Source organism: Paenibacillus sp. GCM10012306, assembly GCF_042649265.1.
Lineage (GTDB): Bacteria > Bacillota > Bacilli > Paenibacillales > Paenibacillaceae > Paenibacillus_AQ.
The window spans coordinates 1-115,343 of record NZ_JBHRYW010000001.1 but is presented as its reverse complement, the minus strand read 5'-3'; the positions used below and the strand labels follow the sequence as shown (position 1 = coordinate 115,343).

Below are 115,343 nucleotides of genomic sequence, written 5' to 3'. Positions count from 1 at the left end.
CAGACTCTTCCTTGAACTCCACTACGATTCTCGTAGATTTGTCGATCATTCGTTTACCAGTGCGGATGTAGAAAGGTACTCCCTGCCAGTCGCTATCATTAATCTGCAATCTCGCTGCAATGAAAGTATCATTCATAGATTCGGCTGTAATGCCTGGCTCTGACGTATAGCCCACCACCGGCTTGCCTTGGATGCTGCCTTCCTTATATTGCCCCCGAATGATGCTAGCAGCAGCATTATGCTTGTGCAGCGGCTCCAGAGATTTCATTAGCCGTTTCTTGTGCAGATGTACCTCAGTTACCTCATCAGCGCTCACCTTATCCGGAAGATGAATGGCAATCATCATGAGAAGTTGCAGCATGTGATTCTGGAACATATCCCGAACCGCACCGACATGATCGTAGTAACCTGATCTCTCTTCAACACCCACCGTTTCACTAGCCGTAATCTGCACATTGGCTACTTTACGGTTGCTCCACAGCGCCTTAATCTCAGGACTTGCTTGATGCAGCGCTTCGAGCTTTTGCACAACCGGCTTGCCGAGGTAATGATCGATTCTGAAGATTTCGGATTCGGCAAAAGCAACGCTTAATTTCTCATTCAGCACTCTTGCAGAGGGCAAGTCATGGCCAAATGGCTTCTCAATGATAAGACGCTTCCAGCCTTGCTCCGAACCGAGGCCGTTGTCCTGAATTTGGGCAGCAATCGTCTCAAAATATTCTGGTCCAACCGACAGATAAAAGAGACGATTCGGCTCAAGACCAAGCTCTTCTTCACGATGCTCGATTAACTTCAGCAGCTTTTGATAATCCTCTTTTTTGCCGATATCCAGTGTGCAGTAACGAAAGGCCTCAAGGAAAGCCTGTAAAGCCGCTTCATCTTGAGGAGCTCTTCTGGAAAACTCACGCAGGGACTGCTCGACATTGCGTTTAAAGGTCTCATCCGACCATTCTCTTCTTCCCAGACCAATGACCGATAACGGCAAGGCCAGCTTATGATCGATAAATAAATTAAAAAGGGCCGGGTATATTTTTCTCTTGGCTAAATCACCCGTTGCTCCAAATAAAACAAGTGTATGTGAATCCATATCATCTCTCCTTCCAATAGCGCCACTACATATCTCGGATATGTTCATGGAGCCGTAACTGCACTCTAGTCTTCTGACAACTTTTACGCAGTGGTTTCTCTTCTATAGTTCCACTATAATACTTTTAGGAGCTATACATGTAATTAATAAATTTCACAGGAGCTATAAACACCATCTATGACTAATAATTATGAGTTATATAAGGTTTTTTATTGGGCCGCCAAGACCGGAAGTTTGACGCAAGCAGCCAAGGCATTGTATCTCACCCAACCTAGCGTCAGTCATGCCATTAAGCAGCTTGAGCAGAACTTTGGAATCACTCTTTTTTACCGTAACTCGAAAGGTGTCGCTCTTACTCAAGAAGGCACGATTCTATATTCCTATATTGAACAGTCGCAGATTCTGATCTCCATGGCTGAAGAGAAGATGGCCGCACTAAAAAATCTAGACAACGGCGAACTGCGAATCGGCGGGAGCGATTCCTTATTCAAGCATTATTTGCTCCCTTACCTGGAAGACTTCCATAAGAACTATCCAGGGATCAAGCTGCATCTGAACCACGGTACCACACCGGAGATCATGACGTTCCTAAAAGAAGGTACCATCGACCTTGGTGTAGTTCGTCTGCCGATTCTCGACCCCCAGCTTGAAGCCAGAGAGACCATTCAGCTGCAAGATTGCTTTGTCGCTGGCCCGCAATATACCATTTTAAAAGATGTCGTTCTATCCTTAGAAGTATTGCTGCAATATCCCGTGATTCTCTTCTCGCGCAATAGTCGGGCACGGATGGCGATTACGGAGTTATTTCAGAACTATGGATATACGCTGAAGCCTGAGATTGAGGTAGGCAGTGTGGATCTACTCATTGAATTTGCGCGCAGAGGACTCGGCATTTCGTATGTAACCAGAGAATTTGTAGCGAAAGAGCTGGAGGAAGGCTCTCTTTTCGAAATCCAATTGGATATTACACTCCCCCCTTCTCATGTGGGCATCATGACGATGCGTAACATGCCGTTAACTCATGCAGCCTCAAGTTTTATTAAACAGGTCAAGTAACTTCCTATAAATAAAAACTGCGTCCGTGTTGTTAGTTCGCTCTAACATTGGGCGCAGTTTTTGATTTCAACTTGTGACAACACACATAATAATTCGAGACTTATCGTTCTAAAAAAGAGCGCAAGCTGTTACGGAATTATACCTTTAGACTATCCCGTGATGCTTCTTCTGAAGACAAACCTCATTTACGTAATTGCGAGTAGAGCGCCGAAATGTCGCCAGAGAGTCCTGCTTTGACCTGCTTGCTAATATCATCGGCGATGATTTCATAAAGATCGGAGGCAATTCCATCAATAGCCATTCTCGCAACATCTTGCGGATCTGCCTTCGGGGCATTAATCCCAGCCGTCATGTCCGTATCCATAAAACCGACGTGCAGGCCGGCCACTCTAATGTTCTTCTCCGTCAATTTCAAACGCAGGGCATTCGTCAATCCCCACTCGGCAGATTTCGCTGAGGAATACGCACCGTCAGCACCAATACTGAACCAGGACAATACCGATAGAATATTCAGGATTGTACCGCCGCCATTCTGTTCAATAACCGGTGCAAAGGCGCGAATCATCGAGAGGTTGCCGAAGAAATGCGTGTTGAATTCCAGATTAATATCTTCGAGTGACCCCGTCAGTAGATCCGTTTTTGTGGAGATCCCTGCGTTATTGATCAGCAGTGTCACATCCCCTGCCGTTTTGGCTGCAGCAGCCACTGACTCTGGGTTGGTGATATCAAGCTGAACCGGGATAACTCCAGGGAAATCGATTGTGTCCAGATTACGGGCACCTGCGTATACTTTGGCTCCTCTATCCAGCAGCTCCAGCGCCAGTTTCTTACCCAGACCCCGGTTGGCGCCACTGACCAGTGCGACTTGTTGTGAAATATCCATTATAGTAAGCTCCTTTAGTGTTTATTTATCTTAAGTAGTTGCCTGATTTCCTGGAATCCATTCTATTTGTGTATAATCCCCCTCTCTAAAATATTATGATCATAATATATTTCACTTATCATATCTGTCAATTCTTATTTCCTAAGCCTGCGTCATTTCATTTTTCGTTTGACATCTGTAATTATGATAAGTATAATACTTTCAAATTTTAATGAAGAAATGAATTTACTTTTGCAATCAGAGAGGGGATTTAACAGGTGGCTTATTATTATTCAGAACCTTCGCGTACGTTTAGTGAGTATTTGCTTGTCCCGAATTTGACTACCAAAAGCTGTACACCTGACAAGGTTGATTTAACGACGCCTATTGCTAAGTTCAAACGCGGGGAGAAGTCACGCCTGCAGTTAAAAGTCCCGTTCTCTTCTGCTGTTATGCAGTCCGTATCCGATAACCGGTTAGCGGTTGCCCTGGCACAAAATGGCGGGATTTCTTTCTTATTCGGCTCCCAGTCCATCAGCAGCCAAGTTGAAATGGTCCGGAAGGTTAAAGCGTACAAAGCAGGACTTGTGGTCAGCCGTTCCAACCTCACACCCCAGCATACGCTCAAAGATGTACTGGAACTAAAGGAGAAGCATGGCCACTCCACTGTTGCTATAACCGAAGATGGATCAGCTACCGGAAAATTATTAGGGATCGTGACCGGAAGAGATTATCGGATTTCCCGCGATTCGCTGGACAAGCCGGTAAGTGAATTCATGACCCCATTTGAATCCCTGATCTGTGGTCAAGCCGGCATGACTTTGAAGGAAGCCAATGACCTGATCTGGGAACATAAGCTCAATTCATTGCCTCTCATTGATGGCGAGCAAAAACTGGTTCATCTTGTATTCCGTAAGGACTATGACCGAAACAAAGAATTTCCTAATGAGCTGCTGGACAGTGAAAAAAGCTATATTGTCGGCGCAGGGATTAATTCTCGTGACTATAAAGAGCGGGTTCCCGCATTGGTGGAAGCTGGCGTAGATGCGCTGGTAGTAGACTCATCGGACGGCTATACAGAATGGCAGGCAGAGACGGTTCAATATGTGAAAGAGAACTTTGATGTTGTGATCGGCGCCGGCAACGTGGTCGACCGCGAAGGATTCCGTTACTTGGTTGAAGCTGGTGCTGATTTCATCAAAGTAGGTATTGGCGGCGGCTCTATCTGTATCACACGCGAACAAAAAGGCATCGGACGGGGACAAGCCTCTGCGGTGCAGGAAGTTGCCAAGGCTAGAGACGAGTATTACGAGGAGACTGGTATTTATGTACCAATCTGCTCGGATGGCGGAATTGTGCATGATTATCATATTACGCTTGCCCTTGCTATGGGCGCAGACTTCATCATGCTGGGCAGATATTTTGCCCGTTTTGATGAAAGCCCTACGAAAAAGGTGAAAATTGGCGGCAATTTCGTTAAAGAATACTGGGGCGAAGGCTCCAACCGGGCACGCAATTGGGAGAGATACGATACCGGCGGCAAAGCTACACTATTGTTCGAAGAAGGTGTAGATTCTTATGTGCCTTACGCCGGAAGTCTGCGCGAGAACCTGGACAAATCGCTGGGGATTATCAAATCGACCTTCTGTAATTGTGGCGCCTTGTCTATTCACGAACTACAGGAGAAAGCACGAATCACCCTTGTATCCGCAACAAGTCTCGTAGAAGGCGGCGCCCATGATGTCATTCTGAAGGAGAATACTTCTACCTTCCATGTTGATTAATTGAAAATTGTTAAAAAAGTATAATTGTTGAATAAAAGAGCAGAGGCTTCTATCCCTTTCCTGATAGGTGCTTCTGCTCTTCTTTAGTTTATTGGCTTCTGTTATCTCATTTCGAATTGTCCATTAGAAATGGCAATATACGAGGGGTCTGTTTGATCAGAACATGACCGTATTCCGGCAACAGTTGAATGTTGGCATGAGGCAGCAGGCTGGACAGCCGTGCTGCGGTCTTGTGCGAGTGGAGCATGACATCCTTGGCGCCAGCAATTAATAGGACAGGCATGGTCAACCGGCTAAGCTCTTGATCTGTAAAAATCGGCACCGTCTCTGACCGAAAGCGAAAATGGCGGGCGATAATCTTCGTATTCTGCATGGACTGTTCCGGAAGCTCCACAATGCCATTAACGAGACGAGAAACCTTATCTCTTCCCTTCTCTCCCATTAGCAAGAACGGCATCGCTCTGAACAGGAAAGAGACTCGCTGCGGGCCAATCCCGGAAGGCGACATCAGCACCAGCTTCTCCACCTTCTCCGGATGTTTCACTGCATAATTGACAGCCATCCAAGCCCCCAGAGAAATCCCGATCAACGCTACCTTTTCAACCTGTAAAGCGCGCAGAACATCATCCATCCATTCAGAATAAGCCGGACTCTTCAGAGGGTGCTGTACATCCTCACTTTTCCCGGGATCTCCAGGAATGTCTACGGCGTATACTCTATAGCTTTTGGAGTAATGTGCGATATCCCCTACCCACATCGTGGCATTTGAACCAGAGCCATGCAAAAGAATTAGCGGCGGTGACGATTCCGCTCCACTTGCAATCACATGCGTTTTTCCGTGTGGTGTGTTCAAATACATTTCTTCATAAGGAACCGTGAGCTTGGCCAGCAGTTGATGATATATATCCAACACAGCAGCTTTTCCTGCTTCCGTTTTGTATAAAGATTGTTGATCCATGATAATTCCACCTCAATTGGAGTTCATTCTGCTAGTGAACAGGCAGATTGACTTCATCGTTTTATTTCGTTATCGATAACCTATGATCATAGTAACATATGATATTTATAAAGTAAATGAAGCTATTTAGGATCATCCCTCTCCATAATTAAGAGGTAGCATTATTAAGTGATAACATTACCATTGAAATTTATTTGACAAAGTCAACTAAAAATCTTAAATTGAATCTACTCAATAATGAAAGGCGGTAGCCTGCAATGCAGTCTGAACAGTCTGAACAACTTCAAGTAGTTCCAATCATCCGGCAATTCAACCGTTTTTATACGAATGTCCTCGGATTACTCGATCAGCACTTACTGGATAGCGATTTTTCGTTGTCTGAAGCACGTGTTCTATATGAAATCGGGAATAACGAACAATGTACAGCCAAGATTCTTATTGATCGACTGAGACTGGATGCCGGGTACTTAAGCAGAATATTGAAACGGTTTGAGCGGGAGAATCTCACCTACCGGATGCCGTCTGAGGAAGATAAAAGATCTTATTACTTGTATTTGACCGAACAAGGAAAAAATATCCTTCACCAGTTGAATACCAGGTCTGAGCAGCAGATTCACCAGATGATCAGCACGCTGCCCGATCAAGAGCAACAAGCGCTAGCTAAGAGCATGACCGTAATCGAACAAGCCCTGTCAGACGAAGCTGATGTAAAAGCAAAACCAGACATTCATATCCGCCATGATCTTAGACCGGGAGATATCGGTACCTTGATTCAATTGCACGGCTGGGTCTATGCCAAAGAATGTGGCTACAACCACTCCTTTGAAGGGTATGTGTGCAAGACATTCTATGAATTTTTGGAGCACTATAACCCAGATAAAGATCGGTTTTGGCTGGCGGAAGCCGGTGGTGAACTGGTTGGCGCGATCGCAATTATCGGACACTCATCCGAGAAAGCTCAGTTGAGATGGTTTATTTTGCATCCGGATTATCGCGGATTTGGGCTTGGCAAGAAACTACTGGGTGAGGCGCTGCAATATTGCCGGGACAAGCAGTATCAGACAGTATTCCTGGAGACAACGGAAGACCAGAAGACGGCGATTGCCATGTATGAGAAAGTAGGGTTTAGAAAAACTGGAGAACGTGAGAACAAAGCGTGGGGTGTCCAGCATGTGGAACAAACCTTCGAGATGAATTTGCACTATAGCGTAACCCGATGATACCATTTATATTAAAATTTAATTAATATAGGTGGCCTATGCGAAAAAAATTGCAAGTCTTCATCTCCTCTACTTTTAACGACCTGATTGAGGAACGCCAAGCTGCTGTGCAAGCTATACTCAGAGCCGGTCACATCCCTGCGGGCATGGAACTGATTTTTAAGTACAATAAAACGGAATTGACTAAGAAATGGATTCAGGAATCGGATATCTTTATCCTGATTCTCGGAGGGTACTATGGTCCATTGCTTCCAGATGAATCCCTGAGTTATACGCACTCGGAATATGATTATGCCGGAGAACTGGGGAAACCTAGGTTTGCTTTTGTCCTCACAGATGAAGCCTTAAGACAAAAACCGTACGACTTTGTAGTTATGGAAAATTATCCAGAGCTCCAAGCGTTCAAACAATCCGTAATGGAACAAGTTCCTATATTTCATGTTGAAAGTGAACCGCACATTCACATGGTGATTCGTGACCTGCTCCCAGAGTATGCAAGAAGAGACGATTTGTCTGGCTGGGTATCGGGCAAAGAGATCCCGGATGTACAGAGACTATCAGAAGAGAACGCAGAGTTATTGAAAGAGAATGCCAGATTACAAGCTGAGTTAGAGAAAATCAAAAAAGAACATCAATAAGCAGAAATGTGCGATAATAAAGCAAACGCAGAAAACTTAAAATTTTAAATAAAAAGCTTACAGTAGGTGATTATTATGTCATTAGGACTTGTTGTTGTTGAAGTATGTACCCGGAATTCCATCGCTGCGCTTCCCCTGGAAGATTTGGAGGACGAATTTCCCGAAGTTGCCATCATGAGAACGGATTGTTTGACGATGTGCAATATGTGCAGGGCTGTCCCTTATGTAATGGTTGGCAACAAGAGAGTTTACGCAAAAACAATGGATCAATGCCTTGAACTTGCTAAAGAAGCCATCGCTGAAGAGATAAAGGCTTTCTGGGAAGCATAAACATCCTCAACACCTCCCGGATCACGAAATGGCACACAACTCCAAATTAACAGCATTTTTGAGTTGCATCCGAATTAGGGTACAAAAATGCCTTTAATTACACCATTCTAATCAAGCAGGAGGGAGCAGCAAGCTCCCGTCCTCTCTCACACCACCGTCCATACGGGTTACCATACGGCGGCTCGAAAAAATTCAGCCAGTTCTAATGATCAGTCTTTTTCTTGAAAAATGATGCTGTAGAAAGACTAATAAAGGCTGGTAAGAACAGAGGCAATAGCAACAGAGCCAGTAAAGCCAAAGCAATAATGACTGCTGTAGCCAACTGCAGCAAGGTTAATACACCTGATGGAATCATAGCGGCAAACGTGCCTGAAAGAATAAAGACCGCCGAGATGATTACCCCACCTGTGTGCTTCATGGCTTCATAGATCGCTTGCCGCGGATTCCAATCCTTGTACTCCAGATAGCGCATGATCAGGAAGATACTATAGTCTACCCCCAAAGCGATGATCATAATGAACGAGAAGAACGGAATGGTCCATGTCAGATCTTTATGAGTTGTGAATGTACCAAAGATCCACTCTGTTGCTGCCAATGCTGTAAGGTAAGCCAGTACCAACGAAATGATAGCCCCGAGCGGGATCCAAAAGGACCGGGTGATGATCATCAAGAAAATGAATATCCCAATGAGCATAATGACTGCTGTCTTCGTAAAATCTCCCGTAGACATCGTATTGAGATCCTGGTTCTGCGCGGATATGCCCCCAATACCATATTCAGCCTTGGCAAATTCCGACTGCTGAAGCAATTGGTCGAATCTTTCCTGGATTTGCTGTACTGTCTCCATTGCATGGGAAGAATAAGGATCTTCCTTCAGAAGTATCGTCCACTGGGCTTCATGTCTGTCTGGAGACATATACGTATCCAACGACTTGGCGAAGGTTGCTCCTGTCCGTACTTGTTCTGGAATAAAGAAGGTCTCGGAGGAACCTGTTCGAACAACTTCGTTCAAGTAACGAGTCGTACTCGTCAGCCCATCAGAAATCTTTTCTAATCCTTTTACACTATCCCCTAACCCATTTTTCAGCTGAGGAAGGTTGCTTGCTAAATTGCTCAGTCCTTTATTTAACTCCACTTGTCCCTGTACAATGCTACTCATTCCTTCAGCTAGAGCAGGCATCTTGCTTGTAACCTGTTTCTGCCCCGCACTGCCTTGAGCAAGACCTTCCTGAAGTTTGGCAGCACCGTCCTCCAACTGTGCAGAGCCTTGTCTGATCTTCTTCTGCCCAAGCTGAATTTGCTGCATGCCCTGCTTAACAGTAACCAGTTGACCGTTCACTGCATTGAACTGTTGGTTTAACTGGTTCATCCCTTGACTTAGCTTTGTTAACTGTTCACTGAGCGCTGCTGACGTACTCTTCAATACTAAAAAGTCAGCGCTGTTCTTCAAATCTCCATTAGACTCTTCCAAGCGGCCGATGGTATCGTTCATACCTTTGGATACTGCGATGATGCTATCCAGCGACTTCTTGATATTGTCATACTGTGTGTAGAGTGTGTTATACCCCTCTGTAATCTTGGGGAGACCGGAGCTTATCGTGGCCGTTGATTCATTCAGCTTCGCCAAATTCCCATTCAGATTGTGTAAGCCCTGTTTCAACTCTCCTGCGCCAACCGTTCCTTTGTCCAACCCAGCAGAAATCTTGTTCAGTGCTGCAATGGACTGATTCATCCCCTCTTGTACCTTCTTTGTTCCAGTTACCAAATCATTCACTTTGTTGAATTGATCCAGCGGAACAGTTGCCAGCTGATCCACTGCGCCGGATAATCCATCCTTAATCGTGCCAATTCCGTCATTCGCTTTTCCAATACCTTCGCTAAGCGAGGCGGACTGATCACTAGTGTATAGTTCTTTAATTTTCTCCCCATGAGGTCGGGTCGCACTAAATACCTTATCTACGCCATCAATAGAAGTTAATTGCTCGGTGACGCTATCGATAAAAGCCAAATTCGCTGACGAATCGAGGGACTCTCCTGCCTTCATGACCACTGTTGTAGGCGAGGCCTGACCCGCCGGAAAATGATCATAAACAATATGAATTCCCTTCACAGACGGGTATGAATCCTTAATCTCGTCCAGTGAGTTGTAGCTCAAATGCCCGGAATAGAACAGAGAGATGGGCACAGCAATCACGATCGTAATGAGAATCCCCCAGATTGGGCGTTTTACTGCAAATCCTGTGATACCAGAGATCAGCTTGTTTCCGTTATGCTCACCGGTTGCTTTGGATGGCCAGAAGCTTATGCGACCCAGAAGTCCCATAAATATCGGTACAATCGTGAACAAAGCCAAGAGTAAGATTCCCACACCGATGCCGACTGCTGATGCAGATTTGAACAATTGGAATTCAGCCAGTCCCAAGCTGCTAAAACCGATCAACACCGCTACCCCGCTATACAATACGGTTCGGCCTGCGGTTTTGTAGGTATGAATAATCGCATCCAAGGTCGTTTCACGCCGGGACAACTCTTCTTTGAATCGCATAAATAATAGAATGATGTAATCTGTGCCAATTCCGAATAGGACCAGTATTAAAAAAATTTGTGTGAAGCCGGAGAAGGGAAAATTGAACTTGTCGACCAACTGAGTTACAGTACCTAACGAGATTAGAAATGTTATTCCTACAGTCACAAGTGAAATGATCGGGGTCACCGGTGAACGGAAGATTAAGATCAGGACGACAATAATGAAGACGACCGCAACACCTTCTGTTTTTTTAACACCAGCTTGGGTGGTCTTGACGAAATCCTCCATTATGAGTTCTGATCCAGTGAGATAATGTTCCACCTTTACCTGCTCCAATTTGTCCATCAGAAGATTTCTGATCTCTTCTTTGGAGCGGTTGCCTATATCCACTGTAACCACAGCAAGAGCCGTAGTTCCGTCTTTAGAGCGAAGCTGCTCCTTCATATCCTCATTGCCCGGTGACAGAATGGAACGAATGCCTAAGTCCAATTTCTGCTGCTCCAGCGCTTGGATGCCTGTTTCAATCTGATCCATCTGCGCTGTATTCAGCTTATCCTCACTGTAAAAAACTGCGACGACTGACATTTCATTCGCATTCTCTGATTGTCCATTCAACTCCCGAATCAGCCGTTCTGCTTGTTTGGAAGAGTACCTCTCAGGAACACTGGCCTGACCCTTTTCACGAACAAGCTGCTCCATATCCGGCATATAATTAATCAGCAAGGCTGCAGCTGCAACCCAAATCGCGACAATAAGCCATTTCCATTTCAAAATCAGTTTCATTATTAGTCTCCCTTTACCATCACTTTATTTTAACGACAACTTTTCCTTTGGCACTTCCGCCCTCCAGATATTTCAGCGCTTGCGCAGCATTCTTGAAATCAAACACCTTATCAATCACCGGCTTAATGTGACCTTCTTCAATAAATTCCTTAATGATCTTTAATTGCGTACCACTCGGTTTCATAAAAAGGAAATGATAACTACTCCCAGTCTTCTTCTCGAGTGCAGTGAGTTTATGACTGGCGATGGATAAAATGGTTGTCTTCAACCAGCCTAGCTGTGCTTCCTTCCCAAATCTTGCGTTGGGCAAGCCGGAGACAGAGACTATTTTTCCATGTGGCTTCAGGATCTGAAATGATTTTTCCAAGGCTTCGCCGCCCAAGGTATCATACACAGCATCATATCCATGAAGCAGCTCTTCAAAATTCTCTTTCTTATAATTAATAATGTGATCAGCACCCATCAATTTAACCAATTCATATCCCTTATCACTTGCCGTGGTGGCGACAACAGCGCCCATTAATTTAGCCAACTGGATAGCGAAGGTGCCTACACCGCCTGCCCCTGCGTGGATCAAGATCTTCTGTCCTTTTTGCAGCTTCAAAATATCGTGAAAGGCTTGATATGTCGTAAGTCCGACCAACGGTATGGATGCTGCTTCGACAAAGTTTAGATTCCGCGGCTTTAATGAAATATCATCCTGATGAACCGCTATATACTCAGCTAATGTTCCAATCCGGCCTTTGCGCGGTCTCCCGTACACTTCATCCCCGGGTTTATAGTCTTTCACTCGGCCGCCAACTTTAGTGATCACACCTGCAAAATCATTGCCCAAGATTAAAGGCATATCATACTTGAGCAGGAACTTTGCTTTTCCCTCTTTTACTTTAAAATCAATTGGATTCAAGCTGGCCGCGTAAATTTCCACCAGTACATCGTCTTCTCCAATCTCAGGCATGGGGCGGTCTTTCATCAATAAAGGTACATCTTTTCCGTATTTCTCAATCAACATAGCTTTCACTTCTATCACTTCTATTAAGTTCATTAGTTTAAACATATAAACATATAAACGTATTGTGCGTCAAAATGTAGTTTTGGCACCTAAGTTATGCTTTATGCTGAATAAGCACCTCCCAAATTATGATTTAATACTTTTTATATAAAAATGATCATGGTCTTCATTTATGCTATCAGTATATGATCATTAGTTTAAACATATGGACCTAATGTGCAAGAAAAAACGTTCTTGCATCAATACTAATTATTAAGGTGATTGCACTGGGATTCAATGGCCTCAATTAATGATTTGAGCTGCTCAAGCGGTTTGCGGACAGTCAGTATATAGTGATTTTCCACACTCTTTTTCTCAAAACTAACATAGCCAGACTGTTTCAACACCTTCAAATGATGGGAAACGGCAGGTCTGGACAAATTGATATGCTCCGCAATAGTGTTAACATTAAGCCCCATTTTATGCTGTGCCAGCAGTAAAATGATCGCTTGACGCTTCTCATCTGTCAGCACTTCCAGCAAAGGAATACATTCTTTAAATTGTTCCACAATAAGCTCAGTATTTTGGCTCATACCACTCCCTCCCTTTCGTTCATCCGTTTAATTACATAAACATATTATAAACATCTTCTTGATAAAATCAACCTTTTCAATCGATTGTACTATCAATCTTCTTCGCGGGTTGTAGAATATGAGAGCAACATTTCAAACCTCTCCCTGTGATAATCTTAACCATGAATTCGACACAAGGAGATGGAAACAGGATGAATTTAAAAGGTAAAATCGCTCTAGTAACCGGTGCAAGCCGTGGGATTGGTCGAGGTATAGCGTTACGTCTGGCACAAGAGGGGGCCACGGTAGCTGTACACTATGGGGCAAGACGCAATGAAGCAGAAGATGTCGTGAAAGAAATCAAGCAAAGTGGAGGTACCGCCTTTACGATTGGAGCTGATCTAAGCACATCTAACGGCATTACTAATTTATATGCTTCTTTGGATAAAGCTCTTAGGGAACAGACCGGTGATAATCGGTTTGATATTCTTGTGAATAACGCCGGAATCGGTCAAATATTAACGCTGGAAGAGGCAACAGAAGAGTCGTTTGACGAAGTTATGAACATTAATGTCAAAGCACCCCTTTTTGTTACCCAACAAGCTTTGCCACGCCTGAATGATGGAGGCCGTATTATCAATATCTCATCGTTTGTTACACGTGTGGCCTCACCTAGTGTGTTCACTTACAGCGTGTCCAAGGGTGCCATAGATACATTTACACATGTTTTGGCTCAGCAGCTTGGAAGTCGTCATATTACAGTGAATGCCATTCAGCCGGGCATTATTAATACAGAGATGAATGCAGGTACACTGCAAGATCCGAATGGACAGAAGTCTGCTGCTAGCCTCTCAACCTTCAACAGATGGGGAGAATCGGAAGATATCGCCGATATCGCCGCCTTTCTTGCCTCATCGGACAGCCGCTGGGTAACCGGTCAACGAATTGATGCAAGTGGTGGATCGCGTCTGTAAATTAACGGTGATGATCTGATAAAAAAGTGGCAGTCACGGGGGCATACCTTTGTCCTCATGACTGCCACTTTTTTGTTTAATAACCCATATCCTTCAATATCTTAGATAACGTTCGCAGACGCTCGCCGATCATTTCATCGTCATCACTTAACGCTTGGCTGAACAGTTTAATATCCTCATTAATTCTTTCATTGTCCGTACATACTGACACAGTCATAGCATCCCCTTGCAGACCTACCCGGTCGATAACAGGCTGCTCTGGGTCATATAAATTCTCATATCGATAGGCTTCACGAAAATGTTCCAATGACCGACAAATCAGAATGGATAGATCTAGCACGCGATGAAGCGGCAGTTCCTCGGATTGTCTTGACCATTTCTCTCCTGTGTATCTCCATACTTTAGCTGAAATATCGACCTTACCTCTATCATTCCACTGGGCTAGTCCCAAGGAAAGACCTTTCGCGTCCGTGTTACCGGCCATCCGGCCGTCAACCTTCTCATAATTCTCCGACACGACAACAGGTTTATGTTTTAAATACGTAGGTATTTTCACTTTCATTCCCTCATTCCGTTTACCTATTCACTAAATTACTAAATGACGGTTTCATCTTATCTCTAATTACACTGTTAGTCAAATCCGTCTTTGGACAGGTTTCAATGGAATCACAAAACCCGCCAATTGTTCAATTGACGGGCTTCTAGCCTCATTATATCTATGAAATCATTTATTCCTTTGGAGGTTTATTGTATCCTTTGTCACCGTAAGGCTGCAGCTTCTCTAGCCACGGCTTCAAGATTTGTTTCTGTTCCCACCGCATATCTGTAATCTTATCGCTTTCCTTCTGCTGCAGCACCTCATAAGTGAATGCATCTGCTCCGAATTCCTTCCAATCCTTTTGCAACTGGGCATTTGCGAATCGTCCTTGATCCAGCTGCATCTGCAAAGTAAACCATTTGTTTTTCAAGTTGGGATAGCTGTCGATGAAGATTTTGCCGTTGATGTTATTCTTGATTTGGGCAACACCCATATAAATCTTAATTTGCTTGTATTCCTCAAGCAGTTCCTTACGCTTCTTCATATCCATATCTTTCTCTCCTTATCTTATATAATCAATATTTATCGAAACTTACAAATACCGCGCAATAATCCGCACTAGCTTCGCAGGAAGCTCACGTAAATTCGTAATATCCAAAAATCTTTCGTTACCATAAATCTCACTGATAACATCCTTATCTTGACCTATAGCGGCCGCCAGAAAAGTAATGCCTTTCCGTTCATACTCCTCGATGGTCTGTTGCATGTCTGAAGTGGCATATCTTCCGGTATAATTCTCCATTGCTTTGGGCTGCCCATCACTAATGCTAATTAATAGCTTCGTCTGCTCTGGTGAAACGGCTAACCGTTCGCCCATAATTCTCAGGGCCATACCGTCACGATTATTACTACGAGCCTGAATCCGCATCAGTCTGTAGCGATCATTAGCATCTGGCTTATCAAAGTCAGCATAGGCAAAGATCGACATTTGCTCCAACCTGGACACATTCGCCGTATCGCCATAGATTAATACAGGGATATTGCATATTTGGCAAAACTCATAGACCGCGATGACTGCTCGTTTGGCCGCCTCTAGTCGCCCGAACGCTGCCATCGATGCAGATTCATCCACTCTTAGACCAACCACAAGGGAAGGGGATTCCGTTGGCGGTCTTTTTTTGGCAAAATACCTGTAATCTTTATACGCCACGCTATCAGCTTGAAACTTGCTGCCATAGTAACGATTACGTTCAAACTCGGAAGATGTCTCATGTTCCAGAAGTGGAAGAGTCTTGCGGGCAATTTCCTGAACAATCGGCATAAGTTCCTTGCTTAGACTAACATATTCCTTTTGATGTTCCTGAACGTAATCGGGACGGTGAACAATGAGTTTTACCGACTCATGAATGGAATCTGACACCATCGCTCTTGCGGTCTGATTGAGTTTTTTACGGAATTTGCGTTCTTTTTGTTTCGCCTCTTCAGACATCGGTTCGGGATTGGCCTGATGGTATTGCGGAGCGCCATCTTCTCCGGTATCCGTACTTCTCATGTTAGTTGAGTCATCGGATACACGGGAAGAGTTCTCTTCACTATCCGCAGACTTTTTTAGCGCGACCGCCTTTTCATCTTCAATGTTCGCATGATCAACATCAGTGGCGCCTATATCCCCCCATAACTTGATCTCTATGGCTGCATCATCGCTAGATTTTCGTTTTTTTTTAGCCCACTCGTAGTAAGGGTCTCTAAGCTTGTGATGAGATCTTGCTTTTGCAGGGCTTCTTCCAAAATCCTGATTTCCTCTGCATCGGTGGTTATTTTGTAGATAACCTTATGATACAGGGATTCTTTGGCCGAGGCTCCGCCTGCAACCGCATCTGTCCAATAGAAGAAGGAACGCATTCCGGCCACACCTTTGATGGCATTAGCTCGGGCGGTTGTATCCAAAATCATAATCGTATCTGCCAACACGCTTAAGACCTGCTCATCTTGATAGCCGGTTTTGACTTTTGCCCGTTCAACCATGACTTCTTTCGTTGGCAAATCCATTTTCTCCGAGTGCTGAACTCTGTCCCGCAGCGCTTCATTTAGCGGTCTCGCCCCAGCATAACTACGATTGGTGGTAATGACCGCGATGAAGTCGGGATGTCTGTGAATGATCTCAGTAGGAAGATTAATACTGCCGTCCAGTTCCAAAGCAGAGTTTAACGCCATGAGTACCGCTGCATCTCGAATTACGTTTGGTTCCTGTATTTCTAGAAGATAACCTTTTTGATACGCCCTGACAATCTCTGATGGGTAAAAACGGTACTCCACGGCTTCTCCGTTACTCTGCTCCGCAGCAAGCTTCAGCAATTGCTTCATCTTTACAGCGGCCTGCTCCTGTGTTAGCCCCAATGCTTCCATTAAAATCTCAGTCGTGCTTTGAAAACCATCGCTTTCATATAGAACCTTCAATATGCTTTGCTCTACAGGGTCCAGCTTCTCCAACTGTTCAGAAGAAATCACCGGTAAAATAGCTCCGATAATATCCGATTTATCCATATCCGCAAAGCAGGTTACTTTTGTGTAGGGTAGCCCAAAATTAGCGGATAATGCTTTGGCTAATTGGGTTTTGCCAGAACCAGCATCGCCTTCTAAGAGAATATTGGCAATTTTCATTTCACCACGATTCCAGTTCCGTTTCACTTCATTGCTAATACGCTGTTCTTCTTCGCCTGGCTTATGAGACATTGGCTTTTCCCACACCAGCATCTTTTCCGCATCCGTCAATAGTCGCTCAGGTGACAAATAATATTCTTCATGCTTTTGCATTATTATCTCTCCTTTCTACCCGTCATGCTGTCCGGCCTGCTTCGGCCTTACTACTCTTCTTAACAACAATAGGGAGCAGTAGAAGCGCACCGATAATCACAAATACACCACTCGCCGCAAATACCCCTAGTAAGGAAAATGCATCCTTGAGATAACCGGAGATGAACATACCGACTACCATCATCCCCATAAAAATCGGCATAATCGTTCCCGATACCCGACCAATAAATGCTCCCTCTGTGTTCCGGACAAGAAGCGTCTGAATTCCGCCTTGGATACAAGGGTAGAACAGACCACTGATTACGAGTAGGGCAATGGTCAGCCAAATTTGCTTGGACGCGCCCATTCCTACCGTACAGACAGCATTGACAAGCAAACCGACTAAAAGCAATGTCTGTGGCTTAAATTTCTTGGCTATTGCGATGATGGCGGCTCCGCCTACCAGCATGGCTGCCCCATTGGCCATCACGAGCCATTGCAGAAATTGTCTATCCCGCCCCAAATTCTCGATAACCAGGAAGATTTGCAGCGGCTGAGTCAATCCAGAAGCCAAACCGACTGCCGAGAACGTCATACTCAGCGTTCTTAAAGATTTATTGTCCTTGATATAGCGCAGGCCAGCCGTCAGCTCCTTGATAAAGCCGCCGGTATTCTCTGATTTCGGTTCCGCCTCATCACGCGGAAGGGTCGATAAGATGAAGGAAGAACCAAGGAACATCACTGCCGTCAAAATCAGAGAAACGCTAATCCCAAACTTAATAAAAATAAATGTACCGATGACCGGTCCCAGCACTGTAAAGACAGCGACCAACGTTTGAGACATCGCCATCACGCCCTGCAGTTGATCAGCAGGTACATGTCGCTTGTATAGTTTCATCGCCGAAGGCTGAGAAAACTGCGATAAGCTGGCAGAAACAAAGGACCCGATCAGAAGGGCAACCCAGCCGCCGTTTATGACCGCAAGCAGCACAGCCCCAACGGACAAACCAGACAACAAATCACTCCAGACCATGGTTCTCTTCGGCCGCCACCTGTCGGCAAAGGTTCCGCCAATCAAGCCAAATATAAAGATCGGTGCAAATTCCGCAACCGAAATTAGCGATATATCAACCGGATTATTATGCGTTAATTCGGAAACATATAGCAGGACCGCATAATTCCGGACCCATATCCCCAGCTGCAGCAGCACCCGGGAGAGGATAATCGTTCGAACATAGCGATTCGCAAACATTTTTAATACCCCATATCTTCTAAAATTTTGGCTAACGCACTCAGACGCTCGCTGATCATTTCATCATCATCACTGAGTGCCTGACTGAACAGCTGAATATCTTTATTAATCATTTCATTGTCCACATCAACCGCTACGGTCATAGCGTCACCTTGCAGGGCAATACGATCGAGAACCGGCTGCTTCGGATCATATAAATGCTCAAAGCGATATGCTTCTTGAAAATGAGCCAAGGTCCGACAGATTAAAATGGACAAATCCAATACACGATGGAGAGGCAGTTCTTCCGATTGTCTTGACCACTTTTCTCCTGTGTATCTCCAAACTTTAGCCGAAATATCGACCTTACCCCGATCATTCCACTGAGCTAATCCCAGGGAAAGACCCTGTGCGTCCGTGTTTCTGGCCAATCGGCCGTCAACCTTCTCATAATTCTCCACTACAACTACAGGTTTATGCTTTAACGTTGTAGGAATTTTCATCTTGCTCCCTCTTCTCATTTACTAATTTACTAAATTACTAATTTACTGCTCAATAATATCTTGAACTTTTTCGTTCGTCAAGCCGCTTTTTAAATTTTGGAAATCACTCCTTAGCCGGATTTGTAGTACAAGAACAAAAAAGATGACCTCTGATTCATTCAGAAGTCACCTTTTTACTACTTACTCTATTGAGATTTAACATTATATCTGTCTTATGAAATTCATTACAAAATCCGACCCGCAAGCGAGAACTGAGAAATATCTATGTCATTCTTACCTGAAATAATCAGGTTGCTCAAGGCTTGTCCGACTGCGCTGCTAAATTTAAAGCCATGTCCTGAGAACCCTGCAGCAATCGCAACGTTAGGATACTTTGGATGTAAATCAATAATAAATTTCTCATCAGGAATCATTGGATACATGCAAGTTTTTCCATACTTTAATTGTTGAATATCAGGAATATATCCATTCAAAAATAGCTGCAAATCTTCTTTATCGCCTGCTACTTCACCAAACTCTTTCATCAATTCATCTGGATTTATTTCATCCCCGCCATCATGCCGACCTACCTTTAAGCCGCAACCATCAGTACTTGGAAAACCGTAATAAATACCTTCTGGAGTCTCAAAGTTAAAGGCTGGAAACTGCTCATGACTATAAATATCTTCATTAGCATCAAACCAAGCAAATGTCTTTCTCACGGCGGTAAGAGGAAGATCCAAATCGAGCATCGTAGAGAGTAGCTCTCCGGACCATGCTCCTGCGGAAACAACTAACGCATCCGAGAAAAAGGTCTCTTCGTCCGTTTTAATGGATACTCTGTCATCTAGAATGGAAATTTCTTGAACTCTACTATTGGTGAGGATTGTAGCACCATGCGATTCGGCGAGCTCTTTATAAGCTTGGATACATTCCTCACTTTTCAGTATTCCTGACGCTGGTTCAAAACACCCGACATAGTCGCCGGGTAAAGTGACGCCAGGCCAACGCTGATGAACTTGCTCAGCATCCATAATATCGAGTGGCAACGAATATTTTTCAGAACTAGAGATAATATTTTGAATAAAATGAGACCCTTCCTCACCTACATTCAGAACCCCTGTTTGAAGAAACAATTCCTTCCCAGTAGCCTTTTCAAGATCAGTCCATAATTCTTGCGCTCTTAGAACAAAAGGAACATATTCTTCACCCTCAGCATAAGCGTGCCTGATAATTCTGGTTTCCCCGTGATGGCTCCCTTTGTTATGTGGTGGGTTAAAGGAGTCTAATATCAAAGTTTTCTTTCCACTCTTGGCTAAAAAATAACCCGCGGCCATTCCCATTGAACCTGCACCAATGATAATTACATCATAGCTCATGCCTTTTAACCTCCATGCAAAAATCTAAAATATTTAAATATCAATCTTCTTTCAAATTGGTTTTGGTGTCAAGGAATGACCGAGGACCGTTGAAATCGTAGCAGCTGCTTTTCTAACGGCTGATCCATACTGTATGCAAATATCAGGTGTGAAATCCTGTGTAAAACCTAGAACGGTAAGGCTCCCGATTACCCGGCCAAAGCGATCGAATATGGGAGCAGCTACCGCACTGACACCTTGGTCCAGTTCTTGGTGTGATTCCGAATATCCCATGCGACGGGTTATCTCAAGCTCTTTTAATAATTTTTGGCGATCCACAGCTTCATATTCAGAAGATGTCTTCGACGCAGAGGAATCCATATACCGTTCCTGCTCTTCTTGATCAAGATAAGCAAGAATTGCCTTTCCTGATGATCCCTTATTAATTGGACTCAAACGCCCGAGCAGATGTGTAACATGGACGGCTGCTGTACTGTCCACTTTGTCCAGACATTTCACCTGACGATTAGAAATAATGGATAAAGTAACCGTTTCTCTCACTTCATGAGCCAGACGTTCTAACTCGCCACGTGCAATCCGCTGGAAATTCAATCTCCCGGACAGACGGTCCATAATGAATTGAAATATTTCCACACGAACTTCATACTTTCCATCCGGCAATTGGGAAGCGAACCCTCGCCGTTGAAGGGTACGAAGAATACGGAAGGTGGTTGATTTATTGAAGCCGGTAGCAGTTGCAAGTTCAGCTACTCCCCATGCCCCATCCCGTTCAACCAGTCTCATAAGAACTTCTAATCCCTTATCCAGGGTTTGCAGTTGGTCTGTATCGTTATCTGACATAAATTCTCCTTATCACTATAAAACTTTCGATAGGAATTCTATTGTTCTTTGATGTTTAGGGTTAGAGAATACTTCCTCTGGAGTGCCTTCTTCTAAAATGGTCCCTCTATCCATAAATAGAATCCGGTCGCCAACTTCTCTGGCAAACCCCATCTCATGGGTGACAATCACCATTGTCATCCCTTCTTTAATCAAATTTTTAATGACGTCCAGTACTTCCCCTACCATTTCAGGGTCAAGCGCAGATGTAGGTTCATCAAATAGCAGGACTTCCGGCTCCATCGCCAAGGCTCTGGCTATAGCAATACGCTGCTTTTGTCCCCCTGAGAGAGAAGCCGGATAATCCTTTTCCTTATTGGACAAACCCACCCGGCTTAACAGCTCTAACCCACGTTTATAAATATCCTGTTGAGACATCCGCTTAACATGAATAGGTGCGAGCATAATATTATTGATAACGTTATTGTGGGGGAAGAGGTTAAATTGTTGGAATACCATGCCCATTCTCTGCCTGATCTTATTGATATCTGCCTTTTTATCCGTAATATCCTGACCATCGAAAATAATTGATCCAGAGGTGGGGGTTTCCAGTAGATTCAAGCATCTCAGCAAGGTGGATTTGCCCGAACCGGAGGGACCAATAATAACCGTTACTTCCCCTTTTTTAAAATGTTGATTGATGCCCGATAATACAGGGGTCTTGCCAAAGTTTTTATACAGTTCTTTAACGTATATCACTGCTCTTAAATCTCCTTTCGATCCAGCTCATCAACCTACCCAATGAGAACGTTAGGATAAGATAAAACACGGCCGAAATGATTAACGGTTCAAGAGCAAGATAGGTGGCTCCCTGCACAATCTTGGCTGCTAATGTCAATTCTCCAACGCCAATTACGGAGGCCATTGAAGAAGCCTTGATGATATTCACAAACTCATTCCCTATAGCCGGTAAAATATTTTTGATGGCCTGTGGCATAATGACAAGTCTCATAGCCAAGCTACGAGACATGCCCAAGCTTCTTGCCGCTTCCATTTGCCCTTTATCCACAGCCTCAATACCTGCTCTGACAATCTCAGCTATAAATGCGCTGGCGTTTAAGGTAATGGCAATAACCGCCGACTGAAAGGCTGAGATATCGATACCCAGCAGCATTTTACCACCCGAAAAAACAAGCAATATCTGCAATAACAGTGGAGTTCCTCGCATCAGCTCGATAAAAACCACAGCGAACGCGCTTATAGGTTTAAATCTCCCTATGCCGGACTTGGATGCTTTCATGAAATAGATGATAAAGCCTAAAATCGTAGCTAAAATAACAGTTGCTATTGATAAGCCTATGGTAACTTTTAAACCTTCAAGAAATTTAGGGATATAGCGATCTAGAGAACTAAAATCAAGCAATGATATGCCTCCTCTTTATACACGTAAACCTTATCCAGGCATATTTAATTCGGACTCTCTATTCATTTTTCTGATTTTTTGCGGCCAATTCGGAAGCGGCTTGAATATATTTATCAAGATCTCCAGAATCCTGAAGTCGTTTAATGGTTTTGTTGATAGATTCACGCAAAGCATCTTCATTCTTTTTGACGACAACTCCAACTCCAGCGCTGTTTAAAGCAGAATCATCGATAACGATTCCATCAGCAATCGCAAGCTCGGGATTGGCAGCTACAGCAACTTTTGCAACAAGACCTTCACTAATAACAACATCAACCTGCTTAGCTTTTAGAGCAAGGTTTAGCGTATTCATGTTGTCCATCAGAACAAGATTCTCATTCGGGAATTGAGCTTGCATTAGCGTTTGCTCCGTAGAGTTCAGCTGCACGCCGATTCTCTTTCCTTTTAGATCGTCCAGGCTTTTATATTTGTCCTTGTCCGAAGCTTGAATCAACGCAATATCTTGGGACAGATAATAAATATCCGAGAAATCTACCTGTTTCTTTCTTTCTTCTGTTGCCGATAAAGCTGAAATTAGGATGTCCGTCTGGCCAGCTTTGAGGGCTGGAATCAATGCATCCAGATCTAGTTGTTTGAACTCCACTTCCACTCCGATATCCTTGGCAATTTCTTTAGCTAAGTCAATATCAAAGCCAACTCTCTGATCTTCACCGTCAACGATGGCATGGAATCCAAATGGAGCGAACACAGCATTGTTACCAACTACGATTTTCCCCTTAGCCTTTATAGCAGCCAGTGCATCCTGGGTATCATCGTTTTTATTTCCGCAAGCCGATAATAGCACCACTAACGCCCCTACTAAGCTAATAAGCATCCATTGTTTGAGAACTTTCTTTTTCATAAAAAATCCACTCCCTTTAATTGTATGTTTTTAAAACATGAATCCACTAAATTAAATCTCCAATTGCGGCTTCGATTTTTTTCACAATCTCACCAGATTCAGCTAGTTTTATAGCTCCTTTAGAAAGCGACGGCATGTATGTATCATTGTCTGTGAACGGAATGGCATCTAGTAATACGTCATATGCGATTTGCGTGCCTGCCCCTAGTTTAAAATCACCCAGTACATCTCTTGTGATATAGATGGCTCTTGAGGCGAGCAAATATTCGATCCCAATAATCTTGGGAAGATTATCGATGATTTGCTTTGTCTTTCTACATGCCCAAGGGGCCATACTTACATGATCCTCCTGATTGCTTTTCGTAGACAGGGTATCTACGCTGGCAGGAAAACATAATGTTTTATTCTCGGAAGCGATCGCTGCAGCTGCACATGAGATAACAGGGTATCCGCAATTCAAGCCCGCTGGTTCTCCCGCAAGCATTGGAGGCAAGCCGTAGTTAAGCGTTGAATCACATAGTGCAAAAATTCTGCGTTCCGAAATATTCCCGATTTCCGCTAGACTCATAGCTAGAATATCCATGGCAAAGGCAATCGGCTCACCATGAAAATTCCCTCCGCTTAAGAAATCAAGCTCGCCTTGTTCATTCCAAAACACAAGTGGATTGTCTGTAGCCGCATTGATTTCCCGCTCCAGAATTTTTCTAACATAGTTCAGATTATCCCTACATGAACCATGGACTTGTGGCAGACAGCGAATGGAATATAAATCTTGAACGCGCGGCTGATATTCTGGATGCAGAACATCGTGCTTAAGATGAACCTTCCTTGCATCTTCCGTTGTACGCTCACTATCTCTGACAAGTCTTCTAATATTGCTGGCACTATCAATTTGCCCTTTTTGCCGTCTGACAAGATGGATTCTCTCATCAAATGCCGCCAATTCTCCACGCATAGCCTCAATACTTAACGAGGCAGAAGCTTCTGCTTCTTTAACCAGCTTGGCAGCATCGAAATAATTAAGCACAGCCATTCCTGCAAACATCGTCGTTCCATTAATGAGCGCGAGTGCATCCTTTGCTTTCAGCTCGAATTTGATCGGATAGATGCCCGCTCTTTTTAAAGCTTCTGGAGCAGGTAAAATCTCACCTTCATAGTAAGCTTCAGCAGCATCATACCCGATGAGAACAGAGGCCATATGTGCCAATGGCGCCAGATCGCCGCAAGCTCCAACAGAGCCTTGCACGGGAATTACAGGGTGTACCCCTTTATTCAGCATTTCGATCAGCCTGTCCACCACTTCAATTCTGAGCCCCGACACGCCCTGACAAAAAGCATTTAATCTTACCGCCATGGTCGCTCTAACTACTTCTTCTGATGCAGGGTCACCAACGCCCCCACAATGCGACAAAATAATATTTCTTTGGAACAAATCATTATCTTCAACCGAAATATTGAAATCTTTCAATTTTCCCACGCCAGTATTAAAACCGTAGATCGGGGGTGCATCACTTCTGATCCAATTCTTCTCTATGTATTCTCTGACTTTAATAATTTCTTTTCTACTGGATTCAGCGATTCGGACCTGTGCATGATTTCTAGAAATATTAACAATGTCTTCAATCTTCAAATTCTCTCCATCTAGTATTATTTCGCTCATTTGCATCCCCCTGGATCATCCAACCGTTTCGATTATAGAAACAGTTGTTTCTTTATTTGTTAATTTTAGTTAAGTGTAAGAGATAGATGTTTTCGTGTCAATACTTATCTCATCTGTTTAGTGGGGTTTTATCTTGCAGGTTGGAATAATAATATCATTCATAACATGACATACTGTAGTCTAGTTATGAATGATACAGTTGAATTATAAAGGGGGAGTAATCATGTCTTTTCAACTACCGATACCAATTGCAATTTACATGGATTCGCTAAATACCCATGACAATGCTGTCATTGACGGTTGCATGGCAAAAGATGCTCATGTTCATGATATCGGTGAAAACAATCATTTCAATGGACTTGAGGCTATTAAGAAGTGGCGCGGAGACTCCAATGACGAATTTAAGCTGAGATCCGAGGTTATAAACGTGGAAGACAAACACGGAATAGTCATTGTAACTTCCCTAACCAGCGGCAATTTCCCGGGAAGTCCTCAACTGTTTTATTATTTCTTTACTGTCGCAGATAACTTGATCACCAATATAGAAATTGTTCCAGGTGAGGAAAACGTAAAACTGGACATCTAAGCGGTATACAGAATCAAGAAGGTCTCGCAGCTTATGAAAGACCTGGCCAGACCGAAACGATGTGCAGCTCGTACTGGATACCGTCAAGCAGTGGACAAGTAAAATAGACGTAAATTGGAAGCCGTGCTCCATTCGGATCACGGCTTCCAATTTACGTCTCAGGCGTACAACATGCGATTAGAAGGATTCGGCGTTAAGGGCAGCCACTCTCGCAAAGCAACCTGCCTGGATAACGGATGCATCGAATCCTTTTTTTCGTATATTTACTTTTATAATTACCATCGGAGTCCGCCCGATCTTCTTAAGCGTAGCCTTATTCACCGATGTTTTGTACTCCGATCCCTCCACGTACGGCCCTGCTCCACAAAAGCTGCAAATAGCTTCGTCATTTGCGGCTCGTTAGCTGCTGCCATATTCTCAGGATGCCACTGTACCCCGATTGTAAAACTTCTATCTTTGTACTCAACCCCCTCAATTACACCATCAGGTGATGTTGCCGTCACTTGCAGTCCTTCTCCGAGTTCCCGAAGAGCCTGATGATGAAGGCTGTTGACCCTTACTTGGGTGCTCCCCAAGATATTAGCTAATTTGCTATCCGGGGTAATTAATACATCATGAGTATCGCTGCTTCTGGGTACGCCTCGCTGCACATGTTCTAAAGCTCCCTCATACTGGCTCGGCAAATCCTGATAGAGCGTACCGCCGAGTGCAACATTCAGAACTTGCACTCCGCGGCAGATGGCGAGCAGTGGTTTATCGGTATCTAGAACATAACGAATCGCTTCCAGCTCAATCTCGTCACGGATCGCCAGTATCTGTCCAAGTTCAGGTATAGCCTCTTCTCCGTATCTGGAAGGATCGATATCTTCTCCTCCCGTAAAAATCAGACCGTCGCAATGATCAATCAATTGTTTAACTGTTTCTATAGAAGCAAGCGGCAGAACGATGGGTAGACCACCCGCCGCTTCTACCGCAATGTGATAATCCTGATGAACGTATACCCCTTCACTGTAAGCGTTCAATCTGGCTAGTGTGCTTGTAATGCCGATAACAGGTTTCATGATAAGCTCCTTTTACGCTAATGGTATAGGCCTTGTGTACAAGGAACGCCAGACTACTGGCGGGTATCTAGTGCATCGCGCAGACCATCACCTACGAAATTGATAGCAAGTACAGTGAGCAGGATCATTGCCCCCGGTGGTACCCACAGCCATGGCTGATCGGTTAATACCGTCAATGATTGTGCGTCTGTAAGCATATTTCCCCAGCTTGCTGTCGGAGGCTGCACCCCCATACCGAGAAAGCTAAGGCCCGCTTCACTCATAATAGCAGAAGCAATGCCAAAGGTCGCATTCACAATGATGGGTCCAACAGCATTAGGAAAAATATGCCGGAACAAGATCCTTGGAGTGCTTAGTCCAAGAGCTACGCCTGCATTAATGTAGTCAAGCTGCTTGATCGTCAGCACGCTCCCTCTGACGAGTCGTGCGACACTTGGCCAGGAGAACAAGGCCAAGACGAGAATAATCGTCGTCATGTTCGAGCCTAGAATACTAATGACTACAAGAATAACCATCAGAAAGGGAAACGCCATGAACATATCCGTTATCCGCATAATCACCATATCCAGCCAGCCGCCAAAATAAGCGGACACGATACCGATCAGTGTTCCAACGGTCACATATAGAGCTACTGTCACGAACCCGACGAGAAGTGAAATTTGCGTCGCATAAATGAGACGACTCAGCACGTCACGTCCAACCTGATCCGTCCCGAGCCAATGCTCTGCCGAAGGCGGTGCTGAAAAAACTCCCGTTACTTCTGCGGGATCGTTCGGTGCAATCCACGGTGCCAGCAATGCCACAAGGATAAGCAATACAGTTATAACCAGCCCGGCAACGGCCAGCTTATGGCGATTAAAGCGAGTAAATAACTGCTTAAAAAAAGCATCCTCCGTCTCCGGTTTAATGCTCTCAGCAGGGATCACTGCAGACACTGAGCCCTCATTAAGCTCATACGGAGATAATGCCACGTCGATCACCCTCTCTAGGTATATTTAATACGCGGATCAGCCGCTGCATACAGGAGATCCGTTAGCAAGTTGGTCGTAAGTACAATCAGTGCTGCTACCAGGTTCAGCCCCATCAGTATTGGATAATCACGGGACAGTATGGATTGAATTGTTAACTGACCGATACCTGGCCATTGGAATATTTGCTCTATTAGAATACTACCACCTAACAACAAGGGAATCTCCATGCCAACCACTGTAATGATGGGGAGGAGCGCATTACGCAGCGCGTGCTTATTCGTGACAATAAACGGATGCAGGCCTTTGGAATTCGCTGTACGCAGATAGTCCATATTCATTACATCCAACATACTCGCCCTTACATAGCGCACTTTTTTCCCTGCAATGACGATGCCTAGCACAAACACAGGCAGAATCATATGGCTAAGACGATCCCAGAAGCCCCCTGCACCGCCGAGTGTAGCCATTCCGCCCGTAGGGAACCATTTCAATTGAACAGCGAATATGTAGATCAGCCCCAAACCGAGGAAAAACTGCGGGATCGATGTGCCAATAAAAGATAGACCTGTTATAATATAGTCGAACTTCGTATTTTGCTTAAGAGCACTAAGGATGCCCACAGGAATGGCAATAAGCATACCAAAGATAAGTGAAGCAGAAGCCAGGATTAACGTTGGACCAATTCTTTCCCCAATGATCTGGGTAACTGGTGCATAGGAGCTGAAAGAATAACCTAACTGACCGTGCAGCAGATTCAGCAGCCACTTAAAATATTGCAGAACCACAGGATCATTCAGTCCGAGAATCTCTTTCCTGAGTTCAAGGACCTCCTTTGGAGTATTGGGATCGATGAACATATCAACTGGATTGCCAGGCGCAAGCTTAATAATGAAATAATTAAGCACTGTAATCCCCAACAGGACGGGGATCGCAATCAGGATTCGGCGGATAATATATTGAAAAATGGCCGGCTCCTCCCTTCTCTTTCATTACTCTATTGGGCAAGAGGAAAATGACAAGCCACCGCATGCGGATTCTCGTCTAATGCCGGTTCTTCCAGGCGGCATAGCTCCTGCGCATACGGACAGCGGGTATGGAATCGGCAGCCATTGGGAGGATTGGCCGGAGATGGCACATCGCCCTGGATGACGATACGCTTGTCTGCGCGCAGGGTCGGATCTGGCTTCGGATAGGCTTGAAGTAAGATTTGCGTGTAAGGATGCTTCGGACTGCGAAATAGTTCATCCTTATCGCCAATCTCGACGATTTTTCCCAAATACATCACAGCAACCCGAGTGCTAATATATTTCACTGCACCGATGCCGTGGGCAATAAAAAGATAGGTCAGATTCAATTCTTGTTGCAGATCGGACAGGAGATTCAGTATTTGTGCTTGAATGGATACATCCAACGCAGATACCGGCTCGTCACAGACGATTAGCTTAGGCTCAAATGCAATAGCACGAGCAATTCCGATCCGCTGGCGTTGACCACCGGAGAACTCGTGCGGATACCTGTTTTTATAAGCTTGTGGCAATCCGACCATATCAAGCAATCGATTCACGCGCGCCTGCACCTCACTGCCTGTTGCCAAATGATGTGCAATATACGGTTCTGCCAGGATGTCGGCCACTCGTTGACGTGGATTAAGCGAAGCATACGGATCTTGGAAAATGATTTGGAGCCGCGTCCGAACCTCCCTCAGTTCCTTTTGCTTTTGGTAAGTAATATCCTCATTTTCAAACCATATCCGCCCTTCAAAAGGGTCCTCAAGTCGCACAATCGAGCGACCGAAGGACGATTTGCCACAGCCGGACTCACCAACAAGTCCGAGCGTTTCGCCTTTATGAATGCTCAGACTAATATCATCTACCGCCTTCACATGACCGACAGTACGCGAGAAAACACCCTTTTTAATCGGATAATACGTCTTCAGCTGTTCGACTTGAAGCAGCGGAGCATCTGCGATCATAATACGCTAGCCTCCTGTTGCTGGGAATTTGCTCTGTCTGATAAAGGTGTAGCCTGTTCCTCGACAACCCAGCATCGTACTTGATGCTCACCTTCCACACTTTTAAGCTCAGGCTGTTCTTGCCGGCAACGGTTGGTTGCTAAGGCACAACGGGTATGAAATCGGCAGCCCTCAGGCATCTTTGTGACGGAAGGCACGGTACCGGGAATCGCCTGTAGTCGTTCGTTCTCTCCATGAACACTCGGGATGGATGCCATCAACCCTTGCGTGTAGGGATGCTTGGGTTCACGGAAGAGCGTAAATACGTCCGCCGACTCTACAATTTGGCCAGCATACATAACGACTACACGATCTGCCATCTCGGCTACGACACCCAGATCGTGGGTAATTAACATAATCGCTGCTTTACTCTCTTCCTGAAGCACCTTCATCAGCTCCAAAATTTGCGCTTGGATCGTGACATCAAGTGCTGTCGTCGGTTCATCGGCAATCAGCAGCTTAGGCTTGCAGGACAAAGCCATCGCAATCATGATTCGCTGGCGCATCCCGCCAGAAAGCGTATGCGGATAGGTATTCATTAGATTTTTGCCCTGGGGCAATCCGACTTTATGCAGCATTTCAATGGCATAGCCTTTGGCTTCCTTACGGGATAGATTCGTATGACACTGAATCATCTCCACCAGCTGATGTCCGATCGTCAGAACCGGATTCAGCGAGCTCATCGGCTCTTGGAATATCATAGATATCTCCTTGCCCCTTAAGGCACGGAGCTCCTTTTCGGAATGTGCAGCTATATTTTGGCCATTAAAGCGAATTTCCCCTTGCTTAATTCGGCCATTCTTACCGAGCAGTCTCATGATTGACAGTGAGGTCACACTTTTCCCGCAACCAGATTCACCAACAATGCCAATCGTCTCCCCTGCTTTCAGACTGAAGCTAATATCCTGAACAGCAACTACGTCTTCTTTCCCATTCCAAAATACAGTTTGCAGCCGATCGATTTCCAATAGATTAGTGATGTGATTCACCGCCTTTCTGACAAAATGACGCCGTCCGCGTTTAACTTCTCAAATAAGAACGGGTGCGTGCACATCCTGCGGGATCGCCGGAACATAGGGCTTGCCCTGTGTCGAGTTTTGGAATTCTGCTCGGGCCTTGTTCAGTCCCTCTCCGCCGTCTGTTAGCAGCTCATAAGCTGCAAGGGCAAGCAGCTTGGCGGCATGGTGCATGCCTTTAAGACCGATGGGCGAACCAAAAGCAGACGTCGCTTGCCAAGTATGTACCTGTACGCCAAGCGGCGCACAGGTCGTCGTAATCTGGCCCACTGGCGTAATCCAGGATACATCACCGACATCGCTAGAACCGCCACCCGTGGTCTGCGAAGTAGCTCGGTTTTCGTAGAAACCCGTAGGCAGAAGCTCGTCACTCTTCCCCCACTCTTGATGACGTTTCTTAGCTGCTTGCAGCAAATCCGGATCAAGCGTAGCTGCAAGAGCTGTCGCCAGCTCTTGCTCCTCAGGTGAGAAGTTCAGCGCTCCTGCATCATCCTGTTGCTTAACCAGCAATTGATTCAGCGTCTCGTTTATATTCAAATCATAAGCACCCGCTTTAATCTCCCAAGTGACCGACGTCTCTGTCATCAGTGCACCTCCTTGAGCGATCTTGATCAATCGCTCCAGCAGTTCGTCCACATGCTTGCGGTTGACGCCGCGGAGGTAGTACCAGACGCTTGCCTCATCGGGCACAATATTGGGTGCTTCTCCCCCATTTGTAATCGTATAATGAATACGCGATCCGTCTGGCACATGCTCACGCAAGTAATTTGCTCCGACATTGGTCAACTCGACGGCATCCAGAGCGCTGCGCCCCAAATGCGGGACTACGCCCGCATGTGCAGCACGACCTTTGAAGGAAAATTCAACAGAAGTAAGCGCCGATGTTCGAATACTCCAAGCGGCATTCGAGTTCCCGGGATGCCAGGTGAGCGCAGCATCTAGGTCATCAAAAATACCGGCTCTCGCCATAAATGTTTTTCCAGATAAAACCTCTTCCGCCGGGCAGCCATAATAACGAATCGTGCCTGACAATCCTTCTTCATCCAGACGTTGCTTTAATCCGATAACGGCCTCCACGCCTGCCGTCCCGAGCAAGTTATGGCCACAACCGTGGCCAGGTCCGCCAGGAGTAATAGGCTCACGAACCGCACTCACCTTCTGTGAAAGCCCCGGAAGCGCATCATACTCCCCAAGAATACCGAGCACTGGTTCACCCGAGCCATACTCAGCTACGAAAGCTGTTGGTACGCCACCTATGCCGGAAGTGATTCGAAAACCCGCCGCCTCTAGCGTTTCTGACTGCAGCTTTGAGGCGAAGGCCTCCGTGTAAGCCACCTCAGGGCGATTCCAGATACGCAGCGCAAGCTCCTCATAGGTGGATCTGTTATCTTCAAGCCAGTTAACCAGTTGTTTTTTACTCATACTCTCCTCCTGCTATTTTAGATCCCATTCATTAATGTTGTTGAACATCCCTATATCAAGCGGCTTGCCGACAAGTACGTCCTTGGACACCGCAAGCAATCTTTTTTCCGAATAGACAGCCAGGGAAGGTACATCTTCATGAAGGGTCTCCTGGAGCTTGTTATAAATTTCCTTCCGTTTCGCCGGATCAGCTTCCGTTTCGCCCTTGGCGATCAGTTCGTCAACCAGCGGGTTTTTGTATTTCAAAAAGTTTCCTGTATTAGTACTCTTAAAGAGAGTGAAGTAAGAGCTTGGCTCAATATAAAAGTCACGGGTGAAGATTGTAATGTCGTAATCGCCCTTCAGTACCTTTTGGATTAAGGTTGGGAAATCAAACTTTTGCACCTGAATGTTCAAGCCAATGGCTGTCAGGTTCTGCACGAGTATATCAGCAGCCTGCTCGCGGATTTTGTTGCCCACCGGAATGAGGAACTCAATCGGCTTCTTCTTATCCCATTTAGCCTCTTCCAGCAGTTTCTTTGCTTTCTCCGGGTCATAGTTATAGTTCACAATATCCTTATTGAAGTAAGGGTGGTAGCTCGGAATCCCTCCGTCTATGACTTCCCCTTGGCCTTTAAGCAGCTGATCCACAATCAAGGTGCGGTTCAACGCATAAGCAATGGCTTGGCGTACCTTTGGATCTGCTATCTTTTCACTGTTAAAAAAGATTTCAGGAGGTACAGAAGGGTTGCCTGAAGCTAAGTCGACATTCTCGAATCCTTTGACCTTCTCATAATCTGTAATCGGAATGAGACCCACAGGTACAGAGTTCATCTGAATTTCTCCAGTTTGCAGTTGAGCGACAAGATTGGCGGCTGGCAGAACTTTGATGAAGATTTTATCCAGCTTGGCTTCATCGCGGTAATAGTTCGTATTTTTGACTACCTCAACATACTGTCCTTGGGCAAAGTTAGCGATCTTGAAGGCGCCTATCGTAACTTCTGGCTTCTGGAAATAAGGGTTCGTTGCGATCTGATCCGGTGCTACGTCCTTCAGAATATGCTCCGGCAGGAAGAACACTTTGGTGCCGAAACGTTCCTTGAAAATAAGAGGATCAATTGGGGTTTTCGTTTTGACCTCGAATGTTTTATCATCTACAATCTTCAAGCCGCTGATCTCGGTCTTTCCTTCATCCAGCTTACCAGCATCGTTCAAGCCTTCGATGAAGTTCAGCTTAAAGTTCGTTTCTACCTTCGGGTTAAGGGCTGTTTTTAGGGTAAAGTCAACATCAGCTGTAGTGAACGGCTGCCCATCATTCCATTTAGCCGCAGGATTCAGCTTAACGACAAATGTTTGATTATCTGTCGTCTCCACAGAATCAGCGATCTTTGGCAGAAATTCGAACTTCTCATTCAGATCAAGCAGAGAGTCATTAATTAATGCAATCGCATTGTCAGCAGCGGAATCGCCCTGATCATTAATTTGATTCAGCGTGACGGGTACGTTCACAATTCCTATATATACAACTTTCTCTTTCTCTTCTTTTTTTGGAGAAGGCTCAGCCTCTTTAGGCTTGTCCGTAGCTGCTGCTTGCGTTGCCGATTCTTGCGTTGATGATGAAGATGGTGAATTTGCTGATGAACCGCACGCAGATAACACGAGCATGAGTGCAATAACGATAAAGAGCATGGTTCGACGATAATGACGATTCATAATTTTCAGCCCCCCAAATTTTGATTATTCCAATTTGTTTAATATGAATTGTAGCTAAATTTACCATTGACGAATCTGTACTGTCCAATAGATTTGTTCAATTAGAATATCCAAAATATTGAATCTCACTAGCAAATCAGGGGCCTTGGTCATACTAAGAGGGGTTGTAGAAGTATCTATCGTGGAATAAGAGGATTGAAAAATAAAAAAATCGCAGCCTGGTCAATAAATGAGCCAAGCAGCGATTTTTTAACATCTATTTTGTTTTGAAAAAGTGCTATTTCTGGATAAATAACGATCGTACGAATATTAGAAGTAGGCGCTTCTTCCTGGCGCAGCTCCTTATTAAATGTGAAACTTATTTTCTATAAGACCAATTGTCCGGAATAACGGTGAGATCAGCCGGGTGATGATACCGTTCGCCGATTTCTTTAAAGCGTTGCAGAATGTTGTCGTCCAGCACGCCTTGCTGGTTCGGTGCCCCATTAAGCAAGAATGATACATTGTGCTTGTTACATTCAATGATTTTGTCCAATGCCCAGTCAGCTGTTCTAAGCTCCATAGTAGTATCTGATGTTCTCCAGAACCAGGTCTTGGTTAAAATGTTGCAGCTCGCTCCGGGACCGTTAAAAGAGTGATCGACCTCTTGCCCGGCAGCATTTTCAAAAAATGCAATGTCCGTTTGCTCTACTCCAGACTCACAGCCAATGTTCATCAACAAGCACTGTGGCTGCAGACCTTTGACCAATGCATCGATTTCCTCGAAAGGAAGATCCTCATAACTAGGGCCACCCCAAGGTGCATTCCACCCATCAATAATCAGGAACGGGATTTCTCCGTAACCTGTCAACAGCTCCTCAATTTGATTCTTAATGAACTGTTTATCTTCAGGCGTGCATTTCTTCCGGCCGATTTGGTGATGCAAGTCCAGCGCGGAGAAATAAAGACCTGCTTCAATCCCTTCTTGCCTAAATGCATCAAGATATTCCTTAACTACGTCTGATTTTAGCGTTGCGTTCTTTACAGAATGATCGGTATATTGGGTCGGCCATAAGCTGAATCCTTCATGATGCTTCGCTGTCAGCGCCGCAAATTTCATTCCTGCAGATTTTGCAGCCTTGGCCCATTGGGCACAGTCCAACTGCGTCGGATTCCAGTCTTTGGGATCAAAAATAAATCTGCGAGGTTCATCGTTATTTTCGTGGCCATATTCCCAATCTTCCACTTCCGTATCTGCGAACTGAAATGTAGCACTATTAAAATGAATAAACATGCCAAGCCTTTGATTAACAAACCATTGTTGCTGTTGAACCAATTCTTGATTACTCATGAAGATAACCTCCTAATTATGTTGTGTAACAGAATCGTATAATATCTACTACTCTATAGAATTATAGTCCCCGTTACAGCTAACAGAATCGACATTCCATAGTACAATTCCTACATAATTATCTGGAAGGACTAAATACTCTCTGTTGTCTCTACGCTGTACGTTTGCACATTTGAAATGTACAATCGTTACTATAGAAGCTGATAAGCTGAGATGTGCAAAGGCAAAAGGAAGGTGTAAACATGACTCTAAACTCTCGAGAACTTATGATTGAAGGTGCCATACAGCTCCTCGGCCAACGGGGGGTGCAGGCTGCCTCATTTTCTGAAATTATGAAAGCCACTGGAGCGCCAAGAGGGTCCATCTACCATCATTTCCCTGAGGGTAAAGACCAACTTGTCAAGGAAGCTATTGATCTGGCTGGACAACGCGCTATAAGCTTTTTAAATACCCTTGAAGACCAACCCGCTGAAATTGTCACCGAGAAGTTCATTTCACTGTGGAGAATGCTATTAAGTCACTCCAACTTTGAAATGGGTTGTTCTGTGCTCGCGGTAACTGTAGGATCGGACTCGCCAGACTTGCTGGAACAAGCCGCAACTGTATTCCAACAATGGGGCGATTACTTAACAGCAATGCTGGCTGCTGGCGGTCTGAACCCGGACAAAGCAAAGGGACTAGCGAATGTTATCATTGCTTCCTGCGAAGGCGCTGTGGCTATCAGTAAAGCGCAAAAATCTTTCGATACTTTCGATACGGTAGCAGAGCAACTGCTGATTATGGTAAAGAGCGCGTCCAACTCACAACGGGAAACGGAATAATACCTGTTTTAAACAAGGTTCTCCTGCTAAAAAAACTTAGCCTGTAATCTGCAAATCCGTACTGGATCATGCAGTGTTACAGGCTAAGTTTTTTGATTTGAAATTTAATCTCCTGTGACTTCTTGAGCCGCCTGAGCAGCGGCTGCACGAGCGGCCAACGCACTAAATTCTTCAACGCCAAATGCAGTTCCCTGCATTCCCCAACCACCTTCAGCAGCTTCTGTAAGAATGACCCAGGTACGTTTGAGAAGATTATCGTCACCAGCAATCCGCGCTACAATTTCTGTCGCTTCCTTCGTTACCTGCTTCTGCCCCTCCCGATTAAGTACACCTGGTGGTGTAATAATTTGGATTCTTACATTATTCGCCGCGTTTGTGCTTCCAGTATGAATATCTGTTGCTTTCAGCCGGTGAATAAATACTGCTGTATTGTCCAAATGAAACGGGCTAGGTGAAACAACGCCTTCTGCTCTAAGAATAGCATGGGCTAATGCTGTTCCTAATTCATTTTCTGTACCTGCTGGGAAAAGATGCTCTGGTGTGTACACATCGATCATTGGCATAGTATAATTCTCCTTTTTAAGTACGATTATGACGACCATCATAATCATATATTATGACGATCGTCATAGTCAATAATTCTCTAGCATATCCAATACTCATGTGATTGATTTCTTTTATCCAGACAGTTTATACTCATAATGAGTATTCCACTAATAGCATGAGTTTTCCCTGATAAGAGATTATCTCTCAAATGAAAATAAGTTCATTTACCAATAACACCTTAATTTTAAAAGGAGAGCTCAACCATGGATCAGATTGACCAGAATATCCTGTACCACCTTCAGCATCAAGCGCGAATTCCCATGACAGAGCTTGGCAAATCCGTCGGCCTGTCACAACCGGCTGTAACGGAAAGAGTAAAGCGGATGGAGGAAAAGGGAATCATCGAACAGTATCGTACGATTGTTTCGCCCGCAAAGGTCGGAAAACAGGCCGCAGCTTACATGCTGCTTCATACAAGAGACTGTGACGGTTTTATTGATTTTTGCCACTCCGCTCCTGAAGTCATTGAATGTCATCGGATAAGCGGAGAATATAATTACATGTTGAAAGTCGTTACTGATTCCATACAGTCTCTGGAGAAATTCGGAGATCAATGCGATAAATACGGAACTTATACCATTCTCATTGTCATGTCATCACCTATTGACCATAAATTCTTTATTTCTGAAGCTGGAAGCACCCTTATCAATAAAAATTAGAAGCTATAAACAAAAAGAAATCCGGCATTCAAACCGGATTTCTTTTTTTGCGATTCATCGTTATAGAATTTGTCTTTACTGTTTCAAACTTCGAAATCCGTGTTCTTTGGCACGTGCTGTAACGAATAGAGCAAGCAGGAGCAGGACGAGCACTACCCAAGGGAAGTTATGGACACCAAGTGTTCCAAGCAGAACACCTCCAATGATACCGCCCCCACCGATAGCTATGTTCCAACTGGTTACCAGCATGGACTGAGCTACATCAGCATTTTCGCCTGCTGTTTCCGCGACCGCTGTTTGAAGTAATGTCGCCGCTCCCCCAAACGTCAGCCCCCACAAGACAATACTGAAATAGATGATCACAGGTTGACCACTGCCAATACCAAGCAATACAGATGCTGCGGCGAAACCAGCCAGGCTGAATAAGGTAAGCAGTCGCAACCAACGGTCGATCAGCATGCCTGTCACCCAAATGCCAACAACAGAGGCAATACCAAATATAAGCAGGATCAAGTCTACTCGCCCAGCAAGTCCTGCCAGCGTAAGAAACGGTGCAATATAGGTGTAGAGGACGTTATGTGCGAGTACCCAGAACAACACAACAAAGAGAATGGATCGTACCCCAGGTATGAAGAAAACTTTACGAAGTGGAAGCCGCTGCTGGCCAACTTGCCCTGGAAAATCCGGTACTGCCTTGAATACCCAAAAGATAAGTAGCAGCGAGAGTATAGATGTGATCCCAAAGACAAGTCTCCATCCTATATAGCCCCCGACAAATGTTCCAATGGGAACACCAAGCAGAAGTCCGAGTGGAGTACCAATCATCGCCACCGCAAGCGCTCGTCCTCTTAATGATTCGTGCACCATACGGCGTGCATAGCCTGCTGTTATTCCCCATACAACACCACCGGATACCCCCGCGAAGAAACGGGCCGCAAGTGTCAAAATATAGCTCGTAGATAGACTTGTGATTGTGTTGAACACAAGAAAAACAACGATACACATCAGCAAAAGCGACCGTCTTCTCCAACCCCGTGTAGCCGTAATTAACGGTATCGCAGCCAAGGTGGAACCTAGCGCGTATAAGGTGATAAGCTGGCCGGCGAGAGCTTCCGAAATTCCAAGCCCATCACTGATCTGGGGCAATAACCCTGCTGGAAGCGTTTCGGTTAGGATACAGATAAACCCCGTCATCGCCAATGCCAGTAATCCACCCCATGGAAGACGTTCAGCAGAAGCATTACTCGTGGCACTCTGCGAGGATGAGGCCATGTTTCGGTTCATATGAATAACACCTCTAATCTATAAATTCTAGCGATTTATAGTTTACAGGATTAATTCTTTGTTTTACATGTATAAGTAACTGAATATCCGTCGTTTTTATTTTAATATCATTTATTTTTCTGTCGTATTCCTATAATTTAAAACCAACAGCACCAAAAGTAACATTTGCCCACAACTACTGTAGCACCATAAAAGAAAGGACCACCTTAACGGTTAGCCTGTCGTGTCATGAAACGTTTCTTTTTTTGCTAATCTCAACTCCCCCTTCACTAGTTGCCTTAGAGTGAAAAAGAGGGCTACATCCTCAACTAACGGCATTTTTGCACCTTATTTTTCTTTAAAATAGACAAATGAGGGAAATAAGGGTATTATTGTATCTTATTTTCTGGAAAAGTACGCTGGAGGGGGTATTCTGGAAGATTTAAGGTACAATATTGCACTTAATCTCCACTAACCCTTAGCTGTAGAGGAATTAAGGTACGAAAATGCCGTTAATTGCACTTTGATAATCCTTGTCGTCCCCACTCCAGATACTTACCCAAGCACTCTTGCTTCAACAAAAAGAGGGCTATAAGCAACAACATCATTAGACTAGCAAAAATAAAAGCGTTCTTGTACAAAAAAGCTGCGAGGTTAATAACCCCGCAGCTTCATTTTATTCATATCCTCTTTTACCAAAGAGTAATTCTATCTTCTGGAGCAATATACATTGCATCACCTTTTTTCACACCAAATGTAGTATAGAAATCATCAGTGTTACCAACTACGACATTTACCCTGAATTTCACAGGCGGGTTAGGATCGACGGCTAGCAGAAATGATGCAATTTCAGGAACAACCTTCTGTCTCCACACAGTTGCCCATGATTTATAGAACTCTTCCAGATTGGCATCCGGCAATTGTTTAGCCGCTTCAAGCGCAACCTGCAATCCGGCAATGTCGGCAATATTTTCTGGTAGTGTCCGTTGTCCGTTGATTTTTTGGCCCAGATACTCTAATTTGTTATATTGGTCAACAACAGCTTTAGTTTTAGCTTCGAATTTCTTAAAGTCTTCGGCTGTCCACCAGTTGGTCCGATTTCCAATCCCATCAAATTTGGAGCCATTGGAATCAAAGGTGTGAGAGATTTCATGCCCGATAACCGCACCTATAGCGCCGTAATTCTGGCTTGCGCTTTGATTTTTATCATAGAATGGCGCCTGAAGAGCCGCTGCTGGGAATGTAATGGTGTTGGTCAGCGGTTCGGAGATCATATTGGCTGTATTCGCTGCTATTCTCCACTCGTTCCGGTCAATGAGCTGATCAATTTTTGCAAATTTGCTTTTTGTAAGGACTGCTTGGATCGCCTGATTGTTCTCATACAATGTCTTGCCTGCATCGACCTTAAGCGCACCATACATGTCATCCAGTTTGTCCGGATAACCAATGTGTACTTTCAAATGATCCAGTTTTTTAATCGCTTCTTTTTTCGTCTGCTCAGACATCCAGTCATTTTTCAGGAATTTATTTTTATAAACGCTAATCATATTGTCTGCCATCTTGGAAATTTCCTGCTTTGCTTGTTCTCCAAGATAGGTCTTACCATAATATTGTCCAGCAACCTCTTTGAAATTAGCGTTAACAATATCGTAGATCGTGTCATCCGTTACTGCCATTTGTTCCTGACCAGCGGTGCCTCTGCTCAATTGCGTTGATTTTGCTATCATCTCATCAGATAGAAAACTCGCAGAGTTTAATACAAAAGTGGCGTAGGTCCAGCTTTTCATTTTCTCCCAATTTTTCTCATTAATAAACTTATCCAGATTGTTGAAATAATCCATTTTCATCAATGAGACCTTTTCTGGTGTTGTACCCGTAACATCGACGATGAATTTTTCGAGATCAATATTTTTACTATATGCCTTTAACTCTTTCAATGTTTTTGGAGTATAGAAGGATTCAACATTACTCTGATCTTCTGCTGTCATTGTATATTGGGCAAATTCTGCTTCGAATGCTACCGCTTCACCGGCAATTCGTTCGGCTGCTTCTTTGGTTTCCCCAACACTCACCAATAGATCTGCCAGCATGTTCTTGTATAGTCCTACCATTGCTTGACCTTGAGGATTGTCAGGTGAATACATGCTCTTTTCAAATTTCGGTTTAGGGGAATTGATGTACAGGATCGTTCTCGTTGCATCCTTCATATCGGACAAGATATCCAAAGTAAAGGGTAAAGCAAGTCCCCTAATATAGAGATCTTTTTGATTCTTTGCAAAATCGGCCAAGCTGTTTATCGATTTCAACTTCTGGATATCACCTTTAATAGCTTCGTACCCCTGTTTGTTAAGGGTTCCCCGATCAGCGGCAAGTTTATAGTACTTAATCATGTTGCCGAGCTCGTCATCTGTTTGGTCACGTCCGTTGGCTGCCATTTGTGCCATATCCTTCGACAACAGCTTAGTTACTGTATCACCAAGGTCACTTAAACCGCCTATGATGACTTTACCTGCCGGAATTTCGGTCGATGCCTTCCATTTCGCATTTACTGCTTCATAGAAGTCGTCTTGTAGTCTAGTTACTGCAGCTTCATTGGTCGGCTTCTGTTGCTGCGAGGTAAGGCTAACTTGACGCAGTGATTGGTTCCAGGCAACTTTGTAGCCTGCTGTTTCAGCGATAAACCGGAGTGGAACATACGTTACATTCTGGATTTGCTTAGGCGCTGTGTCCAGCTTGATTGCTTTTCCGTTTACAGTTGCGCTTGTGCTGCCAACCTTCAGGGATAATGTGAGACCAGCTTTAGTACCGCTTAAGGTACGGGTCTTGGCATCCCATTTCACTTGGACACCCAGCTTCTCCAGAAGCGGTTGTACCGGGACAAGTGTCACTCCTTTTTCAACGATCGGTGCGGACTTGCTGAACTGGATTTGCTGACCATTCAGTGATACGGATAAAGCTTTTTCTACTGCATGAACGGATGAGAGTCCAGAGGTTAGTAAGCTGAGGGAAAGTATTGTAGCGCTAAGTTTTTTCATCTGCGTATAAGCTCCTTTTCGTGAAATTATAGAGTGGAACAATGATTCATCAAGATTAGATAATCACTGCTGTTCCACTGACAGCGACCATCATCATGTCCTGGCGGACAACTGCGTAATTGATACCTACACCGATAACTGCATTGGCTCCCATCTGCGAAGCTTGCTGGGTCATTTCTGTAAAAGCTGCGTCTTTTGCCTCCCTTAGTTTGGTTTCATAAGCTTTCGATCGTCCGCCTACAAGATCTCTAAATGAAGCAAGAATATCTCTTCCGACATTAGCTCCCATGATGACTTCTCCCGTAGCCACGCCAATGTATTGCCTAACTGGAGAACCATCCACGACCGCGGTGGTTGTAATAATCAAGTGACTGCCTCCTAAGAACAACTAGTGTGTTATCCGTTGTTCTGAACCTATTTCTTATGGATTCTATCCTACCAGCCCCTGTGAAACAGAGCCTAAACGAATAGATAAACATTAGCTTAAGTTTGCTGCCTCAGTTTAGGTTCTGTTAATGTGAGTAGGCTACTATGGAGAGGGGTGAACATGATGACAAATCTATCCGGTATTAAAATCGCAATCGTTGACGACGAGCCTTCGATTGTCACGATGCTGCAAATGGTGCTGCGCAGGGAAGGATTCCATCAGCTGTACGCAGCTTCCACCTGTGCAGAAGCACTCGACATAGCGGAGCGCATAGCCCCCGATATCGTCCTGCTCGACATTATGCTCCCGGACGGCAGCGGACTAGAGCTTTGCTCGAAGCTTCGCGAATACGGTAATCCACATATTCTGTTTTTGACTGCCAAGGCTTCCGATCTCGATGTTCTGCGCGGCTTCGCCATGGGTGGGGATGATTATATTACGAAGCCCTTCAATCCCCTGGAAGTGACCGCAAGAATTCAGGCACGCATCCGTCGTTTGGAGCCTCAAGCGTCCATAGCCAATCCAGTGAAGCAGCCCGATCCGGGGATTTACCGGTTCGGCCGTTTCACCATCAACGAAGCCGAAGGCGAACTGATTGTGGAGGGACAGCCTGTTCCTTGTCCCGCTCAGGTGTTCCAATTGCTGCTGCACTTCTGTAAGCATCCCGGAGTGGTATTTTCCAAAACACAGCTCTATGACAAGGTGTGGGGGATCAACGGACAAGGAGATGACGCGACTGTAATGGTCCATATCCGGCGCATCCGCGAGCGGATTGAGATCAATCCAGGCGATCCGCAGCTGCTTCTTACCGTACGCGGGCTCGGCTACAAATTGGTGAAGGAACCGCAAGACCGATGAAGATCCAACAACGTATGGCTTTCCATTTCACATACCAGTTGATCTTTTATGCCCTGGTGATTCTCGCTCTCTCTTTGGCTGCCAGCGTCTTGTTCTACCAGAACATTACGAATAATGATTTACGCCGCAACTTTCCGGATGACGCTTTGCAGCTTATTGCCCAAGAAGCGTCTTTGAAGGGCGGAACGATTCATCTCTCCCCCGAATGGGACAAGCTCATCACGGAGAAAGGGATGTGGCTACAGGTTGTCAATGCTGAAGGAGAAGTTATCTACAACGTCAATAGCGTTGCTCATCCCTTACTGCCTGCCTCTTACTCCACCTCCGGGCTGCTGGATATCCAAGAAACCCGGAAGATTGGGACGTATGCTGTGCACACTCAGCTGACTTCGGCTTCTAACGGGCCGCTGCTGTACATACTGGGCTACCAAAGTTCTGAACTTGACCAGCTCACGTCCTGGTTCAATGCCTATGGGCAGCAGGGAAAGGTGCGGAGCAATGCGGTTCCTCTACTAGAGCAGCAGCTGCGCCAGACGGGCTCCTACCTGCAGGTAATCGACCCTGAGAGCCATATTGTACAAGGCATCGGGGATAAAGCTTATGAACATAAAGCGTACCGTCCGTTAGATATTTTGACGATCCAGCAATCACCGAGCTATTATGACACGAATATTGTCACTCATCGGGACGAGCAGAGTGGAATGAAATGGATTCTCTATACAACCAATACAGCAGGAAAACCATTGAAGCACCCTGTGTATGATTCGGCAACGCGTAACCTCACCTGGTTTGCAGGTCTTGTCCTGCTCTTGGCGGTACCCATCTCCATCTGGCATGGTAATCGCTACGGTCAGCCGCTGATTTTGTTCGCAGGCTGGTTCGAACGGATGGGACGAGGACAATACAATGAGGTACTGACTGCCAAGGATAAACGCAAAATATTTCGCCGCAACGGCACGCTGCGAATTCGTTACAGACTCTATAAAGAAGTGATAGAATCCTTCTATCAAATGGCTCATCAGTTGGCTCAGACCGAGAAGGAACGGGAACGGCTGGAAAAGATGCAATCGGAGTGGATGTCAGGAATCTCCCACGATCTGCGCACGCCCCTGGCTACGATTCAAGGCTATGGATATATGCTGGAAAGCTTGCCTGAATGGAGTAACGAGGATATGCGGACCATGGGCACGACGATTCGCGAAAAGGGTGAGTATATGCTTGAGTTAATCTCCGACTTTTCTATGATTCATCAGCTCAAGCAAGGAGATTACATTATGGAGCTCCGGGAGCTGGATTTGGACGAACTGGTACGCTGCTCTGTACTGAAGTACGTGAACGACGCCACCATGTCGGAATATCAGTTTCACTACGTTGGGGATGAGCTTCCCCTGGTGGTGAAGGCAGATGAGATTTGGTTGCAGCGGCTGATGGATAATCTGCTGTCCAACGCCGTGAAGCATAATCCGCCGGGCGTAGTCGTTACCGTCGCTATTAGCAAGGTGAATAACAAGGCATGCATACGAGTAATCGACAATGGCAAAGGAATGGATGAGGAGACACTACATCATTTGTTTAAGCGTTACTACCGGGGAACAAATACTGAAGAAAAGACGGAAGGTTCCGGGCTCGGGATGAGCATCGCCAAAACTATTGTGGAAGCGCATGGCGGCGAAATCCTTGTTCAATCCAAAGTGTGGCAAGGTACGAAAATTGAGATTTGGTTGCCCTGCTAAGCGAAAACCGGCAAGGCCTGACTCCTTTCCATCCTAGTGAGAGGGCAATCATCGTTATTAGATCAGCAAAAATAAAAGCGTTTGTGTTGCAAAAAAGCTGCGAGGTTAATAACCCGCAGCTTTCCTTTTTAAGGATATTCTATTTTAGCAGAGAGTAATTCTGTTCTATGGGGCAATGTGCATTTTATCGTCTTCTTTCACAGATGAATCAGGCGACGGGTCTTGACACGCTTTGGGCGCTATCGCGCCCTCTTTCGCGGCGGAGGATAATCGGAACCGTAATCGCTGCAGCGATCGCCAACACCGGAGCTAGTGCACCAGCGAGAGGAAACGACGACGAGCCATTCGTAGAAAAAATGCTAAAGTCCCAAAGTCCGTGCAGGAGCATGGCGAACACGAGCGATCCGGTAGACCTCCGGGCAAGATAGAAGATCGAACCGAGGCCGAAAGCGATCAATACCTGGAACAAGGCACCCGCCCCGATGCCCAGGAAGATGTTCGGCAGGTGGAAGACTGCGAACATCGCGGTTGCAAGCAGCCAGACCCCGGTTTCACCGAAGCGGCTGCGCAGAGCGACTATCAACTGACCCCGGTTGATCATGTCCTCATTGAAGCCGACCAAGATACTACCCACAATGAGATACAACCACATGAGGGGCGTGAAACGGCTGAAGTCACCGATCAGCATGTTCACGATCGCGATGACCATCATGATGATCGGGAGAGTCATCGTCCATCGTGAAAGACGCTGCCTTTCCAGCAGACTGGGGCGCCACCATCCGTAGATCGTGACCATTGTGATGGTCAGCACGGCACCGCCGGACAGTGGTATTACGTACCAGAGAAGAAGGGTCTGCGCACTCTCGCCTATTCGCGGGTAGTCGACACCATTGAGAACAAAGATCGCGTAGAAGACTGCGCTGTAGAGGAAATAGGTGAGAACACCCCATCGTACACGGGGACGAACTCGAAGGGCGGGATCCGAAGATTCTTGCAGCATGTCCCTATTATTTGACATCATAAACACTCCCACTATAAATTATTATTTTTATAACTTCACTGCTTTCACGTAATGTCGGGTGGCGTGCTCTGACTGAGTAGATGAACTAACGCTTCAACCAAGTAGTTCATAAGTTCCGGTTCGAATTTCGGAAAAAGCTGCAGATCCCACTCCCCTAGCGCTATTAGCGTTTCGATCGTCTCCAGTTCCTGTAGCGATTCGCCCAACATCTGCTCGATTATCAGCTTTATAGTAAGCGCACGCTCCTGCACAAGGTGATGTTCCGGTGGTAGCCCTTGCTTGGACATCACGAGCAGATCGTTCACCGTTATCATGATCTTACGTTCTACCTGATCTCGTTCTTCCGCGCTCAATCCACTTAGTAACACCGATTGTACGAATGTATCCGGCAGACGTTCGGAGAGCCATTGCTTCTGCTCCTCCTCATGCTGAATGGAACGAACCATCATCATAATAAGTCCTGGATCAATCGTGTCGTTATCATCAACGATTGCTATTGCCCGTTCAACCGTATCCACAATGCGCTGAATATGCTGCTGCTTCTTTAGCAGCAGCCCATATTGCAGCTTCAGAGAAGCATTAAAATCCTTACCGTCCTGTTCCAAATACTCGCTGATATCTTCCAAGGAGTAATCTAAATATTTCAAGGCCAATATTTGATGGAGACGGAACAAATCCTCATCAGAATAAGTACGGTATCCACCCTCGGTGTATCCGCTTGGCTTGAGCAGCCCCTTGCGGTCATAATATCGCAAAGTAGGTGTCGACGTTGAGGTCAATTTCGAGAATGAACCAACGGTATAATGCTTCTTACTCATCTTACTCAGCCCCTTTCTAGTTTCAGTATAAAGCTTAAAGTTACTTTAACCTCAAGTCCTTTTTTTGGACTCTAATTAAAAAAGATCTCCATATTAGTTCAAACTCCCCATAACGAGTAGGATTTTCTGGGTAAACAAAATAGCCAGTCACCGTTGGATTTCCGGCGACTGACTGATTAAACTGGCAAGGTACCTGTGAAGCCTGTCTTACTAATGGACAACAGTTCCACTTTCAGGTTGATTTAATCCTGCCTCTTGGGCATTTGGTTTGACACGCTTCATAAAAAACGAGATGAACAGGGCGATAATCGACATGACACCAGCGAAAATAAAGGCGCCTTTGATGCCAAAAACAAAGGAGGACGGCAAATGAGCTAACATCGCGGGATCTAGTTGAGCAAGATTAAGCCCATTACTCATATCAAATCCTTGATCACGCAAATAGTTTAACTGACCTGTCGCCAGCATCGTCATCGCCAACGCACTGCCAATCGCTCCAGCCACTTGCTGCAGCGTACTCATTATTGCTGTACCGTGTGGATATAATTCAGCCGGCAACTGGTTCATCCCATTGGTTTTTGCTGGCATCATGACCATCGACAAAGCTAACAAGAACGTACAATGCAAGGCAACAATTAACACAGTTGAGGTATTCACCGTAATCGTTGAGAAGAGAAACATAACGGCACCAATTAGAATCAGACCAGGTATAATTAGCCTTCTTGGTCCGTACTTATCAAACATTTTACCCATAAGAGGACCCATTATACCACTAATGAGCGTACCAGGTAGTAAGAGCAGTCCGGCCTGTAAGGTGTTTTTTCCAAGACCGTTCTGTAAGAGCATCGGCAACAACAGCATAGATGACAAAAGCAGCATCATCACTACAATAAATAGCACCACCGACAAACTAAACATTGGAAAACGGAACGTACGGAGATTCATGATCGGCGATTCTATACGCAATTGACGCCAAGTGAAGAGAATAAGGGCTACTACGCCGATAATTATGAAAGATATAACCAACATACTACTCCAGCCACTCTCTCCGGCTTTGCTGAACCCAAATAAGAGACTGCCAAAACCGATTGTTGAAAGCAGTAGCGAAAGAATATCAATTTTCGGACGTGTAATCACGGATATATTTTTCAAGAAGATTATGCCGAAGATTAGTGAAATAAAAAGAACTGTTCCGGAAATCCAGAAAATCCAATGCCAAGACAGCTTTTCAATAATTAAACCAGCAACGGTTGGACCAGAAGCAGGCGCAAGCGTCAATACAAGCCCCATCAATCCCATAGCTGCACCGCGCTTCTCTGCCGGGAAAAGAATCAGTATGGCATTCATCATAAGAGGTAATAGTAAGGCCAGGCCAGCCGCCTGGAAAAAACGCGCCACCAGCAGCACTTCAATATTAGGCGGGAAGCTGCCCGGGTAGAGCTGCCAATTCGTCTCCTCCAATGCACTTCCCGCTTCGCTGCTCCCCAGCCCTTGTAGTAATTCTCCAAACCACTGTTCCATGATTTGCATTAGAGCAAGCGCACGCTCCTGCACAAGGTGATGTTCCGGAGGCAGCCCTTGTTTGAACAGGATGAGCAGATCATTAAGCCCTATTGTGACCTCACGTTCTAGCTGGGTCCGTTCTTCCCGGCTTGCTCCGCTCATAAATATCGATTGTACGAGCGTATCCGGCAAACGACCGGAAAGCCACTGTCTCTGCTCTTCCTCATGCTGAACGGAACGAATCATCAGCATGAGGAGCTCAGGATCAAGCGTATCGTTATCCTTAACGACCTCTCTTACTCTTTCAATCGTAGCCACGACGCGCTGGATATGCTGCTGCTTCTGTAGCAGCAACTCATGTTGCATCTCCAGAGAAGCATGGAAATCCTTGCTGTCCTGCTCCAAATACTTGCTGATTTCATCCAAGGAGTAATCAAAATATTTCAAGTTTAATATTTGATGGAGCCGGAACAATTCGTCATCAGAATAGATACGATGTCCCTTTTCATTGTAGCCGCTCGGCTTGAGTAACCCCCTCCGCTCATAAAAGCGCAGCGTTCCTTCCGTGGTCGAGGTCAGTTTTGCAAAGGAACCAATGGTGTAATACGTCTTACTTATCGTGCTCACCCCCTTTCTAGCGCCAGTATAGCACCTGAAGTTACGTCAGGGGCAAGCACTTGTTTGAACTTTAAAAAGGGCCAACCTCACGGTTGGCCCTTTAGTATTTTGAACGATGATCTTCTAAATCCTAATGTTTTTTCACCTTAAAGCCTGCCTGCTCCAGCAATGGAACAATCCCCTTGTCGCCCAGCATGTGCCCAGACCCCACTGCAACCAAATGAGTTTGTTTTTTATCACTGTTCAGATAGTCTTTAATCTTCTCGAACATTGCTACATTGCGATCGGACATTATGCCTTTGTAATATTCAGGATCCCAGCCAGTTGATTTGCTTGCTTCAGCCAAGGCGTTATAATCGCCTGCTTTCCATATTTTCGGGAAGAAATCCGCAGGAACATCCGGAGCAGGGGGAACCACAGATTTTGGATCCAGACTTAGGAGTAGAATTCTTTCTTGTAGAGCGTCGGAGTAGCTATTATTAAGCCGGTAATTACCTTCTGTAGTTTCCAGCGAAATAACAGGCTTTTTCGCTTTGTTGGCCTTATTAATAAGGTACAGGTCAATACCCATTCCCGTTTCTAAGCCGTCATCTGCAATATTAGAGTAACTAATCTGTCCCTGGATCACCCACGGCTTTAAGTTATCAAAGCTATTTTCCGGCATTTCACGGGCGTTCAAGAATGCTTTAAGTTTTACATACGTTTCTGCGGAGACATGATTACTCAACGTATCCCCGTCTTTATAAAAACCCAGTTCCATTAACTGTTGTTGTACTTCTTTGGGATCAATCTTTGACATGTCAACCTCTACGCTCAAATCATCAGCATCATTGAGCGCACGCTCAATCTCCGGACGTAGCGGGTACATGCTATCGTCGGCTACGTGAACTGTACCTAACAGATAAACGGTGTTACCCTTGTTCTCTACCTTCCACATAAAACCATGACTTCCTTCAGACTGTTTCCCAGAGGTCAGCATCACCTGGTGCAGTGACGGATTCCAGGCCACCTGATAGCCTGCAGTTTCAGCGGCAAAGCGGAGCGGCACATACGTTTCATTCCCGATTTGCTTTGGTGCTACATCGAGCTTGACTGTTTTGCCGTTTGCAGTAGCATTTGTACTACCAATCTTCAGGGAGAAGGAGAGACCTTCTTTCGAACCGCTGACGGTACGGGTCGCTTGATCCCATTTTACTTGGACGCCCAGCTTCTCCAGAAGGGTACGCATGGGGACGAGTGTCACCCCTTTTTCGATAATCGGTGCAGATTTGCTGAACTGGATCTGCTCTCCGTTGAGTCCCACAGATAGAGCTTTTTCTGCTGCTTGAACAGAAGAAAATGCAGAGGTAAGCAAGGATAGAGAAATTAATGCAACACTAAGTTTTTTCATTGGTGTATAGCTCCTTCTAGTTAGAATAATAAAAAGTGGCTTTCTAGCATCAGCTTATCGCTTGACGTTACGTCAAGCGCAAGCATTCTTTTGGGCATATCAGCACAAAAAAGAGCCATAACCGAAATTCTCCGATCGAATGGAGTAGTTTGGACAACATTCGATGAATAAATTTAGGCATGACTCTATCAAATTAAAATTTAATCCGAAACATATAGAATAGCTATCACTTATATGGACCTAATCATTCGCCCCCTCCTTCAATCAGCGAAACCATCATATGAAAAAACACCTCACTCAAATAGTTCTTAAATTCCGGATCGAAGTGACCTGAGATCAATTGCGGATCCATCTCCTCCAGAACTCCTACCGCTTCGTTCTTCCACAGCTCCTGCAGCGGTTGTCCAAACGCCCGCTCGTATATCGGCTTCAGAGGAAGCGCATGCTCTTGTACAAGCGGATGATCCGGCGGCAGCCCTTGCTTGAACATGACAAGCAGATCATTAAGCGTCATCATCAGCTCACGTTCTAGCTCAAGCTGTTCCTCCAAGCTTGAACCACTCATAAACATCGATTGTACGAGTGCATCCGGCAGACGGTCGGACAGCCACTGCTTCTGCTCCTCCTCGTGCTGAATGGAATGAATCATTAGCATAATAAGCCCGGCATCGATCGTATGATTGTCCTTAACGAGCGCTCTTACCCGTTCTATCGTAGCCACAACACGCTGGATATGCTGCTGTTTCTGCAGCAGCATATTATATTGCATCTCCAGAGAAGCGTTAAAATCCTTACCGTCCTGCTCCAAATACTTGCCGATGTCATCCAAGGAGTAATCTAAATATTTTAAGGTTAATATTTGATGGAGTCGGAACAGATCCTCATCGGTATACATCCGATGTCCCTGTTCATTATAGCCGCTTGGCTTGAGCAACCCCTTACGATCATAAAAGCGCAGCGTACGTCCCGTCGTCGAGGTTAATTTAGCGAATGAACCAATGGTATGGTATGTCTTACTTATCTTTCTCATCTCCTTTTTAGTGTCAGTATAACGCCTGACGTAACGTCAAGCTCAAGCATTATTTCTTTGATCATATCAACAAAAAAAAGAGTCATAGCAAAAACTCTCCAATTGAATGATGTTGCCTGAACAGCATTCAATGGAGAGGGATGGTATAAATTAATATTTTCTTTCAGTTCCTAGTCTATGGGTACTACTAACTCTGTCTTCTGGAGAAACATATATTGCATCGTCCTTTTTACATTAGTTCCTTCGTTGTTATAGGTATTATTACTACATGCTAATGCAGAAATTATAGCATCCTCACCCAAGCTGCTTAAATGTTACTGTTTTACCACCTTGTATCCCGCCTTCTCCAGCGTTGTAACCAGACCAGAGTCGCCCGCAAAATGTGAAGCTCCAAGTGCAATCATATATGTTGCTTTTTTATCACTGTTCAGATAGCCTTTAATCTTCTCAGCCATTGCTAAATTACGGTCCGTCTGCATACCTTTGAAATAGTCATCATCCCAGCGAAGCGCATCGACAAATTTAACCAGGTTTTTTTCATCGCCAGTTTTCCATACTTTCAGAATATCATCCATCGACATTTCCGTAGCAGAAGAAGGCAAAGAGTTTGGATCCAGCATTTGAAGGATCAGCTTTTCCTGTAGCGAGTCGGAGAATTTATTGAAAACATCGTATTGGGACTCAAAAGTCTCTAGCCCAATAATTGGCTTTTTCGTATTGATGGCTTTGCCCATGAAATACATGTCAATACCCATACCTTCGTCTAAATCTTGTTTTGCCGATAGAATGGTCCCCATTTGTTGCGAAGCGTACCACGCCTTGATGTTATCGTAGCTATTTTCCGGCAGTCCATTTTCTTTCAGGAATGCTTGAACTTTGTTATAGGTTGCTGCAGAGATATGATCCTTCAGTGTGGTTCCGTCTTTATATTCACTCACATCAGTTATCAATTTAGTTAATTCGTCGGGAACGATCTTTGTAAAGTCGATCTCTACGCCCAAGTAGTCAGCAGCATTGAACGCATTCTCAATCTCCGGACGCAACGGGTATATAGTCTTGTCGACGGTGTGGATTGTACCAAGCATATACACGGTGTTGCCTTTATTCTCTACCTTCCACAAAAAGCCTTTGCTGCTTTCGGATTGCTGTCCAGAGGTAAGGCTAATCTGGCGCAGCGATTGATTCCAAGCCACTTGATAGCCTGTAGTTTCAGCAGCAAAGCGGAGCGGTACATACGTTACATTCTTGATTTGCTTTGGTGCTGCATCCAGCTTAACCGTTTTCCCGTTTGCCGTGGCATTCGTGCTGCCAATCTTCAAAGAGAAGGAGAGACCTTCTTTCGAACCACTGACGGTACGAGTCGCTTGATCCCATTTCACTTGGACGCCCAGCTTTTCCAGGAGCGGACGCAATGGGACGAGTGTCACTCCTTTTTCAATGATCGGTGCGGAGTTGCTGAATTGGATTTGCTCGCCGTTTAACTTTACGGATAAGGATTTTTCCGCTGCTTGAACGGAAGAATATGCAGAAGTAAGCAAGATCAGGGAAAGTATTACAGCGCTAATTTTTTTCATTAGTATATAACTCCTTCTAGTTGGAATAATAAAACGCAGTTTTAATCGTTAGAAAGCAACCTTTTTATATCCGATTTCTACATCTGTCTTTATCTCTATCTCTATCTCTATCTCTATCTCTATCTCTATAAGCAACCTTCATTATGCGTCGACGGACAACTTCGTTTGGGGTTGTAACCTATTGCTCTTCCTTCATCTTCTCCTCCCACATACGACGGAACAAATGAACGAACGCCTCAGACAAGTAATTCGCAAAGCTAGGCTCAAAGTTCGGGAAGAGCTGCGGATCCACCTCCTTCAGCACTCTTCCCGTCTCGTTCGTTCCTAGTTCCTCTAGCGGGTGTCCAAGTATCTGCTCGAAAAACAGCTTTAGAGCTTGCGCACGCTCCTGTACAAGTGGATCATCCGGCGACAGCCCCTGCTTGGACATAACGAGTAGATCATTAAACACTATCATCAGCTCAGTTTGCAGGTTTACTTCAACACTAAAAATAGATTGTACGAGTGAATCCGGCACACGCTCGGAGAGCCACTGCTTTTGCTCCTCCTCATGCTGAATGGAACGAATCATCTGCATAATAAGCTCTGGATCAATCGTATGGTTGTCCTTAACAATCGCTCTTGCCTGCTCAACCGTATCGACAACGCGCTGGATATGTTGCTGCTTCTGCAACAACAGCTCATATTGCAGCTCCAGAGAAGCATTAAAATCCTTGCCATCCTGCTCCAAATATTCGTGGATTTCATCCAACGAGTAGTCTAAATATTTTAAGGTTAATATTTGATGGAGCCGGAACAAGTCCTCGTCGGAATAGGCCCGGTATCCCTTTTCACTGTAGCTGCTTGGCTTAAGCAATCCCTTGCTATCATAAAAATGCAGCATCCGTTTCGTCGTTGAGGTCAGTTTAGCGAATGCACCAGCGGTATAATGTCTCTTATTTATCTTTCTCAGCCCCTTTCTAGCATCAGTATAAGGTGTAACGTTACGTTACACTCAAGCATTTTTTTATTCTATTCAAGATGAACTTAAAATCCTAACATAGGGCTCGGTCGTCACTACGGTGGAATGTTTGGACTTCCGGTCGTTATTGTCTCCAGATTTTTGGATTATACCGCTATTAGCGGATAAAATCCGGAGACTGCCTGTGCTTCCGATGCGAGCTTTCCTGCGGAAAGCTTTCAGACGAGCGCTTCGCTCCTACAGTTCCAAACTTCCCCCTTCACTCCTTCTCGCTTTTTGTTACTTTCTTTTGTTTATCTTATATAGTCAAAAAAAGAGCTCCCTAGTCAAACTCCTTATATCAAATGGAGCTGCCTGAATACTAAAAAACTAAATTAAAAATAGGGCTAACCTAATGGTTAGCCCTGCAATATTATGAACGACTACTTAGATAACAACTGCTGTTCCACTAACAGCGACCATCATCATGTCCTGGCGGACAACTGCGTAATTGATCCCTACGCCGATTACAGCGTTGGCCCCCATCGTCGAAGCGTGCTGGGTCATTTCTTTGAATGCCGCATCTCTTGCTTCCCTTAGCTTCGTTTCATAGGCTTTCGAACGCCCGCCTACCAAATCTCTAAATGAGGCAAGAATATCCCTCCCGACATTAGCTCCCATAATGACTTCACCGGTTGCCACACCGACATATTCTCTGACTGGGGAACCTTCAACGACTGCGGTTGTTGTAATAATCAAGTATTTCCCTCCTAACAAACAAATGGATTAGAGCTGATCTCCTGAAGAAAATAACAGAGCCAACCTAATGGCTAGCTCTACTGTGTAATAAGCAAGAATGATAAATAAGTGCTACTGTTTTATTACTTTGAAGCCTTCCTTTTCCAGCGATGGAACGATTCCTTCATTACCCAGCAAATGCAGCATTCCAACGACAACCAGATAGGTCTCTTTTTTATCACCATTCAGATAGCCTTTAATCTTTTGGGTCATTTCTTCGTTGCGGTCATTGATTAGACCTTGGAAGTATTCAGCATCCCAGCCAGTAGTGGTGAACTCATTCAAAGCTTTTTCATCGCCCTGGATCCATATTTTATTCAGATAATCTATCGATACATCCGGAGAAGGAGGCGTCACAGATTTAGGATCCAGATTCTGAAGCAGCAGTCTTTCCTGCAAGGCGTCGGAGAAGTTGTTGTTCATCTTCATCTGGGATTCCATAGTTTCTAGTGAGACTATCGGTTTTTTTGCTTCATTAGCCTTTTCAATCAGATAATTATCAATCCCTTTTTCTGGCGTAAAGCCATCTTTGGCAACTTGAATGTTCATGATCTGTTGTGTGACAAACCATGACTTGAAAATATCGAAGCTATTTTCGGGCATTCCATTGGCTTTCAGGAATGCTGTAACTTTGTTATACGTGTCTGCGGAGATATGATCCTTCAGTGTGGTTCCGTCTTTATAAACACCCAATTCCAATACCTGTTTTTGTAAATCTTCGGAAGTGACTGCCGACATATCGACCTCTACCCCCAAGTAGTTGGCAGCTTTTAACGCATTCTCAATCTCCGGACGCAGCGGATACATCCCTTCGGGTACATGATGGATTGAACCCATCACATACACCGTGTTACCTTTATTCTCCACCTTCCACAGAAAGCCGCGGCCTTCTGTATGCTGCTTTGAAGTAAGAGTAACCTTGCGCAGTGATTGATTCCAGGCCACTTGATAACCTGTAGTTTCAGCGACAAAGCGCAGCGGCACATAGGTTACATTCCGGATTTGCTTTGGCGCTGCATCCAGTTTGACGGCTTTGCCGTTTGCAGTGGCGTTTGTGCTGCCAATCTTCAGGGACAAGGAAAGGCTTCCTTTGGAGCCGCTGACGGTATGCGTCGCTTGGTCCCATTTTACGTTGACACCCAGCTTCTCCAGAAGAGGACGGAGTGGGACAAGGGTCACCCCTTTTTCTACAATGGGTGCGGAATTGCTGAACTGGATCTGCTCACCGTTTAGCCATACGGACGAGGCCTTCTCAGCTGCATGAGCGGAAGAAAGTCCAGAGGTAAGCAGGCCCAGGGTTAGTATTGTAGCGCTAAGTTTTTTCATTGATATACTGCTCCTTCTGTCGAAGTGAACTTAAGAATACGCCATTCAACAATCAGCTTTTCTAATTCTTAAGTTCAGCTTATATAGTTGTAATAGTCAAACGCGGTCTATTTCTCCCCATTGCCGAATTAACATTTGACCAAACGCTTCAATCAAGTAGTTCTTAAAATCTTGTTCCAGGTTCGGGAAGAGCTGCGGATCCATCTCCTCCAGCACTTTTCCGGTCTCGCTATTCCACAGCTCTTGCCCGAGCATCCGCTCGATCATCATAAACAGCGTAAACGCATGCTCCTGTACAAGGGGATGCTCCGGCGGCAGTCCTTGCTTGTACATCACCATCAGATCGTTTATCTCTAACGTAAACTCACGTTCTACCCGAATCCGTTCTTCTACACTTGATTCACTCATAAACACCGATTGTACGACCTCATCCGGCACACGATCGGAGAACCACTGCTTCTGCGCCTCCTCATGCTGAATGGAATGAATCAGCAGCATAATGAGCGAAGGATCCATCGTGTCATTATCCTTAACAATCTCTTTTACCCGTTTAACCGAAGCCACAACGCGCTGGATATGCTCTTGCTTCTCCATTAACAGCTCGTATTGCCTCTCCAGAGAAGTCTTAAAATCCTTGCTATCCTGTTCCAAATACTTTCCAATTTCGTCCAAGGAATAATCTAAATATTTTAAGGTCAATATTTGATGGAGTCGGAACAAATCGTCATCCGTATAGGTCCGGTGTCCCTGCTCATTGTAGCCGCTTGGCTTAAGCAGCCCTTTTTGATCATAAAAGTGAAGCGTACGTACCGTTGTAGAGGTCAGTTTAGCGAATGAACCAATCGTATAATATGTCTTACTTATCCTTCTCAGCTCCTTTCTAACGTCAGTGTAGCACCTGACGTAACGTCAGGCGCAAGCATTCTTTTATATGCTATCGAATTACAAAATTGTAAGGTAGCTTTAAGGTAGTTGTAAGGTAGATGTAAGGCAAATCGATAGTTTAGGCCAGTCTGGCAGGATAAGATTGGAACAAATCAATCAGAATTTTTTTAAAAGGAGAATCGAGATGAGGCTGTTTGAACTGTTGCTTTTTTTGTCAAACATCGGTTTGTTTGCATTAACAGTCCTATTAAAAAAAGGACAGCGTAGAATTCCAGTATTCGTTGCAAGCGGGATCGCCACACTTTTATTGGTCATTCATTGGACAGTGGAAGGATACAGAGTCCAGCTATTATTCCCATATTGCATAACGATCATTTTTTTAGCCATTTCAGGTTATAGTTATTTCAAAAAAACCGGACCCAAAAAGGTCCCGCGAGTCTTGTTGGGTTTAGCCTATACCGCTATAGCGACAATGCTGGTCGTAACAGCGGGTCTCATGTATGCTTTTCCTGTATTTAAACTGCCTGAACCGGCAGGTGAATTTAAGGTAGGAACGCGGGCTTTTCATTTCGTGGATCCAAATAGGGAAGAGATTTTCGGTGAAGCCAGAGATGGTAAGAGAGAATTAATGGTTCAGGTATGGTATCCGGCTCAAGCTGGCACCGGCAAGTATGCACCCTTAATTCCTGATACCCAGATTTTACGTTATATGGCCGCGAACTATGGTCTTCCCGGGTTTACTTTGCAACACCTGAAGTACGTATCCAGTCATGCTTATTCAGGGGCCGAAGTCTCTTCGGCACAGACTTCATACCCGCTGATCATTGCGAATCCCGGCTTTGGCTCTTCCAGGTTCCTCCACACGTCGCAAGCCGAAGATCTCGCGAGTCACGGATATATCGTGGCCGTGATCGACCACACCTACAATACATTTGCAACCGAGTTTCCGGACGGTCGAATCACGACTAGCTCAACCAACGACTTATTCTCGCCCGACCATGATTACCGGACGGAAAGCGGAAACCGCGACAAGCTCGGAAAGGTATTAACCGACGATGTGACGTTTACATTGGACCAATTCGCGCTCATCCAATCGGGGCAGATTCCAAGTCATCTAAAAGGGAGGATTGATCTCGGTCATGTCGGGGTGTTCGGTCATTCCATCGGCGGAGCGACGGCCTATGACGCTGCTTACGATCCACGAATCGCGGTTGGAATAGACCTGGATGGAGCGCTTTATCGACTGCGTGACAGAGAGGGTCTGCGAAAGCCGTTCTTGTTCATGAACTCGGAAAGCGAATTCGAAAGATTAAAGAAGGTAATGGATAACCACGCCTACACGGAGGCAGAGCTTAAACAAATGGGCAACACAAAAGAGTGGATGGATCAAGTAACGGAGGACAAAAAGCTAGAGCTTGAACGGATGCGCGAATCGGCCGACTCAGGGGGACAATTCCTCTATATCGAAAATTCAGAGCATTTGAATTTTACCGACGTACAATACATTTCTCCGATATTCAGAATGCTGGGCATTACAGGAAAGATTGCGCCCGAAAGAGCGAATTCCGTTATCAATGCCTATATGCTGGATTTCTTCGATAAGTATCTGAAAAATCAAGGCGGAGCCTTAATGAAAGGACCGGATAGCCGCTTTCCGGAGGTCAAGTTCGGAACCTCGCTATTATAATTACGGAAGGCTGCCGATTTTGATATGCTCCCCATCAAGTAGACAGGTTTAATAAATAAATCGCTACTTGTTGGGGAGTTTTCCTTTGTCTTAGAAGAACGAATAGATCAGTTGTAGAGGCACCAGTCGTCTTAACAGTTCAAAAAGAGGAAGCACTCCAAGTAACGGCATTTTTGTACCTTATTTTTCATTTATATAGGCAAAAAAGGGAAATAAGTGCATTATTGCATCTTATTTTTCGAAGAAACACGTCGGAGGGGCTATTCTGGTAGATTTAAGGTACAATATTGCACTTAATCTCCATTAATCCTTAGCTGCAGAGGATTTAGAGTACAAAAATACCGTTAATTATCCTTCTTATTTAAGATCTCTTTTTTCTTGCCTACGCGCTGGATATGCCGTTTGCATTCTGCGGGATTTTTGCTATCGTTATCTCATATAGCGTTTTTCAATTTTTCAAGCATAGAAGGAACCGTTCGTAAGGTTCCCAGGAGGGACTTATGACCAGAAGGCGATTGCCGGCAGAGGAAGCAAAAACAATTATTTTAAACCATGCCAAGCTGTTATTTATTGAAAAAGGTTATGATCGTGCTACAATGGATGACTTATGTACACTGACACAGATGAGTAAAGGCAATTTATATCATCATTTTAAAAATAAAGAGGTCCTCTTTCTCCAGTTGCTAAGCCAGCATGCCGAGCAAATGTCGCAAAGGTGGCTTCATTCGACCGAGCAATCCACCTCTCCTATCGAACAGTTAATTGAAATGGCTGAATTATTCGGGAGAGATTGCGAAAGTCCATTAATCCCAGCCATTGAAGAGTATGCTAAGACGCTATCCAGCGAATCTGAGGCATTGACTACATTAAAAGAGATTACGGAAATGGCTTATCGTGCAATAAGACAAGTGCTGCACAGAGGGATCGAGCACGGGGTTTTCATTAATGAGGATATCGAAACGTTGAGTTTCGGCGTAATGTCGACTTTGACGGGAGCAACGCAGCTCTGCCTGACAATGCCAAATTTAACCGGGGACGAATACGCTGCCCTGCATGTCAATGCGATCAAGCTGCTGTTAAAGGGCATTTCGATTGAGGATTCCAACTAAAGCTGCTAGCAATCGGTGTAAGAAGCCTCGAGCAACAGCTTATCGATATTGAAAAGGTTCCTTCTTCGCTATTAAAAGCCGATCAGGAACCTTTGATTTACCGGTGATTAAACGCGAGAGGTGGTCGCCTTTTGTTTCATTCGTGCATTCAACATCAGCGAGGCCATAATGGCAATGAATACACTGATCGCGCCAACCCATGTAATATGCGATAAGGAGGTTTGATTGACAACGATGCCGCCAATCCCGGCCCCTGCAGCCATTGATAATTGCATCGTGGATTGATTGAGACTCAGCATAACACCTGAATAATTCGGTTCAATTCGCACCATGTTATACTGCTGAGTAGGACCAGTTGACCAAGCTGCGAACGACCACAGCATCAGGATAACAACAATCGGTATCCATGAATTTGTAAGCATAACCGTAATCGTTAGTAAAATTAAGGCGATTACATGCAGTGTCATTCCCCCACCCAAGGTATGGGCAACGCCCCATTTATCCGCACTATAACCACCAAATTTGGAACCGATCAAGCTAGCGATACCAAAAGCTAGTAAAACGCTACTCAGTATATTTTCATTTAAACCGACAACTGTAAGAAGATAAGGTGAAATGTACGTATAAGCGATCGAGTAACCGCCCAGCCAAAAGAAGGTGATCGCAAGTCCGAGAGCGACCCTGCTATTTTTAAGGAAGCCCAGTTGCTTGGAAAGGGGTACAGGGGCATCACCTTTCACACGAGGAAGGCTGAAGTATAAAACGATCATGACTAACAGTCCCGCCAAAGAAAGCAGGCCAAATACCAATCTCCAGCCAAAATGGGCAGCAATCATTCGCCCGAGCGGTACACCAATAATTAATGACAAGGTGAAGCCCATGGTGACATTGGCAATCGAACTGGCCTGTTTACCTTCAGGTGCAATTTTGGCGGCGATAGCCAATGCTGATACAACGACGGTCCCCGCACCTAAAGCCATTAATGCCCGTGCGACAACAAAAAGTTCAAATCCTGGCAGCACAAACGCCAGCACATTAGCTATCACGAATACGCCGAGTGCGGCAACCAGTAACTTCTGTCGTTCAATCTTTGCTGTCAAAGCCATAACCACTGGCGTACAAATGGCATAAATGAATGAGAAAATCGTCACCAATTGCCCCGCCGAAGTAATCGATATATCTAAAGATAACGAAATTTTATCTAAAATCCCCGAAATCACATATTCGGATGTCCCCACCAAAAAACTGACAAGCGCCAATAAATATACTTTCCACGTGCCCTTCATTAATGTTTTCCCCTTTAACGAATTGATATATTATAATTTATCGATGCGTTTTTTTAAAAAAAATAAAAAGATTATCCCTTTATTTTCATCACGAGGCCCCCAGTCGTTGAATTCTTCGCTTTAAAAGCAGTTTTCAAATTGATACATTCCGATTTGTCGATGCATTGATCGAAAATAAATCGATCTTCCTGTGCTACTAGGATAATCATCAGAACAAGCGGCGAAGATTACTTCACCTAACTCCGCCGCTTGTGCTTTATTCAATCTCGCCTTTCAACAAAGCCAATGCTTCGCTAATTTTCGCCTCATCCCTTTTGTAATACGTATACTTACCTATGCGCTCACTGGTGATGAGCCCTACTCGTTGCAGGGTCGTCAAGTACTGGGAAGTGGTGGATTGTGTCATGTTCAATTTATCAGTCACCTGACAGACGCATACCCCGATTGTTCTCATATCAATCCCTTCATGGGGTATAAAATGCAGCTCAGGTTCCTTTAACCATTGCAAAATTTGGAGACGGGACTCGTTAGACAATGCTTTTAAAATCTCGATAGTATCCATATCAGCTATTATATCGATAATTACCGATATGTCAATGCAATATCTTGTTAAGATTATTAGTTATTGATCCAATAAAGTTCAAGCACATGTAAAAATATGTTATTCTAGAATCAGATGAGGTAACAAATGCAATCCAATATCTTAAGGAGCTGGTAAACTATGCGTCCAAATATTCACAACCAAATAGTTCAGATTTATTTACCTGTTACTGATATTCGAAGGTCTGTTGACTGGTACGTAAATACATTAGGTTACCAGGTCATTTGGGAGGAGCCGGAGGCAGCCAATCTAAGACTATTTGCAGGCCCGTTATTATTCTTAAAGAAAACTTCTGCGAACCAACCCATAAGGTTCTCAATCAATAACGAAAATTGCGCTGTGCTAAGCTTTAAAACATCCAATTTGGAAGCTTTACATGAAGATTTAAAAAATAAAAATATTGCTGTGGGCGAAATAACTAAATACGGTGACGGAAAAAATGGGCCATACCAAGATTTTATTATGTATGACCCTGATGGCCACCAATTAGAAATTAACAGTTACCCTGACTTAGCTGTGCTTAAATTCAGCGAATCTCCCTGTAAGGAATCTTAAGGGCTCGAATCAGATTTTCAGCTTAACGCTTGCACAAATCCTGTTCTCCAAGTCGGAAATTTCGGCTCCCAGCCATACTCATTCCGTGCCTTTGCATTCGAAGCCCCCCGTTCCCAGCCACTACCTCCCGCTTGAACTTCTGGTGCAGGCGCCTTTAAAGCTTCGGCATAGACAGGAATCCATGCTGTGCCTGGAGCAGGCTCATCGTCAACAATGTTAAGCGTTCCAGTCGACCAATCCAAGGCTAGTAAAGCGGCATTCGCCGCATCCTCAACATGTACAAAAGAAGAAATACCATTCGTTGCTGGAAGCTCGCTATTCCGCGCTTTTTCTGCCATCACGCCCCTAATGTCATACCAAGTACCTGCTCCATACAGTGTGCCATACCGAAGAATAACATGGTTCGGAATCTCTGCTACCGCTCCTTCCAATGCGACAATGCCATCAATGGTCGTTTTCCGTGGCGTAGGTGCTTCGATATCCAAGGAGACTTCTTCCGTTGCAGGTGTATCTCCCGGTTCGTAAGCCCAAGAGATACTCTGAGCGATGATTTTTTGTACGCCTGCCTGCTTAGCAGCATCCACTAAATTTCGGGTCCCTTCGATTCTAATCCGCGCGTTATCCGCAGAGCTCCAATTACTGAGCGAGGTAAGCTGATGAATGACCACATCTGGTTTGATCTCTCCAAGGACTTTAATCATTTCTTCCCGGTCAAAAGCATCTGCAATGATAGGCTTTGCTCCCAATGCCTCAATCGTCTGCTGCTGCCCCGGGTTATGCGTCATTCCTATAACTTCATGACCTGCCTTCACTAACTTTGGAAGCAAGATACGACCGATAACCCCGGTAGACCCAGCTACAAAAATTCTCATAATGAAAAAACCTCCAGATTTATAATTTGATTGCGATGCTCGTCAGGTTACGATGAAAATGGGAAATTTCTTTTTGTTTTTCTTTTTCTTTTCGCGGAACTATGAATAATTGAATGACTAGCATAATCAGTGATACCAAGATCATGCCTAGTATCCCCAGACTGAACTGCCCCATACTATCATAAGCAAAGCCAATCAGGATCGGACCCGTCGCTCCTATTAAATATCCCACGGATTGTGTCATGGCTGCCCAAGAGGCCGCTTCTTCAGGATTTGACGCTGCTTCAATAGGAAGCAAGTTGCCTAGAGCAAATAACATCCCTGAACCAAATCCACAAAGAAGCACCCCAGGCCAATACAGCATGGAACTGAAGAGGAAGGCAAGGCCGATTCCCTGCATGGAAGTTGAGACCAATAACCATGTCCGCCGGGATGGGAAGCGACGCATAAACATCTGCAGCATAAGCCCGCTTGGAATTTGAACTACAGCAAACACTGTCAGCATCATCCTTGCATGCAAATGTGAATCCCCTGCGTTGATCAGAATAAGCGGCAACCAACCCATTAGAGAATAAAAAATCATAGCCAATAGTCCAAGATGGATAGAGAGCAGCCACGCCTTTTTATTTTTCCATGGTAACTTTGATGTCCCAGGTACAGCCGTCACTTCAGTCCGAACATTGCTACGTCGCATTATTCCACACCAAAATGGTACAGCCGCAAGGGCGAGGATTGCCCAAAACGAAAGTGCTGTTTGCCACGAATGAAACTTCATTTGGAAGGGAGCAGACAAGCTCGAACCAAGAGCGGCACCAAGCGCTAAAGCCATGGAATAGAGTGCGATCATGAGCGGCATCCTACTGGCCAAGTGCTTTTTAATAAAGCCGGACAGCAAAGGCCCCATCGTTGCGATTCCAATACCAGCTAATAAGGTAGTTAAAAACAACAGGACTTCGGTATGAACGACGATACGCAATAGGGTACTTCCGCCGAGCAGAATTAGCGACCAGGTAATCACCCGTTCATTTCCCAGCCGATTGCCGAACCGGACAGACAATGGCGAGAGAAGCCCCATGCAGAGAACGGGGATCGAGACCAGCAAACTGGCCGCCACACCACTTATACCTAGATCGTTTCGAATGCTTTCAAGCACCGGAGCAATAGAAGTCACAGCTGGCCGTAAATTAAGCGAAGCCATAAAGAGGGCTATAACTGCCAACCAACTTCCCGTTTTGTTATTGGTGCTCACGACTGGCTCATTTGCTGCATTGGCTTGATCTTGCCTCGAAGGCGCCCGTGGGATATATTTTCGTTCACTCATCGGCTGTCATCTTCCTTCTGTGTTGATCTCGAGCTGGTAAAATTAATGTTAGCACGCTGAATTGGTATGGATAAGTACCACTTATATGCTAATATTGGTATACCAATTCGCGTGTAGGAAGGAGCGCTATGGATGGCCGATCTCTTCGAGCCTTTTACAGCCGATACGAAAACCAAACAAATCTATACGTTGCTCCGGGAACGTATTTTTTCAGGCAGATATGCAGCGGGAAGCAGTCTCCCGTCAACAAGGGGTCTAGCCAGTGAATTAGGGGTATCGCGCGCGCTTATTGTTGAGGTATATGAGCAGCTAATCGCCGAAGGTTATTTGGAGGGCCGGCAAGGGTCCGGTACCTATGTCTTGGATTTAGGGGGAAACCGGCCCTTACAGGCACAGTTCATCGATTCGGAGTCTTCAGTTGAAACGAGTTCGCCAGAACCTGCAGCTCATTTTAACGGCATTGATTTTCGTCCGAGCTTTCCGGCACTTGAACATATCCCACATAAGAAGTGGAAAGAAGTTACGCTGAGCGTATACGATAGCATTCCTTCATCGGAGTTCGGCTATGATGAAGATCCGGCAGGCAATGCGCAGCTTCGCACAAATATTTGCCGGTATCTGCTGAACGTCAAGGGAATCCAATGTTCACCTTCGCAGGTGATCGTGACAGCCGGAGCTACCCAGGCCATCTCTCTACTATGCAAGCTTTTATTAAAGCCGGAAGATGCAGTAGCAATAGAAGATCCTACCGCCAGCTTCATCCATAGTATTTTTGCATCAACTGGTGCCGATATTATCCCCATTCCTGTCGATGATCACGGCTTGTGTGTTGACGACTTGCCGACCCATGTGCAGCCTAAGTGTGTCTTTGTTACACCTTCGCATCAATTTCCTTTCGGTAGCATTTTGTCGATCAGCAGACGTATTCAACTACTCGACTATGCCCGGCAAACCGGAGGCTACATCATTGAAGACGATTATGATAGTGAATTCCGCTATGCTGGAATGCCTGTTCATGCTCTCCGAGAACTCGACTCCGAGCGAGTAGTCTATGTCGGAACCTTCAGCAAAAATTTATATCCATCGCTACGCTTAGGTTATATGGTGATTCCCCAGGAATTACTTGACCCTCTGCTTCGGTTAAAGCGATTGACGGACATGCAATGCCCAACCTTGTCCCAAATTACATTGGCGCGATTTATCGCCGACCGCCATCTGGAACGCCACATCACCCGTATGAAGCGTATTTATGGAAAAAGACGCACTCGTCTCATTGCTGCTTTAAAGGAATCGTTCGGCAGCAAAGTGAATATTTCAGGCGATGCCGCAGGCTTGCATCTGGTTGCGAAGCTGCCCGGGCGTAAGTTCGATACTCTCACAGCGTCACAGCTTGAAGAACACAATATTAAAATTTATCCAGCAGAGAGATATACGATTGCCAAAGGAAAATACGAGGAAAGTCTAATTATGGGGTTCGGTAATGTAACGGAGGCGCAAATTGTGGAGGGGATCAGGACGATCGCAGATTTATTATGACTTTGTCTTCTTGCACGAACACACGAAACCGCGGTTGCCAAGGAGACACGCTCTAGGCTTCCGTGGCTTACACCCATTGATTCGGAATCTGAACAATAAAAGAAGCCTGTTCTCTCAATAGAAGAGGATAGGCTTCATCTTGTAGACTATACAACAATCAGGAACATGTTAGTTAACAGCCAATTAAGGCTTAACCACTAAAGATTCAATATATGAAATGACGACGTCAAGACCCTCCCTTAGCGGGGCAATCTCTCGTCTTACTTGCGCCAGCAACAGGCCCCCTTGAAGCGCCGTTAACAGGGCGAGGGCAAGACCGTCCGGATCAGCTTTCTCGCTAAGCTCCCCTCGTTCGGACATAGTGCGAAGCCCTTTGCGAATCGCAGTCTCCCATTGCATAAATCCGTTTGCGAGCTCAGAACGTGCTTCTATATCATTATCCGACAGCTCACTGGCCAAAGAACCAATTGGGCAGCCTCCTTGAAAATTCATTTCTGTTTTGATCTTAATAATGGCGTCACGCCAAGCTCGCAAGGCTTCCACGCTATCCAAATGACTTAGAAGTGGCTCTTGGTTGCCTAGCACCTGTTCTGTCTGGTACACAATCACTGCCAGAACAAGCTCCCGCTTCTCTTTGAAGTAGTGATACAGCTGTGAGGCACTGACCTTGGCTTCCCGCTGTACATCTTCAACGCTTGTACCAGCAACGCCGCGTTCGAAGATGATCTTCGCGGCTGCAGCCACAATGCGCATGCGCGTTTCTTTTCCTTTTTTAGTCAGCCGATGACCTTGTTTGGTTGGTTCGCTAGTCGTATTCATGCATTCAGCTTAACATAAATGGAGTGCATGATCCACTATTCAAACCCGCCTGTATTTTTTGGAGTTGACACTCCAAAAAATACACTGTAACATAAGCAATGTATAAATTGGAGTCATCAATCCATTTTCTTTAGAGGGAGTGATCAGTATGTCTATTAAAGCTGCATTAGATCAACAAAAGGAAAATTACGTTACTGCCGTCCCTGAAGATGTGCAATCCACAATTTTTCAACATGTTCAAGAATTGCAACAGTCTGATCTTGTCTCAGGATTGAAGGAAGGCGCTACAGCCCCTAATTTCACACTGCCTGATCCGCTTGGCGGTCAAGTGACGTTATATGATGAACTAGCCAAAGGCCCTGTCATCCTCACTTTCTATCGTGGAAGCTGGTGCCCGTTCTGCAACATTCAACTGCGTGGTTATCAGCAAGCATTGCCTGAATTCGAGAAGCTTGGCGGTCAGCTGATCGCGATTTCACCACAGAGTCCGGACAATTCGCTTACACAGAAAGAGAAGGACGAGCTTGAATTTAAGGTGCTAAGTGATGCCGATGGCCAAGTTACCGATCAATATGGTATTTTATATGAACTCCCTGACAACATTCAGGACATATATACAGGTACTTTTGGATTGGATTTGACTGTTTTCAATAACACCGAACGCTGGATTTTACCGGTTCCCGCGACTTTTATCATTGACCGAGAAGGAATTGTACGCCTGTCCCATGTCGATGCTGATTATACGAACCGTCTGGATATTCAGGACATTCTCAATGTTCTACATGACATCAAAACTAAGTAAGCTGTTCCCATAATCAATACTGAAAAAGCCCGCATTCTCTTGTTCAAAGGAGATTGCGGGCTTTGCTGTGATATGAATGCGGAAGCTGGATAGTAAACGTACTCCCTATACCCTGACCGGAAACTACCGTCAGTTTGCCGTGGATAAAATCAGTAAGCTCCTTGGCGATCGCCAGCCCTAATCCAGAGCCGCCGTACTTCTGATTGCGCGATTTTTCAACCCGATAAAACCGTTCAAATATTTTATCTATTTCATTCTCGGGAATCCCAATGCCCTCGTCTTTGACTTCCATGTAGGTATAGGCACCATCACAATGAACATAAAGCTTGATGCTAGTTCCCGGTTTGGAGAATTTTATTGCATTTCCTACTAAATTATATAGAATCCGCTGGATGCACACCTTGTCTGTATTCACAGATACGCAGCCCTCACTAATATGAACATCAATCAGACGGTTTTCGCGCGAAATTTGAGCTTCAAATGCCTGCAAAGTATCCAGGATCAGCTGATCCAGCCACACCACCTCCGGCTTGAAAACAATCTCCTTATCATCGATAGCCGCGATAGCGAGCAGCTCATTAGCAAACGACACCACCCGTTCGGTTTGTTTTCCAATACCAAGCAAATAATTCCGAACCTCACCAGGATCGGTTACGACTTCATCAACCAACGCTTCCGAATACGACCGGATAGAGGCAATCGGGGTTTTAATATCATGCGACAGGTTCGCAATCAATTCGTTCCGGCGGCGTTCTTCGTCCTGCAACGCATTGATTTTTGCTTTAATTTCAAGTCCCATTTCGTGCATCGATTCCGTAAGTTCTCTTAATTCAACAACCCGGCTCTTGGTTAAGCGCTGATCGTACTGTCCTTTGGCGATATCCCGACTCTGCCGGTTCAGCTGCGCAATATTTCGCGTCATGGGGAAAATAAACAGTGAATTAATTAACAACGAAAGCACGCTGGAGGACACTGTAATCATCATGGCCATCCTTAGCCTGTCATAATCCAGGAACATCTGTTTATAGGCAACAAATAGCAGCAGGGTCACGATGACTAGACTAATCAGATACGAGAACAAAACCAAGGTGCGCAGCTTCATGATACAGTGCCCCCTTCCCGCTTGAATTGATACCCTAGCCCCCATACTGTTTTAATGAATATCGGTTCCTGACCAGCTTTTGCAGCTAACTTTTCCCGCAAATGATGGATATGAACGTTGACGGTGCTGGCATCTTCATAGTACTCATATCCCCATACTTCCTTCAGCAATTCGGATTTCGGGATCACACGATGCTTCTCCTGAATGAGGAACCATAGCAAATCAAATTCTTTATTGGTGAGATCAAGCAGCTCGCCATGAAGCTTGGCCACCCGCTCCTCACGGTTCAAGTACAATTCTCCTTCTTGAAGCACAGCGATTCGCGGCTTTGCTTTTTGCGCCCGTTTAATAATATTTTTGATCCGGAACACTAGCTCTCGCGGGCTGAAGGGCTTGGTTATATAATCATCCGCTCCTAATGCCAGTCCGTATAACGTATCCTTCTCCTGATTTAAAGCGGTCAGATATAAGAATGGAATGTCAAAGCCTTGCTTTTGCAGCGACTCTACGAGCTCATACCCATCCATCGTAGGCATCATCACATCAATCACCATAAAATCAATGACCTGGCTCTGCACAATTTTCTCAGCTTCATCCCCACTGCTCGCCGTGTATACCCTATAACCATCGTTTTGCAAATACAACTGACAAACATCCACTATCGGCTGCTCGTCATCCACAATCAAGACCGATAACAACTACCTTCACATCCTTTTTTCTGCACCTTTCCTGCCTTCTTGCCATTTCGAATACAGCCAGCGCTCCACACTGACGTACATAGTGAATCTCTTCCCTGTAAGAAGTATAGTTGCTACTAGTATATCCGTTGGATAGGTGAATATCATATCAGCCAAAATGTAATTGGCATTCACGAACACGGACATCACTAAAGCAGGTACAATGAGCAGCCCGAGTATCAATCCTATCCCGATTAGAATCTCGCCGATAGGGATAATAACGTCAAAAGCCGGCGCAAGCGGACTCACCACATGACTAAAGAAAGCTTTATACCATTCCGGGGTATCCCGATTGGCTGCTATGACAGGGACTAAACCTTCTACGCCAAAACCGCCCGACAGTTTATCATACCCGGATTTAAACCACATCCAGCCAACCAACACGCGAGTGGCACTGAATACCCAACCAGCTATAGATTGAGATACTTTCTTCATTATAGAATCCCCTTTTAAAAAAAGGTACCATCCTTAAAATCAGTATGGTACCCAAAATTGTTATTTTAGCTGAGATCTGCTGTGCCAAATACCACGTGGGCTTTGTCGCAGTAGATAATAATAGAATCATAATCATTCAGATTGGCGCCTGCCAGATCGAAGGTCTGCTCACTCTTTTTCAGATCAATCTTGCCCAAGCTCTTACCCATCTGAACATCTTTTCCCTTCGTCAGGTAAATATGGAGGTCTGGACCTTCGGAGGTTTTGAAATTCGTCAGCATGACCTTGCCGTCCTTGATTTCTACATTCCCTTCTGATATTTGCTTGTTGCTGCCGCTCAGCATGCCCGTCTTCGTGCCCATTGCCGAAGATGTTGCTGGTTTATCCATTGGTGTGTCGGTCAAATCTGCTGTACCGAATGTAACATGTGCTTTATCGCAGTAGATAATAATGGAATCATAATCATTCAGAATAGCTCCCGCCAAGTCAAAGGTCTGCTCACTCTTTTTCAGATCAATCTTGCCCAAGCTCTTACCCGTCTGAACATCTTTTCCCTTCGTCAGGTAGATATGGAGGTCTGGTCCTTCGGAGGTTTTGAAATTCGTCAGCATGACCTTGCCATCCTTGATTTCCACATTACCTTCTGATATTTGCTTGTTGCTGCCGCTGAGCATGCCATACTTCACCATCATTGCAGTAGTTTCCTGATTGGTCCCTGCATTGGCATTAGAAGCTGCTTTATCAGGTGAGTCAGAGCTCGGCATGGTGGTTGCCGTCGCTGTTGCGGCCGCATTCCCAGTAGTGGATGTGTTAGTTGCTTTGTTAGATGCTGTGTTAGCTACTCCGCAACCCGCCAAAGCTATGGATAAGGCCACTATTGCTGTTGTTGTCGCTAATAATTTCATCTTTCGTCATCTCCTCAAAAGTTTTATGCTTCTGTGTTTTGCTTACAGTTGAATTGTAGAACAAGCCCTTTTCAATTGAAATTAAACGCCCATTACAACTTTCTTAACTAATCATTAAGTCTTCTATAACAAAAATTCTTCAGGGTTCCTATATAAGACGAATTTTAGATTCTCACTCAAGGCTTGGTCGTCACTACGGTGGAATGTTTGGACTTCCGGCCGTTGTTGTCTCCAGATTTTTCTGATTATACCGCTATTCGCGGATAAAATCCGGAGACAGCCTGTGCTTCCGATGCGAGCTTTCCTGCAGAAAGCTTTCAGACGAGCGCTACGCTCCTACAGTTCCAAACCTCCCCCTTCGTTCCTCCCCGCCCTCTGTTAATTTCTTTCATTCGTCTTATATAGATTGAAAAAAAAGGGGTGCTGTGCTAAACTATCAGCAACTTTGTTGACAGGGGTTGAGGAGAGTAATGTAAAATTTCTTGCTTAGTTAGAGAAGATAAAACATCATTTGTTTTATTCTTTTTAGGCAAGGAAGTTACTTATTCTCTTCACTCAAAGCTTTACATTACTAATCCATCACGTTTTAAGGAATAGTTGTAATTATTTGGGCTACAAGAAGGGAAACTTTCTTGTAGCCCATTTTGTTTTGAAAGACATCACCACTGAATTTATGAGACTGTAATGCAGCCATAGATTTTTATCTTAAGGAGGCTTTAAAAATGTTTGAGGTTGTACATGTACAAGTGAACCGTTCATTATCCGTTGGCACGGTTCACGATCAAATTAAACGGATGCCGGAGCATTTTCCATCTATTGATAGATGCACATAGCAACTTAGCTACAAGCTTCGTGGATTATAACTAGTTGGTTAATGTTCATGTTCGATATAGGACATTTTCTCCGGCTCAAGAGGAGAAAAACACATGAAATCAACTTCGAAATACGAAATGATACAGCAGATATTGACTGGATTAAAACAACCCGCATATCGTTTTCAACAAATTGCAGACGCCATCTTCAAGCAAAGAATCGGCGAGTATGATCGAATGACTATATTACCTAAAGAGATAAGAAAAGAATTGATTAAAAATCTTGGTGAACAGGTTTTGGGCTTAACCCCAGTCATTCAAAAAACATCTACGCAAGTGAACAAGGTGCTTTTTGCTATTCATGGCGGTGAACATATTGAAGCCGTTCAATTAAGCTATGAGCGCGGTTGGAAATCATATTGTATTTCCAGTCAGTGCGGATGCGGGTATGGCTGTAGCTTCTGTGCTACGGGGACAATTGGCTTGAAGCGAAATCTAACAGCTGATGAAATAACCGATCAATTGTTATATTTCCATCTAAATGGTCATGCCTTGGATAGTGTTTCATTTATGGGCATGGGCGAGGCGTTAGCCAATCCCAACATCTTCGACACGCTTAAGATGCTAACTGATCCACGGATTTTCGCCTTAGGCCATCGAAGAATTACTGTTTCTACCATCGGAATTCTGCCGGGTATCGATCGTCTGACTACGGAATTCCCGCAGGTTAACCTTACCTTCTCTCTGCACTCTCCAATCGACGAGCAGCGCAGTAAGCTAATGCCTATTAACAACCGATTTCCTCTTAATGATGTGTTGAACAAACTGGATCAGCACATTTGCGCTACAGGCAGAAAAGTATATATTGCCTATATTTTGCTTCGAGGAGAGAACGACTCCAATGAGCATGCAGAAGCTATTGCTGCTTTGTTAAAGAACAGAGGGCCGTGGGAACATTTATATCATGTTAATTTGATCCCCTACAATGCAACCGACGTGACGTCTGAGAGCTTTCATCAATCGGACAAGGAGCGGGTACAAAGATTTGTCAGCATTCTAAAATCAAAAGGAATTAAAGTCACTGTGCGGACGCAATTCGGAACGGACATTGATGCAGCATGCGGACAACTCTACGGAAGGAGTGAACTTACATGAGATATATCAACGCTAATAAAATTCTCCCAAAAGAATTAATTTTAAAATTGCAGGATTTCGTTCATGGTGAGTATATCTACATTCCGGCAATAGAAGATCAGCATAAACATTGGGGAGAACGATCCGGTTCGCGAGAAGAGATTGATAACCGGAATCGTGAAATCCTAGAAGCCTATACTTCCGGTGCTTCGATTCAAGATCTTGCCGAAGTATACTGCCTTTCGGTTTATGCTATAAGAAAGATAATTTATAGCAAATCAGACTAAATGTATAACCAATTTCGCCATCGGCACGCCCTAACTTTAGGGCTGCGGTGGCTTTTTTATTACAGCTAATCCTCGTTGTTATACCAAATAAGACAGAGCCATTTTGTGTATAGTTTATGTAATTTTTATCTGTTAACCTTACAAATATCGTTATTCATTCGATTAAAAGTCACTGATATTCTTAAATCTATCGTGACTGTTTACAGTCTGGAGGAAAGAACAATGTTGAAGGTCAATGTTTTTGATATGGAGGGTAATATTGTTGATGAAATGGAGCTTGAAGAATCCATTTTCGGTATTATTCCCAATGAGTCTGTTATGCATGAAGCAGTTGTTAACTATCTGGCAAATAAACGCAGAGGAACACAATCCGCATTAACACGCGGTGAAGTACGAGGAGGTGGCCGAAAGCCGTATAAGCAGAATAAAATTGATAGATCTAGAGCAGGTTCAATTCGTATGCCACATTGGCGTGGCGGAGGCGTTGTATTCGCTCCCAAACCTCGCGACTACAGCTACAAACTTAATAAAAAGGTTAAGCGACTTGCTATTAAATCTGCACTATCTAGTAAAATACAGAACCAGGAACTTATTGTTGTAGATGAGATCAAATTAGAGAATTACAGAACAAAATCTATTGTCGCTATGCTTAATGCCCTTGGAGCAACTAAAAAATCCCTGATCGTTAAACCATCGATGGACCCTATTGTATTTAAAAGTGCCAATAATATCCCTGGTGTAGAAACTGCCGTAGCTGATTCCCTTAATGTATATACCATTTTGAATTATGAGAAATTAGTAATTACTAAAGAAGCTATGAATATGATTACGGAAATGTACTCTTCATTTTAGGCCTGTTCGATTAATGTCCAAATAAAAAAAGTACATTAGATATACTATCTAATGTACTTTCTACACTGTCCCAATCATGCAAACATCACAAGACCTCTCACACTTTGCGTTCCGACTTACCCGGTACCTCTGGTTATTTAGTCTTTAAACAACAATTCTGCAAATAGGACGCAAAGCATGCTGTATTAATTTGCATATGCTTATTATCCCCATCCAGCTTGCTGAGCAAAATGCCTCCTTCGAGCAAGGAAAAAGCAAATGAAGCAAGTGCATCACCATCCAGATCTTCTTTAAACTCCCCACTATTTATCCCGTCAAGAATGATACTTTTCATCATATCCAAATAGGTATGCAGCCCTTGTCTTGCCCGGTCACGAAGCTCCGTATGCGTATCGTCACTTTCTACTGCTGTATTCTGCATCGGGCATCCGCCAATAAATGGCGGGTTATCAACAACATCTTCATACACACGAAAGAAAGCAAGTAACCGTCCTGACGCAGACTTCTCTTGATCGACCGCCTCAGCAAATTTCCCGCTAACCAAACTGGCAGCGTAATTGTAGGCTTCAAGCGCAATTTCATCTTTACTGGCAAAATGTCGATAGATGCCCCCCTTCTTAATTCCGGTGTCGGCAATAATATCGTTTAATGATGTACCGGCATATCCTCGCTGATTAAAGATTGCTGCCGATTTCATAATAATATGCTCTCTTGTTCGATCTCCTTTTTTCATAGCTTCCTCCGAATGATCTTATTCTAATCAAACATTATATCAAATTTTACGGCCGAAGCCTTGCCAATGTATTAAATCCTGTTATAATAAAGATACCGATCGGTACCTTTTTTTTCATTTTAAAACAAACCCAATCCAAAGGCAAACTTGTTTGGCTTTGGCGCAGTGCTTACCTTTAAGTTCTATTGGAAATACTAATGTGGAATGGATTTCGAACGAAAACAGGAGGACTATTCAATGAGTGTAAAAGTAGGTATTAATGGTTTTGGGCGGATAGGAAGACTCGCTTTTCGTAGAATTCAAGAGTTGGATAATATCGAAGTTGTAGCCATCAACGACCTGACTGACGCAAAAATGCTGGCTCATCTGCTCAAATATGATACTACGCAAGGCACTTTCCATGGTGACATCCAAGTTCATGATGGAGCCTTTGCGGTTAACGGTAAAGAAGTTAAAGTGCTGGCTACCCGTAACCCTGATGAAATCCCTTGGGGCGAGCTTGGCGTAGACATCGTACTAGAATGTACAGGTTTCTTCACTACCAAAGAGAAGGCTGAGCTTCACCTGAAAGGCGGAGCAAAGAAAGTCGTTATTTCCGCTCCGGCAACAGGCGACATGAAGACCATCGTGTATAACGTCAACCATGAAATACTGGATGGAACAGAAACCGTCATTTCCGGCGCTTCCTGCACAACGAACTGTCTGGCTCCTATGGCTAATGCTCTGAACAATAAGTTTGGCATTCAATCCGGGTTGATGACAACCGTTCACGCCTATACAGGCAACCAGAACACCCTTGACGCTCCAGACGCAAAAGGTGATTTCCGCGCAGCACGTGCTGCCGCAGAGAATATTGTTCCCTACTCCACTGGTGCGGCAAAAGCCATTGGCCTCGTTCTTCCTGAACTGAAGGGCAAACTTGATGGTGCATCTCAACGTGTGCCTGTGGCAACAGGCTCTGTAACAGAACTCGTAGCCGTATTGAACACCACCGTAACCGTTGATGAAGTGAATGCTGCTATGAAAGAAGCATCTGATCCAGAAACGTACGGATATACAGAAGACCAAATCGTATCTTCCGATGTGAAGGGAATGACATTCGGCTCTCTTTTTGATGCTACGCAAACAAAAGTTCTAACCGTTGGCGACCAGCAGCTAGTAAAAACCGTAGCCTGGTACGATAATGAAATGTCTTACACCGCGCAACTGGTTAGAACCTTAGAATATTTCGCAAAAATCGCCAAGTAATATAGATTCAATTCTCTTGATTATAACCGCATGTATATGCCAAAAAACGGGTGTTATCCTCAATGAAGGACAGCATCCGTTTTTTGATAGGCTCACTGCGCCATAACTCAAAATTGTTATTTCAAATCGACTTTTTTACTATAGGGGAAATTGCTAATATCTACTCTCATCTTGGAGTCCCGGTAAATGAAGTACTCGAACGTAAAAACAAAGACCCGTCACTATAATCACTGAAAGGATTTATTTTATCCACAGGCACCTATGGATATTTTGATTTTTTTGAATTAAATATATTATCATGGATAAAAAATTATTTCAAACATTTTTTCTTGTCAGATGAAGATATTTTCGAATGCTACGTTTCTCGCCTGGAGGCATAAAGAGAATGCCAAGAGGAAGAGTTAAAAACACCCATGAGACTAAAAAAGAAGTTACAAACAACAAGACCCCCTCTGGGGCAAGTATAAAATTAACCTTTGATTTTTCTTATCCAAACTGGCTTAGTGGAGTTCGCTTAAGAGATTTTACAAATATGCTTAAAGATCCTCATGAATTTGCTGAATCAATCGTTCATATCTTAAATAAACTAATACCCGTTGTGAGCGATAATTGGGATTCAATAAAATTCAAGACAAATTATCAATTTCAACACTGCCATAGAGTACCTGATGATAAACTCCCTTTAGTAAAACAAATTGAGCAAGAAATACATGGGAAAAGTTTGTTAGATCCTGATGCTGAACATTCAGTGAAGTACTGGCAAATCGGAATTGAAGGTATTAGAATGTTTGCTCTTTATAATTATGATTCCAACATTATGTTCCCTATATTCATCGACTACCACCATTTGATCTATCCAGATAAGAATTATAATCAAAGGGATACTGATCACTTTTCCTTTTGCCCGATTTCCGAATATTGTTAAAAGGTCACCTTTTTAAAGGTGACTTTTTTATATGCTGTAATCACTTCAAGTACTCTTTTAACACTGCCCCTATCTCATAGGAATATATAGTTAACTTGAAACTGCTCTCTGATCTCATAACATCCCTACTCACTCCAAAGTAATCATGGTACTCTCTATATCATATTCTTATTCTTCGTAAAGTATCTGGGTTACCTCAGTTCCCGTCAGACCACGGTTCATGAGATTCCTCAATCAATGGCCTTTCTCTCTATCATTCTTTCCTCTAATTCATCAATCATGTCTTGATACAGTCGCTTGATAAAATTTAATTCTTCACTAGTGTAACGTTCTAGAAATCGGAAGTACCGGTCTTGCTCCTGCTTATGCAACTTTCCGTGCAGTACATATAATTCCTGCGCTTTTGCCGTTAATCTGAAATGGATTTCCTTCTTGTTATCATTAAGACGGATACGCTTAATAAAACCATCTTCCAATAATGTGGTCGTTATTTTTGTTATACTTGCTTTCGTTAATTCCATTTTTTCGGCAAGGGCTGTATTGTTGATGGGCTCATTATTGCCAATACAGTCAATGACGTGTACAGCTGTAAGATTAGCAGGATATTCGGAAATCCCCTGTTCTTTGGACATTTGCAAAAACTCTCTAAACTCCAGACTTCCATACTGCTCACTTAAATGAGCGCTTTTCCAGTACAATCCATATATATATTGTTTAATTTCGACCGGATGACTCATCGTGAAATGTCCAACCTCCTGCAATATATTGTTAAATAGTTAACAAAATTATCGTAACACGACTGATATTTACTATTAATTCAACCATCCAAACCACCGAAGAATCTGCTTATTGAGCACTGGCGAATTTACGGGAGGTGATCCGATACGTCGTCGGCGAAATCCCTTTTCTAGCTGTAAACTGCTTGATGAAGTAGGTATCATACTCAAATCCGGTAGCAAGTGCAATTTCATTAAGGCTCATATCTGTGTGTGTCAGGAGCTCACTTGCAACTTTTAAACGATAGGCAAGCAAGTAACCAATCGCTGTATTCCCGCATCTTTCCTGAAACCTTTTATTTAGCGTTACACGGTTCAAATGAACACAGCTCGTCAAATCCTCCAATGAAATCTTTCGCGGATAATTCGTGTGAATGTAGTCTAGCACTACATCGACAGGCGATTGCTCGTTACTCCGATTCAATTCCTCCAGCAGCCCCAAAATTTGAATGAGATACTTTTTTATTCTGCACACCCAGAGCGCATCACTTTGTGCCTGCACTTCCATACCAAGGATGAAAAACCATTCAAACAAAAGCGGGTATGCTTTTTCCGTTACACGAGGCACTCCACTATATAGATCATTACTTTGAAAAAGGGAAAGGCCTGTTTGTATACTTGGCCGTGCGGGAAAATACTCTTTCGTTTCGGAAAGCGTAGTGGTGTTAAGAAATGCCGGATGAAAACTAAAGGATTGCGCAGATGCATCCATCTTTTCAACCACCTGCACCTGATCATCTTCAGCCAAGCACAGAATACCGGGAGCACTAATAGATATAGGACGCCCGTTTAGCATCCCCTTGATCCTTCCAGATGTTATAAAAATCAGCGTATAACGCTCCGGATATGGGAGAGCACCAAAATCCTCCACGGCTACAAACTCTATGTTTACGGTACGTTTTTTGTGTCGATCTACTTGTGGCATTGCCATCACCTATCAAATAGTATAGTTAAATGCTTCACTTATAACAGTGTATCACACCCCCTCCATGGATATAATAACGTTGTGAATCAACAAAAAGGGAGGAAATCATGATGACTGTTGCACCATTTCATATTCATGTCTCCGATGAGGTCTTGAGCGATCTGAAGTACAGGCTGCAGCATATCCGTTGGCCTGATCAATTAGAAGAGTTGGGCTGGGAGAGAGGAACAGATTTAGATTATTTACAATCACTTGTTTCCTATTGGAGAGATCATTACGACTGGCGGGCACAAGAATCAAAGTTGAATCGCTTGTCCCAGTTTCGCTGCAATATAGATGGGATAGATGTACATTTCGTGCACGAGCGCGGTAAAGGACCCAACCCTCTACCGATTATTCTTACCCATGGATGGCCCGACAGTTACCTGCGTTATGAAAAGATTATCCCTCTCCTCACGGATCCCGCTAGTTATGGAGGTAATCCTGAGGACTCTTTTGACGTCATTGTCCCTTCATTGCCTGGATTCGGATTCTCAAGTCGCCCTACTCAGCCTGGCTTCAACAATTTTAAGGTTTCCCAGTTGTGGGCTAAACTGATGACACAAGAATTAGGCTACACAAAATTTGCCGCTGCAGGCGGAGATATTGGCTCTGGTGTGACAAGATATCTGGCAGTAAGTCATCCCGAACTTTTATTTGGCATCCACCTAACAGATGTTGGTATTATAAGAAATCTCATGATTGCCCAGGATGAGTCGAAGCTTACTGAAGAAGAGCTAGCATATAAGAAAAAAGCTGCTGAGTGGATGTCACAAGAAGCTGGCTATATATCCATACAATCGACCAAGCCTCAAACCCTTGCTTATGGACTTTCCGATTCACCGGTAGGTGTGGCAGCTTGGATCGTGGAGAAATTTCGTGCATGGAGCGATTGTAAAGGTGACTTGAGCCAGAAATACAGCAAGGATGAGCTATTGACTCATATTATGATCTATTGGGTGACTAACACCATTGGATCTTCAATACGTATGTATTACGAAAATTCACATTCCTTGCCACCACTCGGCGTAATTGAAGTTCCGACAGGGATGGCTATTTTTCCCGAGGATATACTACTGCCTCCTAAATCCTGGACAGAGCAGAATCTGAATGTCACTCGTTGGACCACCATGCCTTCGGGTGGGCATTTTACGGCATTGGAAGAGCCGGAGGCGATGGTACGCGACATTCGTGCCTTCTTCCAACCTTTTAGAAACAAAAAGTAATAGGCCAAGTAGTAGATTAACTGCATCTCGAGACTCTAAGTCATACCCATCTGAACTAAAACTTTTCACCTTATAAAAATAGGCCATCGGTATCCTCTCCTTCAGGTATCTTAACGCTTACCCTTTTCGGAGGTACCGATGACCCTTCCTTTTTAGCTTTTACTCAATAGCTCAATCTCCGTATACTCATCATTCCCCCATTCTTCCCAAGATCCTTCATACGGACGGATATCAGGATATCCAAGTAAACGTAACACAAAATAAGTATGTGCCCCGCGTTGGTTGGATTGACAGTAAGGAACAATGGTCTGGGTCCGCTGAATACCAGCTTCGGCAAACTCCTTTTCCAAAGTGGCGTTATCTTTAAAGACAATAATTCCATGCTCATCCGGATCCTTAAGTGCGTCACGCCATTCTTTATGAACGGCGCCGGGAATACGGCCCCCTTTGCGGTTATTTCGCTTATCCTCACCGATATACTCCAGAATGTTGCGTGTGTCGAGCAGAGTAGCATTTTGAAGTCCAGCCTGAATATCTTCTTTGAAAGTAATGAGATCTGGGGTGGCCGTTAGACTTATCGAACCCTCCGTACGAGGTGATGGCTGAATGCTAGAGATCTCATAGTCCCCTGCAGTCCATGCCGCAAACCCGCCATTCAGAAGCTTCACTTGATCTCGCAGCCCATAATACTCAAGAACATAAAAGGCTCTCGTAGCAAGCACATTGCTGCCTTCGTCATATATGATAATCGTTGAATCATTAGTGATGCCGAAGTCCGCTAACCATTTTTGCAGCTGCTCTTTGGGAACAATCGTTTTTTGGGCAGGTACTTTTAATGCTTTGACATTCAGCCAGTAGGCACCCGGAATATGCGAGATTTCGTAGTTATTTGCTCTAGCATCAAGCAGTACCAGATCCTGCCCACCTCTATGTTCTACCAGCCATTCGCTATCTACAAGCAAATGCCCATTGGGATATGATGAATGTTGCTCAGTCAAAATAACAAACTCCCCTCTACAATTAAAGTGGCTCGAAGCCTAAATTCTCTCGTAACGTTTGCCCTGTATAGCTTGTTGGAAACAAGCCGCGGCGCTGTAATTCAGGAACAACCAGATCCAGAAAAGCTTCTGCTCCCCCGCTAGCCAGTTCGGGCATCACCGTAAAGCCATCGGCGGCACCACTTATAAACCATTCTTCCATAATATCAGCGATTTGCTTGGGTGTCCCTGCAATGTTCAGCTGCCCATGCCCAACCCAATGCTTCTGAACCAGCTCGCGCAGGGTAACCGCCCTATTCTCCACCACTTTTTGCACCATTTGATAAAAGGATTGATAAGCATTGCCCCCATTCCGATCAGGCAGCGGAGGGAACGGCTCATCCAGCGGATATCCTGAGAAATCAATGCCAAGCAGGTTGGATAATGACATCACCGCTCTTTGGATCGGGGCAAGCTGCTGGAGCTCAGCAGCGAGTTGAAGGGCATCTTCCTCATCTTCAGAGACGATGACATGAAGGGCAGGCAGTATTTTAATCTGCTCCGGGGAACGTCCCGCTGCGACAGTTCTGTCTTTAATGTCTTTGTAAAAAAGGCGGGCATCGTCAATGGACTGCTGAATCGTGAACAGTAGTTCTGCATACTCAGCCGCAAGATTCCTGCCGTCCTCTGAGGCACCGGCTTGGATCAGAAGCGGTCTGCCTTGCGGTGAACGCGGAAGATTCAATGCGCCGCGCACGGAATAATATTTTCCCTCATGATGGATATCGTGGACCTTATCAACCTGTGCATACACCCCTGATGCTCTGTCCTGCACGATTGCGTCAGCTTCCCAACTATTCCATAGCTTTAATACTACGTCTGTAAATTCATGGGCACGTTCGTATCGCTCAGCATGAGGGGGTAACCCTGGCAGGCCAAAGTTGAACGCTGTTCGCTCCACGCCTGTCGTGACAATGTTCCAACCCGCCCGGCCACCGCTAATATGGTCGAGAGATGAGAATAATCTGGCTACATTGTAGGGTTCGTTGAAGGTGGTGGAGACAGTCGCGATTAAACCAATCCGCTCCGTTACAGCAGCGATTGATGCCAGCAAGGTTAGAGGCTCGAAACCAAAGATTGGGCTATATTGGACCGCAGAAGTTTCAATAGATAGACCATCTGCAATAAAAAGCGAGTCGATGCGGGCAGCTTCAGCTTTTTGAGCGATTCGCTGATATTGCTTGATATCGTGAATATCATGTAACCGCGTGCTTTCATGACGCCAGGCGCCTTTATGGGAACCAGAGTTTTGCAGAACGAGGTTTAGTATCATTCGACGACTTTCTTCGCTCATCGTTATCACCCTTACTTTCTTATTTCATACCACTTAGGGCTATTCCGCGTATAATCTGCTTTTGGAAGATAAGGAATAACAAGATCAGCGGCACAATTGAAACCGTGGTTCCGGCCATAATCAGAATCCAATTGCTTGTATCCTTAAGCTCACTGGAGAAATACACAATCCCGACAGGTAATGTGAATTTCTCTTCGGTCTGCAGCACGATCAGCGGCCAGATGAACTGGTTCCAATTCCCGATAAAGGTAAGGATGATTAAGGTAACGATAGCAGGCTTCACAAGTGGAATCGCTATATTAAGAAGAATGCGCCACTCATTAAGACCGTCGATGCGGGCGGCATCCAGCAGCTCAGAGGGGATCGAGTCCATAAACTGCCGCATAAGAAAGATCCCAAAGGCTGTAATAATACTTGGGAACAGCACGCCCCAATAGGTGTCTGACCACCCAAATTCATTGGCAATCAAATACCATGGAATAATAAGCATTTCGGTTGGCACCATGATCGTACTGATAATGATGATAAAAATAAGCTGCTTGCCGGCAAAAGAAAATTTAGCGAGCACATAGCCTGCCGCCGTATCAAAAATGACCACTGTAGCGGTGGCAATTAGAGAAACTATCAGTGTATTTTTGATCCAGTCACCAAACGGAGCCTTTTTAAAAATCGCAGCATAATTATCGAAGGTTATCGTCTCTGGGATCAAGCGAAGATTATATACATCCTGTGGAATTTTAAAGGAAGTGGCGACCATCCATAAAAAAGGAAATAGCATAATCCCGACACCGATGATGAGCAATAAGTAAACCAATAGTGTACGAAGCTTCTTAATGGGAAATCTATTGCCCGCTTGGATTTCTCTTGTTGAAGTCATTGGACCGGCCTCCGATCAATATTCTACTTTTTTATTGAAGACTTTTAATTGCAGCAGGGTGATCACGAATATGATCGCGAATAACACTACTGTTGCCGCCGCTGCCCTACCCATCTTGAACTGCTGGAACGCTAAATTATAAATGTAGAGCACCATCGTTGTTGTGCTGTTTAAAGGTCCTCCGTTGGTCATGCTCAGCACTTGTCCGAAGGATTGTAGATAGGAGATGACAGCAATCACTGCTGAAAAGGTGATTACCGGATTCAGTAAAGGCAGCGTAATGTGCACAAATCTTCGCCATGCGCTGGCCCCGTCGATCGACGCAGCTTCATAATACATTCGCGGGATCGCCTCCAGCCCAGTCATGAACACTAGCATTTGAAAGCCGATACTTTGCCAAATCATCGTTAATGTAACAAGGATCAGCGCTTGGCGTGGGGATTGCAGGAATAATTGCGGCTCTATCCCTAACTGTAGCAGCACTTCATTTAACCAGCCATTACGCATGAGAATCCAACGGAATACCCAGCTAACGGCAACAATGCTTGTTACATAGGGAATAAAATAGATCGTTCGAAAAAAGCCCCGAAAACGATGGATACTTTGCAGCAGTAGTGCGACAGCCAGACCAACAATGAGCTGTCCTGGGACGCCAATAACAACAAATTTGAATGTATTTAAAATGGATTTTGTAAATATTTCGTCGCTGAATATGGTGCTGAAATTTCCTAAACCAACAAAGGGCTGATCGGAGGACAGCAAGTTCCAGTCCCTTACGCTTACATTAAAGGCATACAGAATGGGGATCATGCGTGTGCTGAGGAAATACAATAACGGTATACCCAGCACGATATAAATAAACAGGTAGCGCTGCGTCTTATAGGAAAGACGTACACGGAACAGCTCCCTGCTTTTTCGAGCAGTCAGTCTGATGACATGTGTGAGCATCTCTGATATTTCCTCCCTTTAAGAAGGACAGGGCGCTAGCTATGAGCTAAGCGCCGCTGATCCTGCTATTACTTTTTCTTGTCGACCTCAGCCCAGTAGTCATCGTAGAGCTTTTGCACCTTCGCTACAAGATCGTTAAAGGCTTTCTCTACAGGAACATGGTTGACTAAGACCTCATTGGTTGCATCAACAAACAGTGTTTTTTCCTGTGTTTCATCAATGAAGAAATGCGCACGGCTATGATCAAGCTGAGAGATGAATGGTCCAAGCTTCTCATCCTTAACATATTGATCCTGACTTGCTACTGCTTTTTGTGCAGGCAATTCCCCGATCCGGTCTACCCATTTCTCTTGAACTTCTTTGCTGGTCAGAAATTTCAGAAACTCTGCAGCAGCTTTTAGTTTATCCCCTTCTACGTTTTTCGGGATGGCGTTGGCCCAGAAGGATGAAGGTGTTGACTGGGCTTTATAAGACGGAAGAGGTGCCACTCCGAAATTCAAATTCGCGAAGTCCTTCTTAATAGAGCCTAGACGGAACGAACCGTCAATATTGAGCGCTGCTTTGCCATTCATAAAAGCATTGCTATCATTTTCATAGAAGCCATTAATTCCGACCTTATGCTTGATCGCAAAATCGAGCAAATATTGAAAAGCTTCCAAGCCGGCTGGCGTATCAGCCCATAGAATTTTGCGACGATCCTCGCTTAGATCCTGGCCTCCTGCTTGATACAGCAGCCCGTCACGATACCAGTGATGCAGCTGTGCGCCAGGCTCCCAAGCCAGACCTTCCACAACAAACTGACCTTTAGCATCCTTTTCCGTTAGTTTTATAGAATCTTCTACAAGCTGCTCCCAAGTCGTAGGAAGCTCTTTAATGTTCGCCTTGTCCAGCAGGTCTTTGTTGTAAAATAAAGCGAGTGTCCGTACTGCGGTAGGAATTGCATAGTAGGAGCCATCGATTTTGGCAGCTTCAACTAGCGGATAGTAGTTGTTTTCAATTTCCGTAGGAGGGAAGGCATCTTCAGGTAGTGGCTGCAAGTAGCCTGCAGCAACATATTTCGGTAACCAGCCATAATACAAATTAATAATATCCGGGCCTTTTCCTGCGGGTACGAGCGTGGCTACCTTTTGATTATATTGGTCATAGGGGAAGTTGGTTTGCTTGACCTTAATGTTAGGATGAAGCTTCTGGAATTCACCAATGAGTTCATCAATCAGCTCCACCTTGGCTGGAAATTCATATTGCCAATATTCAATGGATACTTCTTTTTCCGGCTCACTTTTTTCCGAGGCTTTAGGTTCACTCGCTGCATTGGACGGCTTTGCGCTTTCTTTTTTATCATTACTACTGCCGCTACTGTTACTGCTGCATCCAGCAGCCACCAAGATGATGGCAAGCAAGGCTGCGATTGTTTTGATCCCTTTTTGATTCTGCATGAATATCCACTCCTATATTTTTTTATGGTCTACATTAACCTTGCTTGGACAAGCTTGGATTTGAAATGACTCCATCATAAGTCAGCTGTTCAAAATTCAGCAGGCGCCGCGCATTATTGCCGAATATCTTCTCAATGTCGTCTTCAGGGATACGAATATCCCGCGCGGCACGCACTTGATCCTGTAAGTAGCGATAAGGATACCCTCTAGGAAAACCGCTGGCATCTGTACCGAAAATGATTCGATCTGGTCCGATTAGCTCATAGGTTTTGCGAAGTACAGATTCTAAAGTTAGCTCATAGGGCATCCAGCGCATCCATTGGTTAGAGCCTGACGTATCCACATATACATTCGGGCAGCTCCAGCATAGGTGCAGCAATTCCTGAAAGTATCCCGCTCCGAAGTGAGGAATAATGAAAGGAATGTCCGGATAATCCCGAGCCGTATTAAAAATCGCGAGCGGACTAATATTGGGATGATGCGCGATGCCTCCCGCATGACCTAACAGACCAAAATGGATGAGTACGGGTAATTTCTTTTCAGATAGAAAGTTCCAGATGGGGGTGAAAGAAGGATCATCAAAGGGTCGTGAGATTAACGGTCCAAACAACTTATAGCCCTTCAGTCCAAGCGCATTAACCGCTCTACGCAGTTCAGCCTCGGCCCCTTCCTCCTCAATCGAATGATAAGCAAAGCCCGTAAATCGGTCCGGATATCTAGAAATTTGCTCAGCCATATTGTCATTGCTTAAAGCTGTCAGAAAGTTCAGTCCACCGATTCCGTATTTATCAAGCTCCTGCACCCATCGATCAATTAGCGGGGTGGTGTCACTCCCATCATGCACAGGTACCGCTTCGGGGAAATCCCATGTCAGACGCATTCGTTCACTGCGCTCGGCACCGTAGCCTGAAATAAGCGTATGACTATTTTTACCGCCTAATTGAAGCTGGTAGGGCAGATGTCCATGAATGTCAAATACTTTGAATGATTTGCGAAACATCTCACTCACTCCATTTTCATTTATTGGGATTGCCAATGGGATAGGATATCATCGAGCTGTACTGAGGCAGTTGCTAAATGTGTTTCTCGTTCACTAAGCCATTGCTCCAAGCCATGCAGTCTATGATTTTGAGCTTCCAATGCCCGTTTGATTTCAACCGGACTTGGCCCTCCACGCAGCTTGCGAACATGAACGAAATGCTCAGGGTCGAGAGCTAACTTTAATTTCTCCTCACTGAGCGTGAGAGGAACTCCAATCGTAGCAATAGCTATTTCATTAAGGGCTTCTAGGCTTAAATCGCGGGCTCCCTGCCCTTGTTCTACTGCCTGTGACACGAGCTTGCTTACAATGCTGTGAGCGCTGCGGAAAGGGATTCCTTCTTCCCTTACTAATGTGTCAGCAAGTTCCGTTACCGTTGCGAAGCTGGCTGCAGCACGTCTATGAAGTACATCATTGTTGATTTCCAAGGAATCAATCACTTTTGAGAGCAGTCTATAGACCGCCTCAAGCGTATCAAGGCTTTTCCAGGCATAGGGCTGCAGATCATCTTCCGTGTCGACGATATCGCCAAAAGGGGTGTTATGAATCATGGTGAGCACAGTTTGCGAAGTCCCGGCAATGCTGGATAATAACGAACGAATGTGCTCGATCGAAACAGGGTTTCTTTTTTGCGGCATAATCGAACTGATCTGTACAAAAGGAGCAGCTACCTTGGCAACGGCAAATTCCTGCGTACACCATAGCAACAGCTCTTGAGCGAAACGTCCGAGGTTAATCGCAGCGAGCTGTGTACCAGAAGCAATCTCGGCAACATAATCTGTTCCGCTTACCGCATCATAGGAGTTTTCAATAAGTCCATCAAACGCCAGAAGCTCTGCCACACGTTCACGATTGATATCAAAACCTGAAGTGGTTAGCGCAGCAGCTCCTAGACTACTTAAATTACAATTGGCGTATGCAGCCTGAAGCCTGCGAACATCGCGTACCAGTGAATCACTTACTGCAGCGATATAATGGGCGATTGTAGTTGGCTGCGCTTGCTGAGTATGGGTATGGGCAATAAAGATCGTATCCGTATGCTTTCCGGCAAAAGAGAGCAGGCTAGCATTCAGTTCTAACGCAGAGCTAAGTGTTCGAAGTAGCTTTTGTCGTAACGTTATTCGGTAAATCGCAATCCCCATATCATTGCGACTACGCGCAAGATGCAGATTACTCGAAGAGTTATCTGATAATTTCAGAAGCTTATCCTCAACTTCAAAAAATAAATCCTCAAATTGTCCATTGTAACTTCCTTGTCTGAGTTGCTCCCTATCAATGCCAAGCAATGCCTTGGCAATGTTTGTGGCATCCTGCTTGGAGAGTAAGCTTTGCTCAAACAGCATAACGAGGTGCGCTTTATGTACTGCGATCATCGGTAACAGCAGCTCTTGCTTCGCATGATTGTAGGCGGGTTCTAGCACGGCTTCCACGTAAGTCTTACCCGGAAATTCGTTTCCCTCCTCTTGCTCATACCTTCTGCTTACCAAATATAAGACCTCCCTTTAGTAATGCTGTTAAGATACATGGCAGAAAAAAACAGCCAGAAAAAATCGCAAGAGCGAAATCTCCGGCTGTCCGGTTGAAATAGCATATTATTCTTAGTGGAATTGTATGGAAAGGATAATAGCATTATTTCAAATTATTTACAACACTTTTTTTGATAAAGAATGTGTATCTAAAAATTGTGAGATTAGGTAGCTATCCTACTTTATTACCTTGACAGATATGCTGTAGATACGTATATTCTAATTACCGACTATATAGTCGGTAAACAGAATGCAGGTTTCATCATTTTTAATATCTTGGGAGGTTCATATGAAAATCACAGATCTGCTACTTCGCAAGCCACTAGGTATCATCGGGCGGAACATCCGCCCTTACCTCGTGCTCAACCTATTAACGTACGGATTACTGATACTCGGCCTGATACTCGGCTATTTTTTCCCTTCCATCGCCAAGGCCTCAGTTGATGCAATGGCCTCCGTGTCCTCACTGAGTCCAGCGCAGGGCGGAGTGATGGCAACAATAGACAGCGGCAACGCACCTACATTGGCCGTAATCATCCTGATCGCGAACCTGTGCTTCGGTGCGCTCGGGATGGCTACCTTACCCTCTCTCTTAATCCCGTTCTCCGGGATCGTCATTCACGCTTTGTTCGCCGGCTTCCTCGGCCTGACCTATGCACCATATGAAGGCTGGGATGTGCTGCTTCCGCACTCGTTGACACTGCTCATCGAGCTACAGGCGTACATTGTTCTGATGCTCGGTGCTTACCTACTTGGCAAATACGTTCTCTCCCCCCAAGCGAATGGGTTCACATCACGATGGGCGGGCTACAAGCACGGGCTTGTCGAGACAGCGTGGTTGTATATCCCCGCGATAGTGCTGCTGATCCTGGGCGCCATCTACGAGGGGTTCGAAGTGGTGGCACTTCTCAGCAACTGATGCCCTAAGTCATGCGCATGCAAATGCTTATGGAGAAACAGTGCTTATGCTAAGGGTATCTGCAAAATATGCGCTGAAATCTGAAACTCCTGTTTTGTTATTGTAAAATTTGTTGAAGCTGCTCGAGAGTAATTCGTCCCACAAACTTGCTGAATTTCTCCTTACCCTTGGCATTGTCCCTATAAAAATCGAGCAAGGATAGGATCACTGTAACCAATTGCTCTTCTGCCACATCGGGCCATAATAGTTTGGCAAAGGATGTTTTCAGCCCTTTTGCTTCACCGCCAACATAGATATCAAAGGTGTTACGCATTTTGACAATACCGATATCCTTTAGCAATGGTTCACTGGTCCCTAACGCACAACCAGCATAACCAATTTTGATGGGTGAAGGCATTTCAAGACCTGCGATCGCCTGGTTGACTTTCTTGGCTATTTCCAGCCCCGCAGTTTCGGCCCCCTTACAGAAGTTGCAAGCAATCAGCGTTTTGGTTACAAATCCAGCCGGATGCACCTCTAGCCCCTCTTGCTCAAGCTCTTCCTTGATTAGCTCTCGTTTTTCAACAGGTACTTCTGCATAAAGCTGTTTGAACGTTGTCATTTCTATCCTTGCGTCTGCCCCAACAACTCTACCAATTTTGGTGAGTTGGTTTGGGGTGAATAGGCTACCCCCGACCTGAATGGCCGGGCTAATGGCGATTTTTATGCTTTCCCCCACGCTCATCCTCCTCATTTCACTATAATGAATTTAATGACGTACCTTCACACGCTGTAACCGAAGTGCATTAAGAACAACAGAAACGGAACTCAATGCCATTGCTGCACCTGCAACCCAAGGTGCTAACAATCCAATGGCTGCAATCGGAATGCCCAAAGTATTGTATCCCAGCGCCCAGAACAGGTTTTGTTTAATATTAGTCATAGTCTTACGACTCAGATAAATGGCATCTGGAATACTCGTCAGATCGCCACGCATAAGGGTAACATCCGCAGCCTCCATCGCTACATCTGTACCTGTACCTATGGCCATACCGATATCAGCTGTCGCAAGTGCCGGAGCATCGTTAATGCCGTCTCCAACCATCGCTACTTTCTTGCCTTGGCTTTGCAGCTTCTTAACTTCTTCGGCCTTTCCTTCAGGCAGCACTTCTGCTCTAACATGCTCAATCCCTACTTGAGCTGCAATGGCATTGGCTGTGCGTTCGTTATCGCCTGTGATCATAATGACCTGAATACCCATCTCTTTTAGACGGCTTACCGCAGCCTTAGAAGTTTCCTTAATGGTATCCGCTACAGCAACCATACCGGCGTAACGGTTGTCGATTGCAACCAGCATGGCAGTTTTTCCGCTATTCTCTAGCTGAGCCATTGTGGTATAGGCAGCTTTAGCATTAATTTGATACTTTTCCATGAGTCTGCGTGTACCAACAAGAAGCTCTCTACCCTCCACAACCGCCTTGATGCCATAACCTGGAATAGCCTCGAAAGACTCGGTTGGCGGCAATTCAATATTCTTCGCTTGGATACCGGCCACAATGGCTTCCGCCAGTGGATGCTCCGAATTTTTCTCAGCCGCGCCGACTAATCTTAGGAATTCCATTTCATTATCCTCTGACATCACATCTGTTAGTTCTGGCTTGCCCTTCGTTACCGTACCGGTCTTATCCAGAATAATGACATCAATTTTATGCGTCTGTTCCAAATGTTCGCCACCCTTGAACAAAATCCCCATCTCAGCCGCACGTCCCGATCCAGCCATAATCGATGTTGGAGTTGCGAGTCCAAGCGCACATGGGCAAGCAATAACGAGAATTGCAATCGCTATTTCCAAAGATCCAGCAAAATTACCAGGCGTAATGAGGAAGTACCAGACAAGGAAGGCTACGATTGCGATGCCGACAACAATCGGAACAAAAACTCCGGAGATCACATCTGCTACACGCTGAATGGGGGCCTTAGAACCCTGAGCTTCCTCTACAACTTTAATGATTTGCGCAAGCGCCGTTTCTTTGCCGACCTTCGTGGCCTTCACCCGGAGAACACCATTTTTATTGATTGTTGCCCCGATTACGTTATCCCCGGCCTTCTTCTCAACAGGTAGACTTTCGCCTGTAAGCATAGACTCATCTACGGATGATGTACCTTCAAGAACTTCTCCATCCACAGGAACCTTATCCCCTGGCCGTACTAGTACTACATCTCCTACCACGACCTCTTCAACCGGGATTGTCATTTCCTGGCCTTCCCGAACTACTAAAGCCGTTTTAGCCTGTAAACTCATCAAGGACTTGATCGCCTCTGAAGTTCTTCCTTTTGCGAGCGACTCAAACAATTTTCCCATTACAACCAATGTAATAAGTACCGAACTTGTTTCGTAGTAAAGGGACGGTCCTCCATGATGCATAATATCCTTCGTCGTAAACCAATCAATGGTTAGGTAAAGACTATAGAAATAGGCGGCCGAAGTACCGAGTGAAATAAGAACGTCCATATTCGCACTAACATTGCGAAGCGCCTTATAGGCTCCAACATAGAACTGTTTGCCGATATAAAATTGCACCGGTGTAGCCAGAATAAGCTGGAACCACGGGTTCATGAAAAGATCCGGTAAATAAATCCACGAAGTGAATTTAAAGTGAGCTACCATGGACCACAGAAGCGGAAGTGAAAGAATAGAAGATATCAGCAATTTTCGCTTTTGATTGCGAATTTCATTTGCACGGTGATCACCGGCCTTCTGATTCTCCTGCTTCACTACAGCTGTATAACCCAGCTTTTCAACCTTATTTTGCATATCATCGATGTTAACTTCAGCTGGGGAATACTCAACATGAGCGGTTTCCATTGCAAAATTCACAGTAGCTTTGGTAACCCCCGGGAGCTTGTTGAGCCCTTTTTCGATTTTGTTGGCACAAGCAGCACAGGTCATGCCTGTGATTTGAAAAGACGATTGCTTATTTTGCTTAGCTGTTGCCTCCACAATAATTCACTCCTTTATATCAAATAACTTCTGAGACGACGTCATATCCTTGAGGGATGAGGAATTCATTTCCTCTTCGTGATTATAGGATACCCCGGTACCCTATATAATGTCAACAAAAAATATACCCCTATACCCTATATTTTACCCCAAAGAAAAAAGCAGCCACTGCTGCTTCACTTAATCAACTTTTTCATTGTTGTCATTAGCTCAGTTATAACCTCTGTGTCTCCCTCTTGGATTCTTTCCACTACACAACTTTTAAGATGCTCTTCCAATAAAAGCTTCCCGACACCATTCAAAGCCGATTGAATTGAAGCAATTTGATTAAGAACATCGTCACAATACGTATCTTTTTCGATTAATCCTTTAATACCTCGAACTTGACCTTCAATTCTGTTTAAACGGTTAACCAAATTACTTTTCACTTTATCTGAGTGATGGCTTTTTCGGGTTGATTCATCTGTTGAGCAGCAACTTTCCGTTTCATTTATTTCTAATTCCATAAAACTCGCCTCCTTAGATCTATTCTACTATACCCCCGCCCCCTACTCAAGCGACGAGTATTCCTTAAATGAACACTACATTCTCATAGAAAAAACCTTCAAGCGACGATGCCCTGCTGACATCACAAGGCATTCGCTTGAAGGTCTATGACATGCAACGATTCGCCAATCACTGAGCTGCCCCAGTGAAGATTACTTTTCTCGTCCTTCGTTGTCCTATTCTTCCAATACAATCAGCAGGTGCCTCATTTGCTTGGCTCCAAGTCTGATCTGCAGTGCGTCTAGATCCTGGGTAGTAAGTGGGTTCAACTGCTCCTCCAGAACATTAGACTCGTACGCTTCCGCAATCACTCTGCCTGGAAAGCTCAAATGAGCCTCTGCATTGTCGTCCTTCACATTAATTATCCGTACAATGATGCCCTTGCTTGTCTCCGCCGGTTTCACATCGAAAATGTGCACATCTTCACCCTCAAAGGTGATGAATTGCCCTGCTTCCTCCTGCTTGCAATCCAGAACAGGCGTGGCATAGATTTGTGATACGGCTTGAGTAGAAGTTTCAGTGACGGCCGACGGTTCGAATGTACGATAAGTCGATAACAGATAAGTAAAGGAATTAAAGCCAGGTTGACGCGCTCTAAAGTTCGTTTCCCAGTAGTTATTCATAGGCCAGGCCAACAGCAAAGGATTAGCCGACTTGTCGATTTCCTTGAGTTCCCTGCCAAAATTGAAATCTCCTACTTGCACCAAAGGCGCATCAGGGCAAACCAATGTCACACCATGATCTCCGTTGAATAGGGAAACGCTTTTGTCCACGGTCACAAAATCCCTACATACACCAGGCAGCTGCTGCTCATCCAGCTCCACAAGCTGTCCAGCGGTATCGTAGAAGCATCGCCAGTCTCGCAAATTGAGTGGAATCGCGAAGTACGTTCCTTCCGGAGTAGTGATGTCTTGCTTCATATAAGAAACTTTGATCTCAATCTCCGGACGGTAGCTGAATAGCGTGAAGCGCTGCTCCAGATTATCCACTCCAGGCGCCTCCCACTGCAGCACTAGTGTTGCATCATTCGCCCCTCGTTCGACGAAGCAGTTAATCAAGCGGGAGTGCGTCTGCCTTACAGCAGGCCAGTCATTATTCCAGCAGCTGATGCTGTTATTGCCCTTTTCGATATCACGCGAAAAAATAGTTTGTCTGCTATTTTCCGAGGCTGTCGTGTCAATCGTTTCCTGAACATATTGGAACAACGTCCACGGACTGGACAAATCAAGGGTTTCCCATCCGTTTTGCTTGTCATACAAGCTGAGAATTCTTCCTCGAACAGGATCGAATTCAAGTCGGTGGTATGGAGATTCAATGACGCCATTTTGCACCTTGATCTGAAATCCCTGATTCATTGCACTAAACGGATCGTTCCATTTCTCCTTGATGCCGGGAAAAGCTTCAAGATTAGAAGCCTGCTCCGCCTTCTGCAGCTTATCGAATGGAACTTTGCGCCAGCTGAACGGCGGCAGCTCAATCACGCCATAGCTCTCTCCGCCTGCAAGGCGATCGTTGTTCATGAGCACTTGCCTCATTCTGTCGGCGCTCAGATGCCGCCCAGGCGCTCGGAAGCTTGAGGGAACCCGCAGGTCATGTTTGATTGGAACAGATGAATAGTTCACAAGCATGATCCCCTCGGGGTCATCACCCTGAAGCGGATTTCCAGAAAGCTGCTCCAGTTGGCTTCCAAGTAAGTAGCCAGTTAGACTATTTCCTTGGTACGCGTAGTGCGCTTTGTGTGCCCATTGAATATCAACATTCAGATGGTCGGGATCGGCGATGGCGTTAAATGCCCCCCAGGTGTGTTCGTCGTACAAATTGATTTGTTCCCAAGCTTGCCGTTTGATTGCAGCATATCTTGCATCCGGCTCCCCGTAGAAGGCTTCCAGTAGCTCGACTGCCTTCATGCCTTGCTTCGTGCGGCGATTCAGCCTCGTTTCCTTGGCTGCACTGCCGGAACCGAAGTTCCAGTAATCCGTCCAATCCCCAGCATATGTAGGGAGCTGCTCTGTATACTTGCTTACTCTCATGTACAGCTGCTCTGGTGTCACGAATGAAATACGCTGTTCATGCGACTCACAGTTCCATCGTTTGATAAGGTATGCCAGCTCCTGATCCGGCGGGTTGTTATCATATAACGGCAGATTGGTTGCGGTTAAATAGACGAAATCGAATGGATAGTCTGGATTATCCTCGATCTTCTGTAGATATTGGGCAAGGCCTTCTGCCATGATATCCGTGTTTTTAGCGTTGACGTTGCAGAATTGGCTGAACAGTGAATAATGCTCACCGTTAAACGTCAGCAGCTTTCTATGATCAGGCGTCTCCCAGTGGAAAGCGTTCGGTCTCTTGAATGGAACGGCGCCCATATGGATATTGATCCCCATGATGAAAAACTCTACACCCGCATCAAGCAGCAATTGGCTGTAAGGCCAAGGCTGCCCATTGACATCATGGTGAATAGCCGTTTTGATGTCGATCCCAAATCGACTGCGCAGCTCCTTGATGGGCTGCAGCATATGCGCCGTTTGCTCCGCACTCACAAGAGGTGTTGTATGCAAGAACGAAGCAGAGATGCTCATTTGCCCATTGTGCAGATAACGGCGGAACTGTTCAACCTGCTTCTCGGTTGCATCCTCCAGCCACCGAAGCACAGGGTAACTGGATTCACAGGTCCAGCGGAATTTATTTTCCTCCGCCCAATCCTCGGTCAATTCGCATAGTTGCAAGGCCTGATCGATATATTTCTTTTGCAGCTCCAGTAGAATAGGCTGCGCATGAGTATAGCCGATATCCAAATGACTGTGGTGAAGCACTAGTATTTCTTTAATTTTTGACACAGACGTTCCTCCTGACATGCTGAATCTAATCATTACCAAGTAAGCCGAGCTTTAGAACCAAACGTAAGGCTTGGTCGTCACTACGGTGGAATGTTTGGACTTCCGGTCGCTGTTGTATCCAGATTTCTTCTTTCTAATCCGCTTTTAGCGGTTGAAATCTGGATACAAAGGCGAGCGCTTCGCTCCTACAGTTCCAAACTTCCCCCTTCGTTCCTCCTCGCTTTTCGTTACTATCTTTGTTCATCTTATTTGGTAGCTTTAAATCTATTTGCCCAGCAGTCTATAAGACTTGCCGGCTTCTGTATTAAAAGAGATGATGTTTGCAGACAACTGCCACTCGATTTCCCTTGGCTGATGGCCGGCGCCATCTAGTTCCACAATAAAGAACTCGCCGTTTGACCATGGATTCAAGATGCTGCAGGCTCTGCCCTTCTCACTAGTAAGATCAATGTGCGTTACCTTTCCGTCCGACAGCTCACTGGATACAAGAAATGCTCCAACGGCTCTCAGGTTGTGGAAGCGGGCAGCTTTCTCCTGCGGCCACACCGGGAACAGCTTGATCACCTGCTCATGGCTTTGCAGAAGCATTTCGTTGATGGCCGAAGGCACACCGCTACAGCATTCGATGCCCCCTCCACCGAAGAAAATAAACAGATTCGGGAAGCTATGCTCCGAGCATTGGCGGCGAAGCTCACGTAGAATAGTCTTAGGATCATAACCGACACGTGCAGCAGCGGTAAATATGGTTGGAAAGCCGTTATAATCCGTCCAGCGATTCAACACCGTAATCGTATCCTTGGCAATCTCCAGAAGCTGCGGATCTGAATCAAGACCTATCCCGCCAGCAGGCCAGATATGCTGGATGGCGAGCGTATTGTCCCCCCACCACTCGTACCCTTTCTCCGTTAAACGGAATATCGTTTTCCCATCACGCTCAAACGTTGGATAATCGCTAATATGCTCCAAGATATGAGTCCACTTCTCATGACGATCCCCATCAAGCTGCAATTGTCCAGAAACATCGAGTAGCCCTTTAAATAGCATTCGGATGAGCGCTAATGAAAGGATGGGATTCATATCCTCCAAGCCACGGTCCCAATCCTCATTGTCGTGCGACTCTGTATAGGTTCCAACTTCATGAATAGCATCACGGTAAATCACGTAACGACCATCCTCGAAGGTCAGATAATCCTCCCAGAAATTCGCCACCTCAATCAGGAACGGGTACACATGACGGGCATATTCCAAGTCATACGTATAGTAAAACCGCATCAGCATGTTGACTGTACTTAGCGCCGAATTGCTCTTCTGCCCCAAAAACATGTGCCCGTTCTCATAAGGCGTATTACATAGTGCAGTAGGCAAACCTTTCGGGCCAATACCGACATCGTAATAGATCCCTTTACATCCCAAGTACTCCTCCGCATACCGGCGACCATTTGGCATATACTCCAGCAGCGGCGTATCATACGGTTCGCTCAGTTCAACGTGGTTGGACGAATACACTCCCCACCAAGGGGCTTGGTAATTGTAATTCAAATGATAATCTCCCGCCCATTCCGGGTTATCCGTCGTGATCCAGTTGCCGAACAAGCCCGGCGCGAACTTCTTGTTGCGGCTGCAGCAAGCCATAATATAATGGGAGCCGTACCAGAACTTCTCCAGCAATTCATCCCCGATTTCAATCGCAGACTTTGCCCAGAACCCGCTCCACCAGTCGGTGTGCTCTGAACGCAGCGAAGCAATCCGCTTCTCGTCGATAAGACCCGCTCTGCTAATCGAATCCTGCAAGTAGTTTTCCTCGTCATGGTTCGTCACCACGTAGGCAACGATGTATTGTTTTGTTCCAGGCTGTAGCTCAAAGGAATGACTTCCCCCCGAGCAGCGCATAGCAATAACGCCTTCCGTTGGCCATTCGATGCCTTCACCGGTAAATTTACGTACCGCCCATGCCGTATCGCCATCCTGTCCCTGCTCCGTTTCCGAGCCATTTCCGGTCTGCACCCACAGATCCAGCGTAACGGAAACGGCTTGCTTTTCACTGCTCAGCTCCACGATTAACACATTTTCCAGGGCTGAAATCCAGGAGGTCATCGTGACCGACGCTGCCGCTCCATGAAATGTGGATACGATAGTTGCTTGATCCAACTGCTGCTCGCTATAATACGAAGCACCTGTCAGAGCGGGTATATGAACATCAATCCCGCCTAACAAGCACGGGCTACCATTCGAGTACATCAGCTGCGCTTTCCAGAAATCGGTTTTCGATATCCATATACGCTGCTGTTCAGGCTTTCCGCTAATCGTGACGCCGAGATCGCCATTGCCAATGACCGGGCTATCGACGACCTTGTCTGTAGGAACAATTTTCGGAGGCTCCGTAAAGATCCCCTTATACTTTTCTACTCTCTGTTTCCATTCCACAGCTTCCATGTAAGGTTCCACCACCAGTTTTTAATGTTCAAAATCATGCCCGCCCCCTAGCAGGAACATAGCGGGCATGATCGTTAATTATTATTTATTCGCTACACGTCTTTCTTCATATCTCTTCAGCGCATCGTCATAAATCTTAAGGACTTTATCGAGATCCCCTGTTTTCTTAATCTTAGCCTGGAAATCTGCCCATTTATCAAAGCTTTCTTTGCCATTTACAAATTTATTTTGCATCTCTGCTACATACGTATTTACCGGCGACATGACCGAAGTGATCTGCTCGCGCTCATCATCTGTAAATTCAAGACTAGGCTCGAAAATCATTGGAGGCACGTAATCATTAGGGAACGGCATATCTTTGAACGCGGTCTCCCACGGCTCTTCAACCAGTTTGCCATCTACGATACCGGAGTCCTTAGGCGCAAAATCAACGAATGCTCTAGTATCAATGGCCATTTGCAGACCAGGGCGGTAGGAGCTGCTTGATCTCGTTCCGTACTTATCGCCTTCAATCCATGGGTTCTCCGCATGTTTAATCGAATCCACAAAGGTCGGTTTGCCACTGGCATCTTTGGTGTAGGACGTACCTTCAATCCCCCAAGTAATCAGGTTTATAATTTCCGGTTTATATTGCAAATCTAACAGCTTCACTAAATCCTGCACATGCTTGGCCTTCGGATTGACCACCATCACCGCACCCGAGCTAACCCCTACGGAGCTGAAGTCGTTTACACTTTGCCATGCTTTCCCGTATTTTGGGTTATCGGGGAATAGGGAAATAACGAATTTCTCCCCTCCCGTTGAAGCGCGATTCCAGTCACCAGGGAAGGTAAACCAGTTAGACAGCAAAATGAAGTTCGTGCCGCTCATTACTTTTTTCTTAATAGCATCGGTTTTATCCGAGAATACCTCAGGATCTAGCAGCTTATCCGCATACAGCTTGTTGGCAAACTGTAGCGCTTCCTTATACGATTCTTCGAACGGTCCGTAAACATAATTTTTTCCGTTCCAATAGATGGACGTGCCTCCATTATGGTTAGCATAAAAGAGTGGATCGAAGGAACCGCTTTGCGTATTCACCGGATAGGAATTCGGATATTTCTCTTTTAACGTTTTTGCAGCTGCATACAGCTCATCGATCGTGCTTGGGATACTGATACCTTCCTTTTGAAAAATATCATATCGATAGGTTGCCGGCGTGTATACGCCCATGCCTTTATCCTTCGCTTGTCTTGGAAGGTCGATATTCCATAATCCGTAGAATTGGCCATCCGAGCGGATTGCCTTGATTTTTCCATCTGTAGCTTGATCGATTAAGCTCATATAATTAGGCAGAAGGTCTTTATACTTGCTCAGCTCCAGGAACGTGCCCTCTGTTTCATATTGCTTAAAGAGGTCTTTGCTCATGACCATAAACAAATCTGTCGTATCACCGCTGGCCAGCAGTAGCTTGGATTTCTCCTCGTATTCACCAATCGGAATGTAGTTATATTTAATATCCAGTTTCTTACCCGTTAAGGTCTCCATCTGTTTAATCCATTCCTTATGCACCATAGAATCTTCAATTTTGGCGCCAAAGGAAGGCAAGGTCACAGAAAAGCTTAGTGTTCCAGATTGCTCAGCAGTTTCAGTGTTTGCCGAATTTGTGGAACTCGCGTCAGAGCTGCATCCTGCCAAGATGGTTCCCATGCTTAATACACTTGCAAGCAATAAAGAAGATAATTTGAAGCGTCGTCTCATTATTACCCCTCCTGGAATCATTGTCATCTTTTACTTGCTCTTCTCATTAGCCTAGGAAAATTAACCTTTAACAGCACCAATCATGACACCTTTCACAAAATATTTTTGGAGGAACGGATAGATCACCATGATTGGGAACATCGCAATAACAACAATCGCCATTTGAATATTTTTTGCATTCACATTCATTTGTGCCAGCATCGCTTGCATGACTTCTGTTCCGGTTCCGGAATCGAAGGAAAGGGAGAATAAATATTTTCTTAGAATCAGCTGCAGGGGATACTTATTCTCGTCCTGAAGATACACCAGTGCTTCAAACCATCCATTCCAGCTGCCAACAATGCCGAATAGTGCAAATGTTGCCAGAAGCGGCTTGGAGAGCGGCAAATAAATTTTGGTTAAGATTTGAATATCGTTAGCCCCATCAATAACAGCGGATTCTCGTAAATCAGCGGGTATGGATTGATAAAAGGACCTAAACAAAAACACATTAAATGCGGAGACACAACCCGGGATAATCATGATCCAATAGGTATCAAGCAAATGAAGACTCCGTGCGAGCAAATAAGAAGGAATCAAGCCACCACTAAAGAACATCGTAATGATCAGAAAGATCGAAAGAAATTTTTTGGCCATGAAGTCCGGAAGCGTCAGTGGATACGCCATTAATGAAGTAAAGGTCAGCATGAACAAGGTGGACCCCAGTGCATATATAATGGAATGCGCGTAGCCTGAATACAGAAATGGATCCTGGAAGATATATTTGTAACCGCCTACATTGAAGCCCTTAGGAAAAATCGTAATATCGCCTCTAAGAATAGGTTCAGAACTACTTAAAGAAACTGCAATGACATGCAAGAATGGATATAACATGACCACACATAGCAGCAGCATCAACAAAATATTGAACACGTCAAATATTTTTGAACCCAGACTTTCTTTACCTACCATGTCCCGCACCCCCTACCAAATACTTGTGTCTGATACTTTACGGCTTAACATGTTCGCTCCTATAAGTAAGATAAATGCGACTAGCGACTGGAAGAGCCCAATGGCGGTCGTATATTCAAACCTTGACCCCATAATGCCTTCACGATAAAGATAGGTCCCAATAACGTCCGCAACCTCATATGTGTCTGGGTTATACAGCATAAGGATCTTCTGAAAATCCGTACCCAAAATCCCGCTAAGGGACAAAATAAGCAAAATAATCGTCGTTGGTTTGATATGCGGCCAGTTAATATTTCGCACCTTCTGCCAACGATTCGCACCATCAATACTCGCAACATCATATAGCGTAGGATCAACACTGCTTAATGCCGCCAGGTACAAGATTGTACCGAAACCGATGCCCTGCCATATGTTTGAACTGATAAAGATAGTCCTGAACCATTCGGGCTCTGACAGAAATACAATCGGATCGACGCCGAACCAACCCGCAATTTTGTTAAACAGCCCTTCTCTCTCGGTAAAGGTCCGAAGAATACCCACAATAATGACCGTGGAAATAAAGTGTGGCAAATAGGAGATGGTCTGTACCGCTTTTTTGAATTTAGGAAACCTTAATTCGTTGAATAGCAAGGCCAATATAATCGGGGCGGGAAATCCCCATAGCAAGGAATAGATACCTAATAATATGGTGTTTTTGAGCACCCTCATCGCCATAGGATCCTGGAAAAATAAAATGAAGTACTTAAACCCTACCCATTCACTGCCCCACATCCCTCGAACCGCACTATACTTTTTGAAGGCAATCTGTATCCCGTACATTGGAAAATAACTGAACACCAGTACAACCAAAAATCCGGGCAAGACCATTAAAAATAAGTACCGTTGCTTCCAAAATCTTTTGAAAAACTTGTGTGAAGTTACCATCTCTCTGCCTTCCCCCTTCAACAACTTGGCACTTCCAACTTCTCCAGACCTCAACTTGTTACCGCTTACAAATAAACAATACAACTAATGAATATCTGTGTCAATATATTATTTATTTTTAGATTATTAATGATACAACAAATGATACATGAATTTGATAAATGCCCTAATCCCACTAATTGATACTCAATTAAGAATCGAAAAAAAGCGGCTTCGTTGAAAGTCCGCAACGGAATTCCAACAAAGCCGCTAATCAAATTGGTGCCAAAAAAGAACATTCAGAACCCTATCGAGCGAACAGTTTCCCCAATATAAATGTTCGATTTGCATACTTGTCCGTAAAACAATTGATCTTCATTACCATCCATCATGTTCAGCAATAACCCGGCAGCGCATTGCCCCATTTCATAAAAAGGCTGTGTGATCCCTGTTACATTTAGTTTGCTCCTGCGGTTTAAATTTTCGGCATCATAAGTTACGAGCGATACATCCTCAGGTATACGAACATTCATATGTTCTAAGGATTGGAGAGCTGCCTCCGCAATTTGATCATTTGCAGTAAATACAGCTGTGAACGACATTTCTTTCATTTTTCGCTCTAAAATTTCACAATAATGGTCAAATTCATCGGAGAAATCCTCATACTTGGTGGGAATAAACACTTCAAATTCATCGGAATACGACAGTCCTGAGTCAACAAATGCCTGCTTAAAGCCTGTAAGCCGTTCATTGATCGTGCTTATGTTACTATTTTTAATAAATAATATCCGTCTATGTCCTTGTTCGATGAGTAGCTTGGTCAGGCTGTAAGCGCCCGCAATATTATCGCTGGTTACATACGGAATGCTTGTATTGTAGACCACCCGATCCAAGCTTATGTATTTGATCCTATTATCCTGAAGTAAGGAGAAGATCCGATTATTAATCTCTTCATGCCCTTCGCTCATAAAGGGACTTAAGATAACCCCTTCTACCTTTCTTTCGACTGCCCCTCGTACGAGGGATTCCAGCTTTTCAAGATTTCGATCATCACTTGAACTCAGCAGCTGATAGCCCCGTAAAAACAAGGCGTCTTCCACACCTCGCAGTGCAGTCGCCCAGATCGGATTATCAATGCCAAATACAAAAGCAGCCACCAGACGCGTACCACCTTGCATGATTTCCTTCTCTTTATTCATGAAGGTGCCTCTGCGGCTATCCCGGATGAGCCACTCTTCCTCCGCCAATTCCTTGATCGCCTTTTCAATCGTATTCACACTAGACTCATAATATTGGGCAAACTCGCGGCTGGATGGTAGCCTATAGCCCTCAGTCCACTCTCCACTTATTAGCCTTTGCTTAATATCTTCTTTGATAACCGAGTACTTAGCCACAGCTTCATTCTCCTCATGTAATCTTATCATTCACTGTACCCTTCGCCCCAATCTGTGTCAAGTTTATTGATACAAGAAAACAAAAAAACACGAAGCAGCACTCCTCCAGAACGAACGGGAGAGAATGCTGCTTCCATGTTGTTTTATATGCAAAGTGAGCTTGTTACCTCAGTCGCGAGACCGGGTTACAACGAATGGATCAAGAAGGCCCTGCAGGGATGCGGCAATGCTGGCTGGAGCCATTTTAGCGCCTGTAGCAACGTAGTACTGGAACTCATAAAATCCGCCCAAGGTTGCTTTGAAATTCGTCTCCCAGTAGTTAGTCATGAGCCAGGCGTAGGTTTCCGGACTAGCGTCAGACCGCTGCTGAGTATGAACCTGTCTGGTGCCGTAATCTAGCGATCCCAATTGGATAAGCGGTGTATCTGGAGTCGCCAGCATCAGGGAACGCTTTTCATCCTGCCAAGCAATACCTGCTTGTACGGCGGAGTAGTCCAGACAGCTTCCCGGAATTTGATCTCTCCAAGGACGTACGAGACCGCCGGGCTTATCCGCATATAAAGTCTCTTGCTTACTTTCCCCAGCGGTAAACGGCAGCGCAAGATACACATTTTCCGGATTCCAGACACTGTCCTTATGGAAGCGAACGGAGATATCTACACGGCTGATCTTGGCGTATACCTTAAGGAACAAGGAGAAATAGGAGATTCCCTTCAATTGGTAGCGAAGCTCCAGCGTAGCATACAGCGGACCGTTATCCAGCTCTTTGACAGAGGCAAGCCGGCCGATCGACCGCTGCACACCCAGGCCTTTACGATTGCGTCCCATGCGTGACCGAACACCCCAGACCTCAGAGGCCTCAGATTCCTCAGCAGGAACTGTAACTTCATAAATCGGTGTAAAAGCACCATATTGTGCATCTGGGCGCAGCAACTCTTTGTCGTTCTTCTTATCGTACCATGAGGTAATGCCACCTGCTTCCGACCATTTCAGCGAGAGGAACGGAGACTCCAGACCATGCTGAGACAATGTGATTGGTGATGCAGCCGCTCCTGCCGACATAACAGGATACATATCGACCATATCGTATACCCGGTCACTACCGACCAGCTTCGTATTGGATACCGATATCCCTGTGCTCGCAGACTTCGGTGGCAGCGGACGCAAGGTTAGCATGCAGGTCTGCAGTCCCTTCAGCGTCAGCTCTGTGATGATGGTCTGCGGATGGGATGATTGCATAGGCAATACTTCTCCAGTATCTTCGCGGATGACCTCCACGCCACCGCGAAGCTCATCCGGCTCCCATCCCTCTAGCCTCAGCTGCACCAGCTCAGTGATTTCAAGCTCCGACGTATTCGTTACACGGAAGCGATATGGACGGCCTGGGTATAATGTCGCTCCATTCTCAGCCAACAGCACAGCATCCAGCGCACGATAAGCTAAACGGCTTGCTTCTGCGGCATGTGCCTGCTTGCGCACCTCCAGCATTTGTACATTTTTGTGCCACGGTTCATAAATGGAGGAGTGATAGCCCCAGGTATGCTCTGCATACAGAACCAGTGCCTGCTCGACAGACTCCAGCTCTTGATCACTGACGTGCTTCCGCTCGGGGTCCAGCTTTTCTACCTTACGAAGCGTGCGCTGCGCGTCACGGTAAATCTGGGTGTGCATTGGTGTGGAGCTGACGCCATCTGTCCACCAATCCGGCCAATCTCCTGCATGAACAGGCAGCTCTTCTAATCCTTCCTGCTTTAATCGCTCGAAGAATTGACTCAAACTGATCATTTCAATGGAAATCTGCTCACCGTGCTGACGATTCCATTCTCCAATCCATTCAATGATCGCACTGTTCGGCGCTCCATTGTCCGTGGGCAGTCCAGAGAGCATGACAGGCACGAATTCAAACGGATACTGTTCTGCCTCCAACTGGGTGAGATAGCGGTGAATACGGATATTAGCAATCTGATCGTGAATCTCACCCGGCTCAAAAAGCTTATGATTGAACTCGTCGCGGATCATATATTTGCCAAGCGCTCCCGGACATAGCCCGAGCTCGTTACCAAACATGTAGTGCTCACCGTTCCATACCAAGAGCCTCTCGCCGCTGGGAGACTCCCACCAGAACGGGAGCTGCTTGCGCCCAAGCGGGTACATGCCGTGATGAGTATGAATACAGCTGAATAAATGCTGGATACCATTTTGCAGCAGACTATCGGCATACCCCCAGCTATAACCGTTAATATCTGCCGTCATGGCACTGTCCACCTGATGTCCGATCGAACGGGCATAGGCTTGCGCTTTGCTATGGATTTTGCTTAGAAGATCGTAATCTGGCAGCTCGGTCATATTGAGATATGTGCCGGATAATTCGATGTCGCCCCGCAGAACGGCCTCGGCAAAATCCCGCTGCTCTTCAGCGCTGGCCTGCTGCAAAAACTGCTCCACAGCCCAGAAGGTCTCACACGTCCAACGGAATCCTTGCCACTCGGGGTTAGTTCCGTTATGAGCATCTTGGACAATACGCAGAGCCTGGCGAATGAAATCGACATGGTATTGTTCAATTTTCTCCTGACGCTCCGTATAGCCTAGATCGGTATGAGAATGGTGAATCGCATAAATTTTCCACTTGCGCGCAGGCATCGGAATAGAGCTCTGTTCGAGTTGCTGTTGAAGGTTCATGCTGGGAACTCCTTTATCTTATGAATGGTGTCAAACAATTGATCAATGCCATAAAACACTTGCTCAAGTACATCATTTTCAAAATAAAGCACCACCTGCTCCGGCTTGAGTGCACTTTGCAGGCTGTCTTCAAATAACTTGTGGCTTTTAGCGATTTGTCCGCCAAGGACAAGTTTGTCGGGCCGAAAGGCCGCTACATAAGGACGCAGCATAAGGCCAAGTCGCTGGCCGTATACCCTCCATACCTGGATTGCAGAGGGGTCTCCCGCTTGGGCAGCAAGGGCGAGATCATGTACATTGTCCGCGTTTGAACGGGCATGCAGACGATCGGCTAATGACAATATGCCTCTGCTGCCGAATACATCATCGATTACTTCTCCGTCAAACTTCTCTTCATACAGCATGCCTGTGGCAGGTACGCCTGATCTGCCTATGACTACCTTTCGCTTCTCAATAAAGGTAGACCCAAGCCCCGTTCCCAGCGTCAGACATAGCATTTTGTCCTCCGGGAACAATCTACTGACGCCAAGAGAGAACAGAACGGCATCATTGCCCAGCCGGATAGGTGCCACAGCCAGCTCCGACAACCATGTTACGGCCGGGTTTATTTCTGCACGTCGAATCAATTCATCCCGCAGCAGCACTTTTAAATTAAGGCCGTAAATGGAATCATATTTATTCAGCCCCCGAATACGTGAAATACCTGGTTCATATTCGAAGGGTCCCGGAAAAGCTAGGCCGATCACAAATCCAGCTTGAATGTCTTCGGAATCTAGCTGCGCTCTATAGGCAGCCGACAGTTCCAGAATAAGATCAGCCAGTCCGCCGACGATTTGATCAGGAGTTCCCTGCGAATGCGATGGCCGGCTGAGGGAAAGCTCCGGCAGGAGAATGCCGTTCTTCAGAACGCCAGCCTTTAGGTACGTCCCACCCGCATCAATGGCAATGGTCGTCATTAATCCGCTCTCTCGCAGGACCTCTGACTCCATTACACTTCACCATCTTGCCAATGATGAGGCAGCAGAGGCGTATTCCATATTGGAGATACCTGAGCAACGATTAAGCTGCATGGTTGGTCACCAATCGATTCAATCCGAAATTCCCCCACTGCGGCGGGAACAATGTAGGCCTCCGCATACCCCCATTCCACAGCGGCCTCCTCATTATTCAGCGGTGTAAGACGGACGCGATTGCCTTCGACTAGATTGAACATGAGAAATTGACCGTTCGTATCGCCATGCCATTCGCCATTCAGCTTTAATCTTTTGACCTGGAACAGCAAGTCTTCACGCTCTCCCAGTAATTCCTCGCTACTATTACCTTGTACGCGAGAAATGACAGGAGATGGCACCAGATGCTTGTTAACATAACGCGTATCGAAGCTGTCATTCATATTGCGGCTTGCATGGTCGCGGTTAATGGGCCGCGGTAAGCCATCTTTGTCCAGACGCAAGTGATCGTAAATCTTGAAGGTAAACCACCAGGTGGTAGATGAGATTTCCAGCACGAGATTGCCTCTGCCCGCGTAATGAACAGCTCCAGGTGGAATAAGGAACAAATCGCCTTTGTGAGCATCCAGCACGTTCACATACTGTCCTACTTCTAGCGGTTCTTTCGAGGCATGAGCGTTATCTACTGCGTCCAGCAATTGTTCTCCGGTTGTTCCTTCGGTAAAACCAAGGGCTACAAAGGGAGTTGCTCCTTCCTCTTGCTCCATGATGTAATAGGACTCCTGCTGGGTCATCCTCTCGTTGAAGGTTTCCTCAATATAGGATTGGCGGGGATGAACCTGCAGGGATAGATTGTCGCCCCCGATCGTATCCAGATAATCAAAGCGGATCGGGAAATAATCTCCGAACAGCTGGACATTCCGCTCTCCCATAATCTGCTGTGGATGGGCTGACAGCAACAGCGGGAACGGCAGCTCCAACGTATGACCGTAGGCTTCAATTAGCAGCGTATTTTCCGGTGCGATCGGCTCAAAGCTCCAGGCACAGTTATCCCATTCTTCCGGCAATTTACATAGCTTCTTCAAATACTGCCCGCCCCAAATGCCCGGAGCAAAGAACGGCTTTACGCGGATCGGCTGCTTCGCAGCAGCCTGCATGAGAGAACGCAATAAAGGAAGCGTAACAAACGTCGGCTGCTTCGGATCATTCATATCCATGTAATAGTCAAAATCATTCAGATAGCGCTTACGGTATTGGTCCCATATCGGCCACTCCAGGAACAACGCTTGTTTATAGGTCTCTACTGAATCTACACATTGCCCGAGTTGCAGCGAACCCATTCCTTGCCGGTGCAGCTGCTGTTGGTTCTCGCGTGAAATGTCACAAAATATAGATAGTGAGGCAGCAGAGGAGAGATAGCCTGCGCCTGGTCCATACGTAATAATCATCGTACGAGAACCATTCCCCTCCAAGGATTCCGAGGATTGATGAAGCATTTCGGCAACGTTAGTCTGCCAATCCGCTTGCGCCTGCGGCTTGAAGTAGTCTTTAAAATCGACATCTGAAGCTATAAATCCAAAGGCGCGGTTATCGGTCAAATAACGGTCAAACGCCGTTAATAGCTCTGCACTGCTTTTCATATAACGCGTACTATCGAGTTCAATGTATGCGATGTTCTCTTTGTGGCACAACGCTTGCAGTTGCTCAAGGATTGTCGTAAATGTAGCGCCGTGGGTACCATCAATGACTAAATGATATGTCTTGGAATTGTGTTGGTTAAAATGGTCCTCTATTAGCCGAAGCCATCCCTCATAGCCCGTCCCGATATCGGACTGCACTGCCTCATGACCTTGCAGCCTTACAGGATTAACCGGAACCGAATTAAAGGATCGAACTTTATTTACTTCCATTGCTGCTGCCTCCCAACTCGTAATCAATGTATGTTCACATTGTATAAATTGTTGGGGGCAGCGTCTTTAAAGGAAAGGGCACTATTTTTGTACAATCAGGACATGTTCGGAGGGTAATGATTTTTGCCGGAGCGACCTTCGGAGAATTGCGAACGGCGAAATTTGGCAGGGGATACGCCAAGCTCACGGGTAAACACACGGGTAAAGTAATGCACGGATTGAAATCCGCACTGTAATGCAATGTCCTTAATGGGTACATAATCATTTAGCAAAAGCTGCGCTGCATACTGCATCCGGCGCTCCTGAATATAATGTACGAAGGACTGACTGAGATGCTCCTGAAATAATCGGGTCAAATGCCGGGAAGAGATATGCAGATGACTCGCAACGGTCGCAAGCGTAAGCTCATTACTTAAATTATCGTCGATGAAACGCTTGGCTTGACTAAATAAAGCATGCCCTGGAGAAATCGGTTGCTGAACACTTTCACCTGCGGTTCGTGTCAAGCCATGCAATTCCGGGAAGGACAGCAGCAGCGAGTACGCCACATTTTCCAAAGCCAGCGGTATTGCTGAACCTGAACTAGCACACAACGCTACCAAAGACTGCCACAAATATCCTGTTGCGAGAAAATCAACCCCGCTTACAACGCTTTGTCTCTGCTCAGCGAGCTTACGATAGACTTCGAGATAAAAGGGCCCCGTTTGTGATTCATCGATTTCAAAAGCAACATAACATAAGGTCAATCCGGAAGTGCTGCGAATTTGGTGCCATACGCCAGGCGTTGATAGAAACGCCGTTCCTTTTACTAGATCATACTCCCTGTCGTGTTCATAATAGCTTCCCTCTCCGTCCATCACATAACAAGCTTCAAAAAAAGAATGGCGGTGGAGGGAATTATCGAAATGGGCCGGCATGAATCCCCAATATAAAATAGATATAGACAGGCCATCACCTTGAATTTTGGTAGCATGCCGGTTACATATAGCATTAGCTCGGCGGAAGCTGGATTGGATCGACATGTTCATCCCTCCTTAGTTCGCTCCCATTGTATACTGCTCTCTTTATGAAATACAAGCTGCATAAGCTGCTGGCTCGGCTCTACTGTCCTCACATCCGGCAAATAGCAATTCATCAAGACACTAAATTTGTTCGTGACTTTGAATAAAATTGACGAGGGTGTCTTAAACCTGTATAGCAGATGAAGGTGATCTAGGATCTTTCACCTTCTGCCTCCTCTCCATAATTTCTATAATTTAACTAAAAGTTCATTCCGTTTCGAGAAATTCCCACCATAATAATAACAGGGCCATAACTATAAATCACATTGTCACGTCCGTATCGCTAAATGGCAGGCTCATAACTAATGAGAAGGACAGAACTAAGAACAAGTTAAAATAAAACTTCCGCAGAATCAAATATCATGATTTACGTCGCAGTTGCGCAAACTTGCTGTTAGCAAATGGTATAAAGATGAAAGAAATTAAAGAGTTGATCGTTCATAGTGATTACACAACTACAGCCAATGTTTGTTCCTTCTAAAGCTATGAATTAGATTTTAAAATAAAAAAAAGCTCATTAGATTTTTCTTCTAATGAGCCTTTACTCGTTTAATTGTATACCAATGAGAAGACTCTAACCCCCACGGTTTCCCACTCGATTTTCAGCCGCACATGCTATCGAGAAGATTTTTCCAGCATTCGAACGGCTTCATCCAGCTGCCAGTTCATACTGATCAAATCTGTTTTAATCCAGTCCTCTGGTACAACGTATACACGATTATTTTTCACCGCAGGCAGCCCCTTCCAGATGGGACTCTCCTGCAACTCTTTTAAGCTTTGCTGCTCTTCTTCATTTCTTCCTGCTACAACAAACATATAGTCAGCTGCGAACTTCGGGAGAGTTTCCATAGATATCATAGCAAAAAACGGCTGATCACTATTCGAAATTTCTTGAACAGGGAGTGGCGCAGTAAAACCATAAGGCGTATACAGCGTCTCCTCTCCGCTTTTTGACGAAAAGACAAGCAGTTGGTTCTTTACAAAACGCATGGTGACAGCTGTGGCCCCTTCTTGCACAAATGGCTTAAGTCTTTGACGAGCCTGCTCCAGTTTTTCCTGATAGGCCGAAATAACTTGCTCCGCTTTTTCTTGTTTGCCTAAAATTTTAGCAATCGTCCGTTCACGCTCGAATACATTATCGCTATAGTTCACTGCAACTGTAGGAGCAATTTTGGATAACACTCCGTCTGTTTCAGCATCCGTATAATCAGCTACAATAATAAGATCGGGGTCAGCAGCGGAAATAGCCTCTAAATTGGGCGGCCAAGTTCCTATTTTGGGTAAACCTTTAACAAGCTCTTTGGTCAGCGGTTCTTCAAAAGCAGTGTCATGAGCGGCTACAGGCACGACGCCAAGCGCCAATACTTCCGATAAAAAGTCAGAGCTAATTACTCTTTGCGGATTTTCCGGAATCTCCACCTCTTTACCATTTGCATCTTTATATATTTTTGTAGAAGGTGCTTGAGCACTTGCTGATGGCGCTGCGCCTTCGCCGGATTCTTTCTTTGAACCTGTTCCACAACCAGCTGTCATTAGTAAAATGCACAATAAAACTGCAACGATACCTGCTTTTTTATTCATATAACTCCATAACCCCCAACTTGATAATGATTATCATTTTTATTTAAATCATTATAAGGGATTATGTGCAATAGTCCCATAGACTAAAGCGCCTTAACCATTTGGATGTTTCCGCCAAACAGGCTCATTAATGATGATAATTGACGATCATGCCCGTAAGCAGTGTATTCTACCCATGGGTCTTCTGGAACAACCTGTACCTTTTCCTGTACAACAGCTTTTAATGCCTTCCAAGCATCCGTGCCACTTAATTCTAACCAATTGTTATCAGCATGAAGGGAATGACTGGTTAGCACAAATATTCGATCAGGATCGTACTCCGCCAGCTCCTCATAAGAAACGGCGCGGATGACCGCAATTTGATCTGCTTCTCCCGCAGGAGTTAGCGAAAGATCGCCATATAAGACAGCCCCTACATTCCTGCTACCGAATACTTCAACGCCTCCCTTAACAGGACGTATAGCCAATACTTTCTCCCCTTTTAGTCGTTGGCCGACAAAATCTCTTACCAGTGCTGCTTTATAAGCATAACGCTCCAGCCATAGCTCTGCTTCCTTTTCTCTTTGCAAATGATGTGCAGCAAACCTCAGATGCTCCTTCCAATCCATCTCCATCCAGGGAATAAATACGGTTGAAGCAATTTGGCGTACTCGGCCCTGTTCAATGGGGTCCATCGTATTCAGCGCCACGATCAAATCAGGCCTAGCCTGCTCAAGAATACGGCGATTTTCTCCATAATGATGGCTTAGCAGTGTGTGAACGTCGGTAGCATATTTATTACGGTAATAATCTGTCCACCAATGATCTAATGGTGCTATTTCAGGAACGACTTGCAAGGGAAGCAAATGCCCCAAATTAAACCAGCTGTATGCTGCAATTTTTTTCTGCCTGTTTCTCATATATGCCGCTGGCGGAATGCCAACGTGCTGCTTGAATTTGCGTGTAAAATAATATTCGTCTTTATAGCCAACCAGCTCAGCCACCTCAGACATTTTCCTCATCTGTCCCGTAAGCAGGGATTTCGCTTCCTGTAGACGCCGTTTATTGACATATGACATGATGCTGCAATGATGGTTTTCTTTGAATTGGCGCATGAGATGCCGCTCGCTAAGCCCTGCTACAGCTGCTAGTCCTTCCACTGTCACATTTTTATGAAAATTATGCTCAATAAAATGCTCGACTCGCCCCAATGCCGACATTGCTGCATCATCCCGATGATTGCTAATCAATTTCATAGACTGATACAGAAGCTCATGAAAAATAGCTTGACTGCGAAATCTCTCCACTAGAGTCACAGTAGAAAATTGACGGTAGATCGCAGCGCATAAGTCAGCGATTGGCGGCAAGCTAGTAGCCGGTATTTTGAATGATCTTATTTCATTTAGATTATCTATATCATATTCACTATCCATCGTTTCCCCGGTATGGTAGGACAACAAATAAACAAGGACATCCTTTTCGGTATTGATGCCACACTCCCACAAATCTCCCTGTCTGACCAGATAGGCATCTCCTTGTTCCAAGGTCATGGACTCACCGTTTACAACGGTATGGATATTTCCTTTTATCGCAATAATAAGCATAGTGGTCTTTATTTTTTTTATATTGGAATTCCAATTCTCAAGATCACTAATACGTTTAATATCGGTTAATTGATACCAACTCACCATCACTACTGTCACCTTTCCCCTAAACATTGCCTCTATAAAAATAAGCTCATTATAGCATCGCATCCCCGCTAATTCTACACAGGTGCAGCTAGTAAATAATAGAGCCCACCAGGATTTCTCCTGACAGGCTCGTGTAGCAAACCATTATTCTCTGTCTTGCTTTGTAAAAAGGGATTGCTCCGCAACCTAGGTGGGTTCCTCTAATTTTGCTCTAAAGTAGCTCAGTAGGGTATCCGACTGTTTTCTGCTCTCTTCACCAAGTGGTTCGGCATCTTTAGCTATTCTCAAAGTATAACAGCAGTTGCGGGCTGTTCGGCATGTTGGCTGTGAGACAGGAGCGTGCTCGTCGACCGGACAGATGAATTAGCCGACTGATCGTGACACGTTTTGGGCGCTATCGCGCCCTCTTTCACGGCGGAGGATGATCGGGACCGTGATCACTGCAGCGATCACCAACAACGGAGCTAGTAAACCAGCGATGGGTAACGCCGACGCGCCATTCGCTGAAAAGACGCTAAAGTCCCAGAGCCCGTGCAGGAACATAGAGGCCACGAGCGATCCGGTAGACCGCCGGGCGAGGTAGAAAATCGAACCGAGGCCAAAAGCGATTATTACCTGGAACAGGGCTCCCGCCCCGATGCCCCAGAACATGTTCGGCAGGTGGAAGACTGCGAACATCGCTGTTGAGAGCAGCCAGACCCCGGTTTCGCCGAATCGGCTGCGCAGAGCAACTATCAACTGACCTCGGTTGATCATCTCTTCATTGAAGCCAACCATGATACTGCCGAAGATGAGATACAGCCACATGAGGGGCGTGACTCGGGTGAAATCGCCGGCCAGCATGTTCACGATCGCGATGACCAGCATGATGATCGGGAGAGTCATCGCCCACCCGGAAAGACTCCGCCTTTCAACCAGGCTAGGGTGCCACCATCCGTAGATCGTGACCATTGTGATGGTCAGCACGGCACCGCCAGACAGCGGTGCTATATACCAGAGAAGAAGGGTCCGCTCACTCTCACCCACTCGCGTGTAGTCGATATCGTTGAGCACGAAGATCGCGTAGAAGACTGCGCTGTAGAGGAAATAGGTGAGAACACCCCATCCTACGCGGGGAGGAACCCGAAGGGCAGGAGCCAAAGATTCTTGCAGCTTGTCCCTATTGATTGACATTATAAACACTCCCATTAAAAATTAATATTTTCTTTCAAGCACCAGTATAGGGCCTCACGTTACGTTATGCGCAAGCCCTTTTTATCCGACAAAAGATAGCCATAGCCAAAACGCTCATATTGAATGAGATGCCTAGGCAACATTCAATATGAGCGTTCTTGTTGCCTTTTATGAATGGAGACGTAGCGAGGTTGCCAGGCTGAAGTGGTCAGCAATTGATCTAAGTAACTGGTGTAGGAATGAAAGAAGTCTAAGAGTGGCTGGGCCATAGGATTACTCAACTACAGCAAATGTATAATCTCATTTGAAGTACAGTTCGAAGGCTTCGTCAGCTAATGCTATGAATGTAGTTCTAAATATAAATAAAAAAGGTTCATTAGGCTTAATGCCCAATGAACCTTTACTTGTTTCATATAATACCGGTGAGAGGACTCGAACCTCCACGGTTTCCCTCTCGATTTTGAGTCGAGCGCGTCTGCCATTCCGCCACACCGGCATATTTAGTTTAAAGATGGCGCGCCCTGAGAGATTCGAACTCCCGACCTTTTGATTCGTAGTCAAACGCTCTATCCAGCTGAGCTAAGGGCGCAAATTATGGAGCGGACGACGGGAATCGAACCCGCGACCCTCGCCTTGGCAAGGCGATGCTCTACCGCTGAGCCACGTCCGCATACGGTAAATTTTCATTCGGCACACTTTAAAGAAAGTGAGCCATGAAGGACTCGAACCTTCGACACCCTGATTAAAAGTCAGGTGCTCTACCAACTGAGCTAATGGCTCATACTTGCAAAATACAACTTCTCAACTTTAAAGCAGAAAAGATGGCGGAACCGACGGGATTCGAACCCGCGATCTCCTGCGTGACAGGCAGGCATGTTAGGCCAACTACACCACGGTTCCAGGAATATTTGCATGAATGAAAATTGGTTGCGGGGGCAGGATTTGAACCTGCGGCCTTCGGGTTATGAGCCCGACGAGCTACCGGGCTGCTCCACCCCGCGTCAGTAAAAAGTATTTAACTTATCTTCTAAAATAAAATCTATATGGTGGAGGCTGAGGGGATCGAACCCCCGACCCTCTGCTTGTAAGGCAGATGCTCTCCCAGCTGAGCTAAGCCTCCATGGATATGACCCGTAGGGGATTCGAACCCCTGTTACCTCCGTGAAAGGGAGGTGTCTTAACCCCTTGACCAACGGGCCGTGCGTTAATGTTTTTCCGTGACAACAAAAAATATCTTATCATATTATTTCGGATATAGCAACAGTTTTTCTGAAATATTTTTAAAAATATTTTTTCAGTGTATAATTCTTTTTCATTTAGGAGTATATTGAGTTACTTTAAGGCTACCTGAAGCCGTGAGAACGACTCTACGCTACGTGTTGTAATAATTCTATTCCAACCCACGATGCTATGAGTTCTACTACCTCTGAGACGCTCAGAAGCTCTGTATCAAGATGATCGTGGAAGACCTCACTTGAAAGCCCTCTGAGGCATCGGTCGATCTCCTGGGCATGCCCAGGAGTCATATCCCCCCCACGCCCTTCTAGCCGCTTCAATAAGCTCTCACGCGAAGCCAGCAGTGTAAAATGATGCCGTCCCCTCTTAGCTTACCTGCGATCTGTGCAAAGTAATTCTCGTTCCCCACAGTCATGGGACGATAATGATCCCTTTATAATGATGGGTAAGATGCTTAAGCATGGAATGATTATTTCACGCCAAAGCAGATGGTCCTAGAAATCCCGTGGCATCAGATAGAGGGCGCACTTGCCCGAAGATAGTAACCGGCATTCTCCGGATCAAATACGTAGGGTAGGGTGCCGGAGGCAGCGAATTAACGTATAAGCTGTTTCACTTTTGCCAGCACCAAAAGCACCATTAATCTAAATGATCACGCTACTATCCTTCACTCAGGATTCAAGAGTTCACAATAAAATAAAAGACCACTGTTGAATTATCAACAGTGGTCTAGTGCTTGGCGGCGTCCTACTCTCCCAGGACCCTTCGGTCCAAGTACCATCGGCGCTGGAGGGCTTAACGGTCGTGTTCGGGATGGGTACGCGTGGAACCCCTCCGCCATCGCCACCAAACGGGCATTTGCGGTACAAATGCATTATACAGGTCTCAGCATCGCCAAATGCTGAACACAAGTTTTCGAAATATAAGCCACTAGGACTTTATTTCTTATTACTTGATTCCTGAAAACTGGATCGAAACGAATTTGCATTTTATCTAGTAGGATAAGCCCTCGACCGATTAGTATTGGTCAGCTCCATGCATTGCTGCACTTCCACCTCCAACCTATCTACCTCGTCGTCTTCAAGGGGTCTTAC

The 115,343-nt window shown here is 45.1% G+C and carries 98 protein-coding genes, 8 tRNA genes and 2 rRNA genes (1 of these 108 running past the window's edge); 23 read left to right on the top strand and 85 right to left on the bottom strand.

Going from position 1 to position 115,343, the window contains the following annotated elements; genetic code table 11:
• Nucleotides 1–1,087 carry the 5' portion of a glucose-6-phosphate dehydrogenase gene (gene zwf / locus ACFORK_RS00540; RefSeq protein WP_379194527.1) on the bottom strand. 452 nt of this gene lie to the left of the window's left edge, so 1,087 of the gene's 1,539 nt are visible here — the first part of the coding sequence; it begins with the start codon at nucleotides 1,085–1,087; the stop codon falls past the left edge of the window.
• A gap of 177 nt (nucleotides 1,088–1,264) precedes the next feature.
• Between zwf and ACFORK_RS00535 the strand changes: the two genes are divergently transcribed.
• On the top strand, nucleotides 1,265–2,143 hold the full coding sequence (locus ACFORK_RS00535; protein ID WP_379194525.1) for a LysR family transcriptional regulator: 879 nt from the start codon (nucleotides 1,265–1,267) through the stop codon (nucleotides 2,141–2,143).
• Nucleotides 2,144–2,324: 181 nt separating this feature from the next.
• Here the strand turns inward: ACFORK_RS00535 and ACFORK_RS00530 are convergent, their stop codons facing one another.
• A complete protein-coding gene (locus tag ACFORK_RS00530; RefSeq protein ID WP_379194523.1) occupies nucleotides 2,325–3,026 on the bottom strand; it encodes an SDR family oxidoreductase in 702 nt (233 codons plus the stop codon).
• 257 nt (nucleotides 3,027–3,283) lie between these two features.
• Between ACFORK_RS00530 and ACFORK_RS00525 the strand changes: the two genes are divergently transcribed.
• Nucleotides 3,284–4,789 (top strand): IMP dehydrogenase, encoded by a 1,506-nt coding sequence (locus tag ACFORK_RS00525; protein ID WP_379194521.1) that lies wholly within the window; start codon nucleotides 3,284–3,286, stop codon nucleotides 4,787–4,789.
• Nucleotides 4,790–4,895: 106 nt separating this feature from the next.
• Here ACFORK_RS00525 and ACFORK_RS00520 read toward each other — a convergent pair whose 3' ends face one another.
• Nucleotides 4,896–5,747 (bottom strand): alpha/beta fold hydrolase, encoded by an 852-nt coding sequence (locus ACFORK_RS00520; protein WP_379194519.1) that lies wholly within the window; start codon nucleotides 5,745–5,747, stop codon nucleotides 4,896–4,898.
• A 257-nt stretch (nucleotides 5,748–6,004) separates the two neighbouring features.
• On the opposite strand from ACFORK_RS00520, the gene ACFORK_RS00515 reads away from it, so the two are divergent.
• The 3 genes from ACFORK_RS00515 (at nucleotide 6,005) to ACFORK_RS00505 (ending at nucleotide 7,935) form a co-directional block, all read left to right on the top strand.
• The gene (locus tag ACFORK_RS00515) at nucleotides 6,005–6,967 is read left to right on the top strand and encodes a bifunctional helix-turn-helix transcriptional regulator/GNAT family N-acetyltransferase (protein ID WP_379194517.1); all 963 of its coding nucleotides are present in this window, start codon (nucleotides 6,005–6,007) and stop codon (nucleotides 6,965–6,967) included.
• Nucleotides 6,968–7,005: 38 nt separating this feature from the next.
• Complete coding sequence (locus ACFORK_RS00510) at nucleotides 7,006–7,605, top strand: DUF4062 domain-containing protein (RefSeq protein WP_379194515.1); 600 nt, start codon at nucleotides 7,006–7,008, stop codon at nucleotides 7,603–7,605.
• Between the two features lie 75 nt (nucleotides 7,606–7,680).
• Nucleotides 7,681–7,935, top strand: coding sequence for a DUF1450 domain-containing protein (locus ACFORK_RS00505; protein ID WP_379194513.1), 255 nt, complete (start codon nucleotides 7,681–7,683; stop codon nucleotides 7,933–7,935).
• Between the two features lie 202 nt (nucleotides 7,936–8,137).
• Here ACFORK_RS00505 and ACFORK_RS00500 read toward each other — a convergent pair whose 3' ends face one another.
• From ACFORK_RS00500 to ACFORK_RS00490, 3 genes are all read right to left on the bottom strand, one after another.
• Nucleotides 8,138–11,245 (bottom strand): MMPL/RND family transporter, encoded by a 3,108-nt coding sequence (locus ACFORK_RS00500; RefSeq protein WP_379194511.1) that lies wholly within the window; start codon nucleotides 11,243–11,245, stop codon nucleotides 8,138–8,140.
• A gap of 19 nt (nucleotides 11,246–11,264) precedes the next feature.
• Nucleotides 11,265–12,266 carry an NADP-dependent oxidoreductase gene (locus ACFORK_RS00495; RefSeq protein WP_379195717.1) on the bottom strand — a complete coding sequence of 334 codons (1,002 nt, stop codon included), beginning with the start codon at nucleotides 12,264–12,266 and terminating at the stop codon, nucleotides 11,265–11,267.
• Nucleotides 12,267–12,502: 236 nt separating this feature from the next.
• Nucleotides 12,503–12,829, bottom strand: a complete 327-nt coding sequence (locus ACFORK_RS00490) for an ArsR/SmtB family transcription factor (protein ID WP_379194509.1) — start codon at nucleotides 12,827–12,829, stop codon at nucleotides 12,503–12,505.
• A 191-nt stretch (nucleotides 12,830–13,020) separates the two neighbouring features.
• Between ACFORK_RS00490 and ACFORK_RS00485 the strand changes: the two genes are divergently transcribed.
• The gene (locus ACFORK_RS00485; RefSeq protein ID WP_379194507.1) at nucleotides 13,021–13,782 is read left to right on the top strand and encodes an SDR family oxidoreductase; all 762 of its coding nucleotides are present in this window, start codon (nucleotides 13,021–13,023) and stop codon (nucleotides 13,780–13,782) included.
• Between the two features lie 76 nt (nucleotides 13,783–13,858).
• On the opposite strand, the gene ACFORK_RS00480 is transcribed toward ACFORK_RS00485, so the two are convergent.
• The 12 genes from ACFORK_RS00480 to hutH all read right to left on the bottom strand — a co-directional run bounded on the left by ACFORK_RS00480 (nucleotide 13,859) and on the right by hutH (nucleotide 25,008).
• Complete coding sequence (locus tag ACFORK_RS00480; RefSeq protein WP_379194505.1) at nucleotides 13,859–14,338, bottom strand: DUF6530 family protein; 480 nt, start codon at nucleotides 14,336–14,338, stop codon at nucleotides 13,859–13,861.
• 172 nt (nucleotides 14,339–14,510) lie between these two features.
• Nucleotides 14,511–14,870 carry a GIY-YIG nuclease family protein gene (locus ACFORK_RS00475; RefSeq protein ID WP_379194503.1) on the bottom strand — a complete coding sequence of 120 codons (360 nt, stop codon included), beginning with the start codon at nucleotides 14,868–14,870 and terminating at the stop codon, nucleotides 14,511–14,513.
• 42 nt (nucleotides 14,871–14,912) lie between these two features.
• On the bottom strand, nucleotides 14,913–15,872 hold the full coding sequence (locus ACFORK_RS00470; RefSeq protein WP_379194501.1) for a vWA domain-containing protein: 960 nt from the start codon (nucleotides 15,870–15,872) through the stop codon (nucleotides 14,913–14,915).
• 134 nt (nucleotides 15,873–16,006) lie between these two features.
• Nucleotides 16,007–17,134 carry an AAA family ATPase gene (locus ACFORK_RS00465; RefSeq protein ID WP_379194499.1) on the bottom strand — a complete coding sequence of 376 codons (1,128 nt, stop codon included), beginning with the start codon at nucleotides 17,132–17,134 and terminating at the stop codon, nucleotides 16,007–16,009.
• 22 nt (nucleotides 17,135–17,156) lie between these two features.
• A complete protein-coding gene (locus ACFORK_RS00460) occupies nucleotides 17,157–18,365 on the bottom strand; it encodes an MFS transporter (RefSeq protein ID WP_379194497.1) in 1,209 nt (402 codons plus the stop codon).
• A gap of 2 nt (nucleotides 18,366–18,367) precedes the next feature.
• Nucleotides 18,368–18,847, bottom strand: coding sequence for a DUF6530 family protein (locus ACFORK_RS00455; RefSeq protein WP_379194495.1), 480 nt, complete (start codon nucleotides 18,845–18,847; stop codon nucleotides 18,368–18,370).
• Nucleotides 18,848–19,071: 224 nt separating this feature from the next.
• Nucleotides 19,072–20,205 carry an N-methyl-L-tryptophan oxidase gene (gene solA, locus ACFORK_RS00450; protein WP_379194493.1) on the bottom strand — a complete coding sequence of 378 codons (1,134 nt, stop codon included), beginning with the start codon at nucleotides 20,203–20,205 and terminating at the stop codon, nucleotides 19,072–19,074.
• Between the two features lie 51 nt (nucleotides 20,206–20,256).
• Nucleotides 20,257–21,045: an IclR family transcriptional regulator gene (locus tag ACFORK_RS00445; RefSeq protein ID WP_379194491.1), complete on the bottom strand. Its 789-nt coding sequence runs from the start codon at nucleotides 21,043–21,045 to the stop codon at nucleotides 20,257–20,259.
• Nucleotides 21,046–21,060: 15 nt separating this feature from the next.
• Nucleotides 21,061–21,783: an amino acid ABC transporter ATP-binding protein gene (locus ACFORK_RS00440; RefSeq protein WP_379194488.1), complete on the bottom strand. Its 723-nt coding sequence runs from the start codon at nucleotides 21,781–21,783 to the stop codon at nucleotides 21,061–21,063.
• The gene (locus ACFORK_RS00435) at nucleotides 21,770–22,447 is read right to left on the bottom strand and encodes an amino acid ABC transporter permease (protein ID WP_379194486.1); all 678 of its coding nucleotides are present in this window, start codon (nucleotides 22,445–22,447) and stop codon (nucleotides 21,770–21,772) included. Before ACFORK_RS00435 ends, ACFORK_RS00440 begins: the two co-directional genes overlap by 14 nt.
• 58 nt (nucleotides 22,448–22,505) lie before the next feature.
• The gene (locus ACFORK_RS00430) at nucleotides 22,506–23,348 is read right to left on the bottom strand and encodes a transporter substrate-binding domain-containing protein (RefSeq protein WP_379194484.1); all 843 of its coding nucleotides are present in this window, start codon (nucleotides 23,346–23,348) and stop codon (nucleotides 22,506–22,508) included.
• A gap of 46 nt (nucleotides 23,349–23,394) precedes the next feature.
• The gene (hutH, locus tag ACFORK_RS00425) at nucleotides 23,395–25,008 is read right to left on the bottom strand and encodes a histidine ammonia-lyase (RefSeq protein WP_379194482.1); all 1,614 of its coding nucleotides are present in this window, start codon (nucleotides 25,006–25,008) and stop codon (nucleotides 23,395–23,397) included.
• A 223-nt stretch (nucleotides 25,009–25,231) separates the two neighbouring features.
• Here hutH and ACFORK_RS00420 point away from each other — a divergent pair, with 223 nt between their 5' ends.
• Entirely contained in the window at nucleotides 25,232–25,594 is a 363-nt protein-coding gene (locus ACFORK_RS00420; RefSeq protein WP_379194480.1) for a nuclear transport factor 2 family protein, read from the top strand.
• Between the two features lie 317 nt (nucleotides 25,595–25,911).
• On the opposite strand, the gene ACFORK_RS00415 is transcribed toward ACFORK_RS00420, so the two are convergent.
• The 8 genes from ACFORK_RS00415 to ACFORK_RS00380 form a co-directional block, all read right to left on the bottom strand.
• Nucleotides 25,912–26,655, bottom strand: a complete 744-nt coding sequence (locus ACFORK_RS00415; RefSeq protein ID WP_379194478.1) for a gamma-glutamyl-gamma-aminobutyrate hydrolase family protein — start codon at nucleotides 26,653–26,655, stop codon at nucleotides 25,912–25,914.
• Between the two features lie 53 nt (nucleotides 26,656–26,708).
• Nucleotides 26,709–27,581, bottom strand: coding sequence for an oligopeptide ABC transporter permease (gene opp4C / locus ACFORK_RS00410; RefSeq protein ID WP_379195715.1), 873 nt, complete (start codon nucleotides 27,579–27,581; stop codon nucleotides 26,709–26,711).
• Between the two features lie 59 nt (nucleotides 27,582–27,640).
• Nucleotides 27,641–28,591, bottom strand: a complete 951-nt coding sequence (locus ACFORK_RS00405; RefSeq protein WP_379195713.1) for an ABC transporter permease — start codon at nucleotides 28,589–28,591, stop codon at nucleotides 27,641–27,643.
• A 29-nt stretch (nucleotides 28,592–28,620) separates the two neighbouring features.
• Nucleotides 28,621–29,598, bottom strand: coding sequence for an ABC transporter ATP-binding protein (locus ACFORK_RS00400; protein WP_379194475.1), 978 nt, complete (start codon nucleotides 29,596–29,598; stop codon nucleotides 28,621–28,623).
• The gene (locus ACFORK_RS00395) at nucleotides 29,595–30,617 is read right to left on the bottom strand and encodes an ABC transporter ATP-binding protein (protein WP_379195711.1); all 1,023 of its coding nucleotides are present in this window, start codon (nucleotides 30,615–30,617) and stop codon (nucleotides 29,595–29,597) included. Before ACFORK_RS00395 ends, ACFORK_RS00400 begins: the two co-directional genes overlap by 4 nt.
• 48 nt (nucleotides 30,618–30,665) lie before the next feature.
• Nucleotides 30,666–32,075 carry an amidohydrolase gene (locus ACFORK_RS00390; RefSeq protein ID WP_379194473.1) on the bottom strand — a complete coding sequence of 470 codons (1,410 nt, stop codon included), beginning with the start codon at nucleotides 32,073–32,075 and terminating at the stop codon, nucleotides 30,666–30,668.
• A 12-nt stretch (nucleotides 32,076–32,087) separates the two neighbouring features.
• The gene (locus ACFORK_RS00385; protein ID WP_379194471.1) at nucleotides 32,088–33,767 is read right to left on the bottom strand and encodes an ABC transporter substrate-binding protein; all 1,680 of its coding nucleotides are present in this window, start codon (nucleotides 33,765–33,767) and stop codon (nucleotides 32,088–32,090) included.
• A gap of 358 nt (nucleotides 33,768–34,125) precedes the next feature.
• The gene (locus tag ACFORK_RS00380; RefSeq protein WP_379194469.1) at nucleotides 34,126–35,097 is read right to left on the bottom strand and encodes an alpha-L-fucosidase; all 972 of its coding nucleotides are present in this window, start codon (nucleotides 35,095–35,097) and stop codon (nucleotides 34,126–34,128) included.
• 242 nt (nucleotides 35,098–35,339) lie between these two features.
• Here ACFORK_RS00380 and ACFORK_RS00375 point away from each other — a divergent pair, with 242 nt between their 5' ends.
• Nucleotides 35,340–35,918, top strand: coding sequence for a TetR/AcrR family transcriptional regulator (locus tag ACFORK_RS00375; protein WP_379194467.1), 579 nt, complete (start codon nucleotides 35,340–35,342; stop codon nucleotides 35,916–35,918).
• Between the two features lie 104 nt (nucleotides 35,919–36,022).
• On the opposite strand, the gene ACFORK_RS00370 is transcribed toward ACFORK_RS00375, so the two are convergent.
• Entirely contained in the window at nucleotides 36,023–36,481 is a 459-nt protein-coding gene (locus ACFORK_RS00370; RefSeq protein WP_379194465.1) for a tautomerase family protein, read from the bottom strand.
• 246 nt (nucleotides 36,482–36,727) lie between these two features.
• Here ACFORK_RS00370 and ACFORK_RS00365 point away from each other — a divergent pair, with 246 nt between their 5' ends.
• A complete protein-coding gene (locus ACFORK_RS00365) occupies nucleotides 36,728–37,183 on the top strand; it encodes an Lrp/AsnC family transcriptional regulator (protein WP_379194463.1) in 456 nt (151 codons plus the stop codon).
• A gap of 75 nt (nucleotides 37,184–37,258) precedes the next feature.
• On the opposite strand, the gene ACFORK_RS00360 is transcribed toward ACFORK_RS00365, so the two are convergent.
• The 3 genes from ACFORK_RS00360 to ACFORK_RS00350 form a co-directional block, all read right to left on the bottom strand.
• Nucleotides 37,259–38,467, bottom strand: a complete 1,209-nt coding sequence (locus ACFORK_RS00360; protein ID WP_379194461.1) for an MFS transporter — start codon at nucleotides 38,465–38,467, stop codon at nucleotides 37,259–37,261.
• A 671-nt stretch (nucleotides 38,468–39,138) separates the two neighbouring features.
• Nucleotides 39,139–41,481: a M13-type metalloendopeptidase gene (locus tag ACFORK_RS00355; RefSeq protein WP_379194459.1), complete on the bottom strand. Its 2,343-nt coding sequence runs from the start codon at nucleotides 41,479–41,481 to the stop codon at nucleotides 39,139–39,141.
• Nucleotides 41,482–41,536: 55 nt separating this feature from the next.
• A complete protein-coding gene (locus tag ACFORK_RS00350; protein ID WP_379194457.1) occupies nucleotides 41,537–41,848 on the bottom strand; it encodes a YbjQ family protein in 312 nt (103 codons plus the stop codon).
• A gap of 183 nt (nucleotides 41,849–42,031) precedes the next feature.
• Here ACFORK_RS00350 and ACFORK_RS00345 point away from each other — a divergent pair, with 183 nt between their 5' ends.
• Together ACFORK_RS00345 and ACFORK_RS00340 are read left to right on the top strand one after the other, a co-directional pair.
• A complete protein-coding gene (locus ACFORK_RS00345) occupies nucleotides 42,032–42,766 on the top strand; it encodes a response regulator transcription factor (protein WP_379195708.1) in 735 nt (244 codons plus the stop codon).
• Entirely contained in the window at nucleotides 42,763–44,499 is a 1,737-nt protein-coding gene (locus ACFORK_RS00340; RefSeq protein ID WP_379194455.1) for a sensor histidine kinase, read from the top strand. Before ACFORK_RS00345 ends, ACFORK_RS00340 begins: the two co-directional genes overlap by 4 nt.
• 208 nt (nucleotides 44,500–44,707) lie before the next feature.
• On the opposite strand, the gene ACFORK_RS00335 is transcribed toward ACFORK_RS00340, so the two are convergent.
• The 10 genes from ACFORK_RS00335 to ACFORK_RS00290 form a co-directional block, all read right to left on the bottom strand.
• Nucleotides 44,708–45,499 carry a CPBP family intramembrane glutamic endopeptidase gene (locus ACFORK_RS00335; RefSeq protein WP_379194453.1) on the bottom strand — a complete coding sequence of 264 codons (792 nt, stop codon included), beginning with the start codon at nucleotides 45,497–45,499 and terminating at the stop codon, nucleotides 44,708–44,710.
• A gap of 65 nt (nucleotides 45,500–45,564) precedes the next feature.
• Nucleotides 45,565–46,338, bottom strand: coding sequence for a MerR family transcriptional regulator (locus tag ACFORK_RS00330; protein WP_379194451.1), 774 nt, complete (start codon nucleotides 46,336–46,338; stop codon nucleotides 45,565–45,567).
• Nucleotides 46,339–46,548: 210 nt separating this feature from the next.
• Nucleotides 46,549–48,468, bottom strand: a complete 1,920-nt coding sequence (locus ACFORK_RS00325; protein WP_379194448.1) for a DHA2 family efflux MFS transporter permease subunit — start codon at nucleotides 48,466–48,468, stop codon at nucleotides 46,549–46,551.
• A gap of 121 nt (nucleotides 48,469–48,589) precedes the next feature.
• Nucleotides 48,590–49,849 (bottom strand): TraB/GumN family protein, encoded by a 1,260-nt coding sequence (locus tag ACFORK_RS00320; RefSeq protein ID WP_379194446.1) that lies wholly within the window; start codon nucleotides 49,847–49,849, stop codon nucleotides 48,590–48,592.
• 244 nt (nucleotides 49,850–50,093) lie between these two features.
• Complete coding sequence (locus ACFORK_RS00315; RefSeq protein WP_379194444.1) at nucleotides 50,094–50,879, bottom strand: MerR family transcriptional regulator; 786 nt, start codon at nucleotides 50,877–50,879, stop codon at nucleotides 50,094–50,096.
• Nucleotides 50,880–51,193: 314 nt separating this feature from the next.
• Nucleotides 51,194–52,453, bottom strand: coding sequence for a TraB/GumN family protein (locus ACFORK_RS00310; protein ID WP_379194442.1), 1,260 nt, complete (start codon nucleotides 52,451–52,453; stop codon nucleotides 51,194–51,196).
• Nucleotides 52,454–52,631: 178 nt separating this feature from the next.
• The gene (locus ACFORK_RS00305; RefSeq protein WP_379195706.1) at nucleotides 52,632–53,396 is read right to left on the bottom strand and encodes a MerR family transcriptional regulator; all 765 of its coding nucleotides are present in this window, start codon (nucleotides 53,394–53,396) and stop codon (nucleotides 52,632–52,634) included.
• Nucleotides 53,397–53,840: 444 nt separating this feature from the next.
• The gene (locus tag ACFORK_RS00300) at nucleotides 53,841–54,152 is read right to left on the bottom strand and encodes a YbjQ family protein (RefSeq protein ID WP_379194440.1); all 312 of its coding nucleotides are present in this window, start codon (nucleotides 54,150–54,152) and stop codon (nucleotides 53,841–53,843) included.
• 111 nt (nucleotides 54,153–54,263) lie between these two features.
• Nucleotides 54,264–55,517, bottom strand: coding sequence for a TraB/GumN family protein (locus tag ACFORK_RS00295; protein WP_379194437.1), 1,254 nt, complete (start codon nucleotides 55,515–55,517; stop codon nucleotides 54,264–54,266).
• A gap of 96 nt (nucleotides 55,518–55,613) precedes the next feature.
• Complete coding sequence (locus ACFORK_RS00290; RefSeq protein WP_379195704.1) at nucleotides 55,614–56,360, bottom strand: MerR family transcriptional regulator; 747 nt, start codon at nucleotides 56,358–56,360, stop codon at nucleotides 55,614–55,616.
• Nucleotides 56,361–56,586: 226 nt separating this feature from the next.
• On the opposite strand from ACFORK_RS00290, the gene ACFORK_RS00285 reads away from it, so the two are divergent.
• A complete protein-coding gene (locus tag ACFORK_RS00285; RefSeq protein WP_379194435.1) occupies nucleotides 56,587–58,089 on the top strand; it encodes an alpha/beta hydrolase family protein in 1,503 nt (500 codons plus the stop codon).
• A gap of 500 nt (nucleotides 58,090–58,589) precedes the next feature.
• Complete coding sequence (locus tag ACFORK_RS00280) at nucleotides 58,590–59,198, top strand: TetR/AcrR family transcriptional regulator (RefSeq protein WP_379194433.1); 609 nt, start codon at nucleotides 58,590–58,592, stop codon at nucleotides 59,196–59,198.
• A gap of 107 nt (nucleotides 59,199–59,305) precedes the next feature.
• Here the strand turns inward: ACFORK_RS00280 and ACFORK_RS00275 are convergent, their stop codons facing one another.
• Nucleotides 59,306–60,484 (bottom strand): MFS transporter, encoded by a 1,179-nt coding sequence (locus ACFORK_RS00275; protein ID WP_379194431.1) that lies wholly within the window; start codon nucleotides 60,482–60,484, stop codon nucleotides 59,306–59,308.
• A gap of 256 nt (nucleotides 60,485–60,740) precedes the next feature.
• Entirely contained in the window at nucleotides 60,741–61,046 is a 306-nt protein-coding gene (locus tag ACFORK_RS00270) for an ArsR/SmtB family transcription factor (protein ID WP_379194429.1), read from the bottom strand.
• Between the two features lie 159 nt (nucleotides 61,047–61,205).
• Between ACFORK_RS00270 and ACFORK_RS00265 the strand changes: the two genes are divergently transcribed.
• Nucleotides 61,206–61,640: a VOC family protein gene (locus ACFORK_RS00265; protein ID WP_379194427.1), complete on the top strand. Its 435-nt coding sequence runs from the start codon at nucleotides 61,206–61,208 to the stop codon at nucleotides 61,638–61,640.
• Between the two features lie 17 nt (nucleotides 61,641–61,657).
• Here the strand turns inward: ACFORK_RS00265 and ACFORK_RS00260 are convergent, their stop codons facing one another.
• Both ACFORK_RS00260 and ACFORK_RS00255 read right to left on the bottom strand, forming a co-directional pair.
• Nucleotides 61,658–62,512 (bottom strand): NAD-dependent epimerase/dehydratase family protein, encoded by an 855-nt coding sequence (locus tag ACFORK_RS00260; protein WP_379194425.1) that lies wholly within the window; start codon nucleotides 62,510–62,512, stop codon nucleotides 61,658–61,660.
• 19 nt (nucleotides 62,513–62,531) lie between these two features.
• Nucleotides 62,532–63,833 (bottom strand): MFS transporter, encoded by a 1,302-nt coding sequence (locus ACFORK_RS00255; RefSeq protein WP_379194423.1) that lies wholly within the window; start codon nucleotides 63,831–63,833, stop codon nucleotides 62,532–62,534.
• Between the two features lie 132 nt (nucleotides 63,834–63,965).
• Here ACFORK_RS00255 and pdxR point away from each other — a divergent pair, with 132 nt between their 5' ends.
• Entirely contained in the window at nucleotides 63,966–65,369 is a 1,404-nt protein-coding gene (gene pdxR, locus ACFORK_RS00250) for a MocR-like pyridoxine biosynthesis transcription factor PdxR (protein WP_379194421.1), read from the top strand.
• Between the two features lie 183 nt (nucleotides 65,370–65,552).
• On the opposite strand, the gene ACFORK_RS00245 is transcribed toward pdxR, so the two are convergent.
• Nucleotides 65,553–66,188 (bottom strand): TetR/AcrR family transcriptional regulator, encoded by a 636-nt coding sequence (locus ACFORK_RS00245; protein ID WP_379194419.1) that lies wholly within the window; start codon nucleotides 66,186–66,188, stop codon nucleotides 65,553–65,555.
• Between the two features lie 148 nt (nucleotides 66,189–66,336).
• Here ACFORK_RS00245 and ACFORK_RS00240 point away from each other — a divergent pair, with 148 nt between their 5' ends.
• Nucleotides 66,337–66,990, top strand: a complete 654-nt coding sequence (locus tag ACFORK_RS00240) for a peroxiredoxin-like family protein (RefSeq protein ID WP_379194417.1) — start codon at nucleotides 66,337–66,339, stop codon at nucleotides 66,988–66,990.
• Between the two features lie 43 nt (nucleotides 66,991–67,033).
• Here ACFORK_RS00240 and ACFORK_RS00235 read toward each other — a convergent pair whose 3' ends face one another.
• From ACFORK_RS00235 to ACFORK_RS00220, 4 genes are all read right to left on the bottom strand, one after another.
• Entirely contained in the window at nucleotides 67,034–68,092 is a 1,059-nt protein-coding gene (locus tag ACFORK_RS00235; protein WP_379194415.1) for a sensor histidine kinase, read from the bottom strand.
• Complete coding sequence (locus tag ACFORK_RS00230) at nucleotides 68,089–68,790, bottom strand: response regulator transcription factor (RefSeq protein WP_379194413.1); 702 nt, start codon at nucleotides 68,788–68,790, stop codon at nucleotides 68,089–68,091. Before ACFORK_RS00230 ends, ACFORK_RS00235 begins: the two co-directional genes overlap by 4 nt.
• A 6-nt stretch (nucleotides 68,791–68,796) precedes the next feature.
• A complete protein-coding gene (locus tag ACFORK_RS00225; protein WP_379194411.1) occupies nucleotides 68,797–69,264 on the bottom strand; it encodes a DoxX family membrane protein in 468 nt (155 codons plus the stop codon).
• Between the two features lie 65 nt (nucleotides 69,265–69,329).
• Complete coding sequence (locus ACFORK_RS00220) at nucleotides 69,330–70,169, bottom strand: DM13 domain-containing protein (RefSeq protein ID WP_379194409.1); 840 nt, start codon at nucleotides 70,167–70,169, stop codon at nucleotides 69,330–69,332.
• A 926-nt stretch (nucleotides 70,170–71,095) separates the two neighbouring features.
• Here ACFORK_RS00220 and ACFORK_RS00215 point away from each other — a divergent pair.
• The 3 genes from ACFORK_RS00215 (at nucleotide 71,096) to rplD (ending at nucleotide 73,254) form a co-directional block, all read left to right on the top strand.
• Nucleotides 71,096–72,136, top strand: a complete 1,041-nt coding sequence (locus ACFORK_RS00215) for a Cfr family 23S rRNA (adenine(2503)-C(8))-methyltransferase (RefSeq protein WP_379194407.1) — start codon at nucleotides 71,096–71,098, stop codon at nucleotides 72,134–72,136.
• Entirely contained in the window at nucleotides 72,133–72,402 is a 270-nt protein-coding gene (locus ACFORK_RS00210; protein WP_379194405.1) for a CD3324 family protein, read from the top strand. The genes ACFORK_RS00215 and ACFORK_RS00210 overlap by 4 nt, the downstream gene beginning before the upstream one ends.
• Before the next feature lie 222 nt (nucleotides 72,403–72,624).
• Entirely contained in the window at nucleotides 72,625–73,254 is a 630-nt protein-coding gene (rplD, locus tag ACFORK_RS00205; protein ID WP_379194403.1) for a 50S ribosomal protein L4, read from the top strand.
• A 133-nt stretch (nucleotides 73,255–73,387) separates the two neighbouring features.
• On the opposite strand, the gene ACFORK_RS00200 is transcribed toward rplD, so the two are convergent.
• Nucleotides 73,388–73,987 (bottom strand): TetR/AcrR family transcriptional regulator, encoded by a 600-nt coding sequence (locus ACFORK_RS00200; RefSeq protein WP_379194401.1) that lies wholly within the window; start codon nucleotides 73,985–73,987, stop codon nucleotides 73,388–73,390.
• Nucleotides 73,988–74,224: 237 nt separating this feature from the next.
• Between ACFORK_RS00200 and gap the strand changes: the two genes are divergently transcribed.
• Nucleotides 74,225–75,235: a type I glyceraldehyde-3-phosphate dehydrogenase gene (gene gap / locus ACFORK_RS00195; RefSeq protein ID WP_379194399.1), complete on the top strand. Its 1,011-nt coding sequence runs from the start codon at nucleotides 74,225–74,227 to the stop codon at nucleotides 75,233–75,235.
• 385 nt (nucleotides 75,236–75,620) lie between these two features.
• Nucleotides 75,621–76,160, top strand: a complete 540-nt coding sequence (locus ACFORK_RS00190; RefSeq protein WP_379194397.1) for a hypothetical protein — start codon at nucleotides 75,621–75,623, stop codon at nucleotides 76,158–76,160.
• A gap of 230 nt (nucleotides 76,161–76,390) precedes the next feature.
• On the opposite strand, the gene ACFORK_RS00185 is transcribed toward ACFORK_RS00190, so the two are convergent.
• Together ACFORK_RS00185 and ACFORK_RS00180 are read right to left on the bottom strand one after the other, a co-directional pair.
• The gene (locus ACFORK_RS00185) at nucleotides 76,391–76,897 is read right to left on the bottom strand and encodes a MarR family transcriptional regulator (protein ID WP_379194395.1); all 507 of its coding nucleotides are present in this window, start codon (nucleotides 76,895–76,897) and stop codon (nucleotides 76,391–76,393) included.
• 109 nt (nucleotides 76,898–77,006) lie between these two features.
• Nucleotides 77,007–77,867: a helix-turn-helix domain-containing protein gene (locus ACFORK_RS00180; protein ID WP_379194393.1), complete on the bottom strand. Its 861-nt coding sequence runs from the start codon at nucleotides 77,865–77,867 to the stop codon at nucleotides 77,007–77,009.
• 104 nt (nucleotides 77,868–77,971) lie between these two features.
• On the opposite strand from ACFORK_RS00180, the gene ACFORK_RS00175 reads away from it, so the two are divergent.
• Nucleotides 77,972–79,126 carry an epoxide hydrolase family protein gene (locus ACFORK_RS00175; protein ID WP_379195702.1) on the top strand — a complete coding sequence of 385 codons (1,155 nt, stop codon included), beginning with the start codon at nucleotides 77,972–77,974 and terminating at the stop codon, nucleotides 79,124–79,126.
• Nucleotides 79,127–79,278: 152 nt separating this feature from the next.
• On the opposite strand, the gene ACFORK_RS00170 is transcribed toward ACFORK_RS00175, so the two are convergent.
• The 7 genes from ACFORK_RS00170 to argH form a co-directional block, all read right to left on the bottom strand.
• The gene (locus tag ACFORK_RS00170; protein WP_379194391.1) at nucleotides 79,279–80,124 is read right to left on the bottom strand and encodes a sulfurtransferase; all 846 of its coding nucleotides are present in this window, start codon (nucleotides 80,122–80,124) and stop codon (nucleotides 79,279–79,281) included.
• A gap of 22 nt (nucleotides 80,125–80,146) precedes the next feature.
• Nucleotides 80,147–81,457 (bottom strand): LLM class flavin-dependent oxidoreductase, encoded by a 1,311-nt coding sequence (locus ACFORK_RS00165; protein WP_379194389.1) that lies wholly within the window; start codon nucleotides 81,455–81,457, stop codon nucleotides 80,147–80,149.
• A 19-nt stretch (nucleotides 81,458–81,476) separates the two neighbouring features.
• Nucleotides 81,477–82,334, bottom strand: a complete 858-nt coding sequence (locus ACFORK_RS00160) for a carbohydrate ABC transporter permease (protein WP_379194387.1) — start codon at nucleotides 82,332–82,334, stop codon at nucleotides 81,477–81,479.
• Nucleotides 82,335–82,349: 15 nt separating this feature from the next.
• Nucleotides 82,350–83,282, bottom strand: a complete 933-nt coding sequence (locus tag ACFORK_RS00155; protein WP_379194385.1) for a carbohydrate ABC transporter permease — start codon at nucleotides 83,280–83,282, stop codon at nucleotides 82,350–82,352.
• A 68-nt stretch (nucleotides 83,283–83,350) separates the two neighbouring features.
• Nucleotides 83,351–84,718: a sugar ABC transporter substrate-binding protein gene (locus tag ACFORK_RS00150; RefSeq protein ID WP_379194383.1), complete on the bottom strand. Its 1,368-nt coding sequence runs from the start codon at nucleotides 84,716–84,718 to the stop codon at nucleotides 83,351–83,353.
• Between the two features lie 34 nt (nucleotides 84,719–84,752).
• Entirely contained in the window at nucleotides 84,753–85,718 is a 966-nt protein-coding gene (locus ACFORK_RS00145; protein WP_379194381.1) for an amidohydrolase family protein, read from the bottom strand.
• 20 nt (nucleotides 85,719–85,738) lie between these two features.
• Entirely contained in the window at nucleotides 85,739–87,244 is a 1,506-nt protein-coding gene (gene argH / locus ACFORK_RS00140) for an argininosuccinate lyase (RefSeq protein ID WP_379194379.1), read from the bottom strand.
• 328 nt (nucleotides 87,245–87,572) lie between these two features.
• Here argH and ACFORK_RS00135 point away from each other — a divergent pair, with 328 nt between their 5' ends.
• Nucleotides 87,573–88,202, top strand: a complete 630-nt coding sequence (locus tag ACFORK_RS00135) for a hypothetical protein (protein ID WP_379194377.1) — start codon at nucleotides 87,573–87,575, stop codon at nucleotides 88,200–88,202.
• Between the two features lie 97 nt (nucleotides 88,203–88,299).
• On the opposite strand, the gene ACFORK_RS00130 is transcribed toward ACFORK_RS00135, so the two are convergent.
• The 26 genes from ACFORK_RS00130 to ACFORK_RS00005 form a co-directional block, all read right to left on the bottom strand.
• Entirely contained in the window at nucleotides 88,300–88,920 is a 621-nt protein-coding gene (locus ACFORK_RS00130) for a nitrite reductase (RefSeq protein ID WP_379194375.1), read from the bottom strand.
• A gap of 30 nt (nucleotides 88,921–88,950) precedes the next feature.
• Nucleotides 88,951–91,182: a heavy metal translocating P-type ATPase gene (locus ACFORK_RS00125; RefSeq protein WP_379194373.1), complete on the bottom strand. Its 2,232-nt coding sequence runs from the start codon at nucleotides 91,180–91,182 to the stop codon at nucleotides 88,951–88,953.
• A gap of 176 nt (nucleotides 91,183–91,358) precedes the next feature.
• Nucleotides 91,359–91,688, bottom strand: a complete 330-nt coding sequence (locus ACFORK_RS00120; RefSeq protein WP_379194371.1) for a metal-sensitive transcriptional regulator — start codon at nucleotides 91,686–91,688, stop codon at nucleotides 91,359–91,361.
• A gap of 216 nt (nucleotides 91,689–91,904) precedes the next feature.
• Nucleotides 91,905–94,568, bottom strand: coding sequence for a glycoside hydrolase family 38 N-terminal domain-containing protein (locus ACFORK_RS00115; RefSeq protein ID WP_379194369.1), 2,664 nt, complete (start codon nucleotides 94,566–94,568; stop codon nucleotides 91,905–91,907).
• Nucleotides 94,569–94,832: 264 nt separating this feature from the next.
• Nucleotides 94,833–97,001, bottom strand: a complete 2,169-nt coding sequence (locus ACFORK_RS00110; protein ID WP_379194367.1) for a glycosyl hydrolase family 95 catalytic domain-containing protein — start codon at nucleotides 96,999–97,001, stop codon at nucleotides 94,833–94,835.
• Nucleotides 97,002–97,082: 81 nt separating this feature from the next.
• Nucleotides 97,083–98,741 (bottom strand): extracellular solute-binding protein, encoded by a 1,659-nt coding sequence (locus ACFORK_RS00105; RefSeq protein WP_379194365.1) that lies wholly within the window; start codon nucleotides 98,739–98,741, stop codon nucleotides 97,083–97,085.
• A 60-nt stretch (nucleotides 98,742–98,801) separates the two neighbouring features.
• Nucleotides 98,802–99,692, bottom strand: coding sequence for a carbohydrate ABC transporter permease (locus ACFORK_RS00100; protein WP_379194363.1), 891 nt, complete (start codon nucleotides 99,690–99,692; stop codon nucleotides 98,802–98,804).
• A 12-nt stretch (nucleotides 99,693–99,704) separates the two neighbouring features.
• A complete protein-coding gene (locus tag ACFORK_RS00095; RefSeq protein WP_066365077.1) occupies nucleotides 99,705–100,616 on the bottom strand; it encodes an ABC transporter permease in 912 nt (303 codons plus the stop codon).
• 278 nt (nucleotides 100,617–100,894) lie between these two features.
• Nucleotides 100,895–101,989, bottom strand: coding sequence for a GntR family transcriptional regulator (locus ACFORK_RS00090; RefSeq protein ID WP_379194360.1), 1,095 nt, complete (start codon nucleotides 101,987–101,989; stop codon nucleotides 100,895–100,897).
• Between the two features lie 168 nt (nucleotides 101,990–102,157).
• The gene (locus ACFORK_RS00085) at nucleotides 102,158–104,668 is read right to left on the bottom strand and encodes a glycoside hydrolase family 38 N-terminal domain-containing protein (RefSeq protein WP_379194358.1); all 2,511 of its coding nucleotides are present in this window, start codon (nucleotides 104,666–104,668) and stop codon (nucleotides 102,158–102,160) included.
• Entirely contained in the window at nucleotides 104,665–105,657 is a 993-nt protein-coding gene (locus ACFORK_RS00080) for an ROK family protein (RefSeq protein WP_379194356.1), read from the bottom strand. Before ACFORK_RS00080 ends, ACFORK_RS00085 begins: the two co-directional genes overlap by 4 nt.
• On the bottom strand, nucleotides 105,657–107,528 hold the full coding sequence (locus tag ACFORK_RS00075) for a class I mannose-6-phosphate isomerase (protein WP_379194354.1): 1,872 nt from the start codon (nucleotides 107,526–107,528) through the stop codon (nucleotides 105,657–105,659). The genes ACFORK_RS00080 and ACFORK_RS00075 overlap by 1 nt, the downstream gene beginning before the upstream one ends.
• 95 nt (nucleotides 107,529–107,623) lie before the next feature.
• The gene (locus tag ACFORK_RS00070) at nucleotides 107,624–108,550 is read right to left on the bottom strand and encodes a helix-turn-helix domain-containing protein (RefSeq protein WP_379194352.1); all 927 of its coding nucleotides are present in this window, start codon (nucleotides 108,548–108,550) and stop codon (nucleotides 107,624–107,626) included.
• A gap of 654 nt (nucleotides 108,551–109,204) precedes the next feature.
• On the bottom strand, nucleotides 109,205–110,170 hold the full coding sequence (locus ACFORK_RS00065; RefSeq protein ID WP_379194350.1) for an ABC transporter substrate-binding protein: 966 nt from the start codon (nucleotides 110,168–110,170) through the stop codon (nucleotides 109,205–109,207).
• Between the two features lie 83 nt (nucleotides 110,171–110,253).
• On the bottom strand, nucleotides 110,254–111,852 hold the full coding sequence (locus ACFORK_RS00060; protein WP_379194348.1) for a helix-turn-helix domain-containing protein: 1,599 nt from the start codon (nucleotides 111,850–111,852) through the stop codon (nucleotides 110,254–110,256).
• A gap of 351 nt (nucleotides 111,853–112,203) precedes the next feature.
• The gene (locus ACFORK_RS00055) at nucleotides 112,204–113,013 is read right to left on the bottom strand and encodes a CPBP family intramembrane glutamic endopeptidase (protein WP_379194346.1); all 810 of its coding nucleotides are present in this window, start codon (nucleotides 113,011–113,013) and stop codon (nucleotides 112,204–112,206) included.
• Between the two features lie 417 nt (nucleotides 113,014–113,430).
• A tRNA-Leu gene (locus ACFORK_RS00050) sits at nucleotides 113,431–113,509 on the bottom strand.
• A 16-nt stretch (nucleotides 113,510–113,525) separates the two neighbouring features.
• Nucleotides 113,526–113,602, bottom strand: a tRNA-Arg gene (locus ACFORK_RS00045).
• Between the two features lie 6 nt (nucleotides 113,603–113,608).
• Nucleotides 113,609–113,683: transfer RNA gene (locus ACFORK_RS00040), tRNA-Gly, on the bottom strand.
• Between the two features lie 37 nt (nucleotides 113,684–113,720).
• Nucleotides 113,721–113,793, bottom strand: a tRNA-Lys gene (locus ACFORK_RS00035).
• Between the two features lie 42 nt (nucleotides 113,794–113,835).
• Nucleotides 113,836–113,913: transfer RNA gene (locus ACFORK_RS00030), tRNA-Asp, on the bottom strand.
• A gap of 24 nt (nucleotides 113,914–113,937) precedes the next feature.
• Nucleotides 113,938–114,014 (bottom strand) — tRNA-Met (locus tag ACFORK_RS00025).
• A 43-nt stretch (nucleotides 114,015–114,057) separates the two neighbouring features.
• A tRNA-Val gene (locus ACFORK_RS00020) sits at nucleotides 114,058–114,133 on the bottom strand.
• A gap of 7 nt (nucleotides 114,134–114,140) precedes the next feature.
• Nucleotides 114,141–114,212, bottom strand: a tRNA-Glu gene (locus tag ACFORK_RS00015).
• 771 nt (nucleotides 114,213–114,983) lie between these two features.
• Nucleotides 114,984–115,100, bottom strand: a 5S ribosomal RNA gene (rrf, locus tag ACFORK_RS00010).
• Between the two features lie 146 nt (nucleotides 115,101–115,246).
• Nucleotides 115,247–115,343: ribosomal RNA gene (locus ACFORK_RS00005) — 23S ribosomal RNA — on the bottom strand; the annotation flags it as partial.

What these genes read in the sequence shown, in the direction of transcription:
- ACFORK_RS00365 (WP_379194463.1), top strand. Translation starts at nt 36,728, where the DNA reads ATGGATCAGATTGACCAGAATATCCTGTACCACCTTCAGCATCAAGCG.
- ACFORK_RS00070 (WP_379194352.1), bottom strand. Translation starts at nt 108,550, where the DNA reads ATGTCGATCCAATCCAGCTTCCGCCGAGCTAATGCTATATGTAACCGG.
- ACFORK_RS00485 (WP_379194507.1), top strand. Translation starts at nt 13,021, where the DNA reads ATGAATTTAAAAGGTAAAATCGCTCTAGTAACCGGTGCAAGCCGTGGG.
- ACFORK_RS00490 (WP_379194509.1), bottom strand. Translation starts at nt 12,829, where the DNA reads ATGAGCCAAAATACTGAGCTTATTGTGGAACAATTTAAAGAATGTATT.
- ACFORK_RS00080 (WP_379194356.1), bottom strand. Translation starts at nt 105,657, where the DNA reads ATGGAGTCAGAGGTCCTGCGAGAGAGCGGATTAATGACGACCATTGCC.
- ACFORK_RS00095 (WP_066365077.1), bottom strand. Translation starts at nt 100,616, where the DNA reads ATGGTAACTTCACACAAGTTTTTCAAAAGATTTTGGAAGCAACGGTAC.
- ACFORK_RS00360 (WP_379194461.1), bottom strand. Translation starts at nt 38,467, where the DNA reads ATGAACCGAAACATGGCCTCATCCTCGCAGAGTGCCACGAGTAATGCT.
- ACFORK_RS00455 (WP_379194495.1), bottom strand. Translation starts at nt 18,847, where the DNA reads ATGAAAATTCCTACAACGTTAAAGCATAAACCTGTAGTTGTAGTGGAG.
- ACFORK_RS00220 (WP_379194409.1), bottom strand. Translation starts at nt 70,169, where the DNA reads ATGAAATTATTAGCGACAACAACAGCAATAGTGGCCTTATCCATAGCT.
- ACFORK_RS00270 (WP_379194429.1), bottom strand. Translation starts at nt 61,046, where the DNA reads ATGGATACTATCGAGATTTTAAAAGCATTGTCTAACGAGTCCCGTCTC.
- hutH (WP_379194482.1), bottom strand. Translation starts at nt 25,008, where the DNA reads ATGAGCGAAATAATACTAGATGGAGAGAATTTGAAGATTGAAGACATT.
- ACFORK_RS00260 (WP_379194425.1), bottom strand. Translation starts at nt 62,512, where the DNA reads ATGAGAATTTTTGTAGCTGGGTCTACCGGGGTTATCGGTCGTATCTTG.
- ACFORK_RS00275 (WP_379194431.1), bottom strand. Translation starts at nt 60,484, where the DNA reads ATGAAGGGCACGTGGAAAGTATATTTATTGGCGCTTGTCAGTTTTTTG.
- ACFORK_RS00075 (WP_379194354.1), bottom strand. Translation starts at nt 107,528, where the DNA reads ATGGAAGTAAATAAAGTTCGATCCTTTAATTCGGTTCCGGTTAATCCT.
- ACFORK_RS00315 (WP_379194444.1), bottom strand. Translation starts at nt 50,879, where the DNA reads ATGAGAAAGATAAGTAAGACATACCATACCATTGGTTCATTCGCTAAA.
- ACFORK_RS00535 (WP_379194525.1), top strand. Translation starts at nt 1,265, where the DNA reads ATGACTAATAATTATGAGTTATATAAGGTTTTTTATTGGGCCGCCAAG.
- ACFORK_RS00375 (WP_379194467.1), top strand. Translation starts at nt 35,340, where the DNA reads ATGACTCTAAACTCTCGAGAACTTATGATTGAAGGTGCCATACAGCTC.
- ACFORK_RS00145 (WP_379194381.1), bottom strand. Translation starts at nt 85,718, where the DNA reads ATGTTTCGCAAATCATTCAAAGTATTTGACATTCATGGACATCTGCCC.
- ACFORK_RS00370 (WP_379194465.1), bottom strand. Translation starts at nt 36,481, where the DNA reads ATGCCAATGATCGATGTGTACACACCAGAGCATCTTTTCCCAGCAGGT.
- ACFORK_RS00295 (WP_379194437.1), bottom strand. Translation starts at nt 55,517, where the DNA reads ATGAAAAAACTTAGCGCTACAATACTAACCCTGGGCCTGCTTACCTCT.
- ACFORK_RS00385 (WP_379194471.1), bottom strand. Translation starts at nt 33,767, where the DNA reads ATGAATCGTCATTATCGTCGAACCATGCTCTTTATCGTTATTGCACTC.
- ACFORK_RS00465 (WP_379194499.1), bottom strand. Translation starts at nt 17,134, where the DNA reads ATGCAAAAGCATGAAGAATATTATTTGTCACCTGAGCGACTATTGACG.
- ACFORK_RS00530 (WP_379194523.1), bottom strand. Translation starts at nt 3,026, where the DNA reads ATGGATATTTCACAACAAGTCGCACTGGTCAGTGGCGCCAACCGGGGT.
- ACFORK_RS00225 (WP_379194411.1), bottom strand. Translation starts at nt 69,264, where the DNA reads ATGAAGAAAGTATCTCAATCTATAGCTGGTTGGGTATTCAGTGCCACT.
- ACFORK_RS00430 (WP_379194484.1), bottom strand. Translation starts at nt 23,348, where the DNA reads ATGAAAAAGAAAGTTCTCAAACAATGGATGCTTATTAGCTTAGTAGGG.
- solA (WP_379194493.1), bottom strand. Translation starts at nt 20,205, where the DNA reads ATGAGCTATGATGTAATTATCATTGGTGCAGGTTCAATGGGAATGGCC.
- ACFORK_RS00245 (WP_379194419.1), bottom strand. Translation starts at nt 66,188, where the DNA reads ATGAATACGACTAGCGAACCAACCAAACAAGGTCATCGGCTGACTAAA.
- ACFORK_RS00355 (WP_379194459.1), bottom strand. Translation starts at nt 41,481, where the DNA reads ATGAAAAAACTTAGCGCTACAATACTTTCCCTCAGCTTACTAACCTCT.
- ACFORK_RS00515 (WP_379194517.1), top strand. Translation starts at nt 6,005, where the DNA reads ATGCAGTCTGAACAGTCTGAACAACTTCAAGTAGTTCCAATCATCCGG.
- rplD (WP_379194403.1), top strand. Translation starts at nt 72,625, where the DNA reads ATGTTGAAGGTCAATGTTTTTGATATGGAGGGTAATATTGTTGATGAA.
- ACFORK_RS00320 (WP_379194446.1), bottom strand. Translation starts at nt 49,849, where the DNA reads ATGAAAAAACTTAGTGTTGCATTAATTTCTCTATCCTTGCTTACCTCT.
- ACFORK_RS00390 (WP_379194473.1), bottom strand. Translation starts at nt 32,075, where the DNA reads ATGAGTAAAAAACAACTGGTTAACTGGCTTGAAGATAACAGATCCACC.
- ACFORK_RS00085 (WP_379194358.1), bottom strand. Translation starts at nt 104,668, where the DNA reads ATGAACCTTCAACAGCAACTCGAACAGAGCTCTATTCCGATGCCTGCG.
- ACFORK_RS00160 (WP_379194387.1), bottom strand. Translation starts at nt 82,334, where the DNA reads ATGACTTCAACAAGAGAAATCCAAGCGGGCAATAGATTTCCCATTAAG.
- ACFORK_RS00240 (WP_379194417.1), top strand. Translation starts at nt 66,337, where the DNA reads ATGTCTATTAAAGCTGCATTAGATCAACAAAAGGAAAATTACGTTACT.
- ACFORK_RS00190 (WP_379194397.1), top strand. Translation starts at nt 75,621, where the DNA reads ATGCCAAGAGGAAGAGTTAAAAACACCCATGAGACTAAAAAAGAAGTT.
- ACFORK_RS00255 (WP_379194423.1), bottom strand. Translation starts at nt 63,833, where the DNA reads ATGAGTGAACGAAAATATATCCCACGGGCGCCTTCGAGGCAAGATCAA.
- ACFORK_RS00135 (WP_379194377.1), top strand. Translation starts at nt 87,573, where the DNA reads ATGAAAATCACAGATCTGCTACTTCGCAAGCCACTAGGTATCATCGGG.
- ACFORK_RS00180 (WP_379194393.1), bottom strand. Translation starts at nt 77,867, where the DNA reads ATGGCAATGCCACAAGTAGATCGACACAAAAAACGTACCGTAAACATA.
- ACFORK_RS00105 (WP_379194365.1), bottom strand. Translation starts at nt 98,741, where the DNA reads ATGAGACGACGCTTCAAATTATCTTCTTTATTGCTTGCAAGTGTATTA.
- ACFORK_RS00165 (WP_379194389.1), bottom strand. Translation starts at nt 81,457, where the DNA reads ATGAGCGAAGAAAGTCGTCGAATGATACTAAACCTCGTTCTGCAAAAC.
- ACFORK_RS00335 (WP_379194453.1), bottom strand. Translation starts at nt 45,499, where the DNA reads ATGCTGCAAGAATCTTCGGATCCCGCCCTTCGAGTTCGTCCCCGTGTA.
- ACFORK_RS00460 (WP_379194497.1), bottom strand. Translation starts at nt 18,365, where the DNA reads ATGTTTGCGAATCGCTATGTTCGAACGATTATCCTCTCCCGGGTGCTG.
- ACFORK_RS00185 (WP_379194395.1), bottom strand. Translation starts at nt 76,897, where the DNA reads ATGAGTCATCCGGTCGAAATTAAACAATATATATATGGATTGTACTGG.
- ACFORK_RS00200 (WP_379194401.1), bottom strand. Translation starts at nt 73,987, where the DNA reads ATGAAAAAAGGAGATCGAACAAGAGAGCATATTATTATGAAATCGGCA.
- ACFORK_RS00310 (WP_379194442.1), bottom strand. Translation starts at nt 52,453, where the DNA reads ATGAAAAAAATTAGCGCTGTAATACTTTCCCTGATCTTGCTTACTTCT.
- ACFORK_RS00330 (WP_379194451.1), bottom strand. Translation starts at nt 46,338, where the DNA reads ATGAGTAAGAAGCATTATACCGTTGGTTCATTCTCGAAATTGACCTCA.
- ACFORK_RS00280 (WP_379194433.1), top strand. Translation starts at nt 58,590, where the DNA reads ATGACCAGAAGGCGATTGCCGGCAGAGGAAGCAAAAACAATTATTTTA.
- ACFORK_RS00210 (WP_379194405.1), top strand. Translation starts at nt 72,133, where the DNA reads ATGAGATATATCAACGCTAATAAAATTCTCCCAAAAGAATTAATTTTA.
- ACFORK_RS00505 (WP_379194513.1), top strand. Translation starts at nt 7,681, where the DNA reads ATGTCATTAGGACTTGTTGTTGTTGAAGTATGTACCCGGAATTCCATC.
- ACFORK_RS00110 (WP_379194367.1), bottom strand. Translation starts at nt 97,001, where the DNA reads ATGGAAGCTGTGGAATGGAAACAGAGAGTAGAAAAGTATAAGGGGATC.
- ACFORK_RS00100 (WP_379194363.1), bottom strand. Translation starts at nt 99,692, where the DNA reads ATGGTAGGTAAAGAAAGTCTGGGTTCAAAAATATTTGACGTGTTCAAT.
- ACFORK_RS00520 (WP_379194519.1), bottom strand. Translation starts at nt 5,747, where the DNA reads ATGGATCAACAATCTTTATACAAAACGGAAGCAGGAAAAGCTGCTGTG.
- ACFORK_RS00155 (WP_379194385.1), bottom strand. Translation starts at nt 83,282, where the DNA reads ATGCTCACACATGTCATCAGACTGACTGCTCGAAAAAGCAGGGAGCTG.
- ACFORK_RS00400 (WP_379194475.1), bottom strand. Translation starts at nt 29,598, where the DNA reads ATGATCGCAGATGCTCCGCTGCTTCAAGTCGAACAGCTGAAGACGTAT.
- ACFORK_RS00420 (WP_379194480.1), top strand. Translation starts at nt 25,232, where the DNA reads ATGTCTTTTCAACTACCGATACCAATTGCAATTTACATGGATTCGCTA.
- ACFORK_RS00500 (WP_379194511.1), bottom strand. Translation starts at nt 11,245, where the DNA reads ATGAAACTGATTTTGAAATGGAAATGGCTTATTGTCGCGATTTGGGTT.
- ACFORK_RS00285 (WP_379194435.1), top strand. Translation starts at nt 56,587, where the DNA reads ATGAGGCTGTTTGAACTGTTGCTTTTTTTGTCAAACATCGGTTTGTTT.
- ACFORK_RS00175 (WP_379195702.1), top strand. Translation starts at nt 77,972, where the DNA reads ATGACTGTTGCACCATTTCATATTCATGTCTCCGATGAGGTCTTGAGC.
- ACFORK_RS00470 (WP_379194501.1), bottom strand. Translation starts at nt 15,872, where the DNA reads ATGAGAAGTACGGATACCGGAGAAGATGGCGCTCCGCAATACCATCAG.
- gap (WP_379194399.1), top strand. Translation starts at nt 74,225, where the DNA reads ATGAGTGTAAAAGTAGGTATTAATGGTTTTGGGCGGATAGGAAGACTC.
- ACFORK_RS00265 (WP_379194427.1), top strand. Translation starts at nt 61,206, where the DNA reads ATGCGTCCAAATATTCACAACCAAATAGTTCAGATTTATTTACCTGTT.
- ACFORK_RS00510 (WP_379194515.1), top strand. Translation starts at nt 7,006, where the DNA reads ATGCGAAAAAAATTGCAAGTCTTCATCTCCTCTACTTTTAACGACCTG.
- ACFORK_RS00445 (WP_379194491.1), bottom strand. Translation starts at nt 21,045, where the DNA reads ATGTCAGATAACGATACAGACCAACTGCAAACCCTGGATAAGGGATTA.
- ACFORK_RS00120 (WP_379194371.1), bottom strand. Translation starts at nt 91,688, where the DNA reads ATGGAATTAGAAATAAATGAAACGGAAAGTTGCTGCTCAACAGATGAA.
- ACFORK_RS00235 (WP_379194415.1), bottom strand. Translation starts at nt 68,092, where the DNA reads ATGAAGCTGCGCACCTTGGTTTTGTTCTCGTATCTGATTAGTCTAGTC.
- ACFORK_RS00215 (WP_379194407.1), top strand. Translation starts at nt 71,096, where the DNA reads ATGAAATCAACTTCGAAATACGAAATGATACAGCAGATATTGACTGGA.
- pdxR (WP_379194421.1), top strand. Translation starts at nt 63,966, where the DNA reads ATGGCCGATCTCTTCGAGCCTTTTACAGCCGATACGAAAACCAAACAA.
- ACFORK_RS00340 (WP_379194455.1), top strand. Translation starts at nt 42,763, where the DNA reads ATGAAGATCCAACAACGTATGGCTTTCCATTTCACATACCAGTTGATC.
- ACFORK_RS00055 (WP_379194346.1), bottom strand. Translation starts at nt 113,013, where the DNA reads ATGTCAATCAATAGGGACAAGCTGCAAGAATCTTTGGCTCCTGCCCTT.
- ACFORK_RS00065 (WP_379194350.1), bottom strand. Translation starts at nt 110,170, where the DNA reads ATGAATAAAAAAGCAGGTATCGTTGCAGTTTTATTGTGCATTTTACTA.
- ACFORK_RS00475 (WP_379194503.1), bottom strand. Translation starts at nt 14,870, where the DNA reads ATGGATATGAAGAAGCGTAAGGAACTGCTTGAGGAATACAAGCAAATT.
- ACFORK_RS00345 (WP_379195708.1), top strand. Translation starts at nt 42,032, where the DNA reads ATGACAAATCTATCCGGTATTAAAATCGCAATCGTTGACGACGAGCCT.
- ACFORK_RS00415 (WP_379194478.1), bottom strand. Translation starts at nt 26,655, where the DNA reads ATGAAACCTGTTATCGGCATTACAAGCACACTAGCCAGATTGAACGCT.
- ACFORK_RS00380 (WP_379194469.1), bottom strand. Translation starts at nt 35,097, where the DNA reads ATGAGTAATCAAGAATTGGTTCAACAGCAACAATGGTTTGTTAATCAA.
- ACFORK_RS00150 (WP_379194383.1), bottom strand. Translation starts at nt 84,718, where the DNA reads ATGCAGAATCAAAAAGGGATCAAAACAATCGCAGCCTTGCTTGCCATC.